The sequence below is a fragment of the Enterococcus sp. BSD2780061688st2 D3 genome (genome assembly GCF_005844145.1).
In the GTDB taxonomy this organism is placed as follows: Bacteria; Bacillota; Bacilli; order Lactobacillales; family Enterococcaceae; genus Enterococcus_B; species Enterococcus_B durans.
In genome coordinates this window covers 1-115,343 of record NZ_SPHN01000001.1, presented here as the reverse complement: position 1 = coordinate 115,343, position 115,343 = coordinate 1, and the positions used below count along the sequence as shown (strand labels likewise).

At 37.8% G+C, this 115,343-nt stretch carries 100 protein-coding genes and 3 pseudogenes (1 of these 103 running past the window's edge); 78 read left to right on the top strand and 25 right to left on the bottom strand.

Going from position 1 to position 115,343, the window contains the following annotated elements; translation table 11 throughout:
* Positions 1–345, bottom strand: partial view of a phenolic acid decarboxylase gene (locus tag FGQ66_RS00520; RefSeq protein ID WP_005875449.1) — the 5' portion only. It extends 195 nt beyond the left edge of the window; only the first 345 of its 540 coding nucleotides appear in the window; its start codon is at positions 343–345; its stop codon lies beyond the left edge, outside the window.
* Between the two features lie 103 nt (positions 346–448).
* On the opposite strand from FGQ66_RS00520, the gene FGQ66_RS00515 reads away from it, so the two are divergent.
* Positions 449–988, top strand: coding sequence for a PadR family transcriptional regulator (locus FGQ66_RS00515; protein WP_081133823.1), 540 nt, complete (start codon positions 449–451; stop codon positions 986–988).
* 76 nt (positions 989–1,064) lie between these two features.
* Here the strand turns inward: FGQ66_RS00515 and FGQ66_RS00510 are convergent, their stop codons facing one another.
* Positions 1,065–1,544, bottom strand: a complete 480-nt coding sequence (locus tag FGQ66_RS00510; RefSeq protein WP_081133824.1) for a MerR family transcriptional regulator — start codon at positions 1,542–1,544, stop codon at positions 1,065–1,067.
* Between the two features lie 137 nt (positions 1,545–1,681).
* Between FGQ66_RS00510 and FGQ66_RS00505 the strand changes: the two genes are divergently transcribed.
* From FGQ66_RS00505 to FGQ66_RS00495, 3 genes are all read left to right on the top strand, one after another.
* Positions 1,682–3,154, top strand: a complete 1,473-nt coding sequence (locus FGQ66_RS00505; RefSeq protein WP_005875452.1) for an MDR family MFS transporter — start codon at positions 1,682–1,684, stop codon at positions 3,152–3,154.
* Positions 3,151–3,861: a DUF4811 domain-containing protein gene (locus FGQ66_RS00500; protein WP_081133825.1), complete on the top strand. Its 711-nt coding sequence runs from the start codon at positions 3,151–3,153 to the stop codon at positions 3,859–3,861. Before FGQ66_RS00505 ends, FGQ66_RS00500 begins: the two co-directional genes overlap by 4 nt.
* Positions 3,862–4,077: 216 nt before the next feature.
* Positions 4,078–4,377 carry a DUF1905 domain-containing protein gene (locus FGQ66_RS00495; protein WP_138301387.1) on the top strand — a complete coding sequence of 100 codons (300 nt, stop codon included), beginning with the start codon at positions 4,078–4,080 and terminating at the stop codon, positions 4,375–4,377.
* 70 nt (positions 4,378–4,447) lie between these two features.
* On the opposite strand, the gene lpdD is transcribed toward FGQ66_RS00495, so the two are convergent.
* The 3 genes from lpdD to FGQ66_RS00480 all read right to left on the bottom strand — a co-directional run bounded on the left by lpdD (position 4,448) and on the right by FGQ66_RS00480 (position 7,033).
* The gene (gene lpdD / locus FGQ66_RS00490; RefSeq protein ID WP_138301386.1) at positions 4,448–4,867 is read right to left on the bottom strand and encodes a prenylated flavin chaperone LpdD; all 420 of its coding nucleotides are present in this window, start codon (positions 4,865–4,867) and stop codon (positions 4,448–4,450) included.
* 1 nt (position 4,868) lies between these two features.
* Positions 4,869–5,438: a UbiX family flavin prenyltransferase gene (locus FGQ66_RS00485; protein ID WP_138301385.1), complete on the bottom strand. Its 570-nt coding sequence runs from the start codon at positions 5,436–5,438 to the stop codon at positions 4,869–4,871.
* Positions 5,439–5,557: 119 nt separating this feature from the next.
* A complete protein-coding gene (locus FGQ66_RS00480) occupies positions 5,558–7,033 on the bottom strand; it encodes a UbiD family decarboxylase (protein ID WP_138301384.1) in 1,476 nt (491 codons plus the stop codon).
* A gap of 169 nt (positions 7,034–7,202) precedes the next feature.
* On the opposite strand from FGQ66_RS00480, the gene FGQ66_RS00475 reads away from it, so the two are divergent.
* The 6 genes from FGQ66_RS00475 to FGQ66_RS00450 all read left to right on the top strand — a co-directional run bounded on the left by FGQ66_RS00475 (position 7,203) and on the right by FGQ66_RS00450 (position 14,758).
* A complete protein-coding gene (locus tag FGQ66_RS00475; RefSeq protein ID WP_138301383.1) occupies positions 7,203–7,505 on the top strand; it encodes a hypothetical protein in 303 nt (100 codons plus the stop codon).
* Positions 7,506–7,843: 338 nt separating this feature from the next.
* On the top strand, positions 7,844–9,142 hold the full coding sequence (locus FGQ66_RS00470; RefSeq protein WP_138301382.1) for an NAD(P)/FAD-dependent oxidoreductase: 1,299 nt from the start codon (positions 7,844–7,846) through the stop codon (positions 9,140–9,142).
* Entirely contained in the window at positions 9,132–10,592 is a 1,461-nt protein-coding gene (locus FGQ66_RS00465; protein ID WP_138301381.1) for a helix-turn-helix domain-containing protein, read from the top strand. The genes FGQ66_RS00470 and FGQ66_RS00465 overlap by 11 nt, the downstream gene beginning before the upstream one ends.
* 114 nt (positions 10,593–10,706) lie before the next feature.
* Positions 10,707–12,203 (top strand): glycerol kinase GlpK, encoded by a 1,497-nt coding sequence (gene glpK, locus FGQ66_RS00460; RefSeq protein ID WP_005875467.1) that lies wholly within the window; start codon positions 10,707–10,709, stop codon positions 12,201–12,203.
* A 14-nt stretch (positions 12,204–12,217) separates the two neighbouring features.
* The gene (glpO, locus tag FGQ66_RS00455; RefSeq protein WP_138301380.1) at positions 12,218–14,041 is read left to right on the top strand and encodes a type 1 glycerol-3-phosphate oxidase; all 1,824 of its coding nucleotides are present in this window, start codon (positions 12,218–12,220) and stop codon (positions 14,039–14,041) included.
* Positions 14,042–14,758 carry an MIP/aquaporin family protein gene (locus FGQ66_RS00450; RefSeq protein ID WP_138301379.1) on the top strand — a complete coding sequence of 239 codons (717 nt, stop codon included), beginning with the start codon at positions 14,042–14,044 and terminating at the stop codon, positions 14,756–14,758.
* Between the two features lie 307 nt (positions 14,759–15,065).
* Here the strand turns inward: FGQ66_RS00450 and FGQ66_RS00445 are convergent, their stop codons facing one another.
* On the bottom strand, positions 15,066–15,449 hold the full coding sequence (locus FGQ66_RS00445) for a DUF1093 domain-containing protein (RefSeq protein ID WP_138301378.1): 384 nt from the start codon (positions 15,447–15,449) through the stop codon (positions 15,066–15,068).
* A 411-nt stretch (positions 15,450–15,860) separates the two neighbouring features.
* On the opposite strand from FGQ66_RS00445, the gene FGQ66_RS00440 reads away from it, so the two are divergent.
* Both FGQ66_RS00440 and FGQ66_RS00435 read left to right on the top strand, forming a co-directional pair.
* Positions 15,861–17,762, top strand: a complete 1,902-nt coding sequence (locus FGQ66_RS00440) for an endonuclease MutS2 (protein ID WP_138301377.1) — start codon at positions 15,861–15,863, stop codon at positions 17,760–17,762.
* Between the two features lie 89 nt (positions 17,763–17,851).
* Positions 17,852–18,412, top strand: coding sequence for a CDP-alcohol phosphatidyltransferase family protein (locus FGQ66_RS00435; protein WP_138301376.1), 561 nt, complete (start codon positions 17,852–17,854; stop codon positions 18,410–18,412).
* A gap of 140 nt (positions 18,413–18,552) precedes the next feature.
* Here FGQ66_RS00435 and FGQ66_RS00430 read toward each other — a convergent pair whose 3' ends face one another.
* Positions 18,553–18,867 (bottom strand): DsrE family protein, encoded by a 315-nt coding sequence (locus tag FGQ66_RS00430; RefSeq protein ID WP_005875478.1) that lies wholly within the window; start codon positions 18,865–18,867, stop codon positions 18,553–18,555.
* An 11-nt stretch (positions 18,868–18,878) separates the two neighbouring features.
* Entirely contained in the window at positions 18,879–19,139 is a 261-nt protein-coding gene (locus FGQ66_RS00425) for a metal-sensitive transcriptional regulator (protein ID WP_138301375.1), read from the bottom strand.
* A 168-nt stretch (positions 19,140–19,307) separates the two neighbouring features.
* On the opposite strand from FGQ66_RS00425, the gene FGQ66_RS00420 reads away from it, so the two are divergent.
* Both FGQ66_RS00420 and FGQ66_RS00415 read left to right on the top strand, forming a co-directional pair.
* Positions 19,308–19,619: a rhodanese-like domain-containing protein gene (locus FGQ66_RS00420; RefSeq protein ID WP_005875481.1), complete on the top strand. Its 312-nt coding sequence runs from the start codon at positions 19,308–19,310 to the stop codon at positions 19,617–19,619.
* Entirely contained in the window at positions 19,620–21,275 is a 1,656-nt protein-coding gene (locus tag FGQ66_RS00415; protein ID WP_138301374.1) for an FAD-dependent oxidoreductase, read from the top strand.
* 317 nt (positions 21,276–21,592) lie between these two features.
* Here the strand turns inward: FGQ66_RS00415 and FGQ66_RS00410 are convergent, their stop codons facing one another.
* On the bottom strand, positions 21,593–22,471 hold the full coding sequence (locus FGQ66_RS00410) for a cation diffusion facilitator family transporter (protein WP_138301373.1): 879 nt from the start codon (positions 22,469–22,471) through the stop codon (positions 21,593–21,595).
* Between the two features lie 451 nt (positions 22,472–22,922).
* Between FGQ66_RS00410 and FGQ66_RS00405 the strand changes: the two genes are divergently transcribed.
* Complete coding sequence (locus tag FGQ66_RS00405) at positions 22,923–24,380, top strand: NAD-dependent succinate-semialdehyde dehydrogenase (RefSeq protein WP_138301372.1); 1,458 nt, start codon at positions 22,923–22,925, stop codon at positions 24,378–24,380.
* Positions 24,381–24,689: 309 nt separating this feature from the next.
* Here FGQ66_RS00405 and FGQ66_RS00400 read toward each other — a convergent pair whose 3' ends face one another.
* On the bottom strand, positions 24,690–25,658 hold the full coding sequence (locus FGQ66_RS00400; RefSeq protein WP_005875489.1) for a glycosyltransferase family 2 protein: 969 nt from the start codon (positions 25,656–25,658) through the stop codon (positions 24,690–24,692).
* Between the two features lie 180 nt (positions 25,659–25,838).
* Positions 25,839–26,189: a PepSY domain-containing protein gene (locus tag FGQ66_RS00395; protein WP_005875490.1), complete on the bottom strand. Its 351-nt coding sequence runs from the start codon at positions 26,187–26,189 to the stop codon at positions 25,839–25,841.
* A gap of 197 nt (positions 26,190–26,386) precedes the next feature.
* Here FGQ66_RS00395 and pepA point away from each other — a divergent pair, with 197 nt between their 5' ends.
* The 4 genes from pepA (at position 26,387) to ytpR (ending at position 29,648) form a co-directional block, all read left to right on the top strand.
* Positions 26,387–27,466, top strand: a complete 1,080-nt coding sequence (gene pepA, locus FGQ66_RS00390) for a glutamyl aminopeptidase (protein ID WP_081133843.1) — start codon at positions 26,387–26,389, stop codon at positions 27,464–27,466.
* 415 nt (positions 27,467–27,881) lie between these two features.
* Complete coding sequence (locus FGQ66_RS00385; RefSeq protein WP_113845207.1) at positions 27,882–28,202, top strand: thioredoxin family protein; 321 nt, start codon at positions 27,882–27,884, stop codon at positions 28,200–28,202.
* Between the two features lie 21 nt (positions 28,203–28,223).
* Positions 28,224–28,691: a universal stress protein gene (locus FGQ66_RS00380; protein ID WP_113845208.1), complete on the top strand. Its 468-nt coding sequence runs from the start codon at positions 28,224–28,226 to the stop codon at positions 28,689–28,691.
* 339 nt (positions 28,692–29,030) lie between these two features.
* Positions 29,031–29,648, top strand: coding sequence for a YtpR family tRNA-binding protein (gene ytpR / locus FGQ66_RS00375; protein ID WP_138301371.1), 618 nt, complete (start codon positions 29,031–29,033; stop codon positions 29,646–29,648).
* A 104-nt stretch (positions 29,649–29,752) separates the two neighbouring features.
* On the opposite strand, the gene FGQ66_RS00370 is transcribed toward ytpR, so the two are convergent.
* Complete coding sequence (locus tag FGQ66_RS00370) at positions 29,753–31,036, bottom strand: S1C family serine protease (protein ID WP_081133846.1); 1,284 nt, start codon at positions 31,034–31,036, stop codon at positions 29,753–29,755.
* Between the two features lie 427 nt (positions 31,037–31,463).
* Between FGQ66_RS00370 and rlmH the strand changes: the two genes are divergently transcribed.
* From rlmH to FGQ66_RS00330, 9 genes and pseudogenes are all read left to right on the top strand, one after another.
* Positions 31,464–31,943: a 23S rRNA (pseudouridine(1915)-N(3))-methyltransferase RlmH gene (gene rlmH / locus FGQ66_RS00365; protein ID WP_138301370.1), complete on the top strand. Its 480-nt coding sequence runs from the start codon at positions 31,464–31,466 to the stop codon at positions 31,941–31,943.
* A 675-nt stretch (positions 31,944–32,618) separates the two neighbouring features.
* Positions 32,619–33,857 (top strand): ATP-binding protein, encoded by a 1,239-nt coding sequence (locus FGQ66_RS00360; protein WP_138301369.1) that lies wholly within the window; start codon positions 32,619–32,621, stop codon positions 33,855–33,857.
* A gap of 224 nt (positions 33,858–34,081) precedes the next feature.
* Positions 34,082–34,952, top strand: a pseudogene (locus FGQ66_RS00355) (LEM-3-like GIY-YIG domain-containing protein).
* 107 nt (positions 34,953–35,059) lie between these two features.
* Complete coding sequence (locus tag FGQ66_RS00350) at positions 35,060–35,368, top strand: DUF960 domain-containing protein (RefSeq protein ID WP_138301368.1); 309 nt, start codon at positions 35,060–35,062, stop codon at positions 35,366–35,368.
* 26 nt (positions 35,369–35,394) lie between these two features.
* Positions 35,395–35,562: pseudogene (locus FGQ66_RS15610) on the top strand (4'-phosphopantetheinyl transferase); the annotation flags it as partial.
* Positions 35,542–36,039, top strand: a complete 498-nt coding sequence (locus FGQ66_RS00345; protein WP_328291028.1) for a DUF1643 domain-containing protein — start codon at positions 35,542–35,544, stop codon at positions 36,037–36,039. The pseudogene FGQ66_RS15610 and the gene FGQ66_RS00345, both read left to right, overlap by 21 nt.
* Before the next feature lie 144 nt (positions 36,040–36,183).
* Positions 36,184–36,465: a hypothetical protein gene (locus FGQ66_RS00340; RefSeq protein ID WP_138301367.1), complete on the top strand. Its 282-nt coding sequence runs from the start codon at positions 36,184–36,186 to the stop codon at positions 36,463–36,465.
* Between the two features lie 4 nt (positions 36,466–36,469).
* The gene (locus FGQ66_RS00335) at positions 36,470–36,766 is read left to right on the top strand and encodes a hypothetical protein (protein ID WP_138301366.1); all 297 of its coding nucleotides are present in this window, start codon (positions 36,470–36,472) and stop codon (positions 36,764–36,766) included.
* A 70-nt stretch (positions 36,767–36,836) separates the two neighbouring features.
* Positions 36,837–37,850, top strand: coding sequence for a DUF4767 domain-containing protein (locus FGQ66_RS00330; protein ID WP_138301365.1), 1,014 nt, complete (start codon positions 36,837–36,839; stop codon positions 37,848–37,850).
* 289 nt (positions 37,851–38,139) lie between these two features.
* Here FGQ66_RS00330 and FGQ66_RS00325 read toward each other — a convergent pair whose 3' ends face one another.
* A complete protein-coding gene (locus tag FGQ66_RS00325) occupies positions 38,140–39,087 on the bottom strand; it encodes a helix-turn-helix transcriptional regulator (protein ID WP_138301364.1) in 948 nt (315 codons plus the stop codon).
* A gap of 395 nt (positions 39,088–39,482) precedes the next feature.
* Here FGQ66_RS00325 and FGQ66_RS00320 point away from each other — a divergent pair, with 395 nt between their 5' ends.
* The 15 genes and pseudogenes from FGQ66_RS00320 (at position 39,483) to FGQ66_RS00250 (ending at position 55,181) form a co-directional block, all read left to right on the top strand.
* Positions 39,483–39,764: a hypothetical protein gene (locus FGQ66_RS00320; protein ID WP_138301363.1), complete on the top strand. Its 282-nt coding sequence runs from the start codon at positions 39,483–39,485 to the stop codon at positions 39,762–39,764.
* A 7-nt stretch (positions 39,765–39,771) separates the two neighbouring features.
* Positions 39,772–40,662 carry an EcsC family protein gene (locus tag FGQ66_RS00315; RefSeq protein WP_138301362.1) on the top strand — a complete coding sequence of 297 codons (891 nt, stop codon included), beginning with the start codon at positions 39,772–39,774 and terminating at the stop codon, positions 40,660–40,662.
* Positions 40,663–40,758: 96 nt separating this feature from the next.
* Positions 40,759–41,673 (top strand): annotated as a pseudogene (locus tag FGQ66_RS00310) (DUF4767 domain-containing protein).
* A gap of 1,441 nt (positions 41,674–43,114) precedes the next feature.
* On the top strand, positions 43,115–44,953 hold the full coding sequence (locus FGQ66_RS00305; protein WP_138301361.1) for a zinc-ribbon domain-containing protein: 1,839 nt from the start codon (positions 43,115–43,117) through the stop codon (positions 44,951–44,953).
* Positions 44,954–44,992: 39 nt separating this feature from the next.
* Positions 44,993–46,576: an ATP-binding protein gene (locus tag FGQ66_RS00300; protein WP_171024536.1), complete on the top strand. Its 1,584-nt coding sequence runs from the start codon at positions 44,993–44,995 to the stop codon at positions 46,574–46,576.
* A gap of 494 nt (positions 46,577–47,070) precedes the next feature.
* A complete protein-coding gene (locus tag FGQ66_RS00295) occupies positions 47,071–47,535 on the top strand; it encodes a PTS sugar transporter subunit IIA (RefSeq protein ID WP_002342301.1) in 465 nt (154 codons plus the stop codon).
* Positions 47,528–47,824, top strand: a complete 297-nt coding sequence (locus FGQ66_RS00290) for a PTS sugar transporter subunit IIB (RefSeq protein WP_138301359.1) — start codon at positions 47,528–47,530, stop codon at positions 47,822–47,824. The genes FGQ66_RS00295 and FGQ66_RS00290 overlap by 8 nt, the downstream gene beginning before the upstream one ends.
* Positions 47,825–47,844: 20 nt before the next feature.
* Entirely contained in the window at positions 47,845–49,107 is a 1,263-nt protein-coding gene (gene ulaA / locus FGQ66_RS00285) for a PTS ascorbate transporter subunit IIC (protein WP_138301358.1), read from the top strand.
* A 24-nt stretch (positions 49,108–49,131) separates the two neighbouring features.
* Positions 49,132–49,749: an SIS domain-containing protein gene (locus FGQ66_RS00280; RefSeq protein WP_081134690.1), complete on the top strand. Its 618-nt coding sequence runs from the start codon at positions 49,132–49,134 to the stop codon at positions 49,747–49,749.
* Positions 49,746–50,657, top strand: coding sequence for a 4-hydroxy-tetrahydrodipicolinate synthase (gene dapA, locus FGQ66_RS00275; protein WP_138301357.1), 912 nt, complete (start codon positions 49,746–49,748; stop codon positions 50,655–50,657). Before FGQ66_RS00280 ends, dapA (FGQ66_RS00275) begins: the two co-directional genes overlap by 4 nt.
* A complete protein-coding gene (locus tag FGQ66_RS00270; RefSeq protein ID WP_138301356.1) occupies positions 50,644–51,273 on the top strand; it encodes a bifunctional 2-keto-4-hydroxyglutarate aldolase/2-keto-3-deoxy-6-phosphogluconate aldolase in 630 nt (209 codons plus the stop codon). The genes dapA (FGQ66_RS00275) and FGQ66_RS00270 overlap by 14 nt, the downstream gene beginning before the upstream one ends.
* Before the next feature lie 97 nt (positions 51,274–51,370).
* A complete protein-coding gene (locus FGQ66_RS00265; protein WP_249361086.1) occupies positions 51,371–53,383 on the top strand; it encodes a BglG family transcription antiterminator in 2,013 nt (670 codons plus the stop codon).
* 311 nt (positions 53,384–53,694) lie between these two features.
* Positions 53,695–53,928: a type II toxin-antitoxin system PemI/MazE family antitoxin gene (gene mazE / locus FGQ66_RS00260; protein ID WP_138301354.1), complete on the top strand. Its 234-nt coding sequence runs from the start codon at positions 53,695–53,697 to the stop codon at positions 53,926–53,928.
* The gene (locus FGQ66_RS00255; protein WP_138301353.1) at positions 53,921–54,271 is read left to right on the top strand and encodes a type II toxin-antitoxin system PemK/MazF family toxin; all 351 of its coding nucleotides are present in this window, start codon (positions 53,921–53,923) and stop codon (positions 54,269–54,271) included. Before mazE ends, FGQ66_RS00255 begins: the two co-directional genes overlap by 8 nt.
* Positions 54,272–54,716: 445 nt before the next feature.
* Complete coding sequence (locus FGQ66_RS00250) at positions 54,717–55,181, top strand: NUDIX hydrolase (RefSeq protein ID WP_113845213.1); 465 nt, start codon at positions 54,717–54,719, stop codon at positions 55,179–55,181.
* Positions 55,182–55,550: 369 nt separating this feature from the next.
* Here FGQ66_RS00250 and FGQ66_RS00245 read toward each other — a convergent pair whose 3' ends face one another.
* On the bottom strand, positions 55,551–57,326 hold the full coding sequence (locus FGQ66_RS00245) for a sigma-54-dependent transcriptional regulator (protein ID WP_138301352.1): 1,776 nt from the start codon (positions 57,324–57,326) through the stop codon (positions 55,551–55,553).
* 181 nt (positions 57,327–57,507) lie between these two features.
* On the opposite strand from FGQ66_RS00245, the gene FGQ66_RS00240 reads away from it, so the two are divergent.
* From FGQ66_RS00240 to FGQ66_RS00150, 18 genes are all read left to right on the top strand, one after another.
* Complete coding sequence (locus FGQ66_RS00240) at positions 57,508–58,731, top strand: four-carbon acid sugar kinase family protein (RefSeq protein ID WP_081134673.1); 1,224 nt, start codon at positions 57,508–57,510, stop codon at positions 58,729–58,731.
* A 20-nt stretch (positions 58,732–58,751) separates the two neighbouring features.
* Positions 58,752–59,909: an iron-containing alcohol dehydrogenase gene (locus tag FGQ66_RS00235; RefSeq protein WP_138301351.1), complete on the top strand. Its 1,158-nt coding sequence runs from the start codon at positions 58,752–58,754 to the stop codon at positions 59,907–59,909.
* A gap of 28 nt (positions 59,910–59,937) precedes the next feature.
* Entirely contained in the window at positions 59,938–60,966 is a 1,029-nt protein-coding gene (gene pdxA / locus FGQ66_RS00230; RefSeq protein ID WP_138301350.1) for a 4-hydroxythreonine-4-phosphate dehydrogenase PdxA, read from the top strand.
* Positions 60,967–61,049: 83 nt separating this feature from the next.
* Entirely contained in the window at positions 61,050–62,174 is a 1,125-nt protein-coding gene (locus FGQ66_RS00225) for a sialidase family protein (RefSeq protein ID WP_138301550.1), read from the top strand.
* 133 nt (positions 62,175–62,307) lie between these two features.
* Positions 62,308–63,216 (top strand): 4-hydroxy-tetrahydrodipicolinate synthase, encoded by a 909-nt coding sequence (gene dapA / locus FGQ66_RS00220; RefSeq protein WP_138301349.1) that lies wholly within the window; start codon positions 62,308–62,310, stop codon positions 63,214–63,216.
* A 367-nt stretch (positions 63,217–63,583) separates the two neighbouring features.
* Entirely contained in the window at positions 63,584–64,867 is a 1,284-nt protein-coding gene (locus tag FGQ66_RS00210) for an SLC13 family permease (protein ID WP_138301348.1), read from the top strand.
* 44 nt (positions 64,868–64,911) lie between these two features.
* The gene (locus tag FGQ66_RS00205) at positions 64,912–65,259 is read left to right on the top strand and encodes a 2-dehydro-3-deoxyphosphogluconate aldolase (protein ID WP_138301347.1); all 348 of its coding nucleotides are present in this window, start codon (positions 64,912–64,914) and stop codon (positions 65,257–65,259) included.
* A gap of 253 nt (positions 65,260–65,512) precedes the next feature.
* The gene (locus FGQ66_RS00200) at positions 65,513–68,161 is read left to right on the top strand and encodes a calcium-translocating P-type ATPase, PMCA-type (RefSeq protein ID WP_249361085.1); all 2,649 of its coding nucleotides are present in this window, start codon (positions 65,513–65,515) and stop codon (positions 68,159–68,161) included.
* A gap of 743 nt (positions 68,162–68,904) precedes the next feature.
* Positions 68,905–70,986, top strand: coding sequence for a BglG family transcription antiterminator (locus tag FGQ66_RS00195; protein ID WP_138301548.1), 2,082 nt, complete (start codon positions 68,905–68,907; stop codon positions 70,984–70,986).
* A 20-nt stretch (positions 70,987–71,006) separates the two neighbouring features.
* Entirely contained in the window at positions 71,007–71,309 is a 303-nt protein-coding gene (locus FGQ66_RS00190; RefSeq protein ID WP_081134657.1) for a PTS sugar transporter subunit IIB, read from the top strand.
* A 24-nt stretch (positions 71,310–71,333) separates the two neighbouring features.
* Positions 71,334–72,623 (top strand): PTS sugar transporter subunit IIC, encoded by a 1,290-nt coding sequence (locus FGQ66_RS00185; protein ID WP_138301345.1) that lies wholly within the window; start codon positions 71,334–71,336, stop codon positions 72,621–72,623.
* 20 nt (positions 72,624–72,643) lie between these two features.
* Positions 72,644–73,036, top strand: coding sequence for a hypothetical protein (locus tag FGQ66_RS00180; protein ID WP_081134653.1), 393 nt, complete (start codon positions 72,644–72,646; stop codon positions 73,034–73,036).
* 22 nt (positions 73,037–73,058) lie between these two features.
* A complete protein-coding gene (locus FGQ66_RS00175) occupies positions 73,059–73,928 on the top strand; it encodes a class II fructose-bisphosphate aldolase (protein ID WP_138301344.1) in 870 nt (289 codons plus the stop codon).
* Positions 73,912–74,550 (top strand): P-loop nucleotide/nucleoside kinase family protein, encoded by a 639-nt coding sequence (locus FGQ66_RS00170; RefSeq protein WP_113845223.1) that lies wholly within the window; start codon positions 73,912–73,914, stop codon positions 74,548–74,550. Before FGQ66_RS00175 ends, FGQ66_RS00170 begins: the two co-directional genes overlap by 17 nt.
* A gap of 372 nt (positions 74,551–74,922) precedes the next feature.
* Complete coding sequence (locus FGQ66_RS00165) at positions 74,923–75,216, top strand: WXG100 family type VII secretion target (RefSeq protein ID WP_138301343.1); 294 nt, start codon at positions 74,923–74,925, stop codon at positions 75,214–75,216.
* A gap of 204 nt (positions 75,217–75,420) precedes the next feature.
* The gene (locus FGQ66_RS00160; RefSeq protein ID WP_138301342.1) at positions 75,421–76,584 is read left to right on the top strand and encodes a type VII secretion protein EssB/YukC; all 1,164 of its coding nucleotides are present in this window, start codon (positions 75,421–75,423) and stop codon (positions 76,582–76,584) included.
* A 285-nt stretch (positions 76,585–76,869) separates the two neighbouring features.
* Positions 76,870–77,808 carry a 2-dehydropantoate 2-reductase gene (locus FGQ66_RS00155; protein ID WP_138301341.1) on the top strand — a complete coding sequence of 313 codons (939 nt, stop codon included), beginning with the start codon at positions 76,870–76,872 and terminating at the stop codon, positions 77,806–77,808.
* Between the two features lie 14 nt (positions 77,809–77,822).
* On the top strand, positions 77,823–78,875 hold the full coding sequence (locus tag FGQ66_RS00150; RefSeq protein WP_005876116.1) for a PTS sugar transporter subunit IIC: 1,053 nt from the start codon (positions 77,823–77,825) through the stop codon (positions 78,873–78,875).
* 342 nt (positions 78,876–79,217) lie between these two features.
* Here FGQ66_RS00150 and FGQ66_RS00145 read toward each other — a convergent pair whose 3' ends face one another.
* Together FGQ66_RS00145 and FGQ66_RS00140 are read right to left on the bottom strand one after the other, a co-directional pair.
* Positions 79,218–81,377, bottom strand: coding sequence for a GH92 family glycosyl hydrolase (locus tag FGQ66_RS00145; protein WP_230315170.1), 2,160 nt, complete (start codon positions 81,375–81,377; stop codon positions 79,218–79,220).
* A gap of 1 nt (position 81,378) precedes the next feature.
* On the bottom strand, positions 81,379–82,425 hold the full coding sequence (locus FGQ66_RS00140; protein ID WP_081134642.1) for a GntR family transcriptional regulator: 1,047 nt from the start codon (positions 82,423–82,425) through the stop codon (positions 81,379–81,381).
* Between the two features lie 153 nt (positions 82,426–82,578).
* Between FGQ66_RS00140 and FGQ66_RS00135 the strand changes: the two genes are divergently transcribed.
* The 3 genes from FGQ66_RS00135 to FGQ66_RS00125 are packed head-to-tail and all read left to right on the top strand — an operon-like array spanning position 82,579 to position 87,427.
* Positions 82,579–83,868: a glycoside hydrolase family 125 protein gene (locus FGQ66_RS00135; protein WP_138301340.1), complete on the top strand. Its 1,290-nt coding sequence runs from the start codon at positions 82,579–82,581 to the stop codon at positions 83,866–83,868.
* A 10-nt stretch (positions 83,869–83,878) separates the two neighbouring features.
* Entirely contained in the window at positions 83,879–86,560 is a 2,682-nt protein-coding gene (locus FGQ66_RS00130) for an alpha-mannosidase (RefSeq protein ID WP_138301339.1), read from the top strand.
* A gap of 3 nt (positions 86,561–86,563) precedes the next feature.
* Entirely contained in the window at positions 86,564–87,427 is an 864-nt protein-coding gene (locus FGQ66_RS00125; RefSeq protein WP_005876107.1) for an ROK family protein, read from the top strand.
* A gap of 73 nt (positions 87,428–87,500) precedes the next feature.
* On the opposite strand, the gene FGQ66_RS00120 is transcribed toward FGQ66_RS00125, so the two are convergent.
* A complete protein-coding gene (locus FGQ66_RS00120; RefSeq protein WP_081134634.1) occupies positions 87,501–88,355 on the bottom strand; it encodes an RluA family pseudouridine synthase in 855 nt (284 codons plus the stop codon).
* A 206-nt stretch (positions 88,356–88,561) separates the two neighbouring features.
* Between FGQ66_RS00120 and FGQ66_RS00115 the strand changes: the two genes are divergently transcribed.
* The 4 genes from FGQ66_RS00115 (at position 88,562) to FGQ66_RS00100 (ending at position 92,628) form a co-directional block, all read left to right on the top strand.
* Positions 88,562–90,733, top strand: coding sequence for a PBP1A family penicillin-binding protein (locus FGQ66_RS00115; RefSeq protein WP_005876103.1), 2,172 nt, complete (start codon positions 88,562–88,564; stop codon positions 90,731–90,733).
* Positions 90,734–90,798: 65 nt separating this feature from the next.
* A complete protein-coding gene (locus tag FGQ66_RS00110) occupies positions 90,799–91,140 on the top strand; it encodes a YlbF/YmcA family competence regulator (protein WP_005876101.1) in 342 nt (113 codons plus the stop codon).
* Between the two features lie 459 nt (positions 91,141–91,599).
* On the top strand, positions 91,600–92,223 hold the full coding sequence (locus FGQ66_RS00105; RefSeq protein WP_115235118.1) for a hypothetical protein: 624 nt from the start codon (positions 91,600–91,602) through the stop codon (positions 92,221–92,223).
* A gap of 192 nt (positions 92,224–92,415) precedes the next feature.
* Positions 92,416–92,628 carry a hypothetical protein gene (locus tag FGQ66_RS00100; RefSeq protein WP_113845232.1) on the top strand — a complete coding sequence of 71 codons (213 nt, stop codon included), beginning with the start codon at positions 92,416–92,418 and terminating at the stop codon, positions 92,626–92,628.
* A gap of 10 nt (positions 92,629–92,638) precedes the next feature.
* Here the strand turns inward: FGQ66_RS00100 and FGQ66_RS00095 are convergent, their stop codons facing one another.
* The 7 genes from FGQ66_RS00095 to FGQ66_RS00060 all read right to left on the bottom strand — a co-directional run bounded on the left by FGQ66_RS00095 (position 92,639) and on the right by FGQ66_RS00060 (position 101,735).
* Positions 92,639–94,393: an ABC transporter ATP-binding protein gene (locus FGQ66_RS00095; protein WP_113845233.1), complete on the bottom strand. Its 1,755-nt coding sequence runs from the start codon at positions 94,391–94,393 to the stop codon at positions 92,639–92,641.
* Positions 94,394–94,403: 10 nt separating this feature from the next.
* Positions 94,404–95,240, bottom strand: coding sequence for a sugar phosphate isomerase/epimerase family protein (locus FGQ66_RS00090; protein ID WP_171024546.1), 837 nt, complete (start codon positions 95,238–95,240; stop codon positions 94,404–94,406).
* Between the two features lies 1 nt (position 95,241).
* Complete coding sequence (locus tag FGQ66_RS00085) at positions 95,242–95,925, bottom strand: rhamnogalacturonan acetylesterase (RefSeq protein ID WP_138301337.1); 684 nt, start codon at positions 95,923–95,925, stop codon at positions 95,242–95,244.
* Between the two features lie 356 nt (positions 95,926–96,281).
* On the bottom strand, positions 96,282–97,676 hold the full coding sequence (gene uxaC, locus FGQ66_RS00075; RefSeq protein ID WP_113845236.1) for a glucuronate isomerase: 1,395 nt from the start codon (positions 97,674–97,676) through the stop codon (positions 96,282–96,284).
* Between the two features lie 36 nt (positions 97,677–97,712).
* Positions 97,713–99,221 (bottom strand): UxaA family hydrolase, encoded by a 1,509-nt coding sequence (locus tag FGQ66_RS00070; protein ID WP_113845237.1) that lies wholly within the window; start codon positions 99,219–99,221, stop codon positions 97,713–97,715.
* Positions 99,214–100,635, bottom strand: a complete 1,422-nt coding sequence (locus FGQ66_RS00065) for a tagaturonate reductase (protein ID WP_113845238.1) — start codon at positions 100,633–100,635, stop codon at positions 99,214–99,216. The genes FGQ66_RS00070 and FGQ66_RS00065 overlap by 8 nt, the downstream gene beginning before the upstream one ends.
* Positions 100,636–100,718: 83 nt before the next feature.
* Positions 100,719–101,735: a LacI family DNA-binding transcriptional regulator gene (locus FGQ66_RS00060; RefSeq protein ID WP_005876088.1), complete on the bottom strand. Its 1,017-nt coding sequence runs from the start codon at positions 101,733–101,735 to the stop codon at positions 100,719–100,721.
* Between the two features lie 227 nt (positions 101,736–101,962).
* Between FGQ66_RS00060 and FGQ66_RS00055 the strand changes: the two genes are divergently transcribed.
* Entirely contained in the window at positions 101,963–104,161 is a 2,199-nt protein-coding gene (locus FGQ66_RS00055; protein WP_113845239.1) for a helix-turn-helix domain-containing protein, read from the top strand.
* 172 nt (positions 104,162–104,333) lie between these two features.
* Here FGQ66_RS00055 and FGQ66_RS00050 read toward each other — a convergent pair whose 3' ends face one another.
* Complete coding sequence (locus FGQ66_RS00050; RefSeq protein WP_138301336.1) at positions 104,334–105,206, bottom strand: carbohydrate ABC transporter permease; 873 nt, start codon at positions 105,204–105,206, stop codon at positions 104,334–104,336.
* Positions 105,207–105,492: 286 nt separating this feature from the next.
* Between FGQ66_RS00050 and FGQ66_RS00045 the strand changes: the two genes are divergently transcribed.
* From FGQ66_RS00045 to FGQ66_RS00005, 9 genes are all read left to right on the top strand, one after another.
* A complete protein-coding gene (locus FGQ66_RS00045; protein WP_081134616.1) occupies positions 105,493–106,467 on the top strand; it encodes an ABC transporter permease in 975 nt (324 codons plus the stop codon).
* 21 nt (positions 106,468–106,488) lie between these two features.
* Positions 106,489–107,181 carry a YesL family protein gene (locus FGQ66_RS00040; protein ID WP_113845240.1) on the top strand — a complete coding sequence of 231 codons (693 nt, stop codon included), beginning with the start codon at positions 106,489–106,491 and terminating at the stop codon, positions 107,179–107,181.
* Positions 107,147–108,655: an extracellular solute-binding protein gene (locus FGQ66_RS00035; RefSeq protein WP_138301335.1), complete on the top strand. Its 1,509-nt coding sequence runs from the start codon at positions 107,147–107,149 to the stop codon at positions 108,653–108,655. The genes FGQ66_RS00040 and FGQ66_RS00035 overlap by 35 nt, the downstream gene beginning before the upstream one ends.
* Before the next feature lie 250 nt (positions 108,656–108,905).
* On the top strand, positions 108,906–110,009 hold the full coding sequence (locus tag FGQ66_RS00030; protein WP_113845241.1) for a glycoside hydrolase family 88/105 protein: 1,104 nt from the start codon (positions 108,906–108,908) through the stop codon (positions 110,007–110,009).
* Positions 110,009–111,346 carry a glycoside hydrolase family 28 protein gene (locus tag FGQ66_RS00025; RefSeq protein ID WP_113845242.1) on the top strand — a complete coding sequence of 446 codons (1,338 nt, stop codon included), beginning with the start codon at positions 110,009–110,011 and terminating at the stop codon, positions 111,344–111,346. The genes FGQ66_RS00030 and FGQ66_RS00025 overlap by 1 nt, the downstream gene beginning before the upstream one ends.
* A complete protein-coding gene (locus FGQ66_RS00020; RefSeq protein WP_113845243.1) occupies positions 111,333–112,211 on the top strand; it encodes an alpha/beta hydrolase family protein in 879 nt (292 codons plus the stop codon). Before FGQ66_RS00025 ends, FGQ66_RS00020 begins: the two co-directional genes overlap by 14 nt.
* Position 112,212: 1 nt before the next feature.
* Positions 112,213–113,121, top strand: coding sequence for a pectinesterase family protein (locus FGQ66_RS00015; protein ID WP_081134604.1), 909 nt, complete (start codon positions 112,213–112,215; stop codon positions 113,119–113,121).
* Position 113,122: 1 nt separating this feature from the next.
* The gene (locus tag FGQ66_RS00010; protein ID WP_113845244.1) at positions 113,123–113,542 is read left to right on the top strand and encodes a DUF4064 domain-containing protein; all 420 of its coding nucleotides are present in this window, start codon (positions 113,123–113,125) and stop codon (positions 113,540–113,542) included.
* Positions 113,535–115,097, top strand: a complete 1,563-nt coding sequence (locus tag FGQ66_RS00005) for a glycoside hydrolase family 43 protein (RefSeq protein WP_113845245.1) — start codon at positions 113,535–113,537, stop codon at positions 115,095–115,097. The genes FGQ66_RS00010 and FGQ66_RS00005 overlap by 8 nt, the downstream gene beginning before the upstream one ends.
* Positions 115,098–115,343 lie beyond the last annotated feature (246 nt).

Here is a 115,343-nt window from a genome sequence, read left to right as displayed (position 1 = left end):
GATGTGTTCATTTTGGAAAGTTACAGTGATTTCTGGATGTTCTTCGACCCATTTAGGGAAGAAGATCGTGCCGTGTAATTTCTTTTCATTTGGCATAAAGTCTAATGCAACATCTGTACCTGTTGGTTCAGTCCAAGTAATTTTAAATACCCCGTCAGTTAATTTTACGATGTCTGCTTCTTGATCTTTGACCCAACGTCCTTTAACCATCCCACCGTGGATACGGTAATCGACAGTATGGTCATTTTTTGCATACCATTCATATTCCCAACCGTTGTCATATGTGTAGATAAAATGTGTACCGATAAAATCTTCTAATTCTTTAAACTCTTTAAATTCTTTCATGCCTAAGCATCTCCTTTTAATTTAAAACATGTAATAAACTACATGTTTTTGATTACTCATTTATGATAGAATGAATTGAATGATTTGTCAAGGAGGAAGACTGATGGCGAGGAAAAACACATTGCGCTATATTTTATTAGGGTTGCTGAGCAAGAAAAGCATGTCAGGATATGAACTGAATCAATCATTTAAAAATGAAATCGGTGAGTTTTGGCAAGCGAAACATAGTCAGATTTATCCAGAACTGGCAAAAATGGAAGAACGGGGAATCATCGAACATGAAGTTGAAATAACTGGTATGAAATTGGAAAAAAAGATTTATCGATTAACAGAAGAAGGAAAAATATTATTAAACGAATGGATCCATACGCCTACGAATGAATTACCAGTCAATCGGGATGAATTTGTGTTAAAGCTGTACTTTGTTAAAGACGTCAATGATCCGGCACTGAGAGAGATCATTGAACAGCAAAGAGATCTCCATGAAGAAAAGCGTGTCCACCTATTAGCACGAAAAGCAGTGATATTCCCTACAGAAAAGGAAAAACATGAGAACTACGGGCATTATCTGATTCTTTCACATGCAATCAATCGTGAAACAGAATATACCAATTGGTTGACCAATGTATTAGAAGAAAAATGAAAAAAATGTAGCTGATGAGAAAGCCACATCCAACAACTGGAGGAAGGCTAGGCCATCAACTACATTTTTTTGACTTCTATGAATAAAGGTCAGTTATCAATTGTTTTACATCTGTTTTTTCACCCACAGGCAAAACTTTATACGTTAGTTCATCTGTTTCTTCATCATGAATGATATAGATCTGTGCATCTTCTTTTTTGAAATCTCCAATCAAGAGGACGGTATAACGTTCATCGATCAACTCGATTTCCTTGATTGCTTTTGAGAAAACCTTTCTGACGTGATGCATTTTCTTTTGACGGATCGTTGCTTTTTCCGCGGCTTTCATCAAAGTATAGCCTTCATCTAAATAAAGTTTGATCATTTCAACTTTTACGACTGTTGGCAAACGATATTTTCGAGGACAATTGCTATCTGCTGAGATGGAGTCTATCAATCCTTTTTGTTCCCAATAACGTAATTGTCGAGGAGAAACCCCGACGAGTTCACTTAATTCACTAATTCCGACTAGTAATTGATCATTTTCTAACAATCGTTTGAGAGAAGCACCAACCATTTTAGTCACTCCTTTTGTCCTTCCTGTTTCCTCTATTATACTTTCATTAACTTATGTGTCAAGTAGGTTGACAAACGCAAAAAATAGGACTAAAGTATTCTAGTGGTTTCAGAAAAAATTCAGAAAGAAGGAGAAATATGAGTAAAAATCAACCCGTAGATATTTACGGCAAACCATATAATCGGACACTTTTAGTCGTTGTCTTATTAATTGGTACGTTTTGTACGGTTTTGAATCAGACATTATTAACAACAGCTTTCCCTACATTGATGAAAGCTTTCGATATTTCTGCTTCAAGCGTACAATGGCTTACAACCGGATTCCTATTAGTTAACGGAATCATGATTCCAATCACAGCTTGGTTGATCAATAAGTTTAGTTCAAGAAACTTGTATCTTTCAGCTATGTCCATTTTCTTGATTGGAACAATTACTTGTTTTGTTGCACCAAACTTCAGTACATTATTGATTGGACGTTTGATCCAAGCATGTGGTGTAGGGATCTCAATGCCTTTATTACAAAACATTATGTTATCCATCTTCCCACCAGAAAAAAGAGGGTCAGCAATGGGGATGTCTGGGATCGTTATTGGACTAGCGCCTGCTTTAGGCCCAACTTTATCAGGTTACATCATTGATAATTATCATTGGCGTGATCTTTTTGGTATGGTTTTACCAATCGTCGTTTTAGTTTTAGTGTTGGCATTCTTCTTAATGAGAAGCGTGATTCCTCTATCTAATCCAAGTATCGATATTTTATCAGCTATTCTTTCAACTATTGGATTCGGTAGCTTACTTTACGGATTCTCAAGTGTTGGTGACGCTGGTTGGGGCAGTGCCAAAGTAATTGGTTTCTTGATCGTAGGTGTCGTATTTATTGCGTTATTCGCATGGCGCCAACTTCATTTGGAAAATCCATTCTTGGAACTACGCGTATTCAAATCGTCTACCTTTACAATTGCGGCTGTATTGGCTGGAGTAACAAACATGGCCATGGTTGGTGCTGAAATGGTTGTACCTCTATATATCCAAAATATCCGTGGTGAATCAGCATTCCATTCTGGTTTGATGCTATTGCCAGGTGCTTTGATCATGGGGGCAATGATGCCGATCACTGGAGCCATTTTTGATAAATATGGAGCAAAACGTTTAGCGATTATCGGGATGTTCATCTTAACCGCTGCGACAGCGCCGTTTGCATTCCTAACAAAAACAACACCAGTCTTATATATCGTCGTTCTTTATGCGATCCGCATGTTCGGTATCTCAATGGTTATGATGCCCGTTACTACATCTGGTATGAATGCTTTACCAAATAAATTGATCAGTCATGGTACGGCAGTAAACAATACGTTCCGCCAAATTGCCAGCTCGATCGGTACAGCTATTTTGATCAGCGTATTGACGAATGTGACAAAAGACAACCTTCCAGGTAAATCAGTATTGAATAGCACACCTCTAGCTTATAAAGATCAAGCAATCAATGCGACATTATCTGGTTACCATGCAGCCTTCATTGTAGCAATCGTCTTTGGAATCATCGGCTTCTTGATTGCCTTTGCATTGAAGAGAAAAGAACCTGTTCAAACGAAAGCGGGGGATAAAGCATGATAATCGCAGTATTGATCATTAGTTTAATCGCCTTTGCAGCTACAAATGTATTTGCAAAAAAATCATGGCAAACATTCCTATCGTTGGTTTTTGGTTTGATTTTTGTTGCTTCATTGGGTTTGATCGTTGCTAACCTTTCGAACCACTTCGGAATGGAAAGAGTAACAGAAACAAAAACAACGAAAATCGTTTCTAGTGCAAAATCTGACAATGCCAATATGCTTTTATATAAAGCATTAGGGGATGGAACAGAAAAGGTTTATCTTTACCGCACCGATGAAGATCAAAAGAAACCAAAAGCGACTGGTACCGATAATGAAACAAATAAAGTAGAACAAACAAGTGGTGAAGCAGAGAAAGTATCGAAAACCACTTATTGGGAATACAAAAATGACATGTACAAATTCTGGTTCAATCTAGCAGATAACAATCATGAATACGACAAACGTGTCAATACATTCAAGATTCCAGCTGACTGGATCGAATTAAGTACAGATCAAGCAGCAAAATTAGCTGAACTAGTGAAACAACAACAAAGCACAATGGCAAATGATGCTAAAGCTTATGTGCAAGAAGGTATTGTTAAAGCGATGACTGAAAATCCAACGATGAGTCAAGAAGAACAAGCAAAATTAACAAAAGACTTAGCCGCAGATTATCAAAAACAAGCTTTAGCGAAATTAGTAAAAGAAGCTAAAGGGGAGTAATCTCTTAACAAAAGGTACAATTCAAAAAGAGGTACTACTTCAAAGTTTCAATAAAAAAGCCGGATCATCTCAAAGATAACGAAAGTTATTATGGATGGTTCGGCTTTTTTTGTTACATACTTTAAAGATCCGTCCTTTAGCGTTGGGAGTGATGATCTATCTCTTTTTTTGGTATACTAAAATAAAAAAAGTAGGAGAAAGCAATGGGAAAAACATATTCTTTTTGAATTACTTATTTATTCTTCGGAAGTTGGTAAGGGAGGCGCATACGTTGTTTTTCCTTATGATATCAGAAAAGAATTTGGCGCAGGACGAGTCAAAGTCCAAGCAATGTTTGATGGAGTTTCATATGAAGGTAGTATTGTGAATATGGGTGTGAAAAGGGAAGATGGCAGTATTTGCTATATCTTAGGTGTTCGAAAAGACATTCGCAAGAAAATCGGAAAAGACATCGGTGATCGTGTAAGTGTAACAATAGAGCAGAGAGTGAGCAGAGAGTATAAAACTGTAAAATAAAAAACAGATTGGTAAGCAACTGAACAGTCAGTATTTCTGTTTTGGTCTGCTAGTGCCAATCTATTTTTAGTTAGGATGGTTTTTCTCCATTGGTATAATAAAGAGGTTTTTCGTTGTCGAAATGGTGGTTCTGCATCCAAGCTAACATTTGCTGTCCCAAACTTTCTGCCATGGAAAAAGAGGCATGGATCTGTGCATTCGTAATGTGGTCGACATGGACACCTGAAGTGATAACGCAATTCCCTGGTAGTTCATCTTTAATGATAGCAAGGAGCGATTGTGCTAAGACATCATCTTTATGGAAGCGACCATCATGACTAGGGAAACGAATCGTTTGCGCTTTTGTCTCTTTAGAAACAGTGGTGACTGTCCCGATATGCGCTACATTGCCACCAGTAATCGTTATCAGTAAATCTTTGCCGATAACTTGTACATTTGCTTGCATCGTATAAGCTTCTTGTGTGACTAAAAATTGTTTGATTTCCGCCATCTTACTCACCTTGCCAACGTCTTGAGGTGTCATTCTCGATACCAAATTGATCTAGTAATTTCATTGTATGATGATCCACAAGGTCTTGGATCGTTTCAGGATGATTATAAAAAGCAGGGATTGGTGGAATGATTTGCACGCCAAGACGTGCTAATTTTGTTAGATTTTCTAGGTGAATCGCATTCAACGGCGTTTCTCGAGGAATGAGGACTAATTTTCTTTGTTCTTTCAATGTCACATCGGCTGCGCGAGCAATCAGATTCTCTCCTAAACCAATAGAGATACCTGCAATTGTTTTCATGCTCGCAGGAACGATGACCATGCCGTCTGTTAAAAAAGAACCACTTGCTACAGCTGCTCCTAAGTCTTTGTTCGAATAATGATAATCAAATAGGTCTTCAAATTCATGAAGCGTCATATCTGATTCCAATTTTAAATTTTCTTTTGCCCAAGTGCTGATAATACCATGTGTTTCGACTAATGGATTTTCTTTTAATTTTTTTACAAAATTGATTGCATAAATGATACCAGAGGCGCCACTTACACCAACTACGATTTTTTTCTTTTTCATTTGGATCGTTCCCTTCTGTTTTTTAGTATTAAAGGAAAATACCAATCGGCTCTCTCATCAAACAAGATCAATGAGAAAGAACCAATCGGTAAGGACTCTTAAATGACGCATCATCAGACTTAGTTTAAATAGTCTTTCCAGTTATCTACTTCTTTGAATTGCGCACGAATAAAATGCTCTTTCATGTCGAATGGCACGGTGCCATCGAAGATTGTTTTTGCGCTCATCCCGCGGAAGCGTATAACGCCAGGATTGTATTGTGGTAACTCTGAAGGGTCGAGTGGATGATTTCTCATACCAGGAATCACGATGATATCTTTATCTCCTTGGAAACGAGTGTTGAATGTCCACATAACGTCGTTCATATCAAAGATATCGACATCTTCATCAACTAAAATAACTGTTTTTAATTCTTTGAAGGCGGACAATGCAAGGATCGCTGCTTGGCGTTGGATTCCTTCATCAGCTTCATTTTCTTTGCGGATTTGCATGATAGTCATCAATTTGCCGCCTCCAGCTGGTGGATTGTAAACATTGACGACTTTGCCAGGAATTGCTTTATCCACAAGTGCTAGAATACTTGCTTCAGTAGGGATGCCAGCCATAGAAACATGTTCTTCGCTTGGACCAATCGTTGTTTGCATGATTGGATTATCTTTGCGGTGAGTAATGGCTTTTACTTTAACGACATTCACAGCCGGATTTGCATCACCTGTATAACCAGGAAACTCGGGCATTGCTTTTCCTGAGTTCGTGTTGATATCTTCTTGCATTGTTTGGTTAGGCATGATTTCTGCTTCAATAATGAATTCTGCGCGGGCAATTCCGACTTCGTTTACTGCAACACCGTCAACGAGTTGAATGGGTTCATTACGTAAAGCACCTGCACACCATAGTTCATTGTAGCCAAGAGGAGTGGTAGGTGGTTCAAAAGTTGTTCCGATGGCAATCGCTGGATCTAATCCAATATTGATCGTAATAGGCATTGGCTGATTCAATGCTTCGAATTGTTTTTGGAAATGGCCGATGTGACGTCCGCCAGGCATGATGTACATGCCAATTGTATCTTTATCTTCCAAAACCATGCGATGGATAGTTACGTCACTCATTGTTTTTTCAGGATCAGAACCTAAAACAACGCCCATTGTGATATATGGACCAGCATCTTCGGGTGTATTTTTTGGAGCAGGTAAAATGTTGCGGATATCGAAATCTGCGTCTGTTGCAAGGTGGACAACTTCTTGTGCAGGGGCATCCGCTTTGTCTACTTTCACAGGTTTAAGAGGATGCTCAACGGCATCTTTTAAGAAGCGACCCAATGTACGATAATCATGGTGTAAGATTTGACCAACACGTTTGCGGCTAGCCATTGTTCCGATGTTTACTCGTTTTCCAGGAAAGCCTTTGATGTTGTTGAAGGTCATTGCAGGTCCTTCTTGTGTAGGACGTTTGACCGTACCGCCAGCACCAATATAGCGATATACACCAGATAAATCTGCTTCTGGATCAATTTCAAGATCCGTTTCATGGTATTGTCCAGGAAGAGTTTTTAGTTCTTCGATGACTTTTCTTAAGTCATAGGGTTGTTCTGTCATTTGTATTTCCTCCTTTTTTTCTTTCCTTCTTTATAGTACGAGCCTTAGGGCAGTGAAACAATTCAAGTTATGAAGATTTCTATTCCATAGTGGAATGGATACGTATTTTTATCATTCGCTAGTCTGTGATACAATTAAAAGAAAACGATTACAAAGGAGTGAAGAGGAAATGACGAAACAGTTTCCAAAAGCAGTACATGCTGAAAATCTAGCGAATGTTTTAAAAGTTGAATTTGAGGATGGCTCAACGAAATTCATACGTACACATTGGGTCGGAGATATGACAGATTCCTTGCAATTCGGAAAACGTGGTAAAGGGAAACGAAAACTTCTGTTAACAGTTAATCGAAATATGTGGATCGGTTCGAATATCACTATTGAAGATGATGGAACAGTGGTTCTAAATGGAAAGGATCGCTATACACCAGAAGAATTATGGCGTGACGGAAGCAGCTCAATGGCAGAATTATAGTGAACGAGTTAGAAAGTCGAGAGGTGGAAGAAGTACGTAACGTTTTTGAGAAGTAACAAGTTAGGTAAAACATCCAGGTAAAGTGTATGGGGGAAAATAGCCTATTTAAGGATATGAGTGCTAAAAAAGACGAACAATCTGACGTTTACTACGAAAAAGATTGTTCGTCTTACTTTATTTTTTGGAATAACTTCGGTGTTTTTGGTATGTGAGTATTTTTCAGGTTTGCTTCATCTTTCGTGATAGAGGGGGAATTCAGCGGTTACTGAGTACATTTTTTGAAACATTTGCTGTTACATGATACCCTTCAATTAGGGTGTTAGAAAAGAGGGAAATGAATGAGAGTCGTGATCGTTGGTGGTTCCTTTGCAGGAATCCACACTGCAATGGCACTGCGCAAGCATTGTCCGGATAGTGAAATCATATTGATTGAAAAACAGGCGAAGATAGGTTTTATCCCCAGTGGAATCAACTTGCTTTTGAAAAAAGAAATCACTGAGGAAAAGCAGCTTTACTGGATGACAAAAGAAAAAATGGAAGCGTTCTACAATGTGGATGTGCGGATCAATACAGAAGTGGCTTCGTTAGGGACAACGACGAACACGCTTATTTTGCAAAACGGTGGCCAGTTGACTTTTGATCACTTAGTCATCGCTACAGGGTCCAACCAACAATTCAAAACGATCAGTACAGAAAGTGAATTGATCCGTTCGGTGAGAGATGCTCATTTAAAGGAACCTTTAGAAGAAAAAATCGCACAAGCACAAAAGGTAGCTATTGTTGGTGCCGGTCAGGTGGGTATTGAACTGGCGGAAGGATTGGTGGGTCAAAATAAGCAGATCCACTTATATGAAAGCCGGAAAAATTTGTTGTTCCGCTATTTTGATCCTGAAATGGTGGCCCCGTTACGTGAAGAATTGGAAAAAAGAAAGATTCCTGTCTTCTTGAACGAGCAGGTCCAATCGTTGGGGGAATCTGAGTCAGTGACAGTCACTACGGATCAGCGAAAAGAACGGTATGATCTGGTTTTATTGGCAAACCACACAAGACCAGATAACCGACTTTGGCAGGAAAAATTGAAACTAAATGATGACGGAACGATCTGGGTGGATGATTACTTACAAACTTCGGCAAAAAACATTTACGCAATTGGTGACACGATCCAGGTGACTTTTCGTCCGACAGAAGAAAAAATGTACGTGTCACTGGTAAATAATGCGATACGCACGGCACATATCGTTAGTCGAACGATCAGTGGTAAACCAACGAAAGATCCGGGAACCTATCGTCCAGTGGGCAATCATTGGTTTGGCTACTTTCTAGGAAGCGTAGGGATAACAGAAGAAGAAAGTATTTTTTATCCCCAACAAATCACAAAAGAGTATCTAACAACTCAGGTTTCTGCTACGGATCATCAGCCAGTAAAGATCAAGATCATCCAAAATGAACAGCAACAGTTAGTTGGTGCGCAGCTTCAAAGCAAAGGCAATATTTTCCATCTGTTGGATCAATTTACACTAGCAATCGAAGAAAGCTGGACATTGGAACAACTTGAGGAACACGAATTATTCTTCCAACCGGAATATCGGATGCCGATCCCTTTTACAAAGGTGGTTGAAGACACCCATGAAGATTGAACAATTATTGGAAAAAAAAGAACAGTTACAAGTCTTGTTGTTGCGAGAACTTGTGTTGCAAGGTGGCAAGGCCTCTAGCAGTGAACTAAGGGAGAAAGTGAATCTTTCTAAATCGGCCTTTGACCAGTATCTGGAAGATATTGAATGGATCGGCTCGATGATGCGCAAGAAAGTAGAAGTAAAAAGAACTGAGTTTCAAGTTATCCTTGAGTTAGGTGATGACACGAGTTTAGAACAGATATGTCTATTCTTGCTTCAACAAAGTTTGAAATTCAATTTGCTCACATATCTTTTAGAACATCAACAAGCGTCGATCGTTCGTTTAGCTACTGCATTCAATATCAGCGAATCTTCTGTTTTTCGCAAAATCAAAGAATTGAATCATTTATTGAAAGAATTTTCTCTTCAAATCAAAAATGGACAAATCTATGGGGAAGAACTACAAGTTCGGTACTTTTATTATGTCCTCTTTCAATTCATCCCAGAATCTCAACGACCTCTTTTCTTACAGAATACACCGGAAAAACGACCATTGATCCTAGGGTTGGAACGTTCGGTAGAAACAACTTTTTCAGCGGATGCATCAATAAAAATTGCTTGTTGGTTAGGAATCACGAGGAAACGACTAATGAGTGAAAAGACGACGTTCAAAACGTTGAAAACAAGAAAAACACTTTATGAGAATGATCGGTTGTACCAAGTGATCGATCCAGTCCTTTCGCTTTATCTAAGTCGAACTGCGGCTGACTTGAGTAATTATGAAACACTCATGTTCTACAGTTTTTTTGTGTCATTTGCAGTATTGGATGAGGAACACTTTTATCAGTATGATTTGACGCGCAGCAAAAAACTGCCGACTGCTGTCTTGGATACATATATCCGAGAAACAATGTTGTGGCATTATCGGCCCAGACGTCTAAAAATAAAGGAAGAAAAGGCTGTGGGTTATCAACTGGCACAAATCAATAATGAACTGTATTTTTTTGACGGGCATATGCTGATCTACGATCAAGAACATCTATTGGAACAACAAAAAAAGATGTTGGGACATTCCCTCAGTCAGTTACTAGAACGGCTAAAAGAAACAACCATTGAACAATTTTCTTCTAAAAAATTTGACGAGACACAATTAGAATATTTGATGATCCAATATGCGAATGTTTTGATGATGATCGATTTTTACATTGCCAAGTCTGTCAAAATCGGGATCGATATCGACACATTGCCGATTTATCGAATTGCGTTCCAACAATTTTTACTTAGAGAACTTAAAGGGATCAGTGGAATCGATATTGAAAATGTGCGTGCAGACAAATCCTATGATCTAGTAATCACTTTTAATCAAGAAAAACAAAATCAACACTATTATTATTTATCAGAGTTTGCTTCAAACTATGATATCAAAAGGTTGAAACAGAAAATTGAGCAAGAAAAAAAAGCTAAAAATTAAGAAAACTGTCAAAAAAAGTCCAAATCGCTATTTTTTTGGCAGTTTCTTTGAAATAAATGGGTGTAAGATAAAAGTAGATTAAGAAAGCGTTTGCAAAAAATGGAGGAGATTATAATGACTGAATCAACGTATATCATGGCCATCGACCAAGGAACAACTAGTTCACGAGCAATCATCTTTGACAAAAAAGGGAGACATATCGGCAGCTCACAAAAGGAATTTACACAATTCTTTCCTAAAGAAAGTTGGGTTGAACATGATGCCAACGAAATTTGGAATTCTGTTCAATCCGTTATTGCGGGAGCATTTATTGAATCTGGGATCAAGCCGAATCAAATTGCTGGGATCGGTATTACGAATCAGCGTGAAACGACTGTCATTTGGGAAAAAGACACAGGCCGTCCCATCTATCATGCAGTTGTATGGCAATCTCGTCAATCTGCCGCTATTGCAGATAACCTCAAAAACGAAGGCTATCAAGAATTTTTCCATAAAAAAACAGGCTTAGTGATCGATGCTTATTTTTCAGCGACAAAAATTCGCTGGATTTTAGATCACGTAGAAGGAGCGCAAGAGCGAGCAGAAAAAGGCGAGTTACTTTTTGGAACAATCGATTCATGGTTGGTTTGGAAATTAACAGATGGACAAGCCCATGTGACCGACTATTCAAATGCGAGTCGAACAATGCTATTCAATATCCACGATCTTGATTGGGATCAAGAAATACTTGACCTATTAAATATCCCACGAGTGATGTTACCGAAACCAACTTCGAATTCTGAAGTTTACGGCTACACGCAAGGCTATCACTTTTATGGCAGTGAAGCGCCAATTTCTGGAATGGCAGGGGACCAACAAGCAGCTTTATTTGGGCAAATGGCATTTGAACCAGGAATGGTCAAAAATACGTATGGAACTGGTTCATTCATCGTCATGAATACAGGGGAAGAACCGCAATTATCTAAAAACAATTTATTGACGACGATTGGTTATGGGATAAATGGCAAGGTTTACTATGCACTTGAGGGGAGTATTTTTGTAGCTGGGTCATCGATCCAATGGTTGCGTGACGGCTTGCAAATGCTCCAAAAAGCGAGTGACTCGGAAGAAGCTGCGAAACGTTCCACGAGTGACGATGAAGTCTACGTTGTCCCAGCTTTTGTAGGTCTAGGTGCTCCATATTGGGATCAAGCTGCTAGAGGTTCGATGTTTGGTTTGACGCGTGGCACAACAAAAGAAGACATCATCAAAGCTACTTTACAGTCAATCGCATATCAAGTAAGAGATATCATTGACACGATGCAAGATGATACAGGAATCAAAATCCCGGTGCTGAAAGTAGATGGCGGCGCAGCAAATAATGAATATTTGATGCAATTCCAGACAGATATCTTGAATGTACCGATCCAAAGAGCGGAAAATTTGGAAACTACGGCATTAGGTGCTGCTTTCCTTGCTGGTTTGGCTGTCGGTTACTGGAAAGACACAGATGAAATCAGAGAATTTTATGAAGCTGGTAAAATGTTTGAAGTCGAAATGCCAGAAGAACGAAGAGAAAAACTATATAGTGGCTGGAAAAAAGCAGTCGCTGCTACACAAGCATTTGAGTAAAGGGAGGGAACGTTATGTTTTCAAGAGGAACGAGACAAGAAAATATTGAAAAAATGCAACAAGAAGAATTAGATTTATTGATCATCGGTGGTGGGATCACTGGTGCTGGTGTAGCCATCCAAGCAGCAGCTTCAGGAATCAAAACCGGTCTGATCGAAATGCAGGATTTTGCAGAAGGAACTTCTTCACGTTCAACGAAATTAGTCCATGGAGGCATTCGTTACTTAAAAACATTTGATGTGGAAGTAGTTGCTGATACAGTAGGCGAGCGAGCTGTTGTACAAAGTATCGCACCTCATATACCAAAACCTGATCCAATGCTACTACCGATCTACGAAGATGAAGGGGCGACGACATTCAATATGTTTTCAGTCAAAGTCGCAATGGATCTTTATGACAAGCTGGCAAATGTGACCGGTACCAAATATGAGAACTACACATTGACTCCCGAAGAAGTCTTAGAACGTGAACCTTTCTTGAAAAAAGAAGGTCTAAAGGGTGCAGGTGTATACTTGGACTTTCGCAACAACGATTCCCGTTTAGTTATCGAAAATATCAAGAAAGCAGCAGAAGATGGGGCTTATCTGGTAAGTAAAATGAAAGCGGTTGGCTTTTTGTATGATAACGATCAGATCGTAGGCGTCAAAGCGCGGGATCTATTAACAGACGAAGTAGTAGAAATCAAAGCAAAAATAGTGATCAATACAAGCGGTCCATGGGTAGATAAGATCCGCAACTTGAATTTCAAACGAGCAGTTTCCCCTAAAATGCGTCCTACAAAAGGAATCCATTTAGTGGTAGATGCCAAAAAACTGCCAGTGCCACAGCCAACTTATTTTGATACAGGAAAACAAGATGGCCGTATGGTCTTTGCGATCCCTAGAGAAAATAAAACCTATTTTGGCACAACTGATACAGATTATCAAGGAGACTACACCGATCCTAAAGTGACACAGGAAGATGTGGATTATTTGTTGGAAGTTGTCAACCATCGTTATCCAGAGGCGAATATCACGTTACAAGATGTTGAGGCAAGCTGGGCAGGCTTACGTCCTTTACTGATTGGAAATTCTGGTTCAGACTATAATGGCGGTGACAATGGTTCGATTTCAGATAAAAGCTTTGGGAAAGTGATCGATACAGTCACAGAATATAAAGAAAACAAAGTAACACGTGTAGAAGTCGAAGATGTATTGAATCACTTGGAAAACAGTCGCGACGAAAAAGCACCATCAACGGTTTCCCGAGGAAGTTCTTTGGAAAGAGAACCAGACGGATTAGTGACACTTTCTGGTGGGAAGATCACCGACTATCGTAAGATGGCAGAAGGGGCATTGAAATTGATCCGTCAATTGTTACAAGACGAATATGGTGTGATAGCCAAAGAAATCGATTCGAAACATTATCCGGTGTCAGGGGGAGATTTTGACCCAACTAAATTAGAAGAAACAGTTGAAGAATTGACAAAAATCGGTGTTGAAGCAGGATTAGCGGAGGAAGACGCTAGTTATATTGCGGACTTCTATGGCACGAATGGGAAGAAAATCTACGCACTTGCAAAAGATATGACACCATATCCAGGGTTAAGTTTGGCAGAATCTGCTCGCTTACGTTACGGATTAGAAGAAGAAATGGTCTTGGCACCAGGTGATTATTTGATTCGTCGAACGAACCATCTATTGTTTGAAAGAGATCAATTGGATGCAATCAAACAACCAATCATTGATGCAATCGCCACATACTTTGCTTGGTCACCAGAAGAGAAAAAACGTCAAGAAAATCGGTTAGAAGAATTGATTGCTGAGTCGGATTTACGTGACCTAAAGGAGGAGAAATAAATGAATGCAGAGATGACCCAGATCATGGGTGAATTTATTGGGACGATGATTTTGATTTTATTAGGTGATGGTGTTTGTGCGGCAGTCAACTTAAACAAGAGTAAAGCACAAGCTTCAGGTTGGATCGTCATTGCATTTGGTTGGGGCATGGCTGTAACGATGGGTGTCTATATTTCTGGATTTATGGGACCAGCACATTTGAATCCAGCAGTATCTTTAGCTATGGCAATGACAGGAGCAATCGGTTGGAACCTCGTGATCCCATTTATTATTGCACAGATGTTAGGAGCTTTTGTTGGGGCGATTCTTGTTTGGTTAGCATATCTACCACATTGGGGCGTAACAAAAGACCAAGATGCTATTTTAGGTACATTTGCAACTGGTCCAGCTATACGTAATTATCCAGCTAACTTTATTACTGAATTGATTGGCACATTTGTCTTGGTTTTAGGGCTACTTGCATTTGGACAAAATACTTTTGCAGATGGTACAAATGTATTTGCTGTCGGTGGGTTGATCTTGGCTATCGGTCTTTCATTAGGCGGACCTACCGGATATGCGATCAATCCAGCTCGTGACCTTGGTCCACGTATTGCTCATGCAGTATTGCCGATCGGAAACAAAGGAACTTCAGACTGGGCATATTCTTGGGTGCCAGTAGTTGGACCAATGGTTGGCGCTATTGTAGCAGTGGGAGTATACATGTTGATGGTCTAAGACGTTTGAATGTGGGACAAATCTAAAAAATCAGGTTTGCTACAGACTCTCGAATAAACGGCGGGAACAGAAGTAACTCCTTCGGAAATAAGCCGAAATTCACAAAAATTTGAAAAGCAATTTTCGTTCATTTCTTCTTATTTCTCGGAGTTAAACACTTCTGTGCCAGCCTCTCTCAAATAAACGACGTCCAAAAGTCAGTCCTCATAAAAAAGTTTAGTAAAATAAGAGCAAATAATTAGGTGCCGACGAATCGGTTCTGATCATTTGCTCTTTTGCTTGATTCAAATAGATTTGATTTGAGAAATCAGTTATTTGTTAATTTATTCAAGACATCTTTAGGGATTTTTGATTCTTCAATCGCAGATGGTCCCTTTGTTATTCGTTTTTTACTTACTTCAGCCGTGATGTAAGAGTTTGGTTCTAAAGGCTGTGGTTTTTCAGAAGAAACGGCGTAGGACATATCGATTTTTTGACCGCTCTTAGTGACAAAGGTCAATTGATAGTTATAAGATTTTAAGTTATCCACTTTTTTTCCTTGATTATCCAGTGTATCTTTTAGTGGTGGAACTGTTTCCGGTATTTTTGCGTAGGCTGTTTCACTTTTATAGGTTTCTTCATAATATTTATACCCTTTATATCCACCAAAGGCTAATAGCAAAAGGACGATTACAGCAATTACTTTTTTCATTTGATTCACACTCTTTTCGTTTTTTTCTATTATCTACTAAATGCCAATTAAAGGAAAGCGAAACAGGTAACAATTTTGTTAGTTGAACGAACAAATTTCTTTGTTTGGTAAAAGCGATTTCTTGTATTAGTTGACAGGCAAAAACAAAGTTGATATAGTTGGGGTGAAAATAAATAAAACCTAGATGAATGAGGTATTTTGATGAGTGTAGCAGGTATCTAACGTAGTCAGTTGAATAGCCAATAAAGCAAGAAGCTTATTTGGCGTGCGTATAGATGATACCTGTCAAAACCAATAGTTTGTATTCAACAAGGACGGGACATGTCTTATTTAAGTGGATGTCCTGTTCTTTTATTTTATCACTAGGTCTTATTTATTTGGGACAGGTATCTCTTCAATAAAGGAGAGAATATGAAAGATACACTCAATAAATTACAATTCGAAGAAATTAAAAACGAAGTCAAAAAACGAGCTATCGGGAATCACAGTAAAGAACGAATCGATGAAATGACCATCCAAACAAATCTGCAAACTGTTCGAACCCGACAAACAGAAACGAAAGAAGCACGGCTCATCTTAGAAAGTAATCAGCATGTTCCATTCATGGGATTGACGAGGATCGATGCATTAACGGCACAAGTAAAGAAAGGCTTGATTTTGACTCCCTCAGAATTGATCGAGTATGCTGACTTTTTAAGAAGTAGTCGGTTGATTACGAAATTCTTTGAAAAAAATTGCTATCAGACACCGCTTTTGTATGCGTATAGCAAAAATATGCCCAACCTAGTTGAAATTGAAGAGTTGATCTATCAACAAATCAAGAATCAAAAGGTAAGTGATGATGCTTCGCGACAGTTGCGAAAGGTACGAAAACAGTTGCAAGTGACAGAAAAGGAGATCCAAGATCGCTTGTTGAAATTTTTGCGGCATCCCGCGAATAAAGAAATGATCCAAGAAACGATGATTGTTCAAAAAGGAGATCATTATACGATCCCAATCAAGGCAAGTTACAAAAACAAGATACCTGGAAGTATCATCGAGCAATCCAACAAAGGAACAACTGTATTTATTGAACCGACAGCTGTCGAAAAAGCAAGTGGGCACTACCAACTACTGAAAGCAGAAGAAATTGCAGAAGAGTACCAAGTGTTGGCAGCTTTGACTGGCGCATTGGCTGAGAAAGAATATGCAATTGATTTGATCATTGAGACTGTCACACGTTTAGATATTCTTTTTGCTCGGGCAAAGTATAGTCGGGAAATCAAAGGTGTCACGCCTATCGTCAATAAATCGGAATATATCAACATTAAACAGGGAAGACACCCTTTGCTGACAGGAAAGGCTGTCCCATTGGATTTTGAATTGGGGAAAGATTACCGTGGGTTAGTGATCACTGGCGCGAATGCCGGTGGAAAAACAGTCGTTTTGAAAACTGTGGGACTACTTACCCTCATGGCAATGTTCGGTTTGCAAGTACCAGCAGATGAAGGTACAGAGTTAGCAGTCTTTGATGGTGTTTTTGTCGATATCGGTGATCAACAGAATATTGAAAATGCCTTGAGTACGTTCTCTGGTCATATGCACAATATTGCAGCGATTTTAGGTAAAATCAAAAGGAATACGTTGGTTTTACTAGATGAGATCGGTAGTGGGACAGAGCCAAATGAAGGGGCAGCTTTGGCGGTGGCTATCATGGAAGCAATGTATGAAAAAGGCGCTTTGGTTGTTGCAACTACGCATTATGGGGAAATTAAAAAGTTTGCCAAAGACCATGAAGACTTTATTCCTGCGGCTATGGCATTTGACCGAGAAAAATTGCAGCCGAAGTATCTTCTGCGAGTTGGTGAAACTGGCGAAAGCCAAGCGCTGTGGATCGCAAAAAAAATGGAGATGTCTCCAGAGCTTATTCAACAAGCACAACATTATATCCACAATAAGGCCTATCAAACAAAGAAAAAAGCATTCCAAACGCTTGTCCAGAAGGAAAACGTGAAAGAAAAATTGGAACGATTTTCAAAAGGGGATCGAGTATTCTCGACCATCCATCAAAAAGAAGGTCTGATTTTTGAAGATCAAGGAGAAGACACATTGATCTTTTACTTGGACAGTGAAAAAATCGAAGTCCCACGTTCCCGTGTGACTCTAAAAAGTCGCACAGAAGAATTGTACCCAGAAAATTATGATCTGGACAGTCTATTTACAGATTTCAAAACGAGAAAATGGCAGAGAGATATCGAACGTGGCTCGAAAAAAGCCCACAAACAATTAGCTAAAGAAGCGCGTGAACGACAGAAAAATCAGCGACAAACGTAAAATAGGGATATTCAGCGGCAAGGTAAAAATTGGCACATCTATTTTGTTAGGTTAGAATAGACTAAAGTCTATTTAAGGGGCTGTAAAAGATGAAGCAACTATCCAATTGGCGTAAAGAAATACGAACGATCCCCAACCTATTATCTCTTTTTCGTGTTGTGTTATTACCTTTTTATCTTTATCTTGTCGCGCAACATTCTTTTTATTTAGCTGGCGTGATCATCGCTATTTCAGGTCTTACTGATTTTTTAGATGGTTTTATTGCTCGCCGTTTCAATCAAATCACGGAATTAGGAAAAATCCTTGATCCTGTGGCTGATAAATTGACTCAATTGTTTTTGATTCTGTCCATGGCATGGCAACGTCCACTGATTTGGCTCGTATTAGGTCTATTCATTGTCAAAGAAGGCTTTATGTTACTGGCCGGAATTATTGGTCTCAGGCATCATGTCAAATTAGATGGTGCAAAATGGTATGGAAAATTAGCGACCGCCGTCATCTATGCAGGAATGGCCATTTTGTTACTCTTTCCTGACCTCACCGGTAGATGGGTCAACTGGATATTTGGTGTGATCACTTATTGTTTGGCACAATCATTTGTGCTGTATATAGGTACCTACCGAAAATTATTAAAATCAGTCGATGATTAAAAACAGAGGTCGAGACAAAAGTCATTTAGGTTTGAGAAATTGGAGAAAAAAACGAACAATACGCTTTTTGTATTGCTCGTTTTTTTAAATTTCCGAAAAGCCTGATTTTTAGATTTGTCCCATATTCTATTTTTGTTTCATTATGGTTTGATATAAGCAAAGCCTTTTTCTTGTAATTCAATCAGATCTAAAACACCCGCTGGTACGATGACCACTTGTTCAGGTAATGCTTTTTCGCTGATCTCATTCGCACGTAAAGCGTTAGCACAAGCATGGAATGTTACATCTGGTAATGCGAGGAAATCCGCATTCTGGTTATCAAGATAGCCTGTTATTCCGTGACCGTTAACAGTAACGATGATCTCTGTTTTCGGTGCTGCTTTCAGTAGATTTTTGACGTTTTGCTTCGTTTCGAGCCACTTTGCTGTTTCGTCGATGTGAAAGACAACTTTCATTGTTTCGCTCCTTACTTTTTGATGATCATATTGATTGCTTGTTCCATTTTTTTTGCTTGTTCCTCTGGACGATTCTCAGGGTGTTCCAAACAATCCTTGAGATTTTCGGCAACGATCATTCCCATGACACGATCAATACTGGAACGAACGGCGCTCAACTGCGTAATAACATCCATACATTCTTTATCTTCGTCGATCATTTTTTGGATTCCGCGTATTTGACCTTCCGTGCGCTTTAAACGATTCATAATGTTTTTGTTATCGATTTCCATCTTGAATCCTCCTTGTTGTTCTATTTGAATAATACCCTATATAGGTATAGTTTGTAAATAAATAAGTCGATTTTTAAATTTAGGAATCGAATAGTTGACAAATATCAGCATATCGTGTTGAATATACCCCGTGAGGTATTTTTAAAAATTAAACGAGGTGGCATAAAAATGATGTTGTTTCAAACGATACAATCTATTACAATTGCTGAATTAAAAGGAAAACTAACAAGTTCTATTCAATTGATCGATGTGAGAACGCCAAATGAATACCGGGGTGGGCATATTCGACAAGCTAAGAATGTACCATTGCAAAGAATCACTAGTTTTAAAGGTGATCAGGAAAAACCTGTTTATGTGATCTGTCAGTCAGGTATGCGAAGCAAGCAGGCAACGAAAGAATTGAACAAAATGGGCTATCAGGCGATCAATGTACGTGGTGGCATGAATCAATGGTTGGATAAAACAATAGGAGGTAAGTAAATGAAAGTAGTGATTATTGGTGGTGTAGCAGGAGGAATGTCTGCAGCAACTAGATTACGCCGCTTAAAAGAAGATGCAGAAATCGTCGTTTTTGAAAAAGGGCCATTTGTTTCATTTGCCAATTGTGGACTGCCCTATTATGTTTCGGGGGAAATCGACGAACGTGAAAAACTTTTAGTCCAAACTCCTGAGACGTTAGCTGCTCGTTTTCAACTTGATGTCCGTCCAAATCATGAAGTCACAGCTATTCTAACGGATGAGAAAAAAGTCGAAGTACAGCATGATGGAATACGGACAATGGAATCATATGACGTGCTGTTGCTTTCTCCAGGCGCAAAACCGTTTGTACCACCTATTGCTGGTCTGTCAGAAGCGAAAAACGTCTTCACCGTTAGAAATGTACCAGACATTGATAAGATAATGCACGTCCTTGATACCCAACCAAAACAAGCAGTAGTTGTCGGTGCAGGATTTATTGGGCTTGAGATGGCAGAAAATTTGACCAGACGAGGGCTTGAAGTAACAGTTGTGGAGAGTGCACCACATATTTTGCCGACCTTAGATGAGGAAATGGCTGCATTCGTTCATGCAGAATTAGAAGAAAAAGGTGTAACAGTCAAAACCAATCAAGCGGTCATCGCTTTTGAAGAGGAAGGCCAGTTATTGCGTTTAGCAGATGGTACCGCTATTCCTTCCGAACTGACGATTTTATCTGTAGGAGTAGCTCCTGACAGTATATTGGCAAAACAAGCCGGTCTTGAAACTGGAATCAAAGGCGGTATTCTCGTTGATGAATATTATCAAACGAGTGATCCTGCTATTTATGCAGTAGGCGATGCAATCATCGTCAAACAACAAATCACAGGTGAAGACGCGTTAATTTCGTTGGCCTCCCCAGCCAATCGTCAAGGACGTCAAGTAGCAGATAATATCGCTGGCACTGCACGAAAGAACCAAGGAAGTATCGGTACAGCGATTTTACGCGTATTTGATCTGACTGCAGCTTCTACAGGATTAAATGAACGAGCAGCTAAACAAGCAGGTCTCTCTTATTCAGTTATCCATGTCTCAGGAAAGGATCATGCAAGTTATTATCCAGACGCATCTGATCTTCTTTTGAAATTGATCTTTGATCCAAAAACTGGTGAAATCTACGGAGCACAAGGAATCGGTGAAAAAGGCGTGGATAAAAGAGTAGATGTTCTGGCTACTGCAATCAAAGGAAAGTTAACCATCTTTGATTTACCGGAATTGGAATTGACTTATGCGCCACCCTTTGGTTCAGCAAAAGATCCGGTGAACATGTTGGGTTATGCAGCCATGAATGTTGCGGAAGGATTAAGTGAGCCAATCCAATGGCATGAACTACCAGAAGCTTTGGTCAATGGAAAAGTATTATTGGATGTGCGAAATGAAGGTGAATTAGCCAATGGCGCATTTCCGCATGCTACAAATATTCCTTTGCACGAGTTACGTTGTCGCTTGAGCGAGTTAGAGAAGAACCAAGAATATATCGTAAGTTGCCATAGTGGACTACGAAGTTATTTAGCTGAACGTATCTTAAAACAAGCTGGTTTCCATGTTCAAAATTTAGACGGCGCATTTGCGCTTTATCGTGCAGTACGCCCAAATGAACTTGTTTATCCCCATCAATAAAAAAATCCGCCTCATTATGTGCAATGCTTTTCAACTTAAAAAAATAAGTGAGGAGATTAGTAAGAGTAGCTAGGGAAAAAGCGAGCGTGGGACAAAAGTAAGAAACACTTTTGTCTCATTCTCTAAAAACGAATAAACGGTGGGAGCAGAAGCAACTCCTTCGGAAATAAGCCGAAATTCACAAAAATTTGAAAAGCAATTTCCGTTAATTTCTTCTTATTTCTCGGAGTTAAACACTTCTGTCCCAACCTAGCTTTTCCCACTTTATTTTCCATCTTTTCTCAGATGAGTCATCAGTTTTTGAAATCATTGTTCCTTTATTTCTCAACAAATGGCTCTACGTGGACATCCGTTTCGTGGACTTGAAATTTTTCGAATAAACGATGTTCAATAATATCAGAAACAGTATGACTTTCTTTTACTGTTAGATCAGAATCCATCAAGACTGTGATGTCAACATAGATATTTGAACCATAGTTTCGTCCTCGAATATCTTTCACTTGTCTTACTTCCGGAATTTTTTCAATTGTTTCTTTATAACGAACAAGTTCAGCTTGATCGAAACCGTCGGATAATGAAAACGAACTTTCCCTAAAAATATCAACAGCCGTTTTTAAAATCAGTAGTCCGACAACCATTGCTGCTACTGTGTCTAACCAACCCAACTGAAAGGATGCAGCAAAAACAGCAATTGCTGTACCAATACTTGTCCAGGCATCGCTTCGATTATCTTTTGCTGCAGCCAGAAGCCCAGGACTTTTAACTTTTTCGGCTAACTTTTTGTTGAAGTAATAGACGATGTACATAAGGATAGCGGAAAAAATACCTACGATCGCAGCAGTAATATCGGGACTCCCCGTCTCCTTGTCCATGAAAGAACGAATGGACGAATACAGGACCTCAATCCCTACCAGCAACATGATAAAGGAAGTCACTAGGCTGGCAATATTCTCTGCTTTCCAGTGACCGTAACGGTGTTCATTATCTGCAGGCTTCCGAGAAATCCGGAGGCCGATCAATACAGCAATCGATGCAAGGATATCTGTAAAATTATTCAATCCATCTGCTCTTAAAGCTTCAGAATCTGCGATATTTCCGATAGAAAGTTTTAGGATCGATACAATGACATAAGCCAGAATGCTGACGATAGCACCTAATTCGGCTTGCTTCAATTGTTGGTATCTTTCGTTGTTCATAAATGTTCACTCCAAAATAAAAATATTTTACTATCATATAATATTTTGAGTGTCTATTTAGTAAAGTGTGTAAAATATAATAGTTTTGGAGTAGCGAAATTTTGTACTATGCATCTCTTGAATCCATCAATAGGAAAGTCGAAGAAAGCTTTTTGCCAACTAGAAAATCAGCTATGGAACATTTCAAACATGAAAAGCTGTTTTTCTCTGTTTATTCTTATTTGCTCGGAGCTGGGCGCTTCTTTCACAACCTTTATGCACGGTGTTCAAAGGCTTGCATCTTCAACAATAAGCCTAAACAGATGAAAAACATGAAAAGCTGTTTTTCTCTGTTCATTCTTATTGCTTGATGCAGAACAGCCTTTTCACAACCTTTATGCATATGTTTTGAGCTTTGCTTTTCTCCGTGTTAGGGTGGGATTGTACCGAATAAGAAGGAGGAAACTGACACATGGCAAAAATAGATTTACCACAAGTCGAAACTCATCTTTATATCAACGGCAAATGGCTGGAGGGATCGGAAGGTACTTTTGAGGTTAAGAATCCTGCAACTGGGGAGATATTAGCCACTGTTCAAAAGGGTGGAGAAAAAGAAACGAAAGAGGCAATTCAGGCGGCTAATAAAGCGTTCGAAGGCTGGTCAAAAACTTCTCCTGCAGAACGAGCAAAATTAATGAATAAAATGGCAGATCTAGTAGAAAATGATAGTGAACGATTGGCAAAAATCATGACGATGGAACAAGGAAAACCGCTAAGTCAAGCAGCAGCGGAAATCCAAACGAATGTGGAGAATCTTCGGTGGAATGCGGCGGAAGGACAGCGTATTGTAGGGGACATCGTTCCTTCACCAACTACTAATCAATGGCAAGTCCGGAAACAGCCAGTGGGAGTAGTAGGAGCCATTACTCCTTGGAACTTTCCTTCTAATATGATCATTCGGAAGATATCGCCAGCAATCGCAGCGGGGTGTACGGTGATTTTAAAACCCGCAAAAGCGACACCGCTTTCAGCACTAGCGCTAATGGAACTATTTGATCAAGCTGGATTTCCTGAAGGAGTCGTCAATATCGTAATGGGGGATTCTTCAACGATTGGTAAGATCTTATCAGAATCTGATGACATTCAAAAAATCACTTTTACAGGTTCAACCGAAGTGGGGCAAATCTTAAATGAACAAGCGGCTCCGACATTGAAAAAAGTTTCAATGGAACTTGGCGGGCATGCTCCATTTATTATTTTCCCTGATGCGGATTTAGAATTAGCGACAGAGATGTTGATCAAAACTAAATTTATCAACAATGGGCAAGTGTGTACGTCACCTAATCGAATCTTTATCCATAAAGAGATCAAACAAAAAGCAACAGATCTTATCATGGAAAAGATGAAAGGTGTATCTGTAGGTAATGGGTTAGACGACCCAACAACAGGTCCGCTGATCAATGGAGAAGGAATCGAAAAAATCGAAGAACAGCTGAAGGATGCAGTTGATAAAGGGGCACAGATCCTTTGTGGTGGAAAGCGCTTGACAGAAGGCGAGTATGCGAACGGCTTTTTCTTTGAACCAACTGTTTTAGACGGTGTAACAAAAGAAATGGCGATCTTTTATGAAGAAACGTTTGGCCCGGTCATTCCACTGATTACATTTGAAGAGGAAGATCAAGTAATCAAGGATGCCAATGATACGATTTTTGGTCTGGCTTCTTACTTTTTCTCGACCAATATCCATACAGTCGATCATGTCAGCAATCAACTGCAATATGGGATGGTGGGAGTAAATGATACAGCGATATCTAACTCTGCTACGCCTTTTGGTGGGGTCAAACATTCTGGATTCGGTCGTGAGAATGGAACTTATGGTGTCGAAGAATATATTGAGGTAAAATTTGTGACGATTCGGACGGCTAAGTAAAAGCATAGTAAATAGAAGAATACGAAAATCAGAAGAGGCTAAGACAGAAGTGTTCAACTCTGAGAAATAAGAAGAAATTCACGAAATTTGCTTTTCAAATTTTTGTGAATTTCGGCTTATTTAAGAAGGTGTTGCTTTTGCTCCCACCGTTTATTCGTTTTTAAAGAGTGAGCCAAAAGTGTTTCTTACTTTTGGCTCACCCTCTTTTCGAATAATCGATGTACGTAGTTCCACTAAAAAAAGCCAAAAAAACCAAAAAACGTAAGAAGTAATTTTGGTTTTTTTGACTTTTTTCTTATAAGTGAACACTTATTTCTGAGTCTTTCTGTCCATCAATTCTTTTCGATATTCATGATAAACATGATAAAGATTCAATTCGTATTCTTTTTTCGCGTTTGTTACTACGGTGTCTAAAATCAGCCCGGTAACTAGTGAAAGTAAAGCCAGTATCATCAATCCAGTACTCAAAATAGCCGAAGGTACCCGTGTGATGAAGTGGGTCAACATATATTCACGAAGAACTGGTACGCCAGTGAATAGACCAAATAAAAAGAAGAAAAGTGTCCAGATCCCAAAGAACATCAGCGGTTTGTAATCTTTGCACATTTTGATGATCATCATGATCACTTTAAAGCCATCGGAAAAAGTATTTAACTTTGATTCACTTCCTTCTGGACGATCGCGATAATCAATAGGGATTTCTACTAACTTGAATTTTTTATCTAATGCATGGATCGTTAGTTCCGTTTCGATTTGGAAACCAGAACTCATGATAGGAAAGCTTTTGACAAAAATCCGATTAAATCCACGATAGCCAGTCATGACATCGCGTATTTTCGTTTTATACAGTTGCGTGATCGTATTTTTAACTAGATTATTACCGAAATCATGGAAAGGACGCTTGTTTTCATCAAAATACGTACCATTTGACAGTCGGTCACCAATGACCATATCCGCTCTGCCTGAACGAAGTTGATCGAGTAACTCATGGGCCGCTTCTGCTGGATAGGTATCATCACCATCGACCATTAGATAATAATCTGCTTCAATATCAAAAAACATTTGCCGAATCACATTTCCTTTTCCTTGGCGGGGCTCTTTTTTAACGATTGCACCACACTGTAGAGCTAGATCATACGTGTTGTCTGTCGAATTATTGTCATATACATAAATGTCTGCTTGTGGTAATTCTCGTTTAAAGTCTGCAATGACAGTCGAAATCGTTGCTTCTTCATTGTAACAAGGAATTAGAACAGCAATTTTTTCTTGTTGTTCCATTTTTCACTCTCCTTAAATCATCGAAAACACATTTTCCTTTTAAGAATACCGTATCATTTTCGTAAATACTAGTATTCCTAGAGAAAATTAACTTCTTTTTTAGCGCAATTCATAAAGAAATCCCTACGAAAAAACGAAGATGTTTTTTCAGAGAAGGGATAAGGAATCAATTCTATACAGTTAAGCAAATTCACTTTTTTTTCGTGTAATATCTAAAACAGTACCTGTGTAGGCATCTGCTAAGAATTCATAGTAGACAACTTCACCATCTTCGATTCGTGATATACCACCTCGATATGCCTTCGAATGGATCGCAAATTTTCGAGTAGGTTCTTTTTCAAAGGAAATCCAGGAACCTTCAATAGAGCCTTCTTTTAAAAATGATTCTTTGATTTGATGCAAGACTTCATCCGCAGATAAGGTCTTTTTTCGATGATACCAAATAGTTGAAGCAACACCGCTTAACAATCCAAGTCCGATTCCCACAGCAAGACCGCCTTTAAAATAGCTTAGTTCGCTTTCTTCATACATACGTCTTACCTCCTTTTATATCCAATAGCTTCTTTGTGTTTATTCTACCATACTATGGGTTTTTCTTTGAAATAAATAACCACTACTTGTGAAAATAAGTTATAATAAATCCAAGTGATTGGCTAAAAGCGCTAAGGTTTGCGTCAATCAACAATAAGTTTGAGAGGAGCATAGTCTGAATTTTAGACGAACTTTATATGGACGAAAAAACATTTCAACGTATCAAAGAACTAACAGAACTTCAAGGAACAAGTGGTTTTGAGCAAGACATCCGGGAGTATATGGGCGCGCACATGGAGCCTTTAGTGGATGAACTACAACAAGACGGGCTAGGTGGGATCTTTGGTTTACGTCACCATGATGATGCGGATGCTCCGCGCGTAATGGTTGCGGCACATATGGATGAAGTTGGCTTCATGTTGACTCAGATCCAAGAAAATGGCTTATTTAAAGTCGTACCTTTAGGCGGATGGAATCCTTACGTCGTTTCTGCCCAACGTTTTACGTTAAAAACGTCAACAGGAAAAAATTATCCATGTATTTCTTCCTCTGTACCACCACATTTATTACGCGGTACAAGTGGCCAAAAAGCAGTTGAAGTTACAGATATTTTATTTGATGCCGGCTTTGAGTCACGTGAAGAAGCAATGAGCTTTGGCGTATTACCTGGTGATACGATCGTTCCTTATGCAGAAACAGTCAAAACAGCCAATGGAAAAAATATCATCAGTAAATCTTGGGATAATCGTTACGGCTGTACAATGGTCTTAGAAGCTTTGGAAGCATTGCAAAATGAAACATTAGGGCATACTTTGATCGCTGGAGCAAATGTACAGGAAGAAGTGGGCTTACGTGGCTCTAAAGTTTCTGTCAACAAATTCAAACCAGATCTTTTCTTTGCAGTTGATTGTTCAGCAGCGGACGATACAAGAACAAAGAATGGCACTTTTGGTCATTTAGGGGAAGGGACATTGATGCGTATTCAAGATCCAGGTTTGATCATGTTACCTCGTCTACGTGAGTATTTATTAGATGTTGCTGAAACGAATCACATTCCTTATCAATACTTTGTTTCAAAAGGCGGAACTGACGCAGGTGCGGCACATACTCAAAATGAAGGAATCCCAAGTACAGTGATCGGTGTTGTAGGACGTTATATCCATACACATCAAACGATGTTCAGCATCCGTGATTTTGAGGCAGCCAGAGAAATGCTGATCCAAACATTAAAAGGGTTAGACAAATCAACTGTTGATACAATCGTATATGGAAAATAAAATATAAGAGAAATGGAAAGTAGCGTATTGCTGAAATATTTATTTTTAACGATACTCTAGGGAACCTTAGAGGCTGGGACAGAAGTGTTTAACCCCGAGAAATAAGAAGAAATTAATGAAAATTGCTTTTCAAATTTTTTAAGAAGGAGTTTCTTCTGCTCCAGCCGTTTATTCGTTTTTAGAGATGAGATAAAAGTGTTTCTTACTTTTGTCCCACGCTCAAACATACCGAGTCTATTCCATATCTCTTAGAAAATAAGCCTTAACAATCCGAACATCGCTTTTTATGTTTTTAGGATCGTTAAGGCTATTTTTGTAGGAGCTGGACACATTTTTTACAATTTAGGCTTTGGGTTGGTCAGTTTTGGATAAAGGTGTATAATCTAGATGTAAGAAAAAGAAAAGAGGTAAACAGATGATTATTCCTGAGAGTTTAGAAGAATTAGCTAGTTATGTGGAAAAAGGAAATAATATCTTTTTCTTTACTGCAGATTGGTGTGGTGATTGTCGCTTTATCAAACCGCAGATGCCAGAGATCGAAAATGATTTTTCTGGATGGAATTTTATTGAAGTTGATCGTGACAAATACATAGATGTAGCCGCTGAGTGGAGCATTTTTGGAATTCCAAGTTTTGTTGTCATCCAAGACGGAAAAGAATTAGGCCGTCTGGTAAACAAAGACAGAAAAACAAAACAAGAAGTCGAGGATTTCTTAAATCGTGTGATTGAGGGTTAACATCTGCTAGGAGGGATCAAGATGGAACAAGAATATCAAAATATTTTAGTCGGTATCGATGGTAGTGAACAAGCACTTTTAGCGTTTAAAAAAGCGGTCGAAGTTGCTCGAAGAAATCGAGGTACTGTATACGTAGTGAATGTGATCGATCAACAATTTTATAATTTTATGGGCTATGCTCCAATCGATCAAACAGTAGTGGATCAACAAACAGAAGCAGCAAAACAAATGATTGAAGACTGCAAAGCTTACGGGAAAACCGTTGATTATCAAGATATCGAAGGAATCATTGCCTACGGTTCGGTCAGAGAAACAATGGCAATCAATTTACCTAAAAAATATAAAATCGATTTGATCATGGTAGGACAATCAGGTCTAAATGCAGTTGAACGCTTTATGACTGGAAGTGTGGCAAGCTATGTCATTCGTCGAGCACCTTGTGACGTCTTGATCGTGTCAGATGAAGAAGAAGCAGCAGCAAAAGAATAAGAACATGCAAAAAGCGTGTTAGCGCATTGTTTATCTGAATTTTAAGAGGCCGGGACAGAAGTGGCTAGATTCAAGAAATAAGAAGGAAATTCCAAAAATTGTTTCTGCAATGTTTGTGGGATTTTGGCTGATTTCTCGAAAAGGCTACTTCTGAAACGCCATTTATCCGCAAAAGAGAGTGTGACAAGGATTTTGTCATACCCCTTTATTTTTTTGGAATCAGAAAAATGCTATAAAGTATGGCAAAAAGGGCTTATTTTTTGGATGAAAAAAATCTCATGCATCGATCAACAATTTTTGTTAAGATAAGTGACAGCAAATGATACTGGAGGAAAAAACATGATTTTTGCTTACAATAAAGCACATGTCGGTGATACTTTGATGGTGATCATAGCCGATGATAAAGGAACGGAAAATAGCGTTATCCGCAAAGGAAATGTCGCACAGGTAAAGGATGAATCAGGACAAATCGTTGCCTGGAATTTTTTCCATCTCTCTGACCACCTCGTTATTGAAGGAAACGGACAAGTTGAAGTAACGAAAGAACAATTAGCCGAATTGAACCGATTGATAAAAGAAGCAGGCTTCACGGAAACACTCGTTGAAGATAATGAGCCTAAAATCGTTGTCGGCTATGTTAAAACTTGTGTCCCACATCCTGACTCAGATCATTTATCAATCACGGAAACACAAGTAAGCGATAGTGAAACATTGCAAATCGTGTGTGGAGCACCAAATATCGAAGCTGGACAAAAAGTTGTTGTAGCGAAACCAGGTGCGATGATGCCTGATGGAATGATGATTTGGCCAGGTACTTTACGTGGGATAGAAAGTTTTGGCATGATCTGTTCTGCGAAAGAATTGCAGTTGCCAAATGCTCCAGAAAAGAAGGGCATATTGGTATTGCCAGCAGATGCAGTGATAGGGGAAGATTTCTTAAAGACCCGCAGTGTTTAATATAAAAAAATAAAATTGACATGAAAAAACCTCCCAAGAAAATGATGCTTTCTTTGGGAGGTTTTTCGTTTTGGGGAAGACGATAGTTTCTATAGTTAATAGAATCAGTTTCCTGAATTCGATGATTGGTTTTGTTTTAATGCAGATTGATCGATCGTCAATTCAACTGTAGCAGTTTTTTCATCTTTTTCTTGGTAATAAGTGATTTTTACTGTGTCGCCAACTTTTTTCTTATAAAGAGCTGATTGTAACTCAACACCAGATGAAACTTCTGTGTCGTCGATTTTAGTAATTACATCATATTGTTTCAAACCAGCCTTTTCAGCAGGTGTTGCTGGTTGGACACTTGCCACGATCACACCATTTGTGACTGAAGAAGGAATCTTCAAGACTTGTTCTTTTTGCTGCGTTGAAACATAAGATAAATCGTACATCGTAATTCCTAATGCAGGACGTGTCACTTTACCATCTTTTTCAAGTTGGTTGATGATATTGACTACATCATTACTTGGAATTGCAAAGCCCATACCTTCAACACTTACGCCAGATGAAGATTCAGAAGTAGTAGCGATTTTACTTGAGTTGATCCCAATCACTTGTCCTTCAATGTTGATCAGTGGACCACCTGAGTTACCAGGATTGATTGCAGCATCTGTTTGGATCGCATTGATATTTACAGTTTCGTTGGATTCATTTGTACTTGTCACTTGTCGGTTCAAAGAAGAAACGATACCTGACGTCACTGAATTGGCATATTCGGACCCTAAAGGAGAACCAATTGCAATCGCAGGTTCACCAACTTTTAAAGCACTAGAGTCGCCAAATGAAGCAACTTTATCCACTTTATCTGATTGGATCTTCAATACAGCTAAATCAGAATAAGCATCAGTTCCAACTAATTCTGCTTTGACTTTTGTCCCATCTTTGAGCAAAACTTCTAATCCTTGTTGCCCGTCAACTACGTGGTTATTTGTTACGATATATGAAGTGTTGCCCTCTTTTTTGTAGATAACGCCACTCCCTTCACTAGAAGCCTCTAGATCACTATCTTCAGTACTTTGCTGCTGTTGCCCAAATAGTTTGCCAAAATCGTTCGATTGATTTTGACTTTGCAAGTTGATAACGGAAACTACCGCATCTTGTACTTTATCTACAGCACTAGTAATATCTGAATCTACATTCACTTTGACATTTTCTACAACAGTTTCACCTGACGAATTCTGGTTACCCCCAGCACTCGTATTGGAGTGACCATTTCCTAATGCAGCATAAAAAATACCCGCTGTTAATAATCCTCCAATCACACCACCGACTAAACCTAGTCCAAGTTTGCGCCAAAGACCATTATTTTTCTTTTTCATTTTTGATGTCACATCTTTTCTATCCATGTGGCCTGCCTCCAATTATTATTTTCTTTTATTTAAGTATAGACCTATTTGTTAAATTTAGTCTACTTTGAGACTATGAACTTTTTATGAAAAAGCTTAGGAAAAATCATTGATTTCAGATGAAAAAAATAAAAAAATACTTTTCCACAAGATATGTGTAAAAAACATGGGATAAACTGAGGAAAAACAAGAGTATTTTTTATCCACAATATGTGGATAAAGTGGATAAATCTGTGAGAAACATATGTTTGCTTAAGAAATACTTATAAAATAAGCCACGAATACCTCTCTTTCTGTGGATAAACCTGTGGATGTTGTGCATAACTATGTGGGAATCTTTGTAAAAATAAATCCGTCATTCCATGTCCTATCCGGAACGAAATTCTATTATAATGGAAGAAGAAATCAAATAGAGGAGTACGAGAACGTGAATATCAAAATAATTTCAGTCGGGAAATTGAAAGAAAAGTACCTGATCCAAGGAATTCAGGAATATGTTAAAAGATTACAGGCATATGCCAAAATCGAATTAATCGAAGTACCCGATGAAAAAGCACCAGAAAATCTAAGTGATGCCCAGATGCGCCAAGTGAAGGAAAAAGAAGGGGAGCGGATATTAAGTAAAATAAAAGAACAAGAATATGTCTATGCCTTAGCTATTGAAGGGAAAAATCCCACTAGTGAAGTATTTGCCAAGCAAATCAATCAATTAGGCATCCAAGGAAAAAGCCACCTTGTTTTTGTCATCGGTGGTTCATTAGGCCTAAGCGAGGCAGTCATGAAAAGAAGCAACACCCAAATCTCCTTTGGCAAAATGACTTATCCACACCAACTGATGCGTCTGATCCTCGTCGAACAAATCTATCGTGCCTTTCGTATCAATACGGGGGCTCCTTATCATAAATGATGGGTTGGAGGAATAGTTGAAATAAGAGAAACATATCATAAATTTTAGTAGAAAGTTCAAGGTTGAGAGATAGCGAAATATAAAAAATAAAGCAGAAAAATCATCATAAAAAATATAAATAAAGTAATTGAAAGAATAGATTGTGAGCATTACTACGATGGAACGTAAATAGAAAAGGAAGTGTGTGACGAAGATATCTAACAATTTATCTTTTTTGGAAAAAATATGTAGTACTGACGTCAATGAAAAATACATTTTTGAGACCGGACGAAAAACCGGACGATAGCTAGAAAACGTTGAATTAACAGCAAGCAAGTGACCGGACGAAAAACCGGACGATAAGTAAAAAGTGTTGAAATGACAAGAAGCAACGACCGGACGAAAAATCGGACGATAAGTAATAAGTGTTGAAATGGCAGTAGGCAAATGACCGGACGAAAAATTGAACGAATACGTAAGTGAATCATTTTTTCTATACCTTTACTAAACTTGCTTATTCATATTTCTAAAAATAAAATTATAAATTATATTAGAAATAATATGAATCTTAAGAACTGTATCATTTAATTTCATAGGAGGAATACAATTGGAGAAACTTAGTGAGGATCATAATATTGAATATAAAGAAGACATTCCTAAAAAGGCTAATCAACTGAAAGCAGAAATTGTTTCCTTTTGAATAGTAGTACAGGAGGAACGATTTATTTAGGAGTGGATGACGATGGTGTATCAGTAACTTGTTTAACTGAAGGAGATAGAAATAAAAAGTATAAGGTCTGGGAAGAAACTATAAGTAATTGGGTGGCTAATGGTTTTAGACCAGAGGTAACCGGACTTATACAGGTAGATCCTAATAGTGATCCGTTTAAAATTTCTGTTAGTGCGGGAACCAATAAACCGTATTATTATACTGATGGTGAAGGCTTTAATTCAAAAGGGGTATATATTCGTAACGGTAGTTCGAAAAGAAAAGCGAGTGATGCAGAAATAAAAAGAATGTTGAATCGGCATAATGCTAACTCATTTGATAGTGAGAAGATTAAGCTTCCTTCTTTAGATTTTAGTTATGTGGAAAATGTCTTTGAAAAAGATGGAACTAAGTTTGATATTATTGAGCTTGATTTCAAGAAAAATGAAGAAGACCAATATAATAATGCTGCATGGATAGTTAGTGATGGGAATCCATTTGTTTCCAAAGCAGCCATTTATGACGGAGTAGATGTAGTAAATTTTCGAGACAAAAAAATTTTTTCAGGATCAGTAGCTAAACAAAATGATGATGCGATTCAATATATTCACTTTAATAATCAACTTAATATTACTTTTGGCTATAATGGAAAACGTATCGAAAATTTTTCTTATCCTATAAATGCTGTCCGAGAAGCGGTAATAAATGCGTTCGTTCATAGAGATTATACAATGAGTTCGGATATTAAAATTGAGCTTTTTGATGATAGATTAGCAATATCCTCTCCAGGTTCTTTACCAGATGGACTGACCTTAGAAGATATAAAACAAGGTGCGAATGCTAAACGAAACCCTATTCTAATTAATGTTTTGGATAAAATGAACTATATAGAGAATTATGGCTCAGGAATTCGTCGTATTTATTCGTTATATAAAGGTTTCAAGAGACAACCAGAATTAATTGCCACACATAATTTGTTCAAAGTAATTTTATATAATATGAATTACAAATTGAACAGCTTAGACTTAAGTGACAATATGATTTCAATTATCCAGTATCTTAACGATGGGAAACTTGCTAGTCGCCAGGAAATTCAGGAAGCTCTTAACTTACAAAAAAGTTATACATTAGAAATGATATCGGAGTTAAAAAAAATGGATATAATTGGTTCTGAAGGCAGGGGGCCATCAACTAGATATTACTTAGAAGTAATGGAAAAACAGTGATTTTATAAGGAGTATTTATTAATAAACTAGTTGAATACCAAGTATCGATTATAGACGATACCATCAGCCATGATATTTAGCTTATAATGCTACTAACTTTTGTATTTCCCTAATGTGTTGATGAAAAATTGTAGAAATATCATTCACTCATGATACCCAGCTCCGTATCATAAGTGATGATATTTTTTAAGACAGAGAAAAATAGTAAAACAGGGGAGTATCAAATGAGTGAACTTAACCATTTTTCTGCGTCTACTCTAGCCGAGTTGCAAAAAGACGAGAAACATCCTTACTATGTCTATTGTTTGGTTGATCCTAGAAATAACCAGACTTTTTATATTGGTAAAGGAAAAGGAAATCGTATTTTTGCCCATCGCAAAGCGGCACTGAATATGCTAAGAAAATCAGATTTACTTGAAGAAAATGAAACAGCTAGAACATTGAAAATAAAAAACATCCAAGAAATAAACAGAATAAATCTACAAATACTAAGTTATATACTTAGTTATGGTTTAACTGAGAGCGAAGCTTATGCCAGTGAGAATGCGCTGATCAATTATGCTTAACTGATTCAAGGACTTTCGTTGACAAATTTAGTAAAAGGGCATGGTTCTAAGGCAATGTTAGTTGAAGAGATAGAAGAACAATTCGGATTCCAAGAGATGGATATAAACGAAATAGCGACAGATGAGTTGATTTTAGCGGTAAACGTGAGAGATGCTTTTAATCTTTGTAAAGATGAATCGCAAGAATATTCGATTGATGACAGATTTCGTGGATGATAATAATTTAAAATCTCGTACGCTAGGTAACTGGGTAATTGGTCGCGATAAAATACATTGGATTCGCTATGTTATAGCTGTTAATACAGGAGTAGATAACGCGGTTGTTGTTGCGTATAAAGTTTCTTCTCGATATTCGGAATCGAAGAAATTTGAAAATGGTCTAACACGCTATGCGTTTCAGGCATTATCGAATAGAGAAGATACTTTGCGAGAACTTAATTTATATAAACGATCTTTACCAGATATCAAATTTGGTAGTGGGAGTGCAGTTGCATATATTAATAATCATTTCCAATGGTATTTTCGGTAGTAGTAGTTACCTGAAATAAATATAAATTTAAATATATATTATATCCATGAAGCCCAATCTTCTTTATAGAGGATTGGGCTATTTTTAATGGCAAAGGAGGGAAATAAATGTTTCAAAACAAAGGACAACGCTATGTCACAAAGGGAGTAATGGACAGTTTACCGATGGAATTACAAGTTTTATGTTGGAATTTAATCGATGAAAACGTTCAAAAGCAACTTCCTTTAGACTATCTTCAAATCTTTGAATTTTCTATGGAAAAAGGACATCAAAAGTTGGTCCATCGTCAAGAAGAACCTGAAAAAAGAAAAGAGTATCTGATTTTACCTAAGCTTTGTTTGAAATCAGTATCTCAAAAAATATGGGGCATTAATTCAGTGGAGTATCAAACGATGTTACTGCCAGAAGAATACTAATATCTAAAAGAAAGGAGCGAAATGACTTGTTAGAATCGGCTATCGAAGTACTGGAAAAGTGTGCACAGCTAGTCACTACTCTTGAAGAGTGGGGCTATGAATCTGTTACGATGGAAAAAGAGGAAATTGAAATGGGTACGCTTCCTGAAGGTGTCCATCTACCTCGTTTAGTGATGACGCATCGTTATGTTTTCAAACGACAATGGATAATTAAAGGGAAAGAAGAGGAAGAAAAACTAGCGGTAGTCATTACCATTCGTCCAACAGATACGGAACCATTCACGAATGATTTAAGTATGGTACTAATCGAAAAGAATATCCGACAATTAGGATTTACTGGTTTTATTGCAGTCAATCTTTTTTCATATACAAAAGCGAAAAGTCCTCGGGTATTCTCTCGCGGAAATGATGAACAATCTTTGGAAATATTAACAACTGCTTTCACAGAAAAGAAAATCAACACCATTATTTTTGCTTGTGGTTCGATCACAGTAACGAGTCAAGTGGCTTATGAACAAGCGAAAAGCATTTACACTCAATTGAGTGCGAAACAAAAGAAAATGGCCAAAGTATTGGTAAACGCAAAAGGAAAGTTACCCCACCCATTAAGTATTCATGTTCGTAATGAATGGGAATTGGCGGATAGTCAATTATTATTTCAAGAAAAATAACGTTTTATTTTCTCTTGTTTCTTTTAAGTAGTTTTACATGTTTTTTAACTTGAAAAATATATGTGATTATACACGTTATATGGATTATCAATACATCCAGTAATATGCTATTTTCATTATGTAAAAATAACAGGGGGTGTGTAGATGGAATTTGATAAAACTTGTTTGACTAATTCTTATAAAAGCATCAATGACTTTTTTGAGGAAAAGGGATTCGATCCAGAGTTACTCTATCAATTTTATCTTGCTTTTCGAGGGCAACAAATTTCTTTTCCAATGAAGATGTACGACCGTGAGTTAGTTAGAAAAAGAATCGAAAAAATGGTAGAACAGGAAGAACTGGTAGATATACGTCAATTGATAGAAGTTTATGGTTTTTCTACAAGATGGATTCAAGAAGCAATCAAACAAAAAGAAAGGAGATGAGTACATGGCTAAGCTGATTTTATTAGGTGGTTTAATTTATGGTGGATACTGGTTATATAAATATATCCATGCACATCCGAATATAGATAAAGGAAAAGTAATCAAGACAGTCGGTGTAATCATAGTTGGACTCATAGCTCTAACTAAGAAAAATAATACCAATAGCACAAAAATGATGAAAACTTATCGTTGTAGGGGATGTGGAAGAGAAATTTCTACTAGTTTTAATCCATCTGAAAGCCCGCAAGGAAGAGATCGTTGTCATACTGGCTATCGACATTTTTGGGAAAGGATTAACTAAATGAACACCATTGAGATTAATTGACTGATAAAATAAGTATGTGGGGGAGAAATCGAAAGGGGTAAATAAAATGAAAAAATGGTTGTTATTACTAATTGGAATGGGGATTTTATTTAGTGGTTGTACATCTAATAATACAAGAACTAAATCGACTGAAGAAACTGATACTGCAGTTGCGACTACAAAAAGTAAAGCGCAATCAACTGAACAGACTACATCAGAAACGAAGAAATCTGTGGAAGTGAGTGCAAGTGAAAATTCAACCACTAAATCTTCTTCAGTAGCTCCAGTTAAAACTGAAGAGGTTAAGAATGCTTTATGGAATGCTAACAAGGCTTCTCAATTAGAAACTTTTATTTCTCAATGGCAAACCACTGTTGGTCAACGATATAAAAGTTATAGTCCAAAAAACAATCTTGATCTATACGGATTGTCTTTACCATCATCTGTAATCAGTGGCAACTTTCATATGGCAATTAACGAAAATCCAGTTAATGTACAATGGTCAGAGGATGGAACTGGTAATTCAGGATTTAACTTAGTAGCTGTTTATTCTGATGCTGAAACAGCTGATTATTTAGGTCAACATGTTTATTTCTTTGGGTTCCAAAATGGGCAACCTAAAGTTTATATTACTCAACAGAATCAAGGTAATGAATACAACAACGTTTATTTCAATGAAACTCAAAATCAACAATTAAAACAAGGTTTCAATGATATTGTTAATGGACAAGAACCACAAACATCCATAGCTGGTACAACAACTACACAACAGTCTCAACAAGCATCAACTTCAGTAATTTCAAGTTGGGAAGAAGCTAAACAACTTGTATTAGATAATAAAGCTTTATGGTTATATGATACTCCAGATAAAAATGAAGCAACTACTAATATTATTGAATCGACACAATATATGACAGATATGGAACAAGATGAAAATGGATCATATTATCCAGTTGTTATTTCAACTGATGATGGTCTTGGAACTACTACAATGAATGGTGGGAAACAATTCAAAGTTTATACAGATGGAAGAATATCTCAACGTATTGGAATGACTAATAATTCTCAAATAATCAAGTGATATCTTATGTTATAATATTGTATAAATAAAAAATAAGAGTTATAGATGGAAGACTCTCTTAATGTGCTAGTGTGGCTAATCGTTTTAACGTAATCAATAATTTGTACTATTGTTTATTAAGAATCAGCTTATATAGACAGAGGAAGAATGAATTTATTGAAGGGCTATTTTTTAACCAAATAAGCAGAACAGAAAGAGGGTTTCTTCTTTCTGTTCTGTCCAAATTATTCTAAGATTTCTCATCACCAACATCATTTGACAAAGAGCCTATAAAAGGTACACAACAAAATTACGTTGTGTACCTTTTTTGCATTTTTTCAATTTCCGTTTGGATCTTTTCTACAAAAGAAGGAGGAGATGTTACTTGTACATTGGCTCCTTGGCTGAGCAGCCACATAATAACACCAGTGTCATAAGCAGTAGCTTCAATTAGGACGCTAGTATCATCAAACTCTTTGATTACTTTAGAAGTGGGTAGTTTATCAAGGGCTGCTTCGATAATCCCCCAAAAACGAAAGGTAAAAGTTATTTCTTTACCAGCATACATAAAGTGTGTTTTTTTGCGGAGTTGACTATCTTCCAAACGGTCTTTATAAGGAATCTTGATTTTTTTATTAGTTTCTTTAATCTTGATGAAACGATCTAAGCGATAATATAAATATTTTTGATAGGTTGGATTGTAAAGAAGTACATAAAAATAATATTCGGAAAAGAATAGTGAAACAGGTAAACCTTCACGAGTAACGATTTCTCCACGATTTTTTTGGTAGTCAAAGTTTAAAACAATTTGTTTAGTAATATAATGAGTAAAATTCGATATCCGCTTTAGTAATTTTTCTTGATGTTTTAAAGGATAGTAGCAAATAAGCTCATTGGCTAGTAATTTTCTAATGATTTTGCTTGAGTCAAAAGATAGTTCATCCAATAAATGATTAATAACTTTCTCAAGTTCATTCTTGGTCATTGCTCGACTTTCGAGGAGAACCTTGCTGATGGTCAAAACTTCTTCCATAGCTAGTTGATTCATTTTTTTTATACTGTAGTAGCGGTGATTCGCATTATAAATTAGTGTTAGTTCGTTGCTGATAGTATTATCTATAGCATCTTTAATAGACGACAGATCACGTTGAATAGTCCGCTTGGAAACCTGATACCTGAGAACTAATTCATCAATATATATTTTCTCTCCTTGATAAAGTAAGAAAAAAATTTCAAGGATTCGTTGGTTGCTATTCATAATTTCTCCTTACATGACATATTATGACACTGTTTAATAGTATCATAGCATTGTGATAGGGGGGAATACAATATTCAAGGGGAAATTATTAGAGTCTTTATGTAGAGATGTAGGGACTTTAAGGATAAACCGTATATTATCAATAAAAAACATGTTGAGGATTTAATAGATTTATTGCATGCATCTTTTTTTAGAATATATAAGCGAAAAGAGCACGTTTTTTTCTTGTTATTCCAATAAAGAAAATTGAATATTCAAATTACATGTTCTTTTTCCGGTTGTTTTACTTGTTCTTTTTCAGTCTAAATGACTTGTAAAACCCCTTGTTATATAGATTATCAATGGAGGAATCAATATGATATTTTAAAAATGCTATAGGAAGTGGAGGTGAGCAAGTGAAAGTAGATGGGGAATGTTTGACGAGTTCATATAAAAGTATCTATGAATTTTTTGAGGAAAAAGAACTAGACTCTGAATTACTTTATCAGTTTTATATCGCTTTTCGTGGACAACAATTGTCTTTTCCAATGAAAATATATGACCGCGAATTAGTCGCTCAAAAAATTGTAACAATGGTACAAGAAAATCATTCTATTGATTATAGGAAGTTAACGGATCAGTACGGCTTTTCAACAAGGTGGATTCAAAGTATTATCAGACAACAACAAAAGGAGTAATATGCACATGGCTAATGAAGAAACACTAGGTTTAAAAATTATAGAAGAAGCTTTTAAATTACCAATGGTCAAAATTGATCGTCGAGCATTTTTGATTCAAACATTTCAAGGGAAGGTTTCTGATATTGAAGGACTCATAGAAAAAGGACCACAGGCGTTTTTATCCAAAGAAACACTAGACCGTGAAGCACAAAAATGTATTCAATCCATTACCTTGAAATCAAGTGCGGTATCTTTAGCAACTGGACTTCCAGGAGGTGTCGCTATGGCAGCAACTATTCCAGCAGATCTCCTTCAATTTTTTGGCTATTCATTACGATTAGCGCAAGAAATTTCGTATATTTATGGTTTCAAAGATTTAAGAGGAGCGAACGGAGAGCTTAGTGAAGAAGCAAAAACTACGTTAATTCTTTATTTGGGGATTATGCTTGGAGTAACTTCCGCAGGGTCTGCTGTACGGGTGTTATCTGGAAAACTCTCCACACAAGCGTTGAAAAAAATTCCCCAAAAAGCACTAACTAAAACGCTATATTATCCAGTAATCAAACGCGTACTTGCTATTTTTGGAACAAAGTTAACCAAAAATACTTTTGCGAAAGGCATTTCTAAAGTAGTACCAGTAGTAGGAGGTGTTTTCTCAGGGGGGATCAATTACGTGTCTATGAAACCAATGGCAACGAAGCTAAAAATAGAATTAGGAAAGAATGTAACATATACGGAAGAAGGACTTCAACAAGATTTAGATATTTTAGAAGGAGAGTTTGAAGAGGTATCTACTGATATCGTTTCTTCGGATACAATTCTCTCTCAATTAGAAAGACTTTCTGATTTGTTAAAAATGAAAATGATTACAGAAGAAGAGTTTCAACAATTAAAGCAAGAACTGTTAAAGAAATAACTGTTTAGAAAGGCAATCACCCACTCTTTCTTTTAAATGGGTGGTTCTTTTTCTTAAATAAGTGGAGTCAATCTTATTATTATGAGGAGGAAAAAGATGAAAGCAAAACGATTGTTAGTACTAGGTGTGATTTTTCTACTTGCAGGATGTTCTACCAATCTTCAAAATAAACAGACAAAAACAGTCAATTCAACGACTCATAAAGTTGAATCAGAAAAAAAAGTATCTGCTACAAAAGGAACAGAAACAACAGCTCAAGAAACTAGCACAACAGAGTCTGGTAAGCCAACGAGTTCAGGTACGACTGTTTCTCAAATAAAACAAGAATTATGGGATACAAATAAATCTTCACAACTAGCATCCTTTGTCATACAGTGGGGCAATACGCTAGGCCAAGAATATAAAAATTATACTCCCCAAAATAATGTAAGTCTTTATGGTACACCTTTACCACAGGCAGTAATCAATGGTAATTGGAAAATGGCAATTAATGAATCGCCAGTTACCGTACAATGGTCAGAAGATGGAAAAGGAAATGCAGATTTTAATTTAATAGCTGTATATTCAGACGCAGAAACTGTAGGTTATCTAGGAAAACATGTTTATTTTTTTGGATTCCAAAATGGACAACCTAAAGTTTACATTACCCAACAAAATCAAGGCAATGATCAAAATTACATGTACTTCAATGAAACTCAAAATCAGCAATTAAAATAAGGATTTGTGGATATTGTGAATGGACAAATGCCTCAAACTCCAGTGGTTGAAGAATCTAGTCAACAAGCAACAACTACAACAGCACAAGCAACGACTGGTTCATCCACTCCAAGTTCGAGTGAACGAGCACAAACAATTAGGGAGATACTAAAACAAAATCAAGGATTTAATGAAGAGGTATTAAATTCAATTCCCGATGAAGAAATACTTGATTCTTTCGTAGGTAATGCTACTAATGCACAATTAGCCCAAAGTGCGATGAATTTATTGGAAAAATATCCTGACTTAAAATAAGCGGTATGGATGAAAGAAACTCTTGATGGAGCACTATGATTCCTCATTTAACGGAATTAAAAAATTTATATTATTCTTTGTCAAATAATAACGAGGTCGAGACAAAAGTCGGTTAGATTTGAGAAATTGGAGAGAAAAGAGGTTGGGACAGAAGTGTTTAACCCCGAGAAATAAGAAGAAATTAACAAAAATTGCTTTTAAAATTTTTGTGAGTTTGAGCTTATTTCTCGGATTTGCTTCTGTTCCATTGTTTATTCGTTTTTAAAGAATGAGACAAACGTGTTTCTTACTTTTGTCCCACGCTCGTTTTTTTTTTAATTTCCGAAAAACCTGACTCTTGGACGCCATTTATTGGGAATTATAGTCTTGTAGCAAAGCTGTTTTTTAGATTAGTCCACATTTTTTTTATATAGAGTGTAACAAGAGTAGGGTAATTGATTTATGGAATCGCCTTTTTGAATCTAATATACATAAAAAGTAACTGTAAGAACGATAATTAATAAACCTACATTTTCTTATTCAAGGAACAAGTAGCTAGTAAAATGAGTTTAATAGATACGCCTAATGTGCATTAAAAACTTTTATAGAAAGGACAGTGTTGGAAATATATTTCACTCATTTTGCGAGCTCAACTAACTATGCAAAATGGAACTGAAGAATCAACTCTTATTCATTAGTTTCATAAATTGTAGAGCCATAAAAAGACACTTGGACCTCATTTTCTTTTAAAACCCAGATATGCGCTCATCAATCTTTAGAATAAACTTTGATTTTTTTCTGATGTAGATTGAATATCTAAGAAATGATTTTAAAAAATAGATTAAGTAGTGTTGGCAATGGAATATAGGGTATAAAGAATTACATAGAAATAATGCTCAGAGCTGCTATATCTCTTAGATAGTTAGACCAGTTATATTATAGTGATTAGCAAGTTAAGATATTGATATATCATGACCTTAGTAATGACTAAAAAATTCCCCTTTATTCTTTGATGTCTATTCATAAATTTCTCCTTATGACAGAATATGTCATTTTATTATAGTAGTCTTATAAAAGAATAGTAGAAGAGAATTTAAAATTGAAAAAACTGTCTGATATATTATATGAAAACCTACTCAATCTTACAAGTGAGATAACGTTAGTTTTTATACTCATTATCGTAGTTTAACTTTAAGTGTACTAAATACGCTTTACAATGGAAAAAGGTGAAAGCTAAAGTTTGTTCTTAAGCAAAGAGCTAAACATGATTATACGTGTAATTTTGGTTACTCTTAAAGACGGATTGAAAAACTCTTAAAGATTAAAGAATGTTGATTATTTTCTACCCGATTTGTTAAAAGAGACAATTTTTGTCTCAGACATGAAATTACAAGTATGTAAATAGAAGATTTTTGATATACTTAAATAAGATTAAACAAAAAATGAAAAATGTTGTTAGGAGATGGATGTAATGAAGTTTTGTCCAGAATGTGGGAATAAGTTGGGAGAAGGTGCAAAATTTTGTTCAGGATGTGGATATAAAGTACCCTCTGTGAATGAAAGTGGGGAAAAAAATGAATTAAAAAAAGTATCCTCTGAGTCATATATTAAAAAAGTATTAAGTGAAGCAACTATCGATAATCTTAGTGTGGTACCTAACATCGATAATAAATTACTAATTCCAGCGGCGAAGACTATTGGATCAGGTGTAGATCCTTCCATGGTACTGGGCATTATTAACACAGCAATAATTAATAAAGGAAAAGCGGGAGCTGTTTTTACTGGAAAGCAAATTTATTTACGAGGATCTTTTGGAAGTTCAATAGAAATTCCGTATGAAGATATTTCAAAAGTTGAATATGAAATTGAACGTAATATTACTGAAAAGGGTAAAAAAGTCGAAATTCAATTTTTAACTATAGATTATAAATATGGAAAATCTATTCGTATTGATTCACAAAAAATGGATTCAGCTTTACCTTTTAAATTTATATCTCAAATACTAGAAAATTTTGAAAAAAATGTTGATAAAATTGAATCTAATAATCAATTAGTTCAATTATCAAATCTTAGTCCTGAAATTATAGAACTCTATTTTAAAGCAGTTATTGCTTTTTTAAAATCAGATGACTATAAAATCAGTAGTGAGGAATACAAAGAGTTAATTACTCTTATGACAAAAGTAAAAGTAACAAAATCAATTGCTAAAAACTTGCGAGACTATCGGTTTGCTGAAAATATGGAAGAAAGTTTTTCAGATTTAGTACTCCTACTTAAGGCAGAATTAGACAAGGCTAGAGTTTCTTATACGCTAATTTATCAGTCTTTAGCAATGGATATTATTTCAATGAATAAGAATAAAATAGATAATTGGAGAGAGTACAATTATATTACTGATGCTATGAAAACGCTTGAAATAGGTGAGAAACAAGTTGGTTTTATTGCAAAAAAAATAAAAACTGAAGAAATGATTATTTCTGAACGTCTTAATGATAAACAAGTTAGTAAACTGACGAATAAGCTTGCTACAATAGCCAGTGGAACTGGGGTTTCACTAGGTGCTTTAGCTGTTACTAGTACTGTTGCAGGATGGGGTGGCAGTATTCCCGGAGGACTTCTAGCAATCAGTGCAGTTCCTGGTGGAACGTTACTTGGTTTAGCGACAATTGCTAGTGTCGGAGCCTATCAAGGAATAAAGTATCTTTCGGGAACAGGTGAACTTGAAAAATCAAGTATTCGCATAAGCGCTTTGACTACTAAAATCGAACAATTGAGAGCGGCTAATGTATACATTATTGATGATATTAATTGGTTAGTTATGAAGATATCTTCTTTTGCTTATAAATTAAAGGAATCAGAAGAATTGAACAATGAAATGATGGATCAGATGATAACTATGATTAATCAATCTCAAAATATAGCCAAATCTGGAGTACTAGTTGAAAAAGACCAAGAAGATATGGAGTTAGAATATGTGATTGCAAATTTACCTGAGAAATTAGACGTTGAGAGATATGATGAATTAATCTCCAAAGACATAAACCATATACAAGATGATCAAATAATCAAAGAAATTTATTTACCATCGCCTAAAGAAGATAGTGTGTATTTGGATAAAAAAGTTCAGAGTTTGAATGTATTATATCTTAATGAGAAAGCAAATATTGAGATGCTTAGACATGCTAGACAAATTTTAGAGAATATTGGCTACTTTGATACAAAAGCTTTAGCAGCAGCGCAAAGTAAAATTGTAACTAAAAAGGCTAAATCAAAACTAAAGAACTTGTTAGGTGGCGAGTAATGTATGGTTAACCGCAAACAAAAAAAAGAATTGAATACAATGAATGAGATAGCCGAATCACTTGTAGTAGATAACGAGTTAAAAAATATGGGAAGAGCTAATCTTGATTTGGCTATGTATAACATGGAAAAGCTTGACGAAAGAATTGAAAAATCTAATCAAAAAAAACGCGAACTATTGGAAATGCTAAAGAAAAGTAACCATTTTTCAAACTCCACCAAAACAGAGTTGTTGAATAAAATGGTTAAAATAAAAAAACAAAGCAATGATGATATAAGGGTACAAAATGTTGAGAACATAAGTACACCTGAGATTTATCAGGAGTGGCATGTTTCTGTTCAACAAAATAAAGGGTTTGCAGAAAAAAATGACATTGATTTATCTTCACCTTTTTTTTCAATGTTCTCAAATGTTGAGCAAGTTCAAATGGCTAACACCCTCACTAATAAGTTTGAATTGATCGAGTTAGATAAGTATGATTACTTATTTGCAGTTGGTTGTGGTTTGATCGCTGGTTACGTAGATACCATGTTTGTTGGAATAATCAAAAAAGGGAAGAATGCTAAAGGGCTTCAAAAAAGTGTTGATAATATTTTTGATAAACTTGTTGAAAAAATTGGGAAAAATCAAAGAATTGCTGAACTTGAAAATCAACGAGTAAAAGCTACAAAACCTAAAGACAAAGAAAAAATAGAAGAAATGATAAATGACTTAAAAAAAGGTATAAAAGGTTATGATAAAAATGGAACTCCTAAAATGTGGGGGAAAAAAGACGGCATTAAAATATTAGAAAAAAATCATCATGTATCTTATGATGCGGGTACACATAGAAATGTTGAGGGGATGACCTTAGATAACCATCATCTAAGATCATTAGCACATGATTTTAGCCCAATAGGGTTAGTTTTTAGTGTTTACAATCAAATTAGTGGAACTAGTTCATTTATGGGGAACGGAGGGAAGTACGTCTCAGTTGCTGCCGAAAATTTAAATAATGAATTAGATGGCAATATAATTCAACGTGTTGTTCAAGCAACAAATAATTGGTTTTTTCATTGTCTTAGTGATGTTGCTGGGAGTAGCACATCTAAGGGGCGAGGAAGTGGGTTGCCTGTTCCAGGATGGGTAGCCCTACAAAAAATACAAATTGGAAATTTTAATCTAAATAATAGACAGAAGAATTTGAATGTCGCAGAGGTAAGCGACTGGATGTTCAAAAATGGATATGATCTAAGAGCTTTCACGGCTCAAACGATTCCTGTGATTATTTATGAAACCTTACTGAGATGCTATTGGTTTTGTAAGCAATACTTCTATTATGGAAAAAAATTGGAAGATAGTATTCCTGTAGCGAATAATAGAGAATTGGCAAGGCTATTATTATTTTCTTCTGCCAGTTTTACAACTGTGGATGTTTTGCATGCCACTATTAAGGCAAGTACAGGGTCTGCTTTTTTAGCAACATTTTTAATGACTGTTAATATCCCAGGTTTACTTGATTTAGGTTTTCGTTCTGTCCAGAACATCAGGAATGAAGTACTTCACCGAAAAAATATTCAAAAATTGCTGGACACGGATATTAAGAAAGAGTTTGACAGAATTATTCTTGAGTCACCGGTATAACTTTATAAAGTTGTAGAATGTAATAAAGTAAAGTATAACTATCTATGATTCATTGACAAATAGTACGAATAGAGTGATTAAGAACATCTAAAGTAGAGTTTATTTTGAAAGAGTTGTCTAGCAAGGTATTTCTAACGGATGCGAGTTAATGAGAAAATAATTTATATATAAGGTATTCCTTTTCGATTATAGGAATACCTTATTTTATTTTTAAATATATGCATAATCTCATTGCTCTCAATCGATTATTGATAGAGCATTTTGGTTCGTTTTTTCTTTTATAGGGAAGAAAAAACGAACTGTTTTTTTTGAGAGAAGGCTATTTTTTTATGGGTCAAACGCTCTTGGCACAGAAAATAAGAATAAATTCCCATTAGAGCACGCTTTTTGTTTTTTTACTATAAAAAAGTGAACCCAGTTTACATTGTCAAGTAGGGCGGAGGAACTTATAGTATAGACGTGCACAAGTAATAAATGAAATAGAGGCGAAATAAGTGTTAAGTAAAGTAATCAAAGATGAATATATTCAACTAGATGTTCAGGCAAATAACTTTGAAGAAGCAATAAGAAAAGCTTTGCAACCTTTCTTAGAAGCAGATGTAGTAACTGAAAAATATGTCGAAACAATTTTGAAGATTTACGAAGAGACCGGTCCATATATCGTTATTACTGAAAATATTGCTTTACCTCATGCAACGGTGGAAAGTGGAGCAAAAGATGTAGCTATTGGATTTATGCGATTGAAGAACCCAGTTACTTCAGGTCATCGTACCAATGATCCAGTTAAATATCTTTTTCCATTAAGTGCCAAGAATAACCAAGCGCATATTGAATTGCTATCAGAATTGGCAAATTTATTAGGAAATCCAGATTTTCTAAAATTTATCAAAGTCGTTTCATCTAAAGAAGAATTTAAAAACTATATTGAAAAAGCAGAAGGAGAGAATAACCATGAATAGTCATAAAGCTTTAGTAGCTTGTCGTGCAGGAGTAGGATCAAGTTTGATGCTAAAGATAAAAGTCAATGAAGTTGTTAAAGAAAATAACTTTCCGTTAGAAGTAGAACATTCATCTTTAGATGGTGTGCCAGGTTTTCAGGGAGATCTGATCATTACTTTGCCTGATGTTGCGAATGAATTAATAGAAAAAAATTTACCACAGAAGATTGTTGGCATTGCGAATATTGTGGATAAGAATGAAATTAAGACAAAACTTGAAGAAGCATTTATTGAGTTAGAAAAACAGTAGTTAGAAAGGAAGGCTGAAAAATGGATTTTATTATTAGCTTCTTAAGTACGCCCGCAGTACTGTTAGGGCTTGTGGCTATGATAGGCTTATTGGCACAAAAAAAGTCTGGAACAGAAGTCTTGACTGGAACCTCCAAGACAATTATTGGCTTTTTGATCTTTAGTGCAGGTGGCACGATCATGACAGGGGCTTTGCAGAACTTCAATACGTTGTTCCAAACCGGATTCCATATCAAAGGAGTTGTTGCTTCTCCTGAAGCAGCGACAGCATTAGCACAGACAGAATTTGCATTTGTTACGAGTAGTACGCTGATTTTGGGATTTATCATGAACTTAGTAATTGCTAGGATCACTCCTTTCAAAAATATCTTTTTTACGACTGGTCATAGTTTGTTCTTTGCTTGTGTGTTATCTTTGATTTTGAAAGCGCATAACTTCTCGGATGTAGCCGCAATTATCGTTGGTGGATTATTACTTGGCTTCTTCTCCGCAGCATTGCCTCAATTATGTCAGCCCTTCATGCGTAAGATTACAGGAAGTGATGCAACTGCTATTGGCCATTTTAATATGGTTGGCTATGCACTGTCTGGTTATATTGGCAAGCTATTTAGTAAATATAAAGACCGCACAACCGAAGACATCAATTTTCCTAAATGGTTGTCCTTTTTTAGAGATTTTTTAATGGGTGTTGCAGTTGTGATGTTATTTTTGTTCTATATTTCAGCGCTAAAAGCTGGTCATGAAGTCACACAAGAACTTGCTGGGAAAATCCACTGGTTGGTTTTTCCTTTTGTACAAGCGTTTACCTTTACGGCTGGTATGTCTATTTTGATGACAGGTGTGCGGATGTTCTTAGCAGAGATCACCACGGCATTTGTGGCAATCTCTGAAAAATTTATTCCTAATTCTAGGCCCGCACTGGATGTACCAACAGTCTTCCCATTTGCACCTACTGCTGTTATTGTCGGCTTTCTTTCATCTTATGCAGCTGGATTGTTAGGTGTACTGATAATGGTCATTTTTAAATTTCCGATCGTGATCATTCCAGCAGCCCATATCTGTTTTTTCTCTGGTGGTACAGCAGCTGTATTTGGAAATTCAACTGGAGGTTGGCGTGGTGCAGTCGTTGGATCATTTACTGTAGGACTACTGTTAGCTTTTCTCCCAACGGTTCTATATCCATTGTATGGTAGTTTAGGAATCGAAGGCTCTACTTTTCCTAATATTGATTACAATGTTTGGGGGATTTTATTAGATAAACTATTGAATGTGTTCGGAATGTAGTTACTTTGGAGAGAGGGTAATTTTTTGGAGACGTATAAATTAGATTATTTTATTGAAACTATTGAAAAGGAAATACACGATTTTATCAATAAAATTGATAAAAAAGAATTAGTTTCCGCAGCAGAATTGATCAGTAGTAGTAAGAAGAAACATGGGCGTGTTCATATCACAGGAGTTGGAAAACCTAGTCATGTTGCAGAATACATTGCCGCATTGAATTCATCAATTGGAACACCCACTTATTATTTGGATACAACGGAGTCTGTTCATGGATCAGCAGGACAAGTTTTACCCCAAGATATTGTGATAGCTATCTCAAATAGTGGACAAACAGAAGAACTAAAACAAACAATTCTAGCATTAAAAAAAATCGGAGTGAAAGTCATTGGCGTAACAGGAGGAGTTTCTTCATGGTTAAGGGAGAATGTAGATGTGTACTTATTTGCTGGTGTACTTAAAGAAGGGGATGATCTAAATAAGCCACCAAGAGCTTCGATTTTAGCTGAAATCATTATTTTACAGAGTTTGTCGGTTCTTTTACAACAAGCAGAAAATATTGACTTAAATGATTACTACTTATGGCATCCCGGTGGTGCTTTAGGTCAATCTATTCTGAAAGAAAAGGGAGTACAAACAACATGAAAATAAGCGGAATTGTTACAGCAATGGTTACACCTCTAAATGAGCATGGAATCGATGAGTATGCAACTCGAGTATTAGTCAATCGTTTGCTTGATTCTGGAGTATCTGGATTATTTATTCTAGGAACAAATGGTGAGTTTTATGCATTAAGTGAAGCAGAAAAATTGATGTTAGCAGAAATCGTAGTAAATGAGGTGGATGGACGTGTACCAGTATTTGCTGGTTCAGGAGGCATTTCTACAGAAGCGACGATCGATTTAACAAATAAGCTAAAAAAAGTTGGTGTGACTGCAGTTTCTATTATTACGCCATTTTTAATAAAACTAAACGAGGATGAACTGATTCATCATTATGAAACAATTGTCAAAAATACCGATTTACCGATTATTTTATATAATATTCCTGCAAATACAGCAATTAATATCAGTGAAGAAGTTTTTAAAAGGCTAATAAAAAATGAGAAGATCGTTGGCATCAAGGATAGTAGTGGGGATATTGAAAATATCAAGATGTATATCCGTAATAGTCAAGAAAGAAAAGATTTTTCTGTTCTAGTTGGGTCAGATTCAAAAATTTTATCTGGGCTATTATTAGGAGCAGATGGAGCAATAGCGGCTACATCAAATATACTAACAAAAACGGATGTTGCAATTTACCATCAATTTCTAAAAGGAAATATCCAAAAAGCTAGAGAACTACAAGAAAGTATCGAAGAATTTCGTAGAATATTGAAATTTGCGACAGTGCCTAGTGTTTTAAAATATTGTTGTGCAGTTATTGGAAATTCGGTAGGGGACCCTAAATTACCTGTTTTAAGAATAAATAAGGATCATCATGAAGAAATCATGGATGTTTTATCGAGATATCAAAAGATCGAAGGGTTTGATATAGAAAATGAAAAAAAATAGAATTCTTTCTAGAATTGAATCAGAAAAATTAATGGCAATCATTCGTGTACAGACAATAGAAAGAGCAAAAGAAATTGTCAATAGTTGTTTAGTAGGAGGTATCTCATGCCTTGAAATCAGTTATACGAATGAGAATGCCGGAGAGATTATTTCGCAGTTAAAGAAAACCTATAAGGATGAGGTGCTCATTGGTGCAGGTACGGTACTAGATAGCGAAACAGCTAAACAAGCGATTTCAAGCGGCGCTGAATTTATCATTGCCCCTAACTTTCAATTGTCAGTAGCGAAACTTTGTCATAGATATCAAATTCCATACATGCCTGGATGTACGTCAATGACAGAGATAGTAGAGGCGCTGGAAGCTGGTGCAGATATGATCAAAGCTTTCCCGACAGCTAGTTTCTACGGACCTAAAGTTGTATCTACAATTAAGACGCCAATGCCACAGGTTCCAATTCTTTCTTCCGGTGGTGTAACAATAGATAATATGCCTGAATGGTTAGAAAGCGGAGTCGATTGTATTGGAGTAGGTACTTTATTATCTAAAGGAACTGGAAAAGAAATTGAAAGACATGCGACAATGTTAAGAAATAAAGTGATAGAATTTTATGGGTAACTGAAAGGAATGAGTACGGATAATGATAATTGATCGAAGAACCCGCCTTTTGATGAAAAAGTTGATAGAAAAGCCGATTAACAGTCAGCAAAATCTTATGGAACAATTATCATTGTCTAAGTCTCAGATTGACTATGCTTTGGAGAAAGCCAGTAGTATTTTAATAGATGCTGGCTTTACTCCATTGTTTGTAGATAATCTAAATGTAGAAGTAAGCGAAAAAAATAATAACTATCTTTTAGAGCTCTTCTCACAAAAAAAGATTTATGAGTATTATGAGCTGAGTTTTGAGGAACGAAAAAAATATATTTTTATGATGTTATTTTTCCATTGTAAAGAATACTTATCCCTTAATCACTTTATCCAGGTTTTAAATGTTGGAAAAACTACTTTTACTAGAGATATAAAAAAATTAGAAGAAGATTTAAAATTTCATAGTTTAGAAATTGTATATACTAGAAAAAATGGGTATCAGCTAGTTGGAGATGAAGCAAAAATCCGCTACTTCCTTATGAAAATGATTTTAGAGGATTCCAGTTTAGGGGATGATCTATTTCTTTATAATTATTTTTTATGGCAGGAAAGTGATATCGATGTGGTAGAAATATCAAAGACAATAAAAGAATTGATGGATGTATTTGATATTCGATTAGTTGAAAATAGATTCAATGAATTTTGTTACATGTTCATCTTTCTAGTTCCTCGTCTAAATAGAGAGTGGCCCGAATTTTATACTAAATACAATTATCAAACTTTCTTTAGAATGAAAGAATATCAGTTTTCTGTATTGCTATTAAAATCCTTTGAAATCACGAATAAGTACGCTAGCTTATATGTCTGTGGATGGATATTAGGAATGGCTATAGGAACAGCAGATCAAACGATTGCTGATTACTCCGTTATCAATGAACTAGTTGAGCGAATATTTCATCGTTTCGAAATGTTATCTGGTGTCCGGTTTAAAGATAAAAAAATAGCAAAAAACCAGCTTTTTAGTCATTTTAGACCAGCATATTACCGATTGTTTTTTCATTTACCAATTGTAAACTATCTTCACGATAAGATTTTAGTAGAGTTTCCAGATTTATTTGAAATCGTCAAAGAGACAATGAATCCTATTGAGACTCTTTTTGGCACTGAAATACCAGATGAAGAGCTCTCTTTTTTAACTATCCACTTTGCTTCTTTACTAAATGATTATGATGAATATCCTGTTCAACAGAAAGTTGGTTTGATTGTCTGTCCAAATGGGATTGGCAGCGCAGCAATCATTTATAATGAACTAAAAAGTATTTTTCCCGAAATGATTTTGATGGGTCCAGTAGAAACCAACGAACTATCAACTGTTGCAGAAAATTATGATATGATCTTTACGACAGTTCCCAACATACGTCTTTATTCACAAAAAAAGCCAATTTATGTAGTCAATCCAATTATGAGTATTGATGAAAAATATCACTTGATCCATGAAATACAAAACTCTAGTGAGAGTCCCTATCGAAAATATAAAATGGATGAATTGTTAGATATCATAGATAGATATGCGGATATAAAAAATATGGAGCAACTTGGAAAATCCTTAGAGTCATATCTACATAAGAGCGAATTTTCGATAGTTAAAGAAAACAAGAGATACAAATCTTTCGTGTCTTCAGAGCTAAATCTATTGGATATTTTAAGACCAGAATATATTCAATTAAATGTAGTGGCACGAAGTTGGGAAGAAGCTTTTTACGTAGCAGCGTCGCCTTTAGTTCAAGCTAACATCATAGATCGTCGCTACATTGATACAATCATCCAGACTACTAGAAGAGAAGGGCCATACATGGTAATAATGGACAAAGTAGCATTGCCACATGCTCGTCCAGAAGATGGAACAAGAAAAGTTGGTCTAGGCATCACTGTGTTGAAAAACGAAATCAAAGTAATGGGAAAGACACCAGTAAGATATATCTTTACACTTTCAGCTGTAGACAATAAAAAACACATAGCAGCTGTTGCGGAGTTAGTTTCGTTACTAGATAACAGAGCATTTTTCAATCAATTAGATCATGCGAAACAAGCGAGTGAAGTATATCATTGGTTGGAAAAGGTGTTAAAGGTAGAATAAAAGCTGAAAAAAACTGACATAGTGATGAATGATGTAGTCATGAAAAGAAGCGATACCCAATCTCGTTCGAAAAAATAACCTCTGATCTATAATACAAAGAGATATTTCACTTTATGAAGCAGGGTATACCAGCAGAAGTCCAACAATTGATTGAACAGTCATATCCAAAATAAGGAGATGGCTGTTTTTGCGTTAAAACCTAAAATACGTTAGTCATTAAATAAGTGAATATGATAGTAAGTATGAATGACGATAAATTGTAATTACAGTAATTACCTGTTATAATCGTTTAAAAGAATGGGGGAGTTAAAATGGATACGGTCAAAACCAGAAAACAAGGGAATGCTGTAATGGTGACTTTAGCTAGTAAATATGGTGTACCAGCAGGTAAGGTATATTATATAAGTAAAGAGGAAGATGGAACCATTTCTTTAATTCCTAAAATTGAAGATTATTTTGTTTCGGCAAAAAAGAATGAATTTGTAGATGAAGAAGATGAACTGGCAACAAATTTTAGTGTTGAAAGCAGGTCATTTGATGAATAATATTGAACAAGGAACGATTGTATTCATTGATTTTGAACCTTCAAGAGGAAGTGAAATAACTAAGCGTAGACCAGCAGTCGTGATTAGTAGAGATGAATATAGTTATAGTTCGAATTTGATTATTGTCTGTCCAATCACTAGCACTAACAAAAATCGCCCATATTTTGTGGAGATTAAACATGAAAAACTAGCATCGGGTAGTCGAGTGAATACGAAACAAGTATACACATTAGATTATTCGAAACAAGGTGGAAGAAAAATAGATATTCTAGGAAAAGTTTCACAGCGAGAGTTCATTAATATTGCGCAGCATTTTTTGATGAATTTTAATTTTCAGTTATAAATGGACTGATGACAGCAACAATGTGAAATAAAAGAACATACATACTAAGAGTGGTACATTTTAGGCTCCAGTCCTCCTGTGTCTTTAACGGTGCTAAGTCAAATAATGTTGTTTTGAATTAAATCACGAAAAGGAGACGTTTTGGCGTTTCCTTTTTTGTGTTGACGTACCGCTTTTTTTAATTCTGGATTTAAAGAGTCAGGCAAATTCCCAATCATCTCAAAAAAGTTACGCTAACAAGTAAAAATAAGTTTTGATAAATATGTTAGCGGCATGGTTGCTCCTACAAATGATTTTTCTAGGATGAAATCTTGCAAAGTAAAGATATTTAAAAACTGATTGAATTGTAAAAGGTGTTGCATTTCTTCTTGATAGCTTGGAAGAAATGAGGAATTTTATAAGCATTCTAAAGCATATACAGAAAATAGGATAGAGGAGGGATAACTTGAGAGCATATTTTAATATATCGTTGATTCCTTATAGTTTAGAAGCTGGTTCAGACTTGAAATGTTGTATTTTTAAAAGAAAAGACATGGGAGTCTGGCAGTTTGTTGCAGGTGGAGGGGAAGACGATGAATCACCTAAGGAATCTGCTATAAGAGAATTTCATGAAGAGTGTGGAGTATCATTAGATTTTTTAGAAAAGGATCACTTGATTCAATTAGATTCCACAGCATCAGTGTTGGTTGATCACTTTCCTGGGCTTGTGGGTGACGCACTCGAAAAAGAAATTTATGTCATACCCATTTATGCGTTTGCTTACGATTTAACTAAATACCAAGACGTTTTTCAATTGTCTGAGGAACACACAGAATTTAGATGGGTTACGGTGGAAGAAGCAAAACGATTATTACATTTTGATTTAGATAAAACAGCTGTTTGTGAATTGCAAAAGAGAGTAAAGAGATAGACGTTTTATACTAGAAGATGTTGTTTGAGGGACAGGAATCTAATTATTTATTGTATTCCTGTCCCTCGCGCTAAGTATGAATAAATAGTGGAAGCAGAAGCTACTCCTTTGAAGATAAGTCGAAATTCACAAAAATTTGAAAAATAATTTCTGTGGATTTCTTCTTATTTATCAAAGTGGAACGCTTTTATCCTGCCATTTTTTTCTGTAGCTATTATTTCTTCAAATCCATACATCTTAAATGGCTTTTTTACAACAACCAGAAACATCAGCAAAACAAAATCTGATTGAATGGATAGTAATGTTTTGTCTTATTGTTTTCTAGCCGACTTTCCAATGGAAAACGTATAGAAAGCATCTTTGTCTTTGTTAGTTTTCTTCTTTTAGGTAGCGCCACAATGTTGTTCGGCTGATGCCAAGTTGGTTGGCTGTTTTTGTTTGGTTGCCCTCATTTTGGTCTAATACGTGTAAAATGATTTCTTTGGTATAGTCAAACAAAGTGGGGTGATGCAAGGGACTTTTGGCGGTAAAGTGATCCTTTAGATGAGTGAAATTTTGGACCACTCGTTCCTTGTTCAGCAATTCTGTGACTTGGTGTTCCGAAATATAATGGGTGCTTGCATCGACGACAAGTTCTTTGATACAGTATTGCAACTGATCGAAGTTTCCAGGCCAGTCAAAAGCTAGAAATAATTCGAGGGCTTTTGGTTCAAAGCCCATGATTTCTTTTGTGCATTCGATGTTCATTTTATTCAAAAGCAGTGTCGTGATGATACTTAATTCATTTCTGCGTTCTCGAATTGCGGGTGCATAGATCTTTGCACAGTTTAATTGGCTTACTAGTCGATTGAAGATCGACTGGTCTGTTGCTTTATTGCTGTCATAGGTAAAGATCAATTGATTGTGGTTGAGTACATTGGTGGTTTTGATCAACGTGACGAGGCGTTCGGTTGCTGCTGTACTTAATTGTTCGACGTTTTCAAAGAAAATCGTATTGTGGATATCCACAAATGGACCATTCGTGGCATTGACCAAAAATTTCCATAATTTGTCTGTAATGAGTTTACAATTGATCGAGATCAGGTAGTTGGTGTTTTTTGTCTGATCAAGATAAATTTGGTAAGCGATATTTTTTTTGGCAGTGCCACTTTCGCCAAAGATAAGATAGGAAGAATAGTAAGGCTCATATTGTTTGATTTCATGTTTGATACGTTCAGGGATAAATTGGGAAAAAAACAGTTTTTTTGCGAAACTATCGGCGACTTCTGGTTTTTTCTGATAGGAAATATCTGGTTTATTGGTTACTGGTGGCGCGCTGTTCTTATGAATGAAACAACTGAAATATTTTTGTCGATCAACAGTATAGGATTTTATTGTTAAGGTCACATATCTATTTTGAGTGCGTGAATAGTGATGGATCTCTTTTTTTTCTGGTTTCATCTTGAGGACTTTGATGATTTCTTCTGCAAAAGTTGGCGCCAAGGTTGAAAATTCAATGGTATATGCAACATCGTAGAGCAGTAGTTCTTGGTGTTGACTCAAGATTCCTTTTTTCATGATTTCTTTTTTGTGTTTGACTTGTTCCACGTGATCAATGATCGATAATGCATCTTCGTAGGCACTTTTGATACTTTCAAACCCCGAAGTAATCAAAATCGTATTAAGAGATTTTAAGAGGGCGATGCGATTAGTGATGGCATCGCATAAGATCAATTCATAGTTTTTATCTACTAATGTATCAAGGAGCGCATCTGCATCAAGAGTTTCATCGATCGTATGGATCTCGATCTTGTAGCCCAAAAGGTCACAGAGTAAGTGAGCTTTTTCGGTGATACTGGGATAGCCGACGATCGCAAAATTGTTGGTATAGTTTTCTGCTAACCGAATCGAGCTTAGTACATCATAAATGGACAATGAGACATCGATGACTGGCAAAGAAACGACTTGACGAATCAGTTTGGCGGTTCCTCCTCGGGAGATGATGGCATCGTAGCCATCGGTATACAGTTCAGCAGCAAGGGTTTGTCCTTCAACTAAATCAGCTGTGTAGATGGTTGTTTCCACTTCAGGATATTGTTTACTGATAATATGCATGGAATGGTTCAATTCTTCATAAGGCGCAATGCCTAAAATCTTTCGTTTCATTTTCTTCCTCCCTAAATCACGCGACTGTTTCATATATGAACAATAATACCACGTAAAAATTAAATATGAATATTTATTTAAGAAAACGTTTCTAAATTAAACGTTTTTTTGCTTTTTTTAGAATGTGAACGCTTTATTATTCCAACTATAATCAAACCATGAAGTAGGAGGTGGTGAGTAGATGTTAAAGTTGTTAGTTATAGCGGACGACTTTACAGGAGCTTTGGATACTGGGGTCCAATTTTCGAAACAAGGTATCCAGACATTGGTCTCTACGGAAACAGTCGTCCAATATGACGCACTTCCACAGGAAATCGAAGTGTTAGTTCTCAATACCGAGAGTCGACATCTGACTTTTGAGCAGGCATATGAGAAGACAAAAAAGATTTTGGAAGATGCAAAAGTTTCCCAGATTCCATTTATTTATAAAAAAGTAGATTCAGCATTAAGAGGAAATATCAGCGCTGAGTTAAAAGCGATTCTTGACACGAGTGAACAAGTGCCTGTCCCTTTTTTACCCGCATATCCTGAAATGAATCGGGTGGTGATCGATGGGCATTTATATATAGAAGATGTTTTGGTATCAGAAAGTGTTTTTGCAAAAGATCCTTATGAACCTGTGACTGAAAGCAATGTGATGCGGCGTTTGCAGTCGGAGGCGGGAATTGAGTCAGTGCTAGTTAAAGAGCAGGATTTACCAAAAAAAGGCGTAGTGATTTTTGATGCACAGACAGATGACATGTTGCTGACTCATGCAAAGCGTTTAGCAGATGAAAATCTTCTGGGTGTGACGGTAGGATGTGCTGGGTTTGCCAAGATCTTAGCAGAACAATTATTTCCTGACGGTAAAGAAGTAGCATACAAACTACAAAAGCCGGTGATAGTTGTTTGCGGGAGTGTCAATCCAATTACAAAAAAACAAATTGAGTATGTCGAGAAAGAGTATCCGCGAATCTCGTTAACTGCGCAACAATTATTAGATCCTACATATTGGGAAGCAAGCGTAGGGCAAAATGAGATCAAAGAGTACCTTCAGTTGATGGAAACACAGCCATTGGTGATTTTTGAAACATACAGCGATCAAACAACCGCTGAAATTGTGAAGTATAGTGAAGAAAAGGCTTTATCTGCGGATGTATGTCGGTTTAGAATAGGAGAATCACTTGGAAAGTTAACGAAAGCACTATGGTCAAAGCATCAAGAGAATACCTTCTTGTTTACAGGAGGCGATACATTGTTCCAAGCGATGACTGTTTTAGGTGTGACTGGGATCAAGCCTCTGACGGAGATCAAACCTGGCGTTGTTTTGTCTGCCATTGAATGGAATAGTCAAGAAATGCAAGTGATCACGAAATCAGGCGGTTTTGGGACAGAAGAATTATTTGAAGAAATCAGGTTGTACTAAAGGATCGAGGAGGATCTATTATGCTAACAGATTACAGTTTGAAAATGCCAAAGAATATCCGGGCAGGAGAACATGCCATTGAACAATTGGAAGAAATCATCAGCAACGGTGTCCATAAAATCGTTATTTTCACAGACAAAGGTCTTTTAGGGTTAGGTTTGGTGGATCTGCCAATCCAGATCATTGAAAAAGCAGGAATCGATTACACGGTTCTTTCTGATATTCCTGCAGAACCAACTTATCATGAAGCGCAAGCAGTGATCGATACCTTCAAGAAAGAAGCGGCTGACTTAGTCATCGCTGTTGGTGGTGGCTCGGTGATGGATGTTGCGAAATTGGCTTCGATCTTAGCGACAGATGACTATACAGTCAAAGATTTGTTAGATGATCCATTATTAGCGAAAAAACAAGTGCCAAGTTTGATGATTCCAACAACTGCTGGAACTGGAGCTGAAGCTACCCCGAATGCGATTGTGGGAGTGCCAGAAAAAGACTTGAAAATCGGGATCGTCAATCCTGAAATGATTGCTGATTTTGTGTTATTGGATGGACGAATGATCAAAAATCTACCAAAACCAATTGCAGCTGCCACAGGTGTAGATGCGCTATGTCATGCGATTGAATGTTTTACTTCAGCAAAAGCGAATCCAATCAGTGATACCTTTGCGCTAGAAGCGCTTGATTTGATCATGAACAATATCATTGAAGCCTGCACAGATCCAGAAGCATTGGACGCAAAACGTAAGATGCTGTTAGGTTCATTTTACGCAGGTGTAGCAATCACGGCATCTGGAACTACAGCGGTGCACGCATTATCGTATCCTCTAGGGGGAAAATACCATATTGCCCACGGTGTATCAAATGCGATTTTGTTGACACCGGTCATGAAATTCAATGAACCAGCAATCAAAGATTTACTAGCTGTTGCGTATGATCGTGTGATCAAAGATGGTCATAAAGAGTGGTCTATCGACGAGAAGTCAGGCTATATGATCCATCAACTGGATGAAATCGTCAAAGTTTTAGAGATTCCAACGAGTCTTAAAACTTTCAATGTCCCAGAAGAAGACTTGGATGGCTTAGTAGCAGCTGGAATGGAAGTGACTCGTTTACTTGTCAACAACAAACGGGAAGTTACACCAGAAGATGCTCGTGCCATCTATCTACAGATCTTATAATTTGAATCTAGAAAGGATGGAGCATGTCATGAAAAAAATCGTTGGCATTACAATGGGAGATCCTGCAGGAATCGGACCTGAAATCTCCCTCAAAGCTTTTGCAAAACCGGCACTTTATGATGAATGTAACCCTTTGTTAGTTGGAGATAAAAGTGTCATTGATCACTATCTAGCAAAACATCCCGAATTAGCTTTGGCTGTGAATGTGATCAGTCAGCCAAAAGAGGGGCGCTATACTTTTGGGACGATCGACTTGATCGATTTGAAGATCGTGGACATGGCAAACTTCCAAGTTGGCGAAGTTTCTGATGTGGGAGGCGATGCGGCCTTTCAATATGTGAAGAAGGTTATTGAGTTAGCTTTAGCGAAAGAAATCGATGCGACAGTAACGAATCCATTGAATAAAGAGGCAATGAATGCTGCCGGACATCACTATGCCGGACATACCGAGATCTATGCCGATCTGACAGGTACGGATAAATATACGATGATGTTGGCGGATGGCAATTTACGGGTAGTCCATGTCTCTACACATGTGTCCTTACGGGAAGCTTGTGACCGAGCGACCAAAGAACGTGTACTAGATGTGATCCGTATCGCAGATCAAGCTTGTAAAGATTTAGGGATCGAAAATCCTCGTGTCGCAGTCGCTGGATTGAATCCACACTGTGGGGAAAATGGGTTGTTCGGTCGTGAAGAAATCGATGAGATCAATCCTGCAGTTGAAGCGGCCAAAGAAGAAGGAATCAATGTATCTGGTTCTTTACCTGCTGATACCCTTTTCTCAAAAGCAAATGGCGGTATGTACGATATTGTCGTAGCTATGTACCACGATCAAGGACATATTCCTTTGAAACTTTTAGGGTTTGTCTACGACCAAGAAGCACAAAGCTGGAAAGCTGTGCAAGGGGTCAATATCACGTTGAATCTGCCAATCATTCGTACATCTGTGGATCACGGAACGGCCTTTGACCAAGCAGGAAAATGGACAGCTAGCGAAGCCAGTTTAGAAAATGCGATCGACTACGCTATTCGTCTGGCAGAACACACAAAATAAGCACTAGCACAACATAAAATTTTAGGGGGAGAAATACGTTGACACATTTAGAACAAGTACGACAATCAGAGCCAAATGGCGTCATGTACCGAGATGCATTTTTAAATGTTGATTTTGGTCTGATCCCAACTGGAGGCAACAACACGGCTCATGCACCTGCTTTGATCGAAACAGCAGATGGCGGGATGTTGTGTGCGTGGTTTGCAGGTAGCTTTGAAGGAAGTGGCGATATCTCGATCGTCGTCTCGAAGTTAGATCCAGAAAAACAAAGATGGTCTGTTCCTGTCACTGTCTCAGAAGGTGTAGACCGCAGTGAACAAAATCCTTCTTTCTTCCGAGCACCAGATGGCAAGATTTGGCTGATCTATACTTCTCAAGTTAGCCGTCAAGAAGGAAAAGACAATATGCAGTTTACTTCGATCATCATGGTACAAAAATCAGCCGATGAAGGACAAACATGGGGAAAGCCAGAAGTTTTATTTGACAAAGAGGGTACCTTTGGACGACAAGGAATCCAGATCCTAAGTAATGGTCGTTGGCTTTACAGTACATGGTTGTGTGAAGATTCAGCTGATGGATTGACGAATGATCCGACAGAGTTCCAAGTATCAGATGATGCAGGAAAAACATGGCAAGCTGTGCGCATGCCAGATAGTAATGGTCGAGTTCATGCAAATGTCGTGGAAATGGAACCTGGTCATTTAGTTGCTTTCATGAGAAGCCGCTTTGCTGATTTTGTCTATAGCAGTGAATCCTTTGATTTTGGTGATAGTTGGAGCGTGCCAGAAGCAACTGTTTTACCGAATAATAATGCCAGTGTTAGTGCCATCAAACTGGCAACTGGGGAAATTGCGTTGGCCTATAACGTCAATTCAGCACCTCATGCGGCTTTTGGGAAAGTTGCTTGGCCGGGCTTGCGAAATCCAGTTGCTGTCTCCATAAGTGAAGACTTTGGCAAGACATGGCCGATTGGTCGGGTTTTTGAAGCTGCAGAAGGCTACATCGGTGTTGAAAACAAAACCAACAATTCACAACATGAATACCCAACCCTTTATCAAGATAGTCAAGGGAACTTACATCTTGTTTATGCCTATCGCAATCGGCTCTGTGTAAAGTATGTCCGCTTTACTGTCGCAGATTTGTTTGGTGAAAAAAGAGAAGCGGTCGGCATATACAATCCAACCTCAGGTGAAGGGGTAGAGAAATAACCAGAGTTATAAATTGCTAATAGAAAATCAGTTGGCAAATGCGTCCTGCCTCCGACAAACGGAGGTAGCGCAAGTGTTTGCCAAATAATAGAAATGAAACCGTATTCCATTGAAAAAAGAGGAGAAAACTACTATGAAACCAATCGAATTAAAAGGCATCATCAGCCCTATTTTGACCCCCATGTATGAGGATGAAAGCATCAATTTTGATGAATTACGCAACCAAGTAGACCGCATGATCGATAATGGCATCCACGGGATTTTTCCTTTTGGTACAAATGGCGAGGGCTATATTTTATCCGCTGAGGAGAAAAAACTTGTTTTAGAAGTCGTAGTCGATCAAACGGCAGGTCGAGTACCGATCTATGCAGGGTCAGGAGCAATCTCTACAAAAGAAACGATTGCCCAAAGTAAAATGGCACAAGCCGCTGGTGCAGATGTTTTGTCGATCATTGCACCAAGTTTTGCAGCAGCTAGTCAAGAAGAAATCTACACGCATTACAAAACGATTGCCGAAGCAGTTGACATGCCAATCGTGCTTTATAATATCCCTGCTCGAACTGGCAATGCCATCGCACCAGCAACAGTTGCTCGTCTTGCGCAAATCGAAAATATCATTGGAGCAAAAGATTCAAGTGGAAACTTCGCCAATATTTTAGGGTATATCGATGCAGGAAAAGCAAAAACAAATGGAGAATTCTACACGCTGTCAGGAAATGATCAGTTGATCATCTGGACGTTGTTAGCAGGAGGAACTGGTGGTATTGCTGGTTGTGCCAATGTCTATCCAAAAACAATGGCATCAATCTATGATCTGTTCGTAGAGGGCAAGGTCGAGGAAGCAAAAACGGCGAATGAAAGTATTCAAGCTTTCAGAAATTGCTTCAAATATGGTAATCCCAATACAATCGTTAAAACTGCGGCAGCGTTACTTGGAAATAATGTAGGAAAATGCCGTGCGCCATTCAATCAGATTCCAACAGAAGGCATCGAGGCACTGAAAAAAGTATTAGAGGAAACCACAGCAAAAGGTATGCACTAAGAAGTTTATAAGCATTTATTTGCTTGTCTGTAGGTGAAAGCAGTGGGAAGAGAGAGATGTGACATAAGTGAATACGAAGACTGTCTGAACAGGAAGAGGCTGGGATAGAAGTGTTTAACTCCGATAAATAGGAAGAAATTAACGAAAATTGCTTTTCAAATTTTTGTGAATTTTGGCTTATTTCCGAAGAAGTTGCTTCTGCTCCCACCGTTTATCCGTTTTTAAAGAATGAGACAAAAGTGTTTCTTACTTTTGTCCCACGCTGCAATTCTACCTGTTCCAAAAAAGAGTGATCCTTTGTATTTTTGTCTTTTTAGCCTATGTCATCCTCTCCTGCTACTTATGCATATGACTAGAGGAGGACACAATGACTATTCAAATGATGATTGCATTAGCAATTACCGTAGTAATGATTGTTTTAGTAATGATTGAAAGAATTCCCTTCGGGGCAGCGCCATTATTTGCTTGTTTGTTGTTAGTCATTTTTGGTATTACTGATATCAAAGGCGCATTTGCCGGTTTCTCAAATTCGACCATCATCATGTTGGCTGAGTTCATGGCGATTATTGCCGCTCTGGAGAAGACCAATTTTATCGTCTTCTTTAAAAAAGCCATGTTTTCGATGGCGAACAAAGGTGGCTTCAAGTCTTATATTCTCATCATTCTGGTAGTGATGTTAGGATGTAGCTTGTTCGGCACAGGGTCAACTGCTTATTATGTATTGACACTTGGATTGTTATCGACATTGCCTTATTCGGAGAAATTACCACCGTCAAAAGTGATCATAACGGCAGGGTTCGCGACGAACCACCCGTTGATTCCTTTCAATACAGCCTTACAATATGGAATCGTGATCGCCGTCTTGAATTCTGCCGGAATCATGACAGAAGTTTCTGTTTTCAAATTTGCAATTGTTAATTTATTTTTATCTATGGGTTTTTTAGTCAACTGTATCATTCAGTATAAATTTCTTCCTGATCACCCTACCTCAGAAGACTGCAAAGATGTGGATGTGGTCAACACAAATGAGAACGCTTCCCAGTTGCCGAGATGGAAAGAACTAACCACTTATGGTGTGTTTATTTTTGCAGTGATCGGTATGTTGCTACAAAGTAGAATTGGCGATGCCGGCTATGCAATGGCGGGTTTGTCTGTTGCCGTGATTTTATTGATCGGTGTCTTAGATTTCAAAGAGATCCGCAATGCAATCAGTGCGCCAATCATCTTGATGTCTGCTGGTGTTATTGGTGTGGCGGATGCATTAGGTAGCACTGGATTGACCAATCTAGTTGGGACCTCTGTTGCTGGTATGTTGGGAGACAATGTGAATCCATTTGTGATGATCTTAGTATTCTGTATTTTAACTAGTCTACTGGCTACGCTGACTGGTTCGACCATAGGAACTGTCTATGTATTTACTCCATTAGCAATCGCCACTTGTCGAAGTTTAGGGTTAGACCCAACTGCGGCAGCTTGTGCCATCGTTATGGCAGGTTGGTGTGGACACTTCTTGCCAATTGATGGAATGCCAGCGATGATTTTAGGAACAGGCAAGTATACAGCAGCTCAATTCTGGAAATTCACGATCCCCCAATATTTTATTCGTCTCATCTTTGTAACAGTCGGAGCAACCTTGATGTTCCCAATGTAACAATGAAAAAAGTAGAACAACTACGATGAAGGAGGTGTAAGACAATGGAAAATCACTTTGAATTAGAACATATTGGTATCAATATGGAGAATGAGACCGAAGCACAAGAACTTGCAAACCAATTGAGTATGCTCTTTAATTTGACACCGCGGCATGGACAAAAATCAGAATTTGCTGGTGATTATTTTGAATGTATGAAATCTCCTTTCTTAGGAAAAAATGGACATATTGCTATGCGTACTGCCAATTTGGAAAGTGCAGTAGCAGAGCTAAAAGCTAAAGGACTTTCCTTCAATATGGAGACAGCAGCTTATGACGAAGAAAACAAACTAAAAAACATATATCTTGCCGGAGAGTTTGGCGGATTTGCTATTCATATCTTAAGAAAGTAAAAACATATTTTACGATTTTCTCCTTATTGAATATGAGAGGCTGGGACAAAAGTAAGAAACACTTTTGTCTCATTCTTTAAAAACGAATAAACGGCGGGAGCAGAAGCAACTCCTTCTTAAATAAGCCGAAATTCACAAAAATTTGAAAAGCAATTTTCGTGAATTTCTTCTTATTTCTCGGAGTTAAACACTTCTGTCCCAGCCCCACTTTTTTGATAAAGAATGAGTGGATGGTAAAAAAGGTTAAAGAACAATGGAACTAGAGGAGATGGAAGTAGTGGAACTATGGTTTACCAAATCGAAAGAGGAAGTCTTGCGCTCACTGGATACTGATATAAAAGAAGGCTTATCCAGTCAAGAAGCTGAAAAGAGACTGCAGTCCTTCGGAAGAAATGAATTGGATGTAAAAAAGAAAGAAAGTATAGTGAAAAAAGTGATCGGACAATTAGAAGATCCAATGATCATCGTGTTGTTGATCGCCGCTTTCTTGTCGTATGTTTCCAGTGGCTTTAAAGATTGGACTGATTCAGTCATCATTTTGCTGATCGTGGTGATCAACGCGATCATTTCGATTTCTCAAGAAAACAATGCCAATAAATCTTTAGAAGCATTGCAAAAAATGTCGGCGCCATTGGCTAAAGTTATCCGTAACAAAAAAATGGAACATATCGAAACAGCGATGTTGGTCCCAGGAGATATCATTGAATTAGAAGCTGGCGATTTAGTACCGGCAGATGTAAGGATCTTGTCAGCAGCAAATCTAAAAGCAGATGAATCTGCCATGACGGGAGAATCTGTTCCGGTGAATAAAAAAGCATTGGAGGGATTACCTGATGATACGGTTTTAGCCGATCGTAAGAATATGCTGATCTCCTCTACTGTAATCACTAATGGTCGTGCAACTTGTGTAGTCACTAACACAGGAATGAACACTGAAGTTGGCCGAATCGCGAATATGTTGATCGCAGAAGATAATAATACGACTCCATTACAACGTAAAATGGCAGAAATCTCTAAATTATTATCGATCATTTGTTTAGGTATCTGTATCTTGATGTTTGTCGTAGGGATTTTGTATAGTCGCCCAATCCTAGAAATTTTTATGATGGCAGTTTCTCTTGGCGTAGCTGCTATTCCAGAAGGTCTAGCAGCGATCGTAACGATCGTGTTAGCTTTAGGAGTGCAACGTCTTGTTAAACGTCATGCGATTGTCAAAAAGTTACCTGCTGTTGAGACGTTAGGTGCTGCTTCAGTAATCTGTAGCGATAAAACAGGAACACTGACTCAAAATAAAATGACGGTAGTTGAAACTTTCGTTCACGGCAATGAAACACAAGAACAGTTGTTGACAATCGGAACATTATGCAATGATTCTAAGCTGACTGTTGACGGTAGTGAGTTCCGTGTGACCGGCGATCCTACAGAAACGGCATTTGTAAGTAAAGCATATGAAGAAAAATTAGACAAAAATGAGTTAGAAACAAGTCTGCCACGTGTGGCTGAAATTCCTTTTGATTCGGAACGTAAACTGATGAGTACGATTCATAAAACTGAACAAGGCTATCGCGTCATGGTAAAAGGGGCACCAGACGTTTTATTGAATCGTTGTACGATCGATGAAGCAGATGCACAAAAGATTGCTGCTAAAAATGCGGATATGGCGTCGAATGCTTTGCGGGTACTAGGTGTTGCTTATAAAGATATCACTGAGATTCCAGAAGAATTACTCTCAGAAGATATCGAAAACCAATTAACATTTGTTGGACTAGTGGGAATGATCGACCCGCCTCGTCAAGAAGTCAAAGAAGCGGTCGCTCAATGTTATGATGCAGGGATCCGCCCAGTTATGATCACTGGCGACCATAAATTGACTGCTGTCGCAATCGCCAAGGAATTAGCTATTTTCCGTTCAGGCGATCTTGCGATGACAGGGGTAGAATTAGATATGATGCCGCAAGAAGTGTTGGAAGAAGAAGTAGCGAAGTATTCTGTTTATGCCCGTGTTTCTCCAGAACATAAAATGAGGATCGTTAAAGCGTGGCAAGCCAATGGCATGGTCGTTGCGATGACCGGTGATGGTGTCAATGATGCTCCAGCCTTGAAAGTTGCTGATATTGGCTGTGCAATGGGGATCACTGGAACAGATGTGGCGAAAGGTGCTGCAGATATGATCTTGACGGATGACAACTTTGCAACGATCGTCCATGCTGTAGAACAAGGAAGAGGAATCTTCTCAAATATCAAAAAATCGATTCAGTACCTATTGAGTTGTAATATCGGTGAAATCATCACCATCTTCGTTGCTACCGCTTTGAATTTCCATCAAATGCCATTGGTAGCGATCCAACTACTGTGGTTGAATCTTGTGACTGATTCACTGCCTGCATTGGCGTTAGGAATGGAACCAGTGGAACCGGGAGTGATGAAACAAAAACCTCGCGATTCCCGTAAAAGCATTTTTGCTGATGGTTTTGCTGCTAGTATGATTTTTTATGGTGTGCTAGTCGGAGTCATCACCTTGGCTGCGTATTGGTTAGGGGAATATGTCTTGTCTAATCCGAACGTCGCCGATGGTACGGCAAACACGATGGCGTTTGCCACACTTGTCTTTGGTGAATTGACCCGAGCATTTGCTGTACGTAGTGAAACACGTTCCATCTTCAGCATTGGTGTGTTCTCTAACAGTGCCATGAACAAAGCCTTTTTGGTTAGCTTAGCATTGCAATTAGCTGTCTTGTTCATTCCATTCTTGCAAGAAATCTTCAAAGTTCAAAGTCTTACGGGCATGGAGTGGTTGATCGTGATCTTGCTATCATTAGTGCCATTGATTGTCAGCGAAATAACCAAAGCTTTTCGTAGCAAAGAATTACAGGTTTCAGATAACAGAGAGTTTTCAATGTAAACGTTAATGAAAAAAACAGGGTATCATCGAATAGGATAGTAGAATATAAGGGGAATTTGACCTATCTATTATAATCATGAAAAGGTCGAGACAGAAGTATTCAACTCAAGAAATTAAGAAGAAATTCAGAGATTTGTTTTTCAAATTTTTGTGGATTACGGCTTATCTTTCGCAAGAGTGCTTCTGTTGTTTATACGTATCTAGAGCTTGAGACAAAAGTATTTCTTACTTTTTGTCTCAAGCTCTATTTTTATCAAAAAAATAGTTCAGAGTAAAGAAAATGGCTATACTGCAATGGGTTGAAAACAGATGGTTGAAAAATCCTAAAATGATTAGACTTCATCTCGAATTTTAGCTTTCCAGTGGATAATGAGGCTGGGACAGAAGTGTTTAACTCCAAGAAATAAGAAGAAATTCAGAGATTTGCTTTTCAAATTTTTGTGAATTTCGACTTATTTAAGAAGAAGTTGCTTCTGCTCCCACCGTTTATTCATTTTTAACGGATGAGACAAAAGCGCTTCTTACTTTTGTCCCACGCTCTTAGCAAAAAAGAAAAACGAAGAAAAAAACTGATTTGATTTTGTGTACTCTTAGAATACTATATTTTAATAGAATTGTTTTCTCAATAATAATCAAACATCAAACGGATATGCTTGATTGTCTGCCAGTTCAAGTGGCACAAAGTTCTACTTTTTTATTTGTAAGCGCAAACATATACTTAGCACAGAAAGGAAAATCAAATGATGAAAACGAGAACGGTGGAATTACTTCAGAAGTTTAGAGAATATCACTATCCGGTCAACGCGGAGCAGTTAGCGTCAGAATACCATGTAAGTAAGCGAACGATTCGTCAAGACATCCTTGAGGTTAACAGCTGGTTAAGGAACCAGAAGTTGTCAGAAATAAAATCTATACGAAATAAAGGATTTTTATTATGTTTGACTGAGGATGAAAGAAAAAAGTTAATGGCAAAATTAGCTACATTTCATGAGGAGATATTGAGTCGAGAAGAACGGATCTTTGCGTTAGTCTTAGCCATCGCATACGACACTCAACCTGTTTTTCTTAATCGTAAAGAAGCAGATTTTATGGTTTCAAAGAGTACGATGGATGAAGATATCCGCCGTTTGAGAGCGGCGTTGAACAAATATGGTATCGAAATCGTTAGTTATGGAAAACAGGGGTTGGTATACAAAGGAGCAGAGCGCACGATCCGTACGATGCTTTACGATTTGATCAACAAACAATTAGGAAGGATCGATTTTTCTTTTACGGATGAACTCAAGGTCACGCCCTCACAAAAGATATTCTATCGTTATTTTTCTACAGAAGACATCAAAAAAATAGAAAGAATCTATTCCCATATACTAGCAAGACAAGAAGATGAGATTTATAAAAGTCAACTTTTATTGCTTACATTGATCTGGATTCAGAGGGTGAAAAAGCATGAGTGGATCTCGACATTGACTTGGAAAAATTTTGATGATGAACAAGCAGATTTTTCTGAATTTATCGAGCAGATACGACGAGAATTCCAGTTGGATGAGATTCCGCAGGTGGAACGTAATTACTTGCGATTTATGATCGAAACATTCAATTCACGAGATATTTCCAATACGTTTGAGTGGGTCCAAGCACAATTGTTGACGATTCAATTGATCCAGTTCGTTGAAAAAACAACAGCGATCCCATTCCATCTAAAGGAAGAACTACTATTTGAGAATCTCTACAAGCACATCGCTGCACTGATCGTGAGGATACAAAACAATGTGCAAGTCATCAACCCACTAAAAGAAAATATCCGTACGACATATGAACCGATTTATCGTGTGGTTGCCCAATTCATGCCCGTAATCGAGGAAGTAGCTTCTGGTAAAGTGATCGAAGATGAAATCGCCTTTCTAGTCATTCACTTTTCAACTATCGCTAGTGCACTTCGACAAAATGTCATCGCTAAGTATAGATCGGTGGTTGTCTGCAATCATGGGGTGGCCACGGGAAATCTTTTAGCAGAGAATCTCAAAGAAAAATTTCCACAAATCGAGGTTCTCGCAGTATTGAGTTCCAAAGAAGTACCATTAGTGGATAAATTAGACGTTGATTTGATTTTCAGTACATTCAACTTAGCTTATCAAAGTAAACCGGTGCTTGTTATTGATCCAATCTTAACGGAGAATAATCGGCCAATAGTAGCAGAATTTTTAAAAGTTCATCATAACTTTCAGCGAATAAGGCCTGAAACGAAAGAATCAACTAGCTTGTTCACTGATATTTTAGCGATAGTAGAAGGAAGCGGAGGAAAGATTGATCGTCATATCTACTCTCGTTTAGAGACATTATTTGAAAAAAACGATTTAGAGATCAATAAAAGGGAGATTCAACCAATGTTAAAAGATATATTGACTGACAGTCATATTCTGATTCAAGAAAAAGCAGAAACATGGCAGGAGACGATTGAATTAGTCGCTAAGCCCTTAGTAAAGGAAAACATCGTTGAACCACGCTATGTCGATGCGATGGTCCAGGCGGTAGAGGAATATGGTGCTTATATCGTGATTGGGAAGCACTTAGCGTTAGCTCATGCACGACCGGAAGACGGAGTGAATCAATTAGGCGTTAGTGTCACTACGCTAAAACAGCCGATTGCTTTTGGAAATCAGGATATGGACCCTGTAAAAATCATTTTTTGCCTGGCTGCTGTAGATTCTTATTCACATCTGACAATCATGAAAGAATTGATTGAACTGATCAACAATGAGGAGAAATTAACCAAACTGATCAAATGCCAAACAATCGAAACGTTTAAAACACTACTGTTTCAGTAGTTAAAAAGGGGAAGAAGAAAATGAATAAACTGAATATTTTATTTGTATGTGGTGCAGGTTTAGGAAGTAGTTTTGCAGCTCAAATGTCCGCAGAAGATGTTTTGAATAAGTTAGGAGTGCAAGCTAAATTGGATCACTGTGATATTTCATCCGCTGTCTCCATGAGACCAGATGTGATTATCACTGCTGAGAATTTCCGCTCACAATTTGAAAAATTTACGCTTGATCCGAGTACTGCGATGGTTTATTTGAAAAATATCGTTTCAAAAAGTGAAATTGAAGAAAAATTAACGCCAGTTTTACTGAACAAGGGAGCTATCTAAAAATACCATACAGGGGGAGAGACAATGGGCGTCATCAATTTTATCATAGAAAATATTTTGACTCAGGCATCGATCACCATTGCGTTGATTGCGATGTTAGGACTAGTGTTACAAAAGAAATCCACTGGTCAGATCATCTCGGGAACGTTGAAGACATTGTTGGGATTCCAAGTATTAAGTGCAGGTTCAAGTATCATCGTAGGGAGTCTGACCTACTTTGGTCAAATCTTTACCGAAGGGTTTCAAATGCAAGGAATCATTCCATCTATTGAGGCAATCAATGGACAAGCAATGAATGAACTAGGGCTAGGTAGAGATATTGCGTTAACTTTTTTAGCTATTTTTATTTTTAATATAGTACTGGCACGCTTTACAAAGTGGAAATATATTTTCTTGACAGGTCAAGCAATACTTTGGATGGCTACTATGACAACTGTTTTTGGTTATTTTGCTGGATTACGCGGACTTGTGCTGATACTGGTTGGTGGATTTATTGGTGCAATTTTTGCGATTGCCATGCCAGCATTGGCTCAGCCGATCATTCGTAAAGTCACAGGTTCTGATGACATTGCGTTAGGCCATTTTTGTACGATCGGATATTTGTTTGAAGCAGGAGTAGCCAAGCTTTTTGGTGAACGTGGCAAGAATAAAAAGTCGATCGAGGACATCAAATTACCTGCTCATTTTGAATTTTTACAAGATACCTACTTATCGGTCATGGTGGTCATGGTTCCTCTTTATATCATCACGGTATTATTTGCCGGAGAGTCTTTTGCTACAGAATTATCAGGAGGGCAAAATTACATTATGTTTGCTTTCTTGCAAGCAATACAGTTTGTTGTCGGGGTCTATATTTTATTAGCTGGTGTTCGATTATTGCTTGGTGAGATCGTTCCAGCCTTTCGCGGGATCGCAATGAAATTAGTGCCAGATGCCATCCCCGCTTTAGATTGCCCAGTGTTCTTTCCATATAGTCCAAATGCAGTGATCTTAGGGTTTATAACGACGACGATCGGGACAGTCATTGCAATGTTTACTTTACCATTGTTTGGATTAGCGATGATTCTACCAGGGATGTTGACTAACTTTTTTGCAGGTGGTACAGCAGGAATCTTTGGAAATGCTGTTGGTGGACGACGCGGTGCCATCATTGGCGGGATTGCCCATGGATTTTTTATTACATTATTGCCTGCACTACTCGTAACGATCTTCAATTCGATGGGCTTCATCAATGCGACTGCAACAGATGTCGATACAGTCGCTGCAGCTTTATTCTATGCATGGATCTTAAGTCCTATCTTAAAAGTATTTTAAAAGGAAAGTAGGAAAAGAAAATGTTTGGGTTTAAAAAAAAGAAAAAAGAAGTACCAAAAGAAATGCCTAGTCTTTCTGAGGAAGAATGTACTAGACTCCAGCAGGAAATCAAAAAGCTTGAGCAAGAACTTGCTAGTTGTGAAGAGTCAGAAAAACAGGCAAAACTATTTGAACAAATAGGGCTTGACTATGCTGATTTGGATGAAATCGAACAAGCAATCTCTGCTTTAGAAAATAGTTTGGCACATAAAGAAAGTATCGGGGATGGGTATAAGCGATTGATGTCCCTTTACAACAGAAAAAGAGGTGAGGCTGCGCGTAAAGGTGATGATCAAGGGATTGATTATTATATGGGGAAAATGGATGATATGCGGCAAATAGCCAAAAAAGTCACGATCAAAGGAAACAACTAATACGATAAAGGTGGATGAACAAATGTATACAACATTAAAAGAAGTAACCAAAACAGCAGAAGCATTGAATTTTACGGTAGGTGCCTTTAATACGCATAATCTAGAAATGTTGCCGGAAATGTTACGTGCAGCGAAAGAGATGGGGGCACCAATCATTATCCAAACAAGTGTCGATACGGCAAGATATATTGGGATGAATGTATTGGTCAACGTGGTAAAAACCATTGCCAATGAAGAAATGATCGATGCAGTTCTTCATTTGGATCATGCACGTGACTTTGATGATATCAAGCAAGCAATCGATAGTGGCTATACGTCTGTGATGTATGACGGCTCTCATTTACCTTTTAAAGAAAATATTCTAAAAACAAAAGCTGTGGTGGAATATGCCCACGCTCATGGTGTTTCTGTAGAAGGAGAACTAGGGACGATTGGAGGTACGGAAGAAGGAATTCACGTAGCTGAGAATGATAAGATCTATACAAAACCAGCAGATGCGGTAGAGTTTGTGGCAGCAACAGGGGTGGACGCTTTAGCAATCGCAATCGGGACGAATCATGGTCAGTTCAAATCCAAAACGGAAGTGAATCTTCCATTATTAAAAGAAATAAACGCTGTAGTAGATGTTCCATTAGTTATTCATGGTGGAACAGGCGTAAAAGAAGAAGATTATCCAGAATTGATCAACAATGGCATTCGCAAATTCAATGTTGGAACAGAATTATTAGTAAACTGGACCAAAACGGCTAAAACAACTTTCGGTGAAACAGAAATCAGCAAATCTTTACGCTATAATGTTATCCCAGCCAATGAAGCTGTAAAGGAAATCATCAAGCATAAAATCGGGTTATTTTTAAATGTAGGAAATGGGATCTATGCAGAAACGAAGTAAACGAAAAAAGTATTTCATTCTTTTGGCTGGGAGTCCTGGAACTGGCAAAACCTACTTAATGAGCAAACTTCGTGAACGATTTCCTACCATGTATACGATCACACTTGATGAAATCAAGGAATATTATGCAGAATCGCTTGGTTTTAATAATTTAAGAGAACGAGCAGAACAAGAAAAAAACAAAGTCTATCCATTCTTTTATCACGCATTGGAATTATATATGGAAGCTGGTAAAAAAGTGATCGTTTCCGAATATCCATTTAGTGACAAACAAAAGGAGAAACTGCAGTTTTTAGCAAAAAAATATGAGTATGAAGTGATTACCATTCGTTTAGTCGCTGATTTTGAGGTTTTATGGGCACGTCGTCATCAAAGAGATCGCGAACCAGAACGGCATCTTAGTTATATCATGGATCATTACCACTATGGGGACCAGTTAGAAGATCGATCAATGGGCACGAATCACATCACAAAAGAAGCATTTAAAAAAATAATTAATGCGCGACAATATGATCGTTTCGCACTAGGAACCCTTTATGAATTTGATGTTACTGACTTTACCAAAGTAGATTATACACCGCTACTCGATCGATTAGAGTGTCAAGTTGCACATGATGAATGATCAAGAATGTCATTTTTGATGTACGTAACGAAAGTGGAAAATCGGCAGGATAGCATGTATATGATTTAGCAAAAAGTCAAATTTTTTTCTTACTAGCTCTGAATAAACGGCGGGAATAGAAGTTGCCTCTTTTTGAGGAATACTTCATTCCTGCCGCTTTTTTCTTTAACAAGTCAGACTGTATTCATTCCAATTCTATTCTCCAAGCATTTTCTGCAACTAGAGAGAGTGAGACAAATCTAAAAATCAGTTTTGCTGCTGACTCTCGAATAAACGTTGTCTTGACCTCGAATAAAAAACAAAGAGAGGCGTATATTATTTTGAGCAATAAAATAGCAAGTGGATAGTCAACACGTTGAGAGGGGGAGAGCGGTGTCAAGAATAATTGCAGTCACACCAGAGCAGTTAAAATCTCAAGCAAAAGTTTATTCGCAAGCATCAACACAACTACAGGATGCAATGCTAAGAGTCAATACGATGAATCAGCAAATTGCCCAAGAATGGAAAGGCCGAGCCTTTCAAGCATATCTTGAACAATACAACCAACTAGAAGGAAGTATCAAAAAGATGGAGGAGCTACTAAAAAACATTGATCGGCAACTAACGAATTACGCGACTACGGTTGCACAACGAGACCAAGAAGATGCGCATTCCTTTGGGTTTTAAACGTAGTCATGTGTACATAGCGGCATAGCAAAATGAGTGAAAAAAGCTTTGTTAGGTACAGCTACAGTTGCCACCCTCTTTTGACTTAGTGATAGTAAATAAAGCAATTCGACTGAGGGAAGAGGATGTCCTAGCTGATGATCCATTAAGAACTGGTGATTCTTTCGCAATAAAAGAAAGTTGAATAATCGAGGGGTTGGTGTTTTGAATGGACAAAGCAAAAGCACAGAAGAACTTACCTTGCAAGAGACACAAGATTATGTGGTGATAACTTTAAAAGAAACACAATATCAACTAGAAAGAATGGATCAATACCGTTTATTTTTAGAGAAACAAAAAAATTTCATGGTCGGAGAAATCCTCTCCTCTACAGAAGAAAAATTAGTGATCCGATATCACAAAGAAAAAGGTATGCAGTCTTTAGCACAAATAGGAAAGAAGATCGATCCTTATCAACGATTGGTGATTGCCCAAAAAATGGGAGATCTAGTGGATTTCTTAGGTAGCCCAGTTCAACCGTATCTCCATCCTGACAATCTATTTATTTTTGGTGAAGAATTGAGGATCGCACATCGGGGATTCATACAAGCTGTAGTTCCTTATGTGGCGGAGCAGTCCTTATTTATTAAACAGTATCGTGCGCTGCTCTTGGCTATCTTACATCCTGAAACTGATTATCGAGGATTGATGGAAGGCATCAGTGTATTTAGGGACGTCTTTTCCAAAAAAATACAAGAAGCAGAAACGATCAACGAGCTCCATCAATTGATAGGAACACGGATCGTCCAACAAAAAAACAAACGTCAAACAGAAAATTTCTTTGTGAAAAAGTGTAAGTATAGGTTATACAAATGGGGAATGGTGATGTTTATTTTCCTGACAAGTTGTTTTATGGGGATCGTTGGCGACTATCAGCTAAAACGAATACCAACACTCGAACGTCTCAGCCAAGCAAAAGCATTATTTATTGATGAGGATTATCCAGGAGTTTTAATGGTGTTACGAGAGGATAAAATCGCTGATCTTTCGGAATCTACTCGATATGTATTGGCGGTAAGTTCAGTCCATGTAGCCACATTAGCTGACAAACAAAAAAGAGGGATCTTAGAGCTACTATCAAAAAAAGCAAGTGATGATTTGTTGCTTTATTGGGTGTATATCGGGAAAGGAGCTTTAGAAAAGGCGTTAGAGATCGCCAAGAAATCTGAAGATAAACCGGCTATTTTATACGTCTATACCAAGTTATACGATGAGTCACAAACAAAGCAACAGATGGAGAGTAAGAAAAAACAGGAACTACGTACAGAGTATAAAGAAGCAATTGAGTACTATTCCGATTTAGTAAAAGGAAAATTCATCACTGACTAAAAAACGTTCCAGTATTCCTATGGATGGTAAGCTCCATTCCTCGTTTCACTGACGGGATAAGAAAAAAAGCCTGATTGGTCCTCTGAAATCGATGCAAATGAACGTCAACAGCAAACTACAACAAAGGATGTCAAACTAAGGAATGGTACAACGAATGAAAGAATCATTGAAAATAGAACAAGATGAACAGTATCATTTATTCAAAAAAAATTTAGATAAATGACTAGTTGAGATTGTGAAGCAAATCCCACACGGGTATAATGTTCAAAAAAGGAGGAATAAGAAATGAGAATTGCTATTGCAGGTGCTGGCGCGATGGGCAGCCGCTTTGGTTTAATGTTACAACAAGGAGGAAATGAGGTCTTGTTGATCGATGGGTGGGCAGAACATGTCCAACAACTCCAAGAACATGGACTAAGAGCGAACTACAACGGAAAAGAAGTAGTGGCCCATTTACCGATCCTTTTGCAATCAGAAGTAGGTGAAACTGACCAAGTTGATTTGATCATTTTATTTACGAAAGCGATGCAGTTGGAAAAAATGTTGAAAGACATTCAATCGTTGATCAAAGAAGATACGGAAGTATTGTGTTTGCTGAATGGTATCGGTCACGAAGATATCATCGAGAAGTTTGTTCCAATGGAGAATATCTATATCGGGAATACAATGTGGACAGCCGGCTTAGAAGGTCCAGGCCAAGTAAAATTATTTGGTGACGGTTCAGTCGAATTACAAAATTTAGGTGCTGGGAAAGAAGCAGCAGCGAAAGAATTGGCGCGTAAATTAGCGGAATCTGGTTTAAACGCTAAATTCTCTGACAATATTCGTTATTCTATTTATCGAAAAGCATGTGTGAATGGAACGATGAATGGGCTGTGTACGATCTTAGACGTGAATATGGCTGGATTAGGCAAGACCACGACCGCACATAAAATGGTTGAAACAATCGTCAATGAATTTGCGAAAGTTGCTGCATTTGAAAATATCCATTTAGATATTCCAGAGGTGATTGCACATTGTGAATCATGCTTTGACCCAGCAACGATTGGAATGCATTATCCTTCCATGTATCAGGACTTGATCAAGAATCATCGCTTGACTGAAATCGATTATATCAACGGTGCTATTTCTAGAAAAGGTAGGAAATATGGCATAGTTACGCCGTATTGCGATTTCTTAACAGAACTTGTTCATGCAAAGGAAGATAGTTTAAATGTAAAATGAGGGAGCGAGATTATATGGAAGAGACAAAACATCTATCACCAAAAATTTTTCTAAATAAGGTACTGGCAGGAACCGCTACAGGAATCATCATTGGTTTAATCCCAAATGCAGTATTAGGAGCCATTTTAAAATATTTTAGTGATTATTCGATAGCAGTGACAATCGCACAAATGGCAGTTGTTTTTCAGTTAGCAACGCCATTGATCATCGGCGGTTTGATTGCATTACAATTTGGGTTTAATCCAATGAAAATGATGGTAGTTGCTGGAGCAGCTTTTGTAGGTTCAGGGGTAGTCAAATTTGCGCCTGATCTTGGGGAAACAGGAACTTATGTAGGTTCTGGAACAGGAGACATCATTAACACGATGCTTACTGCCTCGATAGCGGTTCTTTTGATCTTATTGATTGGTGAACGTTTTGGCTCTGTCGCAATTGTATTGACGCCAATTGTTGTTGGGGTAGGAGCCGGTTTGATCGGGTATTACTTGTATCCTTATGTGACAGCTATTACTTCAGCAATCGGTACATTGATCAATAATTTTACCACGCTACAACCTCTATTGATGTCGATTTTGATTGGTTGTTCTTTCGCCTTTTTGATCATTTCACCGATTTCTACAGTAGCAATCGGTATGGCGATCCAATTAAACGGCGTTTCTGCGGGGGCAGCTGCTATGGGTGTTGCAGCTACTACAATCGTTTTAGTTGTGAATTCGTGGAGAGTCAATAAACCTGGAGTAACGATCGCCATTGCGCTCGGAGCGATGAAAATGATGATGCCTAACCTGTTTCGAAAACCAATCATTCTAGTTCCATGTTTGGTCAGTGCGGTGATTTCCGCTATTCCAGTTGCACTGTTTTCTATTTCTGGAACACCGTCATCTGCTGGATTTGGCGTCGTTGGTTTAGTCGGACCTTTAGCTTCTTTAGATGCAGGATTGAGTCTCGTTCTTACTTTTGTATGTTGGCTAGTTGTGCCTTTGATTGCGGCTTTACTGACACAATTCATCTTTGAAAAAGTATTGAAACTCTATGATAGAGAAGATGTATTTAAATTTTTAGGTTAGTCTGTGAAAAAGTCAGAAAAATTTCCAAGAATATCCACTGACGATAAACTCGTGGGGCTCTGATCAAAAACAATCAATAAGAGTTCTGCTACTGAAAACAAAAAAGGTCGGTTGTTTGGATCAAGTGGAAAAGAAAGTGATTTTTTGCCTCACTTAAGACAGAAAATCTGGTGGAGCCATTCTTGGAAACCCTCTTGGGATAATTTGGTTTAAGCACAGCTAATAATAAGCTTGGATGTTGATTTTTTCGATTATAGAAAGTCCTTCTATAGTGAATCAATCGTTCATCCAAGCTTATTTTATAGGGAGAATAGCAAAATAAAAGCTATCGTTTGAAACTATTTAATCGATTTCCTCCGACAAGGAATAAGGTAGAGCACTTTCGTGGTGGTAAGCTGCGTTTGGCACAATACCTAATCTGTAAGAAATCGTTCCGCCTTCTAACAAGTCTTCGTGAGTAAAGAAAAGATCTGTGTGAGGGAGATTTTTTCTTTTTACTTCATGAATAAATTGATGCTGCGACTGATTAGGTGACGTTTCGATAGTCAGCGTCTTTCCGTTAGATAAGGCAATGGTTGCTTTATCTAGCAGTGGCATTCCAATAACGTATTCGCCTGTTCCTGGCGTTACAGGGTAAAATCCTAAGCTATTGAAGATATACCAAGCAGCCATGCTGCCATTGTCTTCGTCTCCTGGATAACCGGTCGGCGTATCATCAAAAGTCTGTGTCAACAATTGTTTGAGCAAAGGTTGAGCCATTTCTGGTTTTCCGATATAGCTAAAAAGATAAGGATAATGGAAACTTGGTTGATTCGAGATAGCTAACTGACCAAATTCGATAGCGGCCATTTCACTCATTTCATGGATCTCAAAACCATAGCCTCCCACTTCAAAGCTTGGTGCTTGGTTGCATAATTCGATCAATTTTTCTTCAAATTTTTGCTTTCCGCCATGGGCGTTGATCAGGCCAGCGAAATCGTGGTAGACAGCAAAGCTACTTTGCCAAGCACTACCTTCTGCATAATCTTGGCCCCAACGGATAGCAGAAAAAGGTTCTCTGAAAGTTCCGTCTACATCTTTGGCACGCATAAAACCTGTTTGTTGGTCGAAAACATTTTGGTAATTCAATGCCTGCTGCTGATAATGTTGGTTGATTTTTTCTTTTCCTAGCACTTTAGCTACTTGGCTGATACAAAAATCACTGTAGGCATAATCCAATGTATGGTTGATCGACTCATGATAAGTGCTTGGTACATACCCATATTCAAGATAGTCTTTTGTTCCTTGTCGTCCATAGTTTTGGTTCGCACTTTGAACAGTAGCACCTTTATGCATCGCCTCTAAAAATTTTTCCATCAAATCTTCTCGAATACCTTTCACCGCCGCATCTGCGATAACTGCATCGATCAATGTGCCTGGCATCAATCCACGTTCATCAGGCGAGAGCCACTTTGGTAAGAAGCCGGTTTCATTATAACTATTTAAAAAGCCTTCGAGCATTTCCTCATATTTCTCCACGGCAATCAAGGAATAAAGAGGATAAACAGTTTTATACGTATCCCAAAAGCCATTATTTGTGTAGAGTACACCAGACTTTACAGTGCGGCTAGTCGTATCATAATGGATTTTTTGACCATTAGCATCGATCTCATAGAAGGTCTGTGGGAATAAGAAAGTCCGATACAGATTATGATAAAAGGTACGTGTTTGTTTTGGATCATGATGTTCGATTTTTATGCGATCAAAGTAGTCTTGCCACTGGTTTCGGCTATTTTTCAAATAATCAGCAGCTTCTTGATGAAGCTCTTGGTTCAAATTATAGTGAGCTTGTTCTTCACTGATAAAAGAAGTTCCCAGTTGAGCAACTAAATTCCTAACATCACCAAAATACAATGGAATGGAATCGGCTTGTTCACCGGAATTTGTTACACGAGTTTTCGCTAAGAGCGGCTGATTGAATTTTAGAACAAAATAAAACGTAAAATCAGGATCTTCTGAGCCGGCAAAATGCGTGATCTGGCCGAAAACGGTATGACTATCTTTTACATTTAGAGAATATTTTCCAGGAAAAGTCAGAAGTAAACCGCTTTCTTTTTTGCTATAATCAATCGTTAAGATCCCGCCATACATACTTGGAATGAGGGTCGATTGTGTTCCGTCACGCAATTGACGAATAGATACGTGTGTTGGTGCAAAGATACTTTCTTCTGGTCGATAAGAGCTTTGCGCATGGAATAACGTATTTTCTGGCAATTCCCCTGTGAAAGGAGTCATGACAAAATGACTGAAATCACCCATCCAAGGACTTGGCTGATGAGTAAGACGGTAGCCTTGAAACACACGATCTTCTGGATGGAACCACCAACTGCCTTTTTGATCTGTTGTTTGTGGTGCAAAATAGTTCATTCCAAAAGGAACGCCAGTGTAGGGCTGGCAATTCCCGTTGGAGAAATTTGGTTGATTCGCGGTACCGTGTCGGGTATCGATTTGTTGGATGTCCATATTACATCTCCTTTGTTGAGTGTCGTTTGATAAATGAAACTGGATAACTACTATCCGCGGGTATCTCTTTTGTCTGTAGCCATTCAATGAGCGATCTTCCTGCAATTTCCCCTAATTTATGAAAATCCTGAGCTACAGTGGTTAATGGAGGATCGACCAGAGCAGCGGCCTGGATATCATCAAAGCCGATAACTGAAAAGTCATTAGGAATGTCATAACCATGTTGCTTCAAGTAGTTCATCGTTTGAATGGCGACAAGATCGTTTTCACAGACAAAAGCTGTTACTTTATGGTCATTGACATAGTTCATCAAGGTATCGATCGTAGCACTTTTATCATCTAATGGGGTATGGAAAGGTAATTTTGCTTTATTCAATGCCTCTAAGTAACCCAAATAACGTTGGCGTACAGATTGTGGATGAGTCTGTTCGCCAAAAAGATACGCAATTTTTTGATGTCCTTCTTTTATTAAGTGTTCCGTAGCTAGAGAACCGCCTTGGAAATTGTCTGAAAGAACAGTAGGAAAAGGTAATTCATAGATTTTCTTATCTAAAATGACCACTGGAAATTGCTTCAATGAAAGTTCAAAGAGCAAATCAAGGTGATGATCTGTATCAAAAGCATAATAGATCAAACCATCAAATTCCTGCATAAGTTCATGTGCTGTTTTATTCGTGAGAAAATCTAGGGTAGTCATCATGACTTCCAACTGCTGTTCTTGCATGACAGGATTCAATCCTTTGGTAAAGTCACCTACGGAAAGATCTGACAAAAAAGGTAATAGGAATAAAATACGACTATTTTTAGGAAGCACTGCATGCTGTTCCACACTAGTTGCGGCCTTAACAAAGCTTCCTTTTCCACGTACCCGATAGATCAATCCTAATTGCTCTAATTCTGTAAGGGCTCGTTTCGAAGTGATTCGACTTACTTGATATTTTGCGGATAATTCTTTTTCTGTAGGGACTTGGCTATCGACTGGCAACGAACCGTCAGCAATAGCAGCTTTTAGGTCATTGAATATTTTTTGGTATAACGGTTGATCCATAAAAACACCTTCTTATATGATATATCATAGATAAATGATAGCATAAAAAAGGGAAAAGTAAATAAGAAAAATCTCATTTTGAAAGCGTAGACATTCTTATGACAGAGAGGTATAATTCGTTTGTGATATACCAAACCGGAAAGAGGGAAAATAATGGCTTATAAAGACATACCAAATTCAGTTAAACAATTTATGGAAGAAATAACAGAAAAATGCGGAGATAAACATGCGGATTGGGCGGAAAACTTTTCTGCGGCATTTGCGAATACACTGTTAACGACTGTAAAACGTCATGAGGATGGAACGACTTTCTTATTAACTGGCGATATTCCTGCGATGTGGCTACGTGATTCTACTGCACAGGTACGTCCGTATCTTGTACTGGCAAAAGAAGATGAAGATTTAGCCGACATGATCAGTGGGTTAGTTAAGAAACAGTTCAATTACATCAATATCGATCCTTATGCGAACGCATTCAACGAAGAGGCGAATGGGGCGGGCCACCAAAACGATCATACGAAGATGAATGACTGGATCTGGGAACGGAAATATGAAATCGATTCCTTATGCTATCCGGTGCAATTGGCCTACCTATTATATAAAAATACAGGACGCACAGATCAATTCGATGCCTCTTTTGTAGAAGGTATCAAAAAAATATTAGGCGTCTTCAAAACAGAACAGGACCATGAAAAATCGCCGTATACATTTGTGCGTGACACGACACGCAAAGAGGATACTTTAGTAAATGATGGGCGCGGTGCCAAAGTTGCGCCGACTGGCATGACTTGGTCAGGGTTCCGTCCTAGTGATGATGCATGCCAATACGGCTATCTAGTTCCTTCCAATATGTTTGCTGTTGTGGTCTTAGAGTATATAGAAGATATCTTTACAAACATTCTTTCAGAAGAAGCATTGGTAAAAGAAGCGAGAAAATTAAAGACAGATATCCAACAAGGCATTGATGATTTTGCCTATACACAAAATCAAAATGGGGAAAAAATCTACGCTTACGAAGTGGATGGTCTAGGAAATACATCGATCATGGATGATAGCAATGTACCTAATCTGATCTCTGCACCATATCTAGGCTATGGTTCGATGGATGATCCACAGTACCTTGCAACTAGAGCGACTCTATTGAGTAAAGAGAATCCATATTTTTACGAAGGAGAATATGCGAAGGGAATAGGTTCTTCCCACACACCTGAAAACTATATCTGGCCAATTGCTTTAGCGATGGAAGGGATGACGACTGAGGATAAAGCAGAAAAAGAACGGATTTTAGATTTGTTAGTAGCGACAGATGCGGGGACACACTTGATGCACGAAGGCTTTGATGTGAACAACCCGCAAAATTACACGAGAGAATGGTTCTCTTGGGCAAATATGATGTTTTGTGAATTAGTCATGGATTATTTTGATATTCGAGTAGCGAAATAGGAGGAAACATATGAAAAAGAAAGTATATATCATTTCTCATAGCCATTGGGATCGAGAGTGGTACATGGCGTACGAACAACATCACATGCGATTGGTTGAATTAATGGATGATCTTCTGGAATTATTCGAGAAAGATCCAGAATTCAATAGTTTCCATCTTGATGGGCAGACGATTATTCTAGATGATTATCTGCAAGTTCGACCTGAAAAGAGAGAGTTGGTTCAGCAAGCAATCACGGCAGGAAAATTACGGATCGGTCCGTTCTATATTTTACAAGATGACTTTTTGATCAGCTCAGAATCAAATGTGCGCAATATGCTGATTGGCATGGAGGAAAGTCAAAAATGGGGAACACCTGTCATGCTTGGTTATTTCCCAGATACCTTTGGCAATATGGGGCAAACACCGCAGATGATGAAACAAGCTGGATTAGAGGCAGCCGCATTTGGGCGAGGTGTTAAGCCGATTGGATTTGATAATCAAGTATTAGAAGCGGAAAATTACTCTTCTCAGTATTCTGAGATGTGGTGGAAAGGACCTGATCAAACAGAGATTTTTGGGTTGCTTTTTGCGAACTGGTATAGTAATGGCAATGAAATACCATCAGAAAAAGAAGCAGCAAAAGTTTTTTGGAAGCAAAAACTGGCAGACGCAGAACAGTATGCTTCGACAGACCATCTTTTGATGATGAATGGGGTCGACCATCAACCAGTTCAAAAAGATATATCAAAAGCAATCCGTTTAGCAAATGAACTATATCCTGATTATGAGTTCGTCCATTCTAACTTTGTGGATTATCTTGAGGCAGTCCAAAAAGATCTACCAAAAGATCTGGGGGCTGTTGAAGGTGAGCTGACGAGTCAAGAAACGGATGGATGGTACACTTTAGCAAACACAGCTTCAGCACGAGTATACTTGAAACAGTGGAACACAAAAGTCCAAAGACAACTTGAAAATATTACAGAACCGTTGGCGACGATGGCGTATGAGGTAACAGGAGAGTATCCGCATGATCAACTAGACTATGCTTGGAAGACACTGATGCAAAATCATCCTCATGACAGCATCTGCGGTTGTTCCGTTGATTCTGTGCATCGAGAAATGATCACACGATTTGAAAAAGCCAATGAAGTAGGGAAGTATCTGGCAGATGAAGCACTGAGACAACTAGGCGAAGCAATCGATACGAGTGGAATACCAGAAGCTAGTTATCCATTTGTTGTGTTCAATACTGCTGGATCGCCTAAAACAGGTGAAGCAGGAATCAGCATCGAATTAGAAAGAAAACGGTTTGCAGAAGGAATACCAGAAGCACTTTATGCGGAATTAGAACAGCGACCAAAGAAAGTGTATCATGTCGAAACAGTCGACGGGAAAAAATTATCCGCAATGATCTCAGAAGAGAAAGTCGCGTTTGGCTATGACTTACCAAAAGATCGGTTTAGGGTACCATATATGGCACGAACGATCACAATTCGTTTACCTATAACTGAAATGCCTGCTTTTTCTTGGGAAACATTTGTTTTAGTTGAAGGGGCGGCCGAAGAACAAGCCGGTACGCTGATCGAAGATGCTGGACGAGTGCTGAAAAATGATCAAGTTCAGTTAGAGATCCAGTCAAACGGGACACTCACTTTGACAGACAAAGTCACTGGGGTTGTATTAGACGACTTATTAGTTTTTGAAGATGTGGGTGATGTTGGGAATGAATATATCTTCAAACAACCTGAGAATGACCAAGCGATTTTATCTAAAGAAATAAGCAATAGTACAATTGAAATCGTGACCGATACAAGAGAACTCGCACAAATCCGATTGACGCAAGAGATGGTGATCCCAGTTGCGGCAGATGAGCGTCTAGAAAAAGAACAAGAAATGGTCATCGAATTTCGGCATAGAAAAGCAGGGCGTTCCACAGAAACAGCGGTATTAGAGCTGACTACACTGATTACTTTAAGAAAAAATAGCAAGAAAATCGATTTTGAAACAACTGTGGATAATCAAATGAAAGACCACCGTTTGCGTGTCTTATTTCCGACAAAGTTACATGTGGAACAACATGAGGCAGATAGTATCTTTGAAGTAGTCACACGTCCTAATACTGTCGCAAAAGATTGGGAAAATCCTACGAATCCACAACACCAGCATGCATTTACTCACTTAAAGGATCAAACGTACGGTGTAACAATTGGAAACTATGGACTGAATGAATATGAGATTGTCGATGACGGTGTGATTGCTTTGACATTATTACGTTGCGTAGGTGAATTAGGTGACTGGGGATATTTCCCAACTCCTGAGGCACAATGTTTAGGAGAATATCGATTTAACTATAGTATCGAAGTACAGCCAACGGCAGAAAAATTCGTTAGCTATCAGCATGCCTATACTGCACAGATTCCTTTCTCAACAAAACAATTAGCAAAACAAAAAGGAACACTTCCACAAAAAAATCAATATTTATCTTGTACAGGTGAAACGTTTGCAATTACAGCTTTGAAACGGAGCAAATTTAGTGATAAAGTAGTAGTAAGAGGATTCAATATGTCTAGTCATTTAGAAAAACTACAGATAGAAAAAAATGGTCAATCTGGACACTTGTTGAATCTACTTGAAGAAACATGGGAAGAAACGGTTGATCCAAATCTTAAGCCTTATGAAATTCGGACAATCGGATTTAAGGAGGAATAGCAAATGTATGGTGGGATAGAAGCAGGTGGAACAAAATTTGTTTGTGCGGTGTCTGATGAAGGCGTTATCGTAGAAAAAATCAGTATTCCTACAACAGCGCCGGAAGAAACATTGAAGCAAGTCTTTGATTTTTTCGATCAATATGAGTTAGAAGCAATGGGCATCGGTTCTTTTGGTCCTATCGGTATTGACAAGAGTACAGATAGCTATGGCTATGTTTTAGCCACACCAAAAAAAGGTTGGACGAATTACAATTTTTTGGGGAGTATCAAAGACCATTATGATATTCCAGTTGCATGGACGACAGATGTGAATGCTGCAGCTTATGGCGAATTATTGAAAGGCGCGGCTATTGGCAAAAAAAGTTGTATTTATTTGACTGTTGGAACTGGAATTGGGGCAGGCGTAGTGATAGATGGAAACATCTTTTCAGGGATCGCACATCCGGAAATGGGGCACATTTGGGTCAAGAGACATCCAGACGATACGTATGAAGGGACCTGTCCTTACCATAAAGATTGTTTAGAGGGATTAGCCGCTGGACCTTCCATTGAAGCACGCACGGGGATCAAAGGCCAAGACCTTCCTCAAGATCATCCAGTCTGGGATATGCAAGCTTTTTATATTGCGCAAGCTTTAGTCAACTATACACTAACCTTGGCTCCTGAAAAGATCATTTTAGGTGGAGGTGTCATGAATCAGGACCACTTGCTTCACAAAATCCGTCAACAATTTGTTGAACTGATGGGTGGTTATATGGAAACACCACCAGTCAGTGAATATATCGTTCGTTGGGGACTACCTAATGAGAGTGGCATCATCGGTAGTTTGTTATTAGCAGAGCATGAGTTAGCTCAAACAAAATAATCAGGGGATTCCTGTCCTCTAAAAATGAAAACACGACATATCAGCGAAAGTAAAGCTGACATGTCGTGTTTTTTTACCATAGACCAGGGGTTGCTGTTCCTATGATTTTTTCTTGAGTGAATGGGTGGGTCATATGCAGTTCTAAAGCATGAAGCATTAGACGTTTATCAGGACGCTCTTGGTAAAGCGGATCACCAACGATCGGATGACCATAGTTTGCCAGATGTACTCTGATCTGATGAGTTCGACCAGTTTCTAATACACAATAGACTTGGGTTTGCCCATGACTTACTTGGTCGACTGTCACACGTGTCAGCGCGGTTTGGCCATTTCTGTTATCGACGACTCGTTTTCTTCGATCATGACGGTCACGCCCGATTTTGTCTTGAAGAACCAAGTCATGATTGATCGTTCCCCAAACAATTGCTTGATAGCGCCGGTAGATTTTCTTTTGTTCTAACATTCTTCCTAAAATGGGCAAAACAAAAGGGTTTTTGGCAAATAAAATAGCGCCACTTGTTTCTTTATCCAAGCGATGGACAACATATGGCTGTTGCCCTTTATCTGCTAGATAGGCAGCCAGATGATTGAGCAAGGTATCATTTTCTGTGGGCTCGTTGGGATGAGTTTTCATTCCAGCAGGTTTGTTGAGGATGATCAGATGGTCATCTTCATATAATGGATGGATATGTTCTGCCGCTCCTAGCTGGATTTGTTGATAATTGTAATCTGTTTCCTCGAAACGTAAGGTGATATGATCGCCACCGTGAACTTCAAAATGAAACAAGGCTGGTTCTTGATTGATCCAAACATTCCGTCGTGTTCGTAAGAAATGGCGGACTTTTCTTGGAACAAGCCATTCTTGCTCTAACAATTCTCGAACGGTTGTTGTAGGATGGGTGCTAGGTAAGGTAATCGTGATTTCCATAAATTTACTCCTTTTAGTCAAATGCAGTTTCATTGTATCATTTTTAAAATATATTTAAGAAAAAAATGAACGATTTCTGACATTTGGTATGCTAAACTAACGGCACGATTGCAAAAAGTCGATTTTATACATCTTAAGCAGGAAGTAACACAAAATAACTTGTGTTAAAATAAGACGATTGAATCAAAAAGATAGGAGAAGTAACTATGGATTTTCAAAGCATTTTAAGGAAAATAAAAGCTGCTTTGATCAGTTTTTGGCAATGGATCAGACCTTATCTCGGACAGTTTCATCGATGGCGAAAACGGATTTGGAAAAAATACCACATCAATAAAGTCATCTTATTACTCGGGCTCATTGTTGTATTGATCACCAGTATCTATCTTTTTATTTTAGCAAAACAGGCAAATGTTGAGACCCTGAAATCTGGCTTAAGCCAGTCAACAGTTATTTATGATAAAAAGAATGAAGAAGCAGGAACACTTTATGCACAAAAAGGAACATATGTCGAATTACAAGCGATTTCCCCTCATATACAAGATGCGGTAATTTCAACAGAAGACCGAAATTTTTACCAACACCATGGATTTGATATCAAAGGGATTGCCAGAGCAGCGGTGAGAATGGTTTTATCCGGAGGAACATCCGGTGGTGGCGGAAGTACGATCACACAGCAACTTGCAAAAAATGCGTACTTGACACTTGACCAAACCTTTGATCGAAAAGCAAAGGAACTTTTCTTAGCGATCGAAATCGAGAAGAAGTATAGCAAAGAAGAAATTTTGACGATGTATTTGAACAACGCCTATTTCGGTAATGGAGTGTGGGGAGTGCAGGACGCTTCACGAAAATACTTTGGCGTTGATGCAAGCCAGGTAACGATCTCTGAGGCAGCAACCTTAGCGGGAATGCTAAAAGGTCCCGGAATCTATAATCCGATTGATCATCCGGAAAATGCAAACAATCGAAAAAATACCGTATTAAGTGTAATGGAAGAAAATGGGAAGCTGACAAAAGAACAATATCAAGCAGAAAGTCAAACCGATATCAGTCAATACCTCAACGACACATATGATAATTCTGAATCGGGTTATCGCTACCCTTATTATTTTGATGCGGTCATTGATGAAGCGGTAAAAGAGTATGGTTTAGATGAAGCGGATGTGATGAATAAAGGCTATAAAATCTATACCGCATTGGATCAAGACTATCAGAAACAATTAGAAGCAACATATCAAAATAATGCAATATTCCCAGCCAATGCTGCAGATGGCGCAATGGTCCAATCCGCCTCCGTTGCTTTAGACCCACAAAGTGGTGGCGTTGAAGCACTGGTCGGGAGACGTGGTGAACATGTTTTCCGTGGATTTAGTTTTGCCACGCAAATGGAACGATCACCAGGTTCAACGATCAAACCGCTGAGTGTCTATGCACCTGCGTTAGAAGCAGGTTATACGCCGTCAAGTGTGTTGAGAGATGAACCACAATCGTATTACGATGCGCATAACTTTGATGGAACGTATCAAGGTAGTGTTCCAATGTATCAAGCAGTCGCCAATAGTTTGAACTTGCCAGCTGTTTGGTTGCTCCATGAGATTGGCTTGCAAAAAGGATACGACAAAGCAGAAGAATTTGGGTTACCTTTATCAAAATCAGACAAATACTATGGTCTGGCATTAGGTGGTCTGGAAAAAGGGGTATCACCATTGACGATGGCAGGTGCTTATAGTGCTTTTGCCAATAAAGGAAAAATGTATACACCACATTTAATCACTAAAATCGTTGATTCTACTGGTGCAGTGATCGTTGACAATACGAGCAAAAAGCCAAAACAAGTGATTTCTGAAGAAACGGCTGATCAAATGACAAGTATGCTTTTAGGTACATTTTCAAATGGAACAGCAGTTGCGGCAAATCCAGCCGGTTATACAGTAGCCGGAAAGACAGGAACTACTGAAACCAACTTTGATTCTACCAAAGCCAACGACCAATGGATCGTAGGATATACCCCTGACGTAGTGATTTCTACTTGGATGGGATACGAAGAATCGAGTGAGATCCACTATTTAGAAGGTACCAGTGGGAATGTTGTCGGGAGAGTCTTCAAGTCAGCAGCAGAAGGAATCCTTCCTTATACGGATAAAAGTAGTTTTAGTGTGGCGGATGCATATGCCACAGGCGGACAAGTCGTTGCTGCCGATCAAGTGAACAATGACACGCAATCTAACGGAGAAACGAGTCAGTGGCAAGATAACCTGAATCAGTATGGCGAGCAGGCAAAAGATGGCCTGAAAAAATTTGGCGATCTAGTGAAAGATGGTGTCAAAGGAGTCGGAGAAGCAGCCAAGGATCTTTGGCGTAAATACCAAGGAGAGTAGACTCTATGAAAACGGATAAACAAATGTTACAATAAAAGGGAATAAAAAAAGAAAAGAGGCTAATTATGTCAAATATTTATGATAGCGCAAATCAAATTGAACGTGAAATCCGCGAATTACCAGAATTCAAGGCTTTGGAAGAAGCTTATGCAAAAGTAAAAGCCAATGAAGAAGCGCATCAGTTATTTAAAGATTTCCAAGCAATGCAAATCGAATTGCAAGAAAAACAAATGAGCGGCCAAGAATTCAGTGATGAAGATGCAGCCAAAGCCCAAGAGATGGCAATGAAAATCCAAGCAGAAGAAGTTATCAATGATTTGATGCAAAAAGAACAAGGATTCAGCACGATCATTAATGATTTAAACCGAATCATCATGACACCAGTCAGAGATTTATATAGTGAATAGAAGTCTTGAATAGTATGGACTGAAGCTAAGAATGGAAAAGAGGTTGGGGCAAAAGTAAGAAACACTTCTGTCCCATTCTTTAAAAACGAATAAACGGTGGGTGCAGAAGCAACTCCTTCGGAAATAAGCCGAAATTCACAAAAATTTGAAAAGCAATTTTCGTGAATTTCTTCTTATTTCTCGGAGTTAAACACTTCTGTCCCAACCTCTTTTTTTGAATGGATTTAGCGTGAAAAATGGCTTTTCCAGATTTTAAGATGGTCGAAACATGAGGTATAAAATATGAGAAGTAGAGAAAATACGTTTATTGTTTTGACTGCTTCAATGAGCAATTCTGAGGGAAGATTATTTTTTTCGTTTGAAGAAAAAAGAGTTCTGCGATTGCCACTATTCTCCAACATTTTTTGCTATGGTTACTTAGATAGTAACTAAAATACAGAATATTAAGGGGAGCTAGCGATGGAGCAGGAAAAATATTTTTTAGGTATTGAGAATACGCCATGCTTTAATTTCAAACGAATGACGGAACTATGCGCAAAATCTAAGACTAAAACACTCTTGACGTATCTGATGAAACTAGAAAATACGGTACAAGATGCCGCATGGCAGTATGCACAGAAGCAGACTGTGGATAGCTTTACCAACTATGAAAGCAGTATTAATTGGTTAGCTAGTTTAAATAAAGAAGTTTCTGGAAGGCGCCAAAACAAGAAGAACTTTCTGATGAAATACATACGAAAAAATAAATATACTAAACTCAACGAACGAGTAGAACGACATGTGAACAACTTTAAATCCTGTAAAAATGCTTGGCAAACTCATCATCAAATGAAGCAAGCAAATAACCAGCAGTCTGAACAGTCAGAATACCCGATGGGGCGATCAAATATGCAACGGCACTCAAGCACTTTTCACCAAACGTCTGAGCCACCAAAAAAGAGGATCGATCTAAGAAAAATACCGCAACGTTCAGATAGTAGAGTCTCCAGAAAAACTGTGATCCTTCATGGGATAGCAGTCAAAGAATTGCAGATTAAGCAAAGAGCTTCTCTTGTCCGTTCTCTTGATTCCGATTCAAGATAAAACAAAAAAACTCTGTATAGACGATAACAATCGATCGTTGTATGCAGAGATTTTTTGTTTATGCTGAAAGTAGTTGGAAAGACAGGTTTGTTTCTTAACTATCAAGGTGTATCTGCTATACTAGAGATAGTTTTCCAGATGATTCTCGTTTAAAGATTCAGTTGACGATTTAAAGTAAGGTGGTGTATCAGAATGAAAAATAAAAAATTTTCTTGGAAAGATTTTTGGGAAATCATCGGTTCGTATCTTTTCACGATTCTCTTACTCCCAGCAATTTATTCTTTGACAACTGCCCAAGTAGTTTCTTCTGTATTTGATGAAAAATACCTGATAGACATCATTGTCTTATTTTGTGTCATCATTGTGCCTTTTGCTATCTACAAAGGAATACGAAAACGTAAATAAGTACTTTTCGTTATTCATGCTGCATCTGATAAAAATACCCCTTGTTAGCCATTAATTCTTCGTAGGTGCCAGTTTCGATGATTTTTCCTTTCTCGATCACAATGATGCGATCTGCTTCTTTGATGGTAGAAAGTCGATGGGCAACAATAAATGTGGTCGCTGCTTCGGTCAAATAATCTAGTGCGTGTTGAATCTTTTTTTCCGATTGTGTATCCAAGGCTGAAGTAGCTTCATCCAATAAAATGATTTTAGGGTTACGAATCAAGGCCCGTGCGATGGAAATCCGTTGTTTCTGGCCACCAGATAATTGACTGCCATTTTCTCCGACTAAGGTGTCCAATCCATTGGGAAGCTCTTCGATCAATGAACGTAGCTGTGCAGCTTCGATCACTGCATCTAGTTGCTGTTCTGAAATGTTCGTCAGTCCATACGTAATATTTTCTCTGATTGATGCAGAAAAAAGCAATGTCGTTTGTGGAACGACAGCTAAAAATTGCCGAACAGATCGCATATCCACTTGCGTCAACGGTTGTTCATCGAGATAGATCGTTCCTGAAGTAGGTTGGATGAAACCAATCAATAAATTCAGTAGCGTAGATTTGCCTGAGCCTGACGGTCCAACAAAGGCGATTGTTTCTCCAGGTTGGACATCTAAGGTGAAATCGTCGATGACGGGGTGTTGTTTATCTAAATAATGAAAACTGACATGATCGAAGTAAAAATGGCCGTCTATTTTTTTTATTTTCTTTTTTCCTTGATAGCGCTCTACTTCACCAGCACCCATGATTTCCCCGATAGAACTAATTGATTCCATTCCCTTTGAGATCGTTGGAACGAGGGTGATGATCCCCGAAACTGAGTTGACGACAGTTGTAAAGTAAGTTTGGTACATCACTACGTCGCCTGGTTGGATTTTTCCTTGTAGCGCTAATAGTCCAGTAAATATCAAACAGATCAATTGGAAAATTTGAAAACTAGCCCAACTCACAGAACCAAAAACCGATTGCAATATATCTAATTGGAATCCTTTTTTATAGATTTGAGAAAAATGGGTATTCAAACGTTTTGTTTCATGATCTTCTAGTGAATGAGCTCTAGCAATCGGAGCTAGTTCGATTACTTCAAACACTTTTGCTGAAGTTTCTTCCATTTCTTGACGGAATTCTGAGTTTGACCGTTTGATTTTCTTGCGGAAGAAAACAACAACTAATGCGGCAAATGGAACGGTTGCTAAAAAGAAGAGAAAAACTACTGGGCTTTTGTATAAGGTGATTCCCAGAGCTACGAATAAATTCACTGAAATATTCAATGCACTTACAAAGACTTGCGACGAGAGAGTCTGGATAGCTTCAACATCACGAATGATCTTTGATTGGATCCTCCCAGACTGCATCTCCTTCTGATAGGGGATCGATAATTCTTGGATTTTCTTGATCAATGCTCCACGGAGCCCAGCTTCTACTTGGCGAATCGAAGAGCTATGATATTTGACATGAAAGTAATTGGTCAAAATATTTTGGCCAATCAGTAAAAACATAAATAGAGCATTTACATAAATTGTATGGATCTGTGTAGTATCTCTTGATGTTGCTACATTGATCACGTTCGCAATGGCTATTGGCATGAGCCATGAAGGCAAGTGTTTGATCACAAAAAATAGACTGGATAGAGCAAAGCGTCCATAATTGCCTTGATAAAGTGTCAATAAAATATAAAATGGATTCTTTTGTTCTTTTAGATAACTCTCTTTGATATGTTCTTCCATCATTCATACCTCAGCAAATGTCGTAAAGACGTTCTAAATGGGTTACTGCCTGGACAACCGATTTTTCCGGTGTTGCTTCAAGGGTCGTATACAGCAGAGGACGGTCGTATTTTGCAAAGTGCAACAAAGGGCGGAAATCTAAACAGCCTTGGCCTACTGGGACCATCTGGATGGTTTTGTTTTTGATGATGTAGTCCTTAAGATGCAACGCTACTAAATGAGGACCAAGTTCTTCTAAGGCATTTTGAATGATTGCTTTTTGTTCTCCGTGATTTTGAGGACAAATCAAATTTGCGCAGTCTAATATGAGCTTTAGATTTGGAGAAGCCACATCATGGATCAATCTTTTAGCTAATTGATAAGAGTAGAGCGGATGATTGATGCCGGCTTCGATTGCGACGGTTACACCAAACTTTTCTGCTTCTTTGACCATTTCGATGACAGAATCTCGAGCAATTTGATACGCTTCTTCGGTAAAATTTCTTGGAGTATAGCCAGTCCCGACACTACCAGTTTCTGTAGCAATCATCTTTGCTCCATAAGCTGAGCAAAGTGAAATCTGATGTTTGAACGTAGCTAACGCTTGTTTTCGAATATGACTATCTTCACTGGAAATATTGACATAACACCCCAGTATAGAAAGTTCAATATCGTTTTTTTGGAAATAAGTGCCAAAGTGACTAGCTGTCCCTAAAGTCATGTTGCCTAACGTCAATTCTTTCGGAAACGCTTTTTGTGGTGCAAATTGGATATGAGAAAGGCGCAACTCTTGCAACTTTTGAACCAAGTTTTCTTTTGTAGTGATGGTTAAGTCATGTGCTCGAATCCCTAAATTAAGTGGGAAAATCTTAAACACCTTCTTTCAATAACTCAGCAAGCGGTAGTTGTTGTGTTTTTATTTCTTGAACGATCAAGTGTGCTATTTTTTCTGCTCCTAATGGACTGAAATGGGTATTGTCCTCCAAACCATCTGGATAATTTTTGTTTTCTTCAGGTTTTAGATGCAAATAAAATTCTTTTGTTTGTTCCTCTGTGTAGGTGTGTAAAAACTGCTGTGATAACGAAAAGATATCTAACAACGGATAATTATTTTTTTTTGCAAATTGTTTCATTGCACTAGGATATTCGCCTAAACAATCGACGTCTAACCTGCCATTGGGCAAATAATTTCGCCGAGTGACTGGAGTCAGAAAAACTGGATGGACATTTGCTTTTATGGCTGTACGGGCAAAAACCGCAAGATTCTCAATATACTCTCCGTACGGAAGGGTTCCCTTATCTGCTTGTATTTTTTGATCATTATGTCCAAATTGAATCAACAAAAAATCGCCTGGTTTAAATGTAGTAACTAGACGAGCTAAACGTCCTTCCTCAATGAAGGATTTGGTGCTCCGACCGTTCATTGCTTGATTATTGAGGGAAACAGCTGGAGTGAAATAGGAAGCAAATTTTTCTCCCCAACCGGTTTCTGGTCGTTTTTGTTCTTCTTTTATTGAGGCAGTAGAATCTCCAGCAATATGGATGGTTGGCATTTTTTCACTACTTTCTAACTGTATTTTTTTCTGAAATCTAGGGAGGAACGATACACTCATGGTAAAGGGAGTAGTTGCTAGTACGAGTGTCCTTTTTATCTATTTACGCTTTTTCTTCAAAAAGAATCGAGAGTGGGACAAAAGGAAGAAATACTTTTGTCTCATCCTTAAAAAACGAATAAATGGTGGGAGCAGAAGCAACTCCTTCTTAAATAAGCCGAAATCCACAAAATTGTGAAAAGCAATTTTCGTTCATTTCTTCTTATTTCTCGGAGTTAAACACTTCTGTCCCAGCCTCAAGCATATAATCAAAGAAATAGGGAACAGTAGACATAGCAAAAACTGTCCACTAGTGACTAATCAAAAAAACCAAAATAGTGTTGGGCATTGTGGTAGCTGATATTTTCTACAAGGTTGCCGAGTAGTTCAACATCTTCTGGCGCTTCACCGCGTTCGACCATTTCCCCGATAAATTCGCAAAGTACACGACGGAAATATTCATGCCTAGTGTACGAAAGAAAACTTCTGGAATCCGTGAGCATACCAACAAAATTACCTAAAGCACTTCCATCAGCAAATTGTGTGAGCTGTTCTCTCATCCCCGCACGCGTATCGTTGTACCACCAGCCTGATCCTAATTGTAATTTACCAGGTGCTTCTTTTTGAAAACATCCCATCAAAGCAGTGATGATCGGATAATCATTTGGATTTAATGAATAAAGGATCGTTTTAGGTAATTGATCGGTACTTTCAGCACGGTCCAATAGCTGTTGTAATGGCACAGTTAATGACAGGTCATTGATCCCATCATAGCCAGTATCTGGTCCTAATGTCTCAAACATCCGTGTATTACAGTTCCGGTAGGCATGGATATGCAGTTGCATCGTCCATTTGTAGGAATGATAGAATTGGAATAGTCGGCTTAGTGTTTCTGTACGATAAGCATCGATATCCGCTTTTTCTAATGGTTTGCCAGCCAGAGCTTTCTGGAAGATCGCTTCTAATTGCTCCTCGTCTGCCTCTGCATAACGCAATGTATCTAGCGCATGATCGGAGACACGGCAGCCATGTTGATGGAAATAATCTACTCGTTGTCCCAAAGCTTCAATAAACTGTGCGTAGGTTGTGATTGGTTGTTCCGTTTCTTCCGCTAGCGCTGTGACCCACTGCTTAAATCCTTCTTTATCGACATTCAATGCTTTGTCTGGTCTAAAAGAAGGGAGAACGCGCAATTCTGTTTCTTCTTCAGCTAATAAGCGGTGATAGTGGAGGTCATCGATGGGATCATCGGTCGTACATATAACTTTAACATGCGCATTTTTTGCAATTTCTCGTCGCTTGAATTCAGGTGTTGCTAAACATTTGTTTGCTTGATCCCAGATTTCTTGGGCATTTTCTTCGTTAACAAGGAGGTCGATATCAAAAAAACGTTTTAGTTCAAGATGGGTCCACGTATAGAGTGGATTGCCAATGATCTTTGGTACAGTTTGACACCATGCTAGAAATTTTTCGAAATCAGAAGCGTTACCAGTAATCTTTTCCTCTGGCACACCACAGGCACGCATCAGACGCCATTTGTAGTGATCGCCACCTAACCAAGCTTCGGTGATATTTTCAAAATTTTTATTCTCGTAGATTTCTTTTGGGTCTAAATGGCAATGATAATCAATGATGGGCATTTTCTTTGCATAAGAATGATACAATTTTTTTGCCCATTCATCTTTTAATAAAAAATCTTCTGATAAAAACATTTGTCGTCCTTCTTTCTTTTTTTATGATCGTAAGCTTTATAGTGTCACACCATTTTTGAAGATGGCAATTTCTCTTACATCATTCTGCTCATTTCTAGTTTCTTCACCGCTAGCAACAGCAATGATTTTTGTAATAAAGCGTTCTAAAATGCTTTCCATAGGTTCTTTCAGTAGTTCGCCAGCATTGAAATCCATCCAATGTCCTTTTCGATCGAACAATGTTGTATTCGTCGCAACTTTTAAAGTTGGCACATAAGAGCCGAAAGGAGTACCACGACCAGTTGTAAATAGGACCAACTGACAATCAGAAGAAGCAAGGGCAGAAGCAGCAACTAGGTCATTTCCAGGAGCCTGTAATAAACTAAGCCCATTTTTTCGGATCTTTTCCCCATATTGAAGAACATCTACAACTGCGGAACTTCCAGATTTTTGGGTACAGCCCAACGATTTATCCTCTAAGGTCGTTATCCCTCCGGCTTTGTTCCCTGGAGAAGGGTTTTCATAAACGGGTTCTCCATAAGAAAGAAAATACTGTTTGAAGTCATTGATCAGATGGACGATAGAGTCAAATACTTCCTCATTTTCTGCACGTGCCATCAATACTTGTTCCGCCCCAAACATCTCAGGTACTTCAGTCAGGATCGTACTGCCTCCTTGAGAGATAAGATAATCTGAAAATGCACCAAGGAGTGGATTAGCTGTAATACCTGATAGACCATCTGAACCACCACACTTCAGGCCCACGTTTAATTTATTCAAAGGAACTGTTGTGCGTTGATCCTCAGCAGCAGCTTCTAACAATTCTTCTAGTAAGGCAACACCTTGTTCAATCTCATTGTAGACTTCTTGGGCAACGAGAAATTTAACTCGGTCATCGTCATATTCTCCGAGAGTTTTCTTGAATTCTGGGACTGTATTGTTCTCGCAGCCTAATCCAAAGACGAGAACTCCGCCAGCATTCGGATGATGGACTGCATCGGCTAAGATATCTCTTGTTTGCAAGTGGTCTTTTCCTAGTTGGGAACAGCCATAGGGATGTTTTAAAATCGTTACGTGATCGAAATTCCCTAGGTCAGGATGTTTTTGCTTGAATTCTTTGACGATCAGTTCTGCAACCCCGTTTACACAACCAACTGTTGGAACGATGAACAGATCATTTCGAATGCCTACCTTTCCGTTCTTTCGGACATAACCTTGAAAAGTGCGGTTCTCAAAAGGATAGCTGATAGGGTGGACATCTTGCTGAAAATGATAAGTCAATTCACCTGAAAGATTAGTTTTCACATTATGGGTATGCAACCATTCTCCGGCTTTGACATCTGTAGTGACATGACCGATCGGATAACCATATTTAATGACATTTTCGCCTTCTTTTAAATCTACTAATGCAATTTTATGACCTTGTGGAATATCTTCCAATGTTGTGACGATTTGTTGATCTACGACAAGCTGTGTTGCTTTAGGAATAGGGGATAAGGCCACGACCACACTATCTCTTTGATTTAATTTCATGATGGGTAAAGGAGTGACAGTAGTTTCAAGCATTCATCATCGTTCCTTCCATTTCACTGACGACTTGTCGAATATCGGCAGCCTCAATTTTTTCGATCAGTGATTCGATCGTTGCTGTTAGGTTATTTATTTTAGATAAATCAGTGCCCCAGAGAGTCTCATCTTGCAATAAAGTAGCTACAGCAGTAGTTGGTTGTTCCCAAGCGGATTTAAAGCGTTCAACGATCACCGGATCATCATGAACAGTTACTTGGTCATTGCGATACATCAGTAACAAGGCAGCTAAAGAAATGCTCATAAGCGGGGGTAATTGATTTTTTTCGTCTGCATATCTTCTGAATACAGGCAACAGTCGCGTAGTGAATTTAGCGATACTATTCAATGAAATCGCTTCTAATTTATGATTAGCAAATGGGTTTAAAAAGCGTTCTTTGATTTGCTCTGCATATACGATCAATTCGCTTTCTGGTAAAGCGAGCATCGGGATCAGTTCTGTTGCAAACAATTGATCGATGTAGCCTGAAAAAAGTGGATCTTTCATCACATCTTCAACCGTTTCTAACCCAGCTAATCTAGCTACAGGGACCATAGCAGTATGCGGTCCGTTCAAAAGATGGACTTTTCGTTCACGATAAGGTGTCATATCTTCTGTAAATACAACGTTCAATCCAGCTTCAACTAATGGTAATTTTTCTTTTACTGTTTCAGGTCCTTCAATCACCCATAACATGAATGGTTCTGCTTTGACCATCAGCTGATCTTCATAACCATGTCGTTCGTTGAAGACTAAAGCTGATTCTCTTGGATAGCCAGGAACGATCCGGTCAACTAAACTGCAGCAAAATATATTTTCTTGATCGAGCCATGTGATGAATTCTGCTCCCAAATCCCACTGGTGTGCATAACGCAAGATGATTTCTTTTAATTTTTCTCCATTTCGATCAATCAACTCGCAAGGAATGATCGTCAATCCTGCTTTGCCTGCCGCAAATCTTCTATATAAGAAAGCAGTCAATTTCCCAGGGAAACTTTCTGGAGGCATATCTTGGAGTTGATCGCTTTCCAGATATTGGATACCTGCTTCTGTTGTGTTGGAGAAGATGAATTCTAAGTCCTCATTTTCAGCTAATGACAAAAAGTGGTTCCATTGTTGATAAGGATTGATCACATCATCAACCACTGTGATGACTTCTGAGGAATCGATGATTTCTCCATCCAATAATCCTTGCAAAATAACCGTGTATAAATTGTCTTGATTGTTCAGCATTTCCCCAAGCCCCATGGGTAACGGTTGGACGATTGTCACGTTTCCGCGATAAAGCTCCTGATTATTTAGTTGCTGGATCTGCCAATCAACAAAACCACGCATAAAGTTGCCTTCTCCAAATTGTAAAATTTTTGTAGGAGCATTGTTTTTTTGAACCAGTTCTTTCGTTAGTTTTTTCATTTTTTATTGTCCTTTCTGTGTTATGCACACGTTAACATTTTTATGTAAAAAAGTAGAAGATTCTACTTTTTATCTCGGGTGTATTATTTTCCGTTTGCCAAGTTTTCGTCGTATACTTTGACTGATTCTCGTATCATTAGTGTAGTTGCTAATTGGATTTTTTTATCCTCTATTATTTGATTGTTTATTCGATTTTGGAGTATCTTTGTCCCTTGTTCACACATTTCTTTTACTGGTTTGTGGACGCTTGTAAGGGGAGGAGTGAGATACGACACAACTGGCGAATCGTCAAATCCGATCAAAGAAATCGATTTGGGTACTTGCAGATTCGCAACATTGATTGCTCGCAGTGCACCGATAGCAGTATCATCATTCCCACAAAAAACCAAGGTTGGTCGTTCGGGAAGTGCAAGTAACCGATTCATATTTTGCCAGCCGCTCTCTAAGCTGTAGTCCCCGTTTAAAAACAAAGATTCGTCGATTGGGAGGTTCGCTTTTTTTAAACTATGCAACACCCCTTTTTTTCGTTCATTCGTTGAATGGAAATTTTCTGAGCCGCCAATGTACGCAATTCTTTTATGTCCTAAGCGGATCGCGTAGTCGACTGCTTGAGAAACGCCTGCAGAGTCGTCAGCGACTACATTGAGAATTTCTGGATCTTTTACATGTCGGTTGATCACGATAAAAGGGAAATTTTTATTTTTCAGATAATCGATCAACGGTTGATCTTCGTCACTTTGACTCAGAATGATCACTCCATCATAGCGTTGCAGATTGATTTCAGAAAGAACCAACGTATCAATACTTTCGACCGATAAACTATAATTTTTATCTAAAGCTTGGCGGACACCAGAAATCGCCTCTGCTAAAAAGCTTGAGCTTGTTCCTTTTTGAAGGCTGGAGAAGAATAAGCCAATCAAATATTTTTTTTGATTGACGAGCCCTTTTGCACTGAAGTTTGGTACATAGTTCAGCTCTGCCGCAATCGCTCGGATTTTTTCTTTTGTTTCTTCTTTTATCAAACGGCTGTCATTTAATGCGCGAGAGACAGTCGTGTGGGAAACTCCCGCTGTTTTTGCAATATCTTTGATAGTTACCATGGAATCATTACTTTCATTATCGACTTTTGTTAACGCATTCATCATATTATGTTAAGGGTAATAAGTCAATAGAGCCTTGGTAATAGTATGTTGCACACGTTAAAAATTTATTTGGATATTCCATTTGAGATATGCTATTCTAATAGAAGAAGATACTCATCTGATTAGATGAGTATCAATTTTACATAAAATGTAAGCCTTTTATTTCTTAGAAAAAGAGGGAGAAAATGAAGAAAAGTACATTATTTTATAAGATTTTTTTACCGATATTTTTACTAGGTACGTTTTTAGTGTTAGGGTTTAGTCTATTTATTTATAAAACGACTTATGAATCGATCGAGACAAATTATTTATCTGATAAAGAAAGCTTACTCAGACAAATCAAAACGAATATTGAATGGAAAATCCGTACCATTGAGTATTCTTTCTCGACCTATGGCTCGACAAAAAATTTTTCGGATATTTTTACAAAGCCTCTTTCCTATAAGGAATACCCTGTCTATTCTGAAGTACGAAAAGAATTGAATTTTATTGAAACGATCGTGATGGATGATAATACCTATGATCTGATCAGTTTAAAAGGAAAATGGGGAGTAATCAATGGTTCGTTAAGTCAGCTTTCAGAGGAAGAAATCAGCAATTATCGAAATAAATACATAAATAATAATAATAATTTATTCTGGAAAAAACAGCCTAAGGGAATTGAAATGATCATTGCATTACCAATGTTTGTCCAAGATAAATATGCACTGGGAATTGCGTCGATCGACAATTATACACTCAATAAAACCATTGAGCAAAGTGGTGATGATGTCCTCAAGATCGAAAATGATCAAGGGATACTATTTAATGAAGAGCATTCTTCCCAAAATGATCTACCGTATCAAAAACTAGACGATTTACTTGAATACAATAAGACAAAGGTACTGCATCAAGACGGAAGAAACTATGTTTTACTGAAATCAGACTACAATAATTGGATATATAGTTTAGAAGTCGACCAAAGTACTGTCGGAACAATGATCAGAAATCTAAGAATCGGTTTGCTTACCGTTTCTATGACCTTAGTTGGTTTGGTTTGCTTCTTGTCTTATTCTTTTTCAGAGCGATTTTCTCGGCCGATTTCTCAAATCCAAGAGCGGTTGAATCTCAAATCTCAAGGGTTCAACCAAAAAGAATTAGATGATGTAGCCCATTCAGTCAGTCAAATCATTGGTGAGAATGAGTCATTAAGCGCAAATCTAGTGACACAAAAACCACAACTTGAAACGTTGTTCGTTCTTAGTTTATTCCGAAATCGAGTAGAAAAACGGGAGTTGGCGCAGCGACTCCAGCAATTTGGTTACAGTGCAGAGGATGAATGTTATTACACGGCACTTGTTCAAATCGATCTATTAGAAGATAGCCATGGCGGTGAACGTGACCTATTGCTTTTAGCAATCAATAATATGATTGCGGAAATCGTTCCAAAAGAAAATCGAATGATCCCAATAGTATTGAACGAAGAAATGCAAGCAACGATCTATCGAATGAAAAAGGGACACACTGAAGCAAGAAAAGAAGTGATGGCTTATTGTCGCCAGATCCAAAAGGCGATTAAAGAGTACTTGAATTTGACGGTAAGCATCGGTGTCAGTGAACAATTTGAAACGTTAAATGAAAGTAAACAATCCGTTGACCGTGCAAAAGAAGCACTTTATTATCGGGTAAACACAGGACCAAATTCAATTATTTTTTATCAGGAAATCGTGTCTGCTGATCATGAAAAAACATTGATCCGCTATCCGGTAGAAAAACAAAACCGCTTATTTGAAGCCATTCGGTCAGGTGAGCAGGAAATCGAAGAACCTTTGCATGCACTAATAGTAGAAATGTTTAAGCAAAATAAAAATCCTCTAAGTAGAGAGGTTGTAGTCATCCGCTTGATCAATGAGTTAGTTCAATTAGGACAATTATTGGGTGTAGATACAACTGATTTTGAAGATTTAAAACAACTCTATATAAAAGTCCTAAATACTTATCATCCCAAAGAATTAGAAAAAGTAGTACTAAATCAATTAGTTATACCGATCACACGAGGATCTCAAGAAATCACTGAGCAAGAGTTCAAGACGCTCTCAGAAAATATCATCCATATCATCTATAATGAGTATGATCAAGACTTGTCTTTGGATGTTATCGCAGATCGCTTGCACTACAATCCAAATTATTTAAGTAGCGTATTTAAAAAAGAAACTGGCGAAAATTTCGGCGATTTTGTTCAAAATCATCGATTAGAAGTCGCGAAACAGTGGTTGCGGGAAACGAATTTTTCGGTAAAAGAAATCGCAGAGCGGTTACGGTATCGCAATCCACAGAATTTTATTCGTTTCTTTAAAAAGAAAGAGCAGATCACCCCTGGAGAATATCGTAAGAAGAGCAGCTGATGATTCCTTGTAAGAATATGGATGGGAGGCTGGGACAGAAGTGTTTTTTACTTTTGTCCCACGCTCTTGCTCAAAAAAGCCGTATCATCTCGAAAATAAGTACTTCGAGTGATACGGCTTTTTAGTGGCTTGAATGAAGAGCCTCGTCCATACTAGCTTTATTTTTGTAAAATCAACCTTTGACAGAACCGACCAAGGCACCTTTTACAAAATATTTTTGAACAAATGGATAGGCAATCAACATAGGAACAGTTGCAATAACGATAACAGCCATTTTGATTGTCTGAGCCGGCGGGACAATGTCAACAGCGCTGCTTTCCGCTTGCATCCCGCTTGAAACGATAACGATCTGACGAAGTAAGATTTGGATCGGCCATTTCGCAGAATCATTGATATACAAGATTGCTGTCATGTACGTATTCCAATAAGTAACTGCGTAGAATAAAGAAATCGTTGCGATAGATGGTAAAGCTAAAGGCAACATGATTTTGAAGAATACACCAAAATCAGTACAACCATCCATTTTGGCTGATTCTTCTAAACTATCAGGTAGTGCTTGGAAGAAGTTTCTCATAATGATCATGTTCATCGCATTGACAGTCACTGGTAGGATCATGGCCCAGTAAGAATTGACTAGCCCAAGTGATCGGACAACTAAGAATGTAGGAATCATCCCGCCGCTAAACAACATTGAGAATACAACCATAAAGTTGACGAATCCTCTACCAAATAAATATCTTCTTGATAAACCATAAGCCATCAATGAGGTAACACACATACTCACGATAGTTCCAATACCTGTGACACCAATTGACACGCCTAACGCTTTAAAAATAGTTGGTGTAGACAAAATGTACCGATAGGCATCCAATGAGAAGGTCGTGGGAAATAAGATGAATTTTTTCTCAACGACCTCTTGGGTGGAAGCAAATGAGGTAGCAATGATGTTTAAGAATGGCACGATACAGATTAAAGCAAGTAAGATTAAAAAGGTATTATTAAAAATGTTAAAACTTCTTTCTCCAATTGAGACTTTCTTTTTCATAATCGTAGAATGTCCTCCTTTAATAAATAAAATATTTGTATACGCTTAATTTATCATTTGGATAAAATTACGTACATAATCATTTTTTTGGTAGTCTGAAAAGGGGAGAAAAAGAACAAATAAGAAAAAATGCAAAGTATCATTAATTGTGAAAAGATTCATTAGTTGTAGCGTAAAGCGCCTCTTTGAAAGCGTTTTACATACAGTGAAAATGATTATATACGTAATTAAATGGATTCTTTATGATAATACCATAAGCTAAAAATCACAAAACAAGGAGGGGCTTATGGAAAGTGTAAAAAAACCAGAAACGTTTCAATTGGCACTATCTAAACAAGAAGAAAAAATACGAAAGCGAAGAAAGACGATTGCAGGAATCAAAACAAATAAACTTTTGTATTTGATGATTTTACCTGGAATACTGTACTTTGTGATCTTTAAGTATTTGCCGATGGGGGGGCTAGTCATTGCGTTTCAAGACTACCAACCATACCTTGGTATTTTAGGTAGTCCATGGGTAGGGTTCAAACATTTTATTCGTTTATTTACAGAACCGACATTTTTTACTTTATTAAGAAACACGTTGATTTTATTCGGACTGAATATTTTTGTTTTTTTCCCGATGCCGATTGTTCTATCTCTTCTATTAAATGAAGTGACAAACAAACGCTTGAAAAATGGGATTCAAACGATCATCTACATTCCTCATTTTATGTCTTGGGTAATCATCGTATCGATCACGTATGTTTTCTTAAATGTGGACGGCGGGGTATTGAATGAACTTTTTGCCAATGTAGGTTTGGGTAAAATCAGCTTTTTGACTTCGCCGGATTGGACAAGAACTGTTTATATCGGTCAAGTAATCTGGAAAGAGTTAGGATGGTCGACAATCATTTATTTATCTGCCATCACAGCAGTCGATACACAATTATATGAAGCAGCTGAAATGGATGGAGCTGGACGTTTACGAAAGACATGGCATGTCACGTTGCCAGCCATCAGACCGGTGATCATCACCTTATTGATTTTAAAAATCGGACAGACACTGGACTTAGGATTTGAACATATGTATCTATTGTTAAATTCATTAAATCGTAGCGTAGCAGAAATTTTTGACACGTATATCTATACCGCAGGATTAAAAAATGGACAGTTGAGTTTTAGTACGTCGATGGGCCTATTCAAAGGTGTAGTTGGCCTGTTCATGGTAGTGATTGCGAACAAGATTGCCAAGAAACTAGGAGAAGATGGTGTGTATTAAACACAGGAAGGAGTGAAAGACATGCTGCAATCATTGGATAAGATAAATGGTCGTTTGAACCGTTTATTGCAGTTAGTGTATTTGAATTTTTTATGGGGCGGTTTGGTCATTGCAGGCCTGGGGATTTTTACCTTGGGACCAGCAACTTATGCAATGGTCGCAGTGATTCGTCAATTATTACGCTCTAAAGAATCATTTCCAGTAACACGAACCTATTTCAACTATTTTAAAGAAGGTTATCGCGAAGCATTGATAATGAGCTGGATCTATAGCATCATCGGCGGGATACTGTTTGTTGATCTGCTATTTGTACAGAATTGGTATTTGCGGATTGCACTATTTGTCATTGTATTTTTTTACTTGCTTTCGGCAATCTACATCTATCCAATCATGGCTCATTATGAATGGAAAGGGTACTTTTTCAAAATGAAAATGGCATTTTTGTTCGGCTTTTCCCACTTGCACTATTCACTTGTTTTAATGGTAGTTGTAGGAAGTGTTTATTTGCTCCTGATACAAGCAATACCGGGTGTTTTAACTTTTATTGGTGGTAGCTTCTTCTTTTTCGCGATTACTTGGACAGCCAACCAAATCTTTTATCGTCTGGAATTGAAGAACTCATATATAGAAAAAACAGAAAATGACAAAAAAATACTAACAATAGTGAAGGAGAAAATTTATGAAAAAAGCAACGCTCGTAAAATTAGGTCTTAGTTTCGCCGGGATACTCGCATTAGCAGCATGTGGTAGTAGCTCAACAAAAAGTGCATCAGAAACAGAAGATGGGAAAACGAAAGTCACTTGGTTGAATGTACTGCACACAGCTTCTCCACCAACTGATAAAATCGTTGATCTGATCGAAGAAAAAACAGATACAGAAATTACGTTCAACTGGATACCTGATGCTTCGAAAGAGGAACGCCTAACTACAGCTTTAGCTTCAAATGAACTGGGCGATATCGTTACATTGCAAATCGCTATGCTGAAGAATTCCTCTGTACGTAACGCACTAAAATCAGGCGTTTTCTGGGATGTTTCTGATTATATTTCTGATTATAAAAATTTAAGTAAAATATCTGAAGACCGAGTAAATGCTGCCAGCATCGATGGAGCTTTGTATGGTGTACCTTTACAAAAAGATTATGCACGTGCTGGTTTAGTTATCCGTAAAGACTGGTTAGATAATTTGGGATTAGACGTTCCGACAACGACAGAAGAATTATATGAAGTAGCGAAACAATTTACAGAAAACGACCCAGATGGTAACGGTGTTGCTGATACTGTAGGGTTTGGGGATCGTGCACCAAGTGATATCCGTTATACTAGCTTCAAATTATTTACTTCTTATTTTGGAGCGCCAAATGGCTGGGCTGTTGATGATAAAGGAAAATTCACACCAGAATTTGATACAGAAGAATATATGAAAGCAATGAACTATTCAAGAGATCTATATAAAAACGGCTATCTTGCTCAAGATTTTGCGGTAACGCAAAAGACTGACCAACAAGAGCAATTTGCACAAGGTAAAACAGGGATTTACACTGGAATGATCGACATCAAAAACTTGAAGAAAATGGGTCAAGGCATTCAAGAAGGAATGGAATTAGTACCAGTAAATAAAATCTCTGATGGTAAAGACGGCGACTATCATGTATGGTCTGAAGGAAACGGTGTAGGTGGATTGTTGGCATTCCCTAAATCTTCTGTAAAAGATGAAGCACATCTGAAAAAATTATTGAAATTCGTAGATGATCTATTGGAAGAAGATGTGTACAAGTTGATGACTGGTGGGATCGAAGGAACGCATTATGAACTTCAAGATGATGGCGCGATCAATTTTATCGACATGGATCTATGGCAACAAGATGTGCAACCGTTATCAAGTTCAAGACCAAGTGAAATCACATTCTCATTCAAAGATGCTGATCCTGAAAAAGAGTTATCGAATCAGTTAGTTGAAGAAAATACAAAATTTGCTGTTCTTGATCCAACAGTACCTTTAGATTCAGAAAAAAATAATGAAGTTGGTTCAGAAATCCAAAAAATCGTAGTCGATGCCACTGTGCAATATATCATGGGTCAAACGGATGAAGCTGGGTTCAAAAAAGCCGTAGCTGATTGGAAAGCACAAGGTGGAGATCAAATTACGAAAGAATATGAAGCCGCATACAAAGCAGCGCAAAAGTAAGACTAGGATAGAAACAATATGAAAAATTCTTAATTGCGTTGAATGAGCGTGAGGCAAAAGTAAGAAACACTTTTGTCTCACGCTCTAAATACGAATAAATGGCAGAAATAGAAACAGCTCCTTGGAAAATAAGCCGAAGTTCAGAAGAATTTGCATAGTGATCTTTCTGAATATCTTCTTATTTAACGGAGCCAAATCCTTCTTTTCTAGTCTCTAGTTTTTTTAATTGAACGATAAAGGAGAAAAAATAGTGGAAAAATTGTCACAAAAATTAGCGCAAAGTATCATGGAACGAACACCTCGTTTATATGAAGAAAAATGGTACAAAGGGAAATGGTCGTATGACTATGGTGTTGTCTTAAAAGGATTTCAATTATTATGGAAGAAAACGAAGGAACAGAAATATTTTGATTTCATCAAAACGAATATCGATTATTTTGTTCAAGAGGATGGATCTATTCGTGGCTATAGCGTGAAAGAATTCAATATTGATCATGTGAACACAGGAAAATTGTTCTTTCTACTTTATCAAGAAACTGGTGAAGTGAAGTATAAAAAAGCTGCGGAATTATTGATGCAACAGTTGGACAATCATCCACGGACATCGGAAGGTGCGTTTTGGCACAAAGAAATCTATCCGTACCAAATCTGGTTAGATGGATTGTACATGGGGGCACCTTTTTATGCAGAATTCATCCATCAGTTTGCGGAAGAGAAAGAGTATCAAGATGTATTACAACAATTTGAAATCAGCTATAAACATTTATTCGATGCTAAGACAAAGTTGTTGATCCATGCATGGGATGAGAAAAAAGTCCAACCTTGGGCGGACCCAGAGACAGGTTTGTCACACCATTTTTGGAGTCGATCAATTGGTTGGTACTTGATGGCAGCTGCTGATACGTATGAACTTTTACATGAAGAAATCGATTGTTCATTACTGAAAGAGATCTTAGTTACAACGCTACAAGCATTATTACCTTACCAAGAAACGAATAGTGGAACGTGGTATCAAGTAACGACTGAAACCCAGCGTAAAGGAAATTATTTGGAGGCATCAGGAAGTAGCATGTTCGTCTATGCAATGGCGAAAGCAGTCCGTCTAGGCATTTTAAAGAAAGAAGAATGGTACGACCAAATCAAGAAATCACATCAAGGGTTACTTGATGAGTTTGTATTAGAAACAAAAGAAGGATGGCTTAACCTAAATAAGAATTGCCAAGTCGCTGGTCTTGGAGGTGCTGATCAAAGAGATGGTTCTTATGCTTACTACATCAGTGAACCAATTATTTGTAATGATCAGAAAGGTGTCGGTGCTTTTCTACAAGCATTGATTGAAGTGGAGGAATTGTAATGTATGACATTCTAGAATTTGGGGCATCTACAGAAAAAATGAATACCGAAGCCATTCAACAGGCAATTGATCAAGCAAATAAAAATGGTGGCGGTTGTGTGTTCATACCGACAGGCGAATTTTTAACTGGGGCATTATTTTTGAAAAGTAACGTCGAATTGCACTTGTCAGCTGGAGCCGTACTGAAATTTTCAGACGATCCGAATGATTACCCAGTTGTTTCCTCTCGATGGGAAGGGGTGCATCAAAAAGTTTATGCTTCTTGTATTTACGCTGAAGGACAAACGAATATTTCGGTAACCGGATTTGGAAAATTAGATGGTAATGGAAAGAAGTGGTGGGATACTTTTAGAAATGATCGACAGAATTTGGCATATCCCCGTCCTAAGTTGATCAGTTTCCACCATTGTCAACGTATTACTGTTAAAGATATCCAACTTATCAATTCCCCTAGTTGGACAATCAATCCAATTTTATGTGAGAATCTTACCTTTGACAATCTGACTATTTTGAATCCAGCTGATTCTCCAAATACAGATGGAATTGATCCAGAATCTTGCAAGAACATCCGGATCAGTAATTGCCATATCGATGTGGGAGATGATTGCATCGCTATCAAATCTGGCACGGAAGACACTAGTGAAAAAGTTGCGTGTGAAAATATCACGATTGTCAATTGCACGATGGTCCATGGTCATGGTGCAGTGGTATTAGGGAGTGAAATGAGTGGAGATATTCGAAACGTAGTCATCTCGAATTGCGTATTTCAAGAAACAGACCGAGGAATCCGACTGAAATCGAGACGTGGTCGTGGTGGTATCGTGGAAGATGTGCGTATCAATAATATTGTCATGGACCAAGTGATGTGTCCGTTCATCTTGAATCTGTATTACTTCTGTGGGCCTCGCGGTAAGGAACCATATGTTTGGGAAAAAATACTTTATCCAATTGATGAACGTACGCCGAAATTTCGCAGAATCCATTTTTCCGATATTACAGCAAGAAATGTTCATGCATCAGCAGGATTTATTTATGGATTGGCAGAGCAGTTTATTCAAGAAATCACCTTTGATCGCATTGCTATTTCAATGGCAGAAGAGGCGATTTCGGGAGTGCCAGCAATGATGACCGGGTTAAGTGAGATGAGTAAACAAGGATTTTACCTAGGGTTTGCAAAACAAGTGACATTCAACCAGATTTCTATAGAAAATCACGATGGGCCGGCTTTTGTGTTAGAAAATACGGAACAAATAGAAATTTCTGGATTGCATTCTACACAATCAGACGATCCGGAAGAATTGATCGTGAAAAAGCAGTTTTCTTATGAAGCTAATTGAGTTATTAGGTATATCTTCGTTCCCAAAAAAACCGCAAGGAAAAAAACTGACTCGTCGGAAGCAAGATGGGTATGTAGTTGAATGTTATCAACTAGAATTGAATGAATTGGAAACGGTACCTGCGATTTTTGCATTTCCAGATAAATCGGGGCCGTTTCCAACGGTGATCTACCTTCATTCACACGGCGGTGATTTTACTAAAGGTAAAAGCGAGTTGCTGTATGGTGAAAAATACCTTGCATCCCCTTCTTTTGCAAAGGAATTAACAGACATGGGGTACGCCGTTTGGGCAATTGATGCTTGGGGATTTGAAGAACGTGGAGGAATTTCAGAAAGTGAATTATATAAGCGTTTTTTGTTAACTGGTAAAACATTATGGGGCATGAGGATCTTTGATGTCATCAGTTTGATCAACTATTTAGCGACAAGAGAGGATGTTGATATAAATAGATTAGCGACCATCGGGATGTCTATGGGAGGTTTAATGAGCTGGTGGACGAGTGCGTTAGATGACAGAGTGAAGGTGTGCATTGATCTAGCGGCACAAGTGGATATCGAAACGTTACTCGAACATCGTCGACTTGATCATCATGGCTTTTATTATTACGTACCTAATTTACTAACAGAATATTCAACTTTAGAAATACAAGAGCGGATTGCACCAAGACATAGGCTGAGTCTAGTGGGGAAAAACGATACGATGTGCTTAGATGAAGGTGTTGTAAAATTACGACAAGGATTGAATGAAAAATACGAACGACTTGGTTATCCTGAAAAATTCGTTTCCCAATCAGTTACTGGTGGTCACATGGAAACCCAGGAAATGAGAAAAATATGGAGAGATTTTCTAAAGGAGCGGTTGTAGTATGAAAATTGAAAAATGGGTCAGCAAGAAAAGTGAGAAAAATCCCGCGGCTTTTTCAACGATTCAAGAAGGAGTCGCCTATATGGCGAAACAGCCAAACGAAACTAAGAAAGTTTTGTATATCGAAGAAGGAGTGTATCTGGAAAACGTTGCGTGTCGCTTAGCTAATTTTACTATGAGTGGTCATGGAAATGTTGAGATACGAGGAAATCATTACGCTAAGCAGAAATTATCTGATGACTCTGAACGGGGAACTTTTCGAACAAGTACTGTTTTAATAGAAGGAAATAGCATCACTTTAGAGAACTTAACCATTTCAAACACGGCTGGTCCTGGCGAAAAGGTGGGACAAGCAGTGGCGTTATTCAATATGGGTCATCAAACAGTGGTTAAAAATTGTCGTTTGAGTGGCTACCAGGATACACTTTGCACTGGTCCATTACCTCTGCTTCAAAAAGATGGTACTCCTTTCGTTACACCGGCAGATGACGTGCATCGTTTTTGTAGACAATTATACGAAGATTGTTGGATCGAAGGGACGATCGATTTCATTTTCGGTGGAGCACAAGCTGACTTTATTCATTGTACGATCCATAGCCGTCAGAGTAACAATGTTGGGTATATTACAGCCGCCTCCACTCCTCAAGATCAAGAAAACGGCTATCACTTTAAAAATTGCGTAGTAACGGCAGATGAAAATACAGCGCCAGTTTATCTAGGCCGTCCATGGCGTCCCTTTGCTAAGGTCGTTTTTGAAAGTTGTAAGATGGCGAACCATATCCATCCAGCAGGTTGGGACAATTGGCAAAATAAAGAGAATGAAAAGAGTGCTTACTTTTTTGAACGGAACAATTGGTATCCAGGAACGGTAATAAGACCATCTTGGATACACTTTGAAAGGAGGGAATAAGATGAAAAGAAAGTGGGAAGCAATAGTAGGTATAATTGGCGGGATACTGGCGCTAGTCTTTTTTGGCGGTTTAGCAGTAACACTGAAAAAAATGTCCATAAAAGATTTTGAAACAAGTTATCAGGCATTGAAACTGGAAAAAACAGGAACGCTGGACAATACATTTCATTTATTACAGGATATGACGGGGCTGTTCGCCATCACCTTATTTATTTCATTGATTTTTCTTGTAGTCGCTGTATTCTTTTCAATAAAAGAAAAATATTTGATCATCGCTGCTAGTTTATACCTTGTTGCAGGATTGATATTATTACTGGGTACGCAATTTATTGCTTTTCCATTTACCTTCTTCTATTTTATGGCTGCTGTTTTAACAGTCTATCGAATCAAGATCAAGAAAGGACAAGTGGGGAATGTATGAAGTAAAAGTTGAAAATCCTATTTTAAGAGGATTTAATCCAGATCCTAATATTTTGAGGGTCAATGATATGTATTACATTGTTGTCTCTTCATTTGAGTGGTTGCCAGGTGCAAGAGTTTATGGATCTACAGATTTAGTCAATTGGCATTATGTAACAGATATCTTGCACCACCAAGTAGATTTAAAGGGGAATCCAACGAACGGCAGCATCTGGGCTCCGCAACTTAGTTATGCTGATGGACAATTCTACTTTGTTTTTACAGATGTAAAAAGTGTTGCTCGCCCTTTTAAAGATGCGCATAATTATTTGATGACAGCAAAAGATATCAATGGACCATGGACTGATCCAATTTATTTAAATAGCAGTGGTTTTGATCCTTCCTTGTTTCATGACATACACACAGGAAAAAAATGGCTCTTAAATGAACAGTGGGATTATCGGATAGAAACTCCTAATAAATCAGCAGGAATTGTTTTGCAAGAATATGATCCTAAAGAAGAGACGCTAATAGGCGAAATCTACCCAATATTTTCTGGTACTGTTCTTGCAAAAACAGAAGCACCACATTTGTATTTTGTAAATGGCTATTATTACTTATTAACGGCGGAAGGTGGAACGGGAAGAGGGCATTCGGTTACTGTCTGTCGGAGTAAAGCAATAACCGGTCCTTATGAACTAGCCCCCAACTCACCAATATTAACAGCAAGTGATAAACCGGATTCTTCTCTACAGTGCACAGGTCATGGTAGTTTAGTCCAAACGGAGAATGGACAGTGGTATATGGCCTATCTCTGTACAAGACCTCTAAAAGATGCAGCGATTTTAGGGCGGGAAACAGCTATTCAGGAGGTATATTGGACAGAGGATCACTGGTTGAGTCTAAAGAGTGAGGGAAATTCACCACAAAAAAATACGACAGTTCAGACAGTAGAGAAAGTCGAACAACAGGTAAATCATCATTTTTTGGATACTTTTGAACGAGGTATCAGTCCGATATGGAATACCCGTCGCATTCTACCAGAACGTACATGGTGTGATGTAAATAGTCGTCAGGGCTACTTGAGAATCCATGCTGGAGAATCGATCCAATCTACATTTGATCATCATTTGCTTGCTATACGTCAAACAGATTTTTCTTTTGAAGTGACTACCTCATTTGAGTATGAACCAACACACTTTAACCAGATGGCTGGATTAACATTGTATCTTAATGAAGAAAATTATTACTATTGCTATGTTACTTGGGATGAAACGGTAGGGAAATGCTTGCGTATGATCCAATCAGTGAAAGGAGAAGTGTATTTAGATACTTGGGCAATTCCTTTACATGGAGAGCAAGTCTATTTAAAAGTTGATGTGAAGGATACTCAGGCTTTTTTCCAAGTGAAGGAAAAAAAGAATGAACGGTGGGAAGTGGTAGGATCTGCAAAAGACGTGACCACTTTATCTGGAGGCTTTACAGGGAACTTTGTTGGAGTTGGGGTCCATGATCTCAATAAAAAGAAAGGCAGCTACGCAGATTTTTCTTTTTTTGAATACAAAGGTAGAGATTAAAAGAATAAGAAGAAAAAAATAAGGTCTAGCTAAAATTTATTTTTAACTTGACCTTTTATTTTTTTAATGGTAAAGTAAACAACGTTGTTGAAACGTGAAAACTTCAATGAAATTTATTTAGAAAAATTCATTGACAAACATAAAAACACGTGATAAGATAACTAAGTCTTTTGAAAAGAACCTATTGAAAAGCTTGATCTAATCAAGAAAAACTTCAAAAAAGTTCTTGACAAATAACAAAAGATA

Excerpts from the sequence above, each read along its gene's own strand:
- uxaC (WP_113845236.1), bottom strand. The coding sequence starts at position 97,676 with ATGTTTTTATCAGAAGATTTTTTATTAAAAGATGAATGGGCAAAAAAA.
- FGQ66_RS00255 (WP_138301353.1), top strand. The coding sequence starts at position 53,921 with ATGAATAATATTGAACAAGGAACGATTGTATTCATTGATTTTGAACCT.
- FGQ66_RS00300 (WP_171024536.1), top strand. The coding sequence starts at position 44,993 with ATGAATGAGATAGCCGAATCACTTGTAGTAGATAACGAGTTAAAAAAT.
- FGQ66_RS00025 (WP_113845242.1), top strand. The coding sequence starts at position 110,009 with ATGTATGACATTCTAGAATTTGGGGCATCTACAGAAAAAATGAATACC.
- FGQ66_RS00485 (WP_138301385.1), bottom strand. The coding sequence starts at position 5,438 with ATGAAAAAGAAAAAAATCGTAGTTGGTGTAAGTGGCGCCTCTGGTATC.
- ulaA (WP_138301358.1), top strand. The coding sequence starts at position 47,845 with ATGGATTTTATTATTAGCTTCTTAAGTACGCCCGCAGTACTGTTAGGG.
- dapA (WP_138301357.1), top strand. The coding sequence starts at position 49,746 with ATGAAAATAAGCGGAATTGTTACAGCAATGGTTACACCTCTAAATGAG.
- glpK (WP_005875467.1), top strand. The coding sequence starts at position 10,707 with ATGACTGAATCAACGTATATCATGGCCATCGACCAAGGAACAACTAGT.
- FGQ66_RS00225 (WP_138301550.1), top strand. The coding sequence starts at position 61,050 with ATGTACCGAGATGCATTTTTAAATGTTGATTTTGGTCTGATCCCAACT.
- FGQ66_RS00065 (WP_113845238.1), bottom strand. The coding sequence starts at position 100,635 with ATGAAAAAACTAACGAAAGAACTGGTTCAAAAAAACAATGCTCCTACA.
- FGQ66_RS00290 (WP_138301359.1), top strand. The coding sequence starts at position 47,528 with ATGAATAGTCATAAAGCTTTAGTAGCTTGTCGTGCAGGAGTAGGATCA.
- FGQ66_RS00155 (WP_138301341.1), top strand. The coding sequence starts at position 76,870 with ATGAGAATTGCTATTGCAGGTGCTGGCGCGATGGGCAGCCGCTTTGGT.
- pepA (WP_081133843.1), top strand. The coding sequence starts at position 26,387 with ATGGACGAAAAAACATTTCAACGTATCAAAGAACTAACAGAACTTCAA.
- FGQ66_RS00470 (WP_138301382.1), top strand. The coding sequence starts at position 7,844 with ATGAGAGTCGTGATCGTTGGTGGTTCCTTTGCAGGAATCCACACTGCA.
- FGQ66_RS00130 (WP_138301339.1), top strand. The coding sequence starts at position 83,879 with ATGAAAAAGAAAGTATATATCATTTCTCATAGCCATTGGGATCGAGAG.
- FGQ66_RS00450 (WP_138301379.1), top strand. The coding sequence starts at position 14,042 with ATGAATGCAGAGATGACCCAGATCATGGGTGAATTTATTGGGACGATG.
- FGQ66_RS00370 (WP_081133846.1), bottom strand. The coding sequence starts at position 31,036 with ATGGATAGAAAAGATGTGACATCAAAAATGAAAAAGAAAAATAATGGT.
- FGQ66_RS00480 (WP_138301384.1), bottom strand. The coding sequence starts at position 7,033 with ATGACAGAACAACCCTATGACTTAAGAAAAGTCATCGAAGAACTAAAA.
- FGQ66_RS00055 (WP_113845239.1), top strand. The coding sequence starts at position 101,963 with ATGAAGAAAAGTACATTATTTTATAAGATTTTTTTACCGATATTTTTA.
- FGQ66_RS00515 (WP_081133823.1), top strand. The coding sequence starts at position 449 with ATGGCGAGGAAAAACACATTGCGCTATATTTTATTAGGGTTGCTGAGC.
- FGQ66_RS00305 (WP_138301361.1), top strand. The coding sequence starts at position 43,115 with ATGGATGTAATGAAGTTTTGTCCAGAATGTGGGAATAAGTTGGGAGAA.
- FGQ66_RS00440 (WP_138301377.1), top strand. The coding sequence starts at position 15,861 with ATGAAAGATACACTCAATAAATTACAATTCGAAGAAATTAAAAACGAA.
- ytpR (WP_138301371.1), top strand. The coding sequence starts at position 29,031 with ATGATTTTTGCTTACAATAAAGCACATGTCGGTGATACTTTGATGGTG.
- FGQ66_RS00200 (WP_249361085.1), top strand. The coding sequence starts at position 65,513 with ATGGAACTAGAGGAGATGGAAGTAGTGGAACTATGGTTTACCAAATCG.
- FGQ66_RS00040 (WP_113845240.1), top strand. The coding sequence starts at position 106,489 with ATGCTGCAATCATTGGATAAGATAAATGGTCGTTTGAACCGTTTATTG.
- FGQ66_RS00060 (WP_005876088.1), bottom strand. The coding sequence starts at position 101,735 with ATGGTAACTATCAAAGATATTGCAAAAACAGCGGGAGTTTCCCACACG.
- FGQ66_RS00035 (WP_138301335.1), top strand. The coding sequence starts at position 107,147 with ATGAAAAAAGCAACGCTCGTAAAATTAGGTCTTAGTTTCGCCGGGATA.
- FGQ66_RS00240 (WP_081134673.1), top strand. The coding sequence starts at position 57,508 with ATGTTAAAGTTGTTAGTTATAGCGGACGACTTTACAGGAGCTTTGGAT.
- FGQ66_RS00405 (WP_138301372.1), top strand. The coding sequence starts at position 22,923 with ATGGCAAAAATAGATTTACCACAAGTCGAAACTCATCTTTATATCAAC.
- FGQ66_RS00005 (WP_113845245.1), top strand. The coding sequence starts at position 113,535 with ATGTATGAAGTAAAAGTTGAAAATCCTATTTTAAGAGGATTTAATCCA.
- FGQ66_RS00185 (WP_138301345.1), top strand. The coding sequence starts at position 71,334 with ATGGGCGTCATCAATTTTATCATAGAAAATATTTTGACTCAGGCATCG.
- FGQ66_RS00395 (WP_005875490.1), bottom strand. The coding sequence starts at position 26,189 with ATGTATGAAGAAAGCGAACTAAGCTATTTTAAAGGCGGTCTTGCTGTG.
- FGQ66_RS00125 (WP_005876107.1), top strand. The coding sequence starts at position 86,564 with ATGTATGGTGGGATAGAAGCAGGTGGAACAAAATTTGTTTGTGCGGTG.
- FGQ66_RS00015 (WP_081134604.1), top strand. The coding sequence starts at position 112,213 with ATGAAAATTGAAAAATGGGTCAGCAAGAAAAGTGAGAAAAATCCCGCG.
- FGQ66_RS00475 (WP_138301383.1), top strand. The coding sequence starts at position 7,203 with ATGACGAAACAGTTTCCAAAAGCAGTACATGCTGAAAATCTAGCGAAT.
- FGQ66_RS00100 (WP_113845232.1), top strand. The coding sequence starts at position 92,416 with ATGAAAAATAAAAAATTTTCTTGGAAAGATTTTTGGGAAATCATCGGT.
- FGQ66_RS00085 (WP_138301337.1), bottom strand. The coding sequence starts at position 95,925 with ATGCCAACCATCCATATTGCTGGAGATTCTACTGCCTCAATAAAAGAA.
- FGQ66_RS00265 (WP_249361086.1), top strand. The coding sequence starts at position 51,371 with ATGGAACAATTATCATTGTCTAAGTCTCAGATTGACTATGCTTTGGAG.
- FGQ66_RS00335 (WP_138301366.1), top strand. The coding sequence starts at position 36,470 with ATGGCTAAGCTGATTTTATTAGGTGGTTTAATTTATGGTGGATACTGG.
- FGQ66_RS00245 (WP_138301352.1), bottom strand. The coding sequence starts at position 57,326 with ATGAAACGAAAGATTTTAGGCATTGCGCCTTATGAAGAATTGAACCAT.
- FGQ66_RS00010 (WP_113845244.1), top strand. The coding sequence starts at position 113,123 with ATGAAAAGAAAGTGGGAAGCAATAGTAGGTATAATTGGCGGGATACTG.
- lpdD (WP_138301386.1), bottom strand. The coding sequence starts at position 4,867 with ATGGCGGAAATCAAACAATTTTTAGTCACACAAGAAGCTTATACGATG.
- FGQ66_RS00340 (WP_138301367.1), top strand. The coding sequence starts at position 36,184 with ATGGAATTTGATAAAACTTGTTTGACTAATTCTTATAAAAGCATCAAT.
- FGQ66_RS00210 (WP_138301348.1), top strand. The coding sequence starts at position 63,584 with ATGACTATTCAAATGATGATTGCATTAGCAATTACCGTAGTAATGATT.
- FGQ66_RS00270 (WP_138301356.1), top strand. The coding sequence starts at position 50,644 with ATGAAAAAAAATAGAATTCTTTCTAGAATTGAATCAGAAAAATTAATG.
- FGQ66_RS00195 (WP_138301548.1), top strand. The coding sequence starts at position 68,905 with ATGAAAACGAGAACGGTGGAATTACTTCAGAAGTTTAGAGAATATCAC.
- FGQ66_RS00235 (WP_138301351.1), top strand. The coding sequence starts at position 58,752 with ATGCTAACAGATTACAGTTTGAAAATGCCAAAGAATATCCGGGCAGGA.
- FGQ66_RS00145 (WP_230315170.1), bottom strand. The coding sequence starts at position 81,377 with ATGGACATCCAACAAATCGATACCCGACACGGTACCGCGAATCAACCA.
- FGQ66_RS00070 (WP_113845237.1), bottom strand. The coding sequence starts at position 99,221 with ATGCTTGAAACTACTGTCACTCCTTTACCCATCATGAAATTAAATCAA.
- FGQ66_RS00105 (WP_115235118.1), top strand. The coding sequence starts at position 91,600 with ATGGAGCAGGAAAAATATTTTTTAGGTATTGAGAATACGCCATGCTTT.
- FGQ66_RS00020 (WP_113845243.1), top strand. The coding sequence starts at position 111,333 with ATGAAGCTAATTGAGTTATTAGGTATATCTTCGTTCCCAAAAAAACCG.
- FGQ66_RS00120 (WP_081134634.1), bottom strand. The coding sequence starts at position 88,355 with ATGGAAATCACGATTACCTTACCTAGCACCCATCCTACAACAACCGTT.
- FGQ66_RS00095 (WP_113845233.1), bottom strand. The coding sequence starts at position 94,393 with ATGGAAGAACATATCAAAGAGAGTTATCTAAAAGAACAAAAGAATCCA.
- FGQ66_RS00135 (WP_138301340.1), top strand. The coding sequence starts at position 82,579 with ATGGCTTATAAAGACATACCAAATTCAGTTAAACAATTTATGGAAGAA.
- FGQ66_RS00385 (WP_113845207.1), top strand. The coding sequence starts at position 27,882 with ATGATTATTCCTGAGAGTTTAGAAGAATTAGCTAGTTATGTGGAAAAA.
- FGQ66_RS00420 (WP_005875481.1), top strand. The coding sequence starts at position 19,308 with ATGATGTTGTTTCAAACGATACAATCTATTACAATTGCTGAATTAAAA.
- FGQ66_RS00435 (WP_138301376.1), top strand. The coding sequence starts at position 17,852 with ATGAAGCAACTATCCAATTGGCGTAAAGAAATACGAACGATCCCCAAC.
- FGQ66_RS00345 (WP_328291028.1), top strand. The coding sequence starts at position 35,542 with ATGACGCATCGTTATGTTTTCAAACGACAATGGATAATTAAAGGGAAA.
- FGQ66_RS00350 (WP_138301368.1), top strand. The coding sequence starts at position 35,060 with ATGTTTCAAAACAAAGGACAACGCTATGTCACAAAGGGAGTAATGGAC.
- FGQ66_RS00180 (WP_081134653.1), top strand. The coding sequence starts at position 72,644 with ATGTTTGGGTTTAAAAAAAAGAAAAAAGAAGTACCAAAAGAAATGCCT.
- FGQ66_RS00465 (WP_138301381.1), top strand. The coding sequence starts at position 9,132 with ATGAAGATTGAACAATTATTGGAAAAAAAAGAACAGTTACAAGTCTTG.
- FGQ66_RS00415 (WP_138301374.1), top strand. The coding sequence starts at position 19,620 with ATGAAAGTAGTGATTATTGGTGGTGTAGCAGGAGGAATGTCTGCAGCA.
- FGQ66_RS00190 (WP_081134657.1), top strand. The coding sequence starts at position 71,007 with ATGAATAAACTGAATATTTTATTTGTATGTGGTGCAGGTTTAGGAAGT.
- glpO (WP_138301380.1), top strand. The coding sequence starts at position 12,218 with ATGTTTTCAAGAGGAACGAGACAAGAAAATATTGAAAAAATGCAACAA.
- FGQ66_RS00170 (WP_113845223.1), top strand. The coding sequence starts at position 73,912 with ATGCAGAAACGAAGTAAACGAAAAAAGTATTTCATTCTTTTGGCTGGG.
- dapA (WP_138301349.1), top strand. The coding sequence starts at position 62,308 with ATGAAACCAATCGAATTAAAAGGCATCATCAGCCCTATTTTGACCCCC.
- FGQ66_RS00510 (WP_081133824.1), bottom strand. The coding sequence starts at position 1,544 with ATGGTTGGTGCTTCTCTCAAACGATTGTTAGAAAATGATCAATTACTA.
- FGQ66_RS00110 (WP_005876101.1), top strand. The coding sequence starts at position 90,799 with ATGTCAAATATTTATGATAGCGCAAATCAAATTGAACGTGAAATCCGC.
- FGQ66_RS00315 (WP_138301362.1), top strand. The coding sequence starts at position 39,772 with ATGGCTAATGAAGAAACACTAGGTTTAAAAATTATAGAAGAAGCTTTT.
- FGQ66_RS00205 (WP_138301347.1), top strand. The coding sequence starts at position 64,912 with ATGGAAAATCACTTTGAATTAGAACATATTGGTATCAATATGGAGAAT.
- FGQ66_RS00330 (WP_138301365.1), top strand. The coding sequence starts at position 36,837 with ATGAAAAAATGGTTGTTATTACTAATTGGAATGGGGATTTTATTTAGT.
- FGQ66_RS00150 (WP_005876116.1), top strand. The coding sequence starts at position 77,823 with ATGGAAGAGACAAAACATCTATCACCAAAAATTTTTCTAAATAAGGTA.
- FGQ66_RS00175 (WP_138301344.1), top strand. The coding sequence starts at position 73,059 with ATGTATACAACATTAAAAGAAGTAACCAAAACAGCAGAAGCATTGAAT.
- FGQ66_RS00410 (WP_138301373.1), bottom strand. The coding sequence starts at position 22,471 with ATGAACAACGAAAGATACCAACAATTGAAGCAAGCCGAATTAGGTGCT.
- FGQ66_RS00500 (WP_081133825.1), top strand. The coding sequence starts at position 3,151 with ATGATAATCGCAGTATTGATCATTAGTTTAATCGCCTTTGCAGCTACA.
- FGQ66_RS00425 (WP_138301375.1), bottom strand. The coding sequence starts at position 19,139 with ATGGAAATCGATAACAAAAACATTATGAATCGTTTAAAGCGCACGGAA.
- FGQ66_RS00050 (WP_138301336.1), bottom strand. The coding sequence starts at position 105,206 with ATGAAAAAGAAAGTCTCAATTGGAGAAAGAAGTTTTAACATTTTTAAT.
- FGQ66_RS00380 (WP_113845208.1), top strand. The coding sequence starts at position 28,224 with ATGGAACAAGAATATCAAAATATTTTAGTCGGTATCGATGGTAGTGAA.
- FGQ66_RS00140 (WP_081134642.1), bottom strand. The coding sequence starts at position 82,425 with ATGGATCAACCGTTATACCAAAAAATATTCAATGACCTAAAAGCTGCT.
- FGQ66_RS00400 (WP_005875489.1), bottom strand. The coding sequence starts at position 25,658 with ATGGAACAACAAGAAAAAATTGCTGTTCTAATTCCTTGTTACAATGAA.
- FGQ66_RS00115 (WP_005876103.1), top strand. The coding sequence starts at position 88,562 with ATGGATTTTCAAAGCATTTTAAGGAAAATAAAAGCTGCTTTGATCAGT.
- pdxA (WP_138301350.1), top strand. The coding sequence starts at position 59,938 with ATGAAAAAAATCGTTGGCATTACAATGGGAGATCCTGCAGGAATCGGA.
- FGQ66_RS00430 (WP_005875478.1), bottom strand. The coding sequence starts at position 18,867 with ATGAAAGTTGTCTTTCACATCGACGAAACAGCAAAGTGGCTCGAAACG.
- mazE (WP_138301354.1), top strand. The coding sequence starts at position 53,695 with ATGGATACGGTCAAAACCAGAAAACAAGGGAATGCTGTAATGGTGACT.
- FGQ66_RS00325 (WP_138301364.1), bottom strand. The coding sequence starts at position 39,087 with ATGAATAGCAACCAACGAATCCTTGAAATTTTTTTCTTACTTTATCAA.
- FGQ66_RS00505 (WP_005875452.1), top strand. The coding sequence starts at position 1,682 with ATGAGTAAAAATCAACCCGTAGATATTTACGGCAAACCATATAATCGG.
- FGQ66_RS00045 (WP_081134616.1), top strand. The coding sequence starts at position 105,493 with ATGGAAAGTGTAAAAAAACCAGAAACGTTTCAATTGGCACTATCTAAA.
- FGQ66_RS00445 (WP_138301378.1), bottom strand. The coding sequence starts at position 15,449 with ATGAAAAAAGTAATTGCTGTAATCGTCCTTTTGCTATTAGCCTTTGGT.